Consider the following 112244-nt stretch of genomic DNA (forward strand, 5'->3'; position numbering starts at 1 on the left):
GCCTGTGCCCTGGCAGGACACCGCCGCGGCGGATGTGGTGGTCGAGGCCTTCGCCTGTGAAATGCCGGCTGCCTATATAGAAGCGATGCGCGAGCGGCACACGCCTTCGCTGTGGCTGAACCTGGAATACCTCAGCGCCGAGTCCTGGGTGGAGTCCTGCCATGGTTTGCCATCGATGCAGGCCAACGGGCTGCAGAAGTACTTCTATTTCCCCGGCTTCACCGCTGCCACCGGCGGGCTGTTGCGCGAGCGTGACCTGATTGCCCGGCGCGATGCCTTCCAGGCCGATCCGGCGGCCAGCCTTCGCTTCCTGGAAAGCCTTGGCGTGCACCCCGAGCCTCACGAGCGGCGCATTTCCCTGTTCGCTTATGAGAATGCCGCGCTGGCTGGCTGGCTGGACGCACTGGCTGGAAGTACCGTCGCCACTTTATTGCTGGTGCCCGAGGGCAGGGTGCTCGCCGATATCGAGCGCTGGGCGGGGCAGGCTCTGGGAGTGGGGCAGCAGTACCGGAAGGAGGCCCTGCGTGTTCAGGTGCTGCCCTTCGTGCGCCAGGAAGACTATGACCCGTTGCTGTGGAGTTGCGATTTCAACGCGGTGCGTGGCGAGGACTCGTTCGTGCGGACGCAATGGGCGGGGCGGCCCTTCGTCTGGCACATCTACCAGCAGGATGAGGATGTCCACCTGGAGAAGCTGGAAGCTTTCCTGGCCCTGTTCGGTGAGGGAATGGACGAGACGCTGCGGATGGAGCTGCAGTCGTTCTGGATGGCCTGGAATGGCCAGGGTGACGCCGGCGCTGCCTGGCAAAAGCTGGAAAGCCGGCTGCCGGAGTGGGCCGCGTGGATTGGCAATTGGCAGCGGCGCCTGAGCGAACAAACCGATCTTGCCGCGGGGCTGGTGCGTTTTTATACAAATTGGCTATGATATGGCCCCTGATTTTTGTCTCCAATCCAATCGGATAATCGTATGAAAACCGCACAAGAGTTCCGCGCTGGCCAGGTTGCCAACATCAATGGCGCCCCCTGGGTCATCCAGAAGGCCGAGTTCAACAAGTCCGGCCGTAACTCCGCGGTCGTCAAGATGAAGCTGAAGAACCTGCTGACCGGTGCTGGCACCGAGACCGTGTTCAAGGCCGACGACAAGCTGGAGCCGATCATCCTCGATCGCAAGGAAGTCACCTACTCCTACTTCGCGGACCCGCTGTATGTCTTCATGGACACCGAGTTCAACCAGTACGAGATCGAGAAAGGCGACCTGGAAGGCGTGCTGACCTTCATCGAAGACGGCATGACCGACGTCTGCGAAGCCGTCTTCTACAACGAGAAAGTCATCTCCGTTGAACTGCCGACCACCATCGTTCGCGAAATCGTCTACACCGAGCCGGCTGTCCGTGGCGACACCTCCGGTAAAGTGATGAAGACCGCTCGCCTGAAGAACGGTGCTGAAGTCCAGGTTTCCGCCTTCTGCGAAATCGGCGACTCGATCGAAATCGATACCCGCACTGGCGAGTACAAGTCCCGCGTCAAGGCCTGAGCCTGATCCGAGACAGAAAAAAGCCCGGCTGATGCCGGGCTTTTTCGTTTCTGCCTTTCGTGGAATCACACGCTGACGTTCAGACGCACGTCGATATTGCCGCGGGTGGCGTTGGAGTAGGGGCAGACCTGGTGGGCCTTGGCGACCAGCTCTTCGGCCTCGGCCTGGTCCAGGCCCGGCAGGTTGATGTTCAGTTCCACTTCCAGGCCGAAACCGCCGGGGATCTGGCCGATGCCGACCTTGCCGGTGATCGAGGCGTCTGCCGGGATCTGCTTCTTGCTCTGGCTGGCGACGAACTTGATGGCGCCGATGAAGCAGGCCGAGTAGCCGGCAGCGAACAGCTGTTCCGGGTTGGTGGCTTCGCCGCCCGCGCCGCCCAGTTCACGCGGAGTGGACAGTTTCACGTCGAGGATGCCGTCCGAGGAGATGGCGCGGCCATCACGGCCTCCGGTAGCGGTAGCGGTGGCGGTGTAGAGGGCTTTGATGGTTTGCATGGTGGTCTCCGATTCGCGGTCAGGTAACTCGGTATGAGAGTGTCTTGCTGCTCAATATCTTGTGCGCTAAGCAGTTCGTGAGGTGAAAATTAGTTCGAATTAATTTAGTGCGCAAGATAATTATTGGAAGATTTCTGACTAAGGAACCTGCAGCTTTGGCATAAGCCCCGGATTACGGGGCTTGCAAGTGTCCGCGCAGGTCCACGAGCTCCTCCTGGAGGCGCTTCAGACTGTCCAACGTTAGACCGCTGCTGGCCAGGATGCAGGCCGGAATGCTCTCCGCCTGTCGGCGCAGCTCGTGGCCCTTGTCGGTCAGGCGCAGCTGTACCACGCGTTCGTCCGCCTGACTGCGGGTGCGGGTGATCAGACCCTCTGCCTCCAGGCGCTTGAGCAGGGGCGTGAGGGAGCCAGGGTCGGTGAGCATGCGCGAGCTGATCTCGCCCACGGTGATGCCGTCTTCTTCCCACAGCACCAGCATGGCGATGTACTGCGGGTAGGTGAGGCCCAGCTCCTGCAGCAGGGGCTTGTAGACCTTGGTCATCTGCAGGGAGGTGGAGTAGAGGGCGAAGCACAGCTGGTTATCCAGCTTGAGGGCTTCGCAGGTCGGGTCTTGCTGGGTCATGGCGTGCTCCTGGCCGGGGCGCTCGAAGCGAAGAGATGATTGCGCATTAATTTAGCGCGATGGTTAATTCTTGAACAGCGCTTCCGCAAGCGCTGCATCCCAGGGCGGCGGGAAACCGAAACGCTCCAGCAGGAAGCCCAGCAGGCGCTCACTGCGTGGGTGGGTGCCGCGCTCCAGGCGCAATGCGTGGATAACGCCAGGCTCTGGTTCGGGAAGGCCGTTCTCGCAGAACAGCGGCAGCAACTGGCCGCTGATCAGGTACTCGCTGCACAGCCAGGTGGGCAGGTGAGCGAGGCCGATGCCTTGCAGTGCACCTTCCACCAGCGTCTCTGCATTGTTCGCGGTCATGCGCAGCCGGCGCGGGCGCAGGTGTTGCAGCTTGCCGTCGATGAGGAAGCGCCAGGCCAGCGGCGGCGCCAGGCCTTCCCAGTCGAGGCCGATGTGCTCCGGTAGCTCCAGTGGCGAGGCTGGTCTGCCGTGCTGCTGCAGGTAGGCGGGGCTCGCGCAGACGATCCGCCGCATGGGCGCGAGACGTGTAGCGACCAGGCGGCTGTCGGGCAGGGTGCCGATGCGCAGCACCAGGTCGACCTGGCCGAGGTTTTCCCCGCGAGTGTCGGTGAAGCTGTCGATCAGCCGCAGCTGCACGTCCAGGCCGGGGTTGGCGGTGAGGAAGTCCGCCAGCGCCGGGGCCAGATGACGGCGACCAAAGGGGACGGGGGCGTCGATGCGGATCAGGCCCTCCGGCGCGGTGCTCAGGGATACCGCTTCCGCGCGTGCCTGGCGCAACTCGATGACTATCCGCCGCGCCCGCTCGGCGAACGCCAGCCCCGCCGGTGTGGCGCGCACGTTGTGGGTGCTGCGCACCAGCAGGGTCGAACCCAATCCCTGCTCCAGCGCGTCCATGCGCCGTGCCACGGCGGAAGGGGTGAGCTGGCGCAGGCGGGCGGCGGCGGAGAAGCTGCCGTTGTCGAGCACGTCCAAGTAGAGGTCGAGCTGGTCTTCGAGGCTGGAAGGGTTCATCGCGGGTTATGGCTTTGCGAAAAGGACAAAGCCATTGTGCTGCGCTTTGCGTTTCCCATCCAGCCGGGGTTTTCTAGCATGGACGCCTTGTTGTGGAGGTGCGTCATGTGGGACCTGGTCTTGGACTTTCTGCTCGGCGTCGTGCTGGGCAGCCTGGGTGGGCTGTTCGGTATTGGCGGCGGGCTGCTGGCGATTCCGGCACTGGGCGTGCTGTTCGGGCTGGACCAGCAGCTGGCGCAGGGCACCGCGCTGGTGATGGTGGTGCCGAATGTGTTGTTGGCCATCTGGCGTTATCACCAGCGTAACCGTATCGATTTCGCCCAGGCCGGCGTCCTGGCGCTGACCGGCCTGGTCTGCGCGTTCTTCGCTTCCAGCATCGCGGTGAACCTGGATGCCCGCAGCATGCGCACCGCCTTCGTGGTCTTCCTGGTGCTGCTGGCCCTGTATCTGCTGGTGCGTCTGTTCCAGCGCGTGCCCCAGGGCAGCGGCACGCCGCGCTACGGCCTGCCGTGGATGGGCGTGCTGGGACTGGGTGCCGGTTCTCTTGGTGGGCTGTTCGGGGTGGGCGGTGGTGTGCTGGCGACGCCGGTTCTGACGTCCGTCTTCGGCCTGACCCAGGTGATCGCCCAGGGTCTTGCGCTGGCTCTGGCGGCGCCCAGCACGGGCGTGGCGCTGGCGACCTATGCCATGCACGGCCATGTGGACTGGCGCATGGGCAGCGCGCTGGCGCTGGGCGGGCTGGTCAGCATTTCCTGGGGGGTGCGCCTGGCCCATGCGCTGCCCGAGCGTCAGCTGCGTCTGGCCTTCAGCGCTTTCCTGATCGTCTGCGCAGTGCTGCTGGCGGTGCGTTGAGCCGCATTACGAACGGAAGCCTTCGACGATGTACTCGGCCAGCTTGTCGGTCACCGGGGTCATCTTCTGCCCGCGTAGCAGCACGATGCTGGCGTTGGGGAGCATTGGCAGGCCCTCGTCCTCGCCGATGATGCGCAGATTGCCAGTGAGCAGGCTCTGCAGTTGCGCTGTGACCGCCAGCCCCGCACTGGCCACGGCGAACAGCGCCGACAGGCTCGGACTGCTGTAGGCGATGCGGTAGTCCACTTCCATCGCCTCCAGCGCATTGCAGGCCCAGGCGCGGCAGAAGCAGGCGGTGTTGAACATCGCCAGCGGCAGCGGGCGCTGCTCCTGCGGGCAGAAGCTCTCGGCGGCCATCCAGACGAAGGACTCCTGGCGCAGCAACTGGCCGATCTCGGTACCCGGCTCGCGGGTGACGATGGAAAGGTCCAGGTCGTTGCGCATCAGCAACTGCGCGGACGAGTCGCAGTGCACTTCCACCTGCACCAGCGGATAGGCCTCGGCGAAGCGCGAAAGGATGCTGGGCAGGAAGCGCATCACATAGTCATCCGGCGTGCCGATCTTCACCGAGCCGACCATGTGCGGCTGGCGGAAGGTGTTGAACACCTCACCCTGCAACCGCAGGATGCGCCGCGCATAGCCCAGCAGGATCTGCCCCTCGGGCGTTAGGCGCACCTGGCGGCCGTCGCGTTCGAACAGGCTGCGCTCCAGCACGTCCTCCTCCAGGCGTTTCATCTGCATGCTCACTGCCGACTGAGTGCGGTTGACCATCTCGGCCGCGCGGGTGAATCCGCCGTGGTCGGCGATGGCGACGAAGGTGCGCAGCAGTTCGCTGTCGATGCTGGGGAAGCTGCTCATTCATCAATCTCCGAGATGGGTTGCATAAGAATGATTCGTTGGATTGATCTTAGCGCGAGGCTGAAACTGCATCCAACCCCACAGGGAGGGAAGCATGATGAAAGGTCAACTCGGTTTCGTAGCAGCGTCCTACCATGTCCACAAAGTCTCCACCGTTCCGCTTTGGAAGCGCGCCATTCAACGTGTCCTGCACTGGCACGAACTGGCCCGCCAGCGTCGTGAGCTGGCGACCATGAGTGATGAGGCGCTCAAGGATATCGGCCTGAGCCGTGCCGACATTCAGCAGGAAGTCGAGCGCCCGTTCTGGATGGATTATGTCCGCCGTTGAAATCGCCGGGCGGCACGGACCCTCGTCGTGCCGCCCGCTCCCCAAAGCCTGATCAGCCTCATGACCCGCTGGATGACAAGGAAGCCCATGTCCACCCGTTACCACCTTGCCCAGGTCAACATCGCCAGGGCCCGCGCACCGCTGGATCACCCCCTGATGAAGGGCTTCGTCGACCAGCTCGATCACATCAATGCCCTCGCCGAGCGCAGCTCCGGTTTCGTCTGGCGCCTGCAGACGGAGGAGGGCGATGCCACCTCGATTCGCGTCTTCGACGACCCGCTGATCATCGTCAACCTGTCGCTGTGGGAGTCGGTCGAAGCGCTCAAGGATTACGTCTATGCCGGCGAGCATCTGCAGGTCCTGCGCAGCAAGCGCGACTGGATGGAACGCCTGCCTTCGCCGAGCCTCGCGCTCTGGTGGCTGCCGGAAGGCGAGCTGCCGGATGTGGCGATGGCCCGCGACCGCCTGGAGCGTCTGCGGCTGGAGGGCCCCTCGGCGGAGGTCTTCACTTTCGCACGTCCCTTCCCGGTACCCACGCCGCTCGGTGAACCCGCCTGATGCAGCCAGGCGCTGCGATTGGCGTTAGGCTCTAGGGCTCGCCCAGCCCCGGAGTCCACGATGCCGACCGTCGAATCCCTGTCCCTCAAGCAGGCCCGCCGCCTGGCACTCGCCGCCCAGGGGTTCACCCTGCGCAAGCCCGGCGGCGAGGTGCAGCGCCGTCATGTGCGCAGCCTGCTCGAGCGGCTTGGCGTGCTGCAGATCGACTCGGTGAACGCGCTGGTGCGCTCGCACTACCTGCCGCTGTTCTCGCGACTGGGCAACTACTCGCCGACGCTGCTGGAAGAGGCCGCCTGGAGCGGCGGGCGGCATCGCCGTCTGTTCGAATACTGGGGGCATGAAGCGTCGTTGCTGCCGCTGGAACTCTATCCGCTGATGCGCTGGCGCATGCGTCGTGCGGCCGAGGGGCGTGGCATCTACCAGCAGCTGGCGCGCTTCGGGCGCGAGCAGCAACCGGTTATCCAGCGGGTGCTCGATGCCGTGCGCGAGCAAGGCGCGCTGGGGGCTGGCAGCCTGACCACCCGCGAAGAGCGCGCCGGCCCCTGGTGGGACTGGAGCGACGAGAAGCACGCGCTGGAGTGGCTGTTCGCCGCGGGCGAGGTGACGGTCGCTGGGCGTCGCGGTTTCGAGCGTCTGTACGACTTGCCGGAGCGCGTCCTGCCCGCCGATCTGCTGCAGCGGCCTGAAGTGGACGAAGACGAGGCGCAGCGCCAGCTGCTGCTGCATTCGGCACAGGCGCTGGGCGTGGCTACCGAGAAAGACCTGCGCGATTACTTCCGCCTCGACCCTGCCGACAGCAAGCTGCGGCTGGCCGAGCTGGTGGAGGCGGGCGAGCTGTTGCCGGTGCAGGTCCAGAGTTGGCAGGCGCCGGCCTACTGCCTGACAGACCCGGTGATCCCGCGCAAGGTGCGCGCCAGTGCCTTGCTCTCGCCGTTCGATTCGCTGGTCTGGGAACGCGCCCGTACCGAGCGGCTGTTCGACTTCCGCTACCGCCTGGAGATCTACACGCCGCAGCACAAGCGGGTTTACGGCTACTACGTGTTGCCGTTCCTGTTCGACGAGCGCCTGGCCGCGCGGGTCGATCTGCGCTCCGATCGCGCTGCCGGCAGGCTGGTGGTGCATGCCGTCCACGAAGAGGAAAAGGGGCTGGGCGAAGAAGGGCACGCTGCGCTGGCGCAGCAACTGGGCGAGATGGCGAACTGGCTCGGGCTGGAACGGGTAGCGGTGAACTGCCGGCGGCCGTCCGGCGAGCGTCTGCAAGGGTTGCTGGCGAGGGTCTGAAAACAAACGGGCCTCCGCAGAGGCCCGTCCGGGATCACTTGCCGCTGGCGATGCGCTGGCGGATGTGGTCCGCGCGCTGCTGCGAGCCGGGGTGCGAGTCGAACATGCTGCTCTCCTGGCCGCCGCTCAGCTTGGCCAGCTTGTCGAAGGCGGTGGCCAGGCCTTCCAGCGGGATGCCACGCTTCTTCAGCAGGTCGAAGGAGTAGTCGTCGGCGGCCGACTCCTGGGACTGGGAGAACTGTGCGTTGACCAGCGCTTCGCCGATCTCGCCCAGCTGCGACTGCGACAGTGCGGCCACGGTGGCATTGCCCGAGGCGGCAGCAGCGTTGCGTGCGGCGGCGGCTGCGTAGGCGGTCTGGGTGGCTTTCTTGATATGGCCCAGGGCGACGTGGCCGATCTCGTGGCCGACCACGCCTTCCACTTCGTTGTCGTTCATCAGGTCCATCAGGCCGGAGTAAACGCGCACGCAGCCGTTGGCCATGGCAAAGGCGTTGACGTCGTCGGTGAGGTAGACCTTGTAGTTGACCGCCGTGCCGTTGAGCGGGTTGCCCAGAGCGGCGGCGATCTTGTCCAGGCGCTGGGTATAGGGGCTGGAGGCCGGCGCGATCTGCGCTTCAGCATCCTGCTTGGCGCAGGCTTCGTCGGCGACCTGCTTGATCTCGGCGTCGCTCAGGGTGGCGGCCTTCATGGCCATCATGCCGGACTGCATGAGGCTGTCGGTGTTCACGTTCTGGCAGCCGGAGAGGGCTGCGGCGGCGCCAATGACGAGGGCGAGGAGGGAGCGGTGCAGTTGCATCGGGATCTTCCTTGGTTGACGGTTTCCATGGCGCGGCGGCTGCCGCGCGGGGCGCCACTCTAGGTAGGCGCCCCCGGCCGCGTCAATGCGGGCAGTGTTTTTAGGACTGCTCTGAGACCCGTGTCGGACTCAGCGGCGAACCTGTTTCAGGGTTTCCGCAATGAGGAAGGCCAGCTCCAGCGACTGGTCGGCGTTCAGGCGCGGATCACAGTGGGTGTGGTAGCGGTCGCTCAGGCCATCCTCGGTGATCGGCCGCGCGCCACCGATGCACTCGGTGACGTTCTGCCCGGTCATCTCGATGTGGATGCCGCCGGCATAGCTGCCCTCGGCCTGGTGCACTTCGAAGAACTGCCGGACCTCGGTGAGGATGCGCGCGAAGTCGCGGGTCTTGTAGCCGCTGGAGGCCTTGATGGTGTTGCCGTGCATGGGGTCGGAACTCCACAGCACCTGCTTGCCTTCGCGCTGTACCGTCTGGATCAGGCGCGGCAGGCCGTCGCCGACCTTGTCCGCGCCCATGCGCACGATGAGGTTGAGGCGGCCGGGGTCGTTCTCCGGGTTGAGGATGTCGATCAGTCGGATCAGCTCCTCGCTGTCCATGCTCGGGCCGACCTTCACGCCGATGGGGTTGCCGACGCCTCGGAGCATTTCCACGTGGGCGCCGTCGAGCTGGCGGGTGCGGTCGCCGATCCACAGCATGTGCGCCGAGCAGTCGTACCAGCCGCCGGTGAGGCTGTCGCGGCGGATGAAGGCTTCCTCGTAGTTCAGCAGCAGCGCTTCGTGGGCGGTGAAGAAACTGGTCTCGCGCAGTTGCGGCGCGGTATCCAGGCCGCAGGCGCGCATGAAGGCGAGGGTCTCGTCGATGCGGTCGGCCAGTTGCTGGTAGCGCTCGGACAGCGCCGAGTTGGCGATGAAGTCCAGGTTCCACTGGTGCACCTGGTGCAGGTCGGCGAACCCGCCGCCGGCGAAGGCGCGCAACAGGTTCAGCGAGGCAGTGGACTGGTGGTAGGCCTGCAGCAGGCGCTCCGGATCCGGCACGCGGCTCTTCTCGTCGAAGCCGATGCCGTTGACGATGTCGCCGCGGTAGGCGGGCAGGGTCACGCCGCCGATGGTTTCATCGCCGGAGGAGCGCGGCTTGGCGAACTGCCCGGCCATGCGCCCGACCTTCACTACCGGACAGCCGGCGGCGAAGGTCATCACCACGGCCATCTGCAGCAGTACCTTGAAGGTGTCGCGGATCTTCGCCGCGGAGAACTCGGCGAAGCTTTCGGCGCAGTCGCCGCCCTGCAGCAGGAAGGCGCGGCCGGCGGTGACCTCGGCGAATTGCCGGCGCAGCTCGCGCGCCTCGCCAGCGAACACCAGCGGCGGGAAGCTGGCCAGGGTGCGCTCGACTTCGCTCACGCGGTTGGCGTCGGGGTAGGCGGGCTGTTGCTGGATCGGCTTGCTTCTCCAGCTATCGGGGCTCCAGGGCAGGCTCATCGGCGGGGTCTTCGCGGCTGTGGACAGTATCCGCCCATGGTATCAGCTCGGCTTTTGCCCCGCGCGTGGTCGCTGGCGTGTGAAGAGAGGGGGGACATCCTTGTCCAGGGGAACACGGGTCTTCGGAACTCGTTGGTGCGATCAGCCGTCTGCGCGGTACGCGCGAGCGTGCCGTGTCTGGAGTCCGGGCGGGGAAAGGTGGCGTGCCGAGAGAGCTTGGGAGGTGTTGCGCTGGTGCATGCTCGGTTGTGCCTCTTGGGCTGTTATTCTTGCGGCCTTGCTGACGTGTCGGTCGTGGTTGGCCGTCTTGATTCGAAGGATTATTGCGTGCGCGAGCCCCTGTATTTCAATGGCAATCCGTGCCGTTCGCCGCTCCCGGCGGATCGCATTGTCACGACCGTTTCTGCCCGGAGCCGGTCATGAGCGAGGAGCTGCTGAGCGAAGAGTTGCTGATCGTCGAGGAGCGCGATGACTTCGGCGTGATACGCGTCGTGGAGAGCGGTGCCTTCCGCTACCTGGAGTTCGGCGACGAGGTCGAGCAGAGCTGCGTGCTGATGGGTGATCCGAGCTGGCTGGAATACGACTACTCGCGCGCCATGCTGGTCGGTGCGCTGTGCCATCCGCGCCCGCGCCGCGCGCTGTTCCTCGGCTTCGGCGCGGGCAGCCTGACACAGGCTTGCCTGAAGTACCTGCCGCTGGAAGAGGTGGAAGCCATCGAGCTGCGCCCATCCATCCCGCGCCTGGCCCGCGAGCACCTCGGGCTGGTGGACGACCAGCGTCTGAACCTGCGCATCGGCGACGCCGTGCAGGAGCTGGCCGAGTGCGAGCCGGCGGACCTGATCTTCCTCGATCTCTACACCGATACCGGGCCGGCGCCGGCGCACATTGGCTGGGACTTTCTCGGTGCCTGTCGCGAGCGTCTGAAGCCGGGCGGTTGGCTGGTGATCAACCAGTGGAGCACCGACGATGGCCGGCCGCTGGGCGCCGCGCTGCTGCGTGGACGCTTCAACCGGCATTACTGGGAGTGCCCGGTGCCCGAGGGCAACGTGATCGTCTTCGTTCCTGCCGAACTCGACCAGGAGCTGAACCTGCGCGGCCTGAAGAAGCGCGTCGGCCAGCTCGAACCCAAGCTGGGCTATTCGCTGCGTACCTACATCGAGTCACTGCGCCCGGCGCAGTGACTCTCCGCATCCCTCAGGGGATCTGGTAGCTGAAGGCGAAGTTCAGCCGCGGGCTGCGCTCGTTGTTGTCCAGCGCGCGGTCGCCGAAAGGCTTGGCGACCTCCATCGACACCAGGTAATGCTTGCGGTTGGAGAAGCGCACGCCCAGTGCTGCCGAGCCGAGCTTGCCTTCGTTCAGGCCGTCCTGGTTGTAGCGGGTGCGTGCGGTGTCTACGACGAAATAGGGCTGAATCTGGTTGAGCACCGCGCTCTGCCGCAGGAAGGAATAGTTCACCTCGTAGGAGGCGCCCCAGCCCTTGTCGCCGCTGGCCTGGTCGTCCGGATAGCCGCGGCCGAAGTTGCCGCCGCCATAGGTGACCTGCTCGGAGTCGGGCAGCACGTCGTCGCTCCACTGGAAGGCAGCACTCACCACGCCCTGCCAGTTGGAGCCGAACTGGTCCTGCTGCGCGCCAAAGCCGAGCAGGCGGGTGAAGTTCTTCTTGATCGGCTCCGGCGCTTCCGCGCCCATGCCGTTCAGCCCCTGGTAAACCGCCACGCTGCCGGCGCGCACGCGCTTCTCGGCGAACTGCTGGACGACGGTTTCGATACCCACCACGCGCAGCTTGCTCTTCTGTTCGATACGGAAGGGGATGGCCGGGTAGACCAGGTCGTAGGTGCTGGTGTCGTTGACTGTGTAGCCACGCAGGTTGAGGTCCCAGGTCAGGTCGCGGCGCAGCATCAGCGGGATGCCCAGGCCGGCGCTGACCCGCTCGTTCTGCCGCTTGCGTTCGAACTCCAGGCCGCTGGCCAGGCGCAGGTTCTCGCCGGGGCGCGAGTTGTACTTGCTGTAGCCGGCCAGCAGCTGCACGCCGTTGTCGCCCAGCAACTGGCTGTAGTTCCAGGCGCGGTAGTACTCGTGGTCGTCGCCCGGCGGGTAGAGGTAGCTGAACTGCAGCTGCTCGCCCCAGCCAAGCATCGACATCACTTCGGCGTTGAACAGCCCGCGTTGCTCGCCGCGCCGGGAGTCGAGGTTCATCCCGGTATCGAAGCGCTTTTGCTTGCCAGCCAGTTCCAGCACCGCGCCACCGTCGCTGGTGGTGGGTGGGTTGAGCGCCATGGCCATCTGCATGCCGGGCACCCGGCTCATCAGCACGCTGAAGCGCTCGAAGCTCTCGCGGGTGAGGGGCTTTTCCGCTTTCAGCTTCTCGATCCAGCGGTCCACGCGCTGCTGGTGGACACCCAGGTCGCCCGCGGCGCGGACCTGGCTGATATGGCCCTCGACCAGCACGATGCGCGCGACGCCGCTGCGGAAGTCCTGGTTGGGCACGTAGGCGAAGGAGATGAAGTAGCCGTCGTCCTGGTAGCGCTGGGTGATGGCCTTGGCCGCCGCCACCAGTTCGCTGACCTGGATGGTGCGCTTGGTCAGGGGCTCCAGCAGGGGTTTCCAGGTTTCGACGGGGTAGTGCTTGCCGCCGGCCAGCTCGATGCGCTTGATACGGATGCGCTGCTGGAGGATCTGCGCGGGCTGGGTGGCTGAAGGTTCCGGCGCGGTGACCTTGGGGGCCTTGGGGCGGATGTCGCCGCCAGGGAGGTTGGGGCGGGGCAGGGTCTGTTCGATATCGGAGCCGGGAAGCTGGATCGGGCGCTCGGCCCAGGCGAAAGGTGCAGCCAACAACAGGGGCAGGACAGCAAGTTTGCGCATCTGGCTCCTCCATGAGACCGACTTCGATAAAGGACCAGGAGCCGTGGGCGGCTCCTGGTAACCACAGTATGGGTGTAATTCGGATTATTGCTTGGGCGTACCGATCGCCAATCCACCACCCAGTCCGCCGGTCACACCACCCAGCGCGCCACCCACGGCGCCCAGCGTATTGCCCAGCAGGCCTCCCTGACCGCTGGTACCGCCAGTCGTACCGGCGCCTGCGCCGACTGCCACGCCCGAACCCTGGGTGTTGCTGCCGATGCCCACGCCTGCCCCGGCGACCAGGCCGCCACCACCGGTGAGACTGCTGGTCACGCCGCCGACGGTGCCGGCCACGCCGTTGACCAGGCCGCCTACCGGGTTGCTGCCGCCAGTGGCGCCGCCCAGAGAACCGGTGAGGCCGCCTACTGCGCCAGTCACACCGCTGACCAGGCCACCCACCGGATTACTGCCGCCGGTGGCGCCGCCCAGGGATCCGGTGAGGCCGCCCACTGCGCCGGTCACACCACTGACCAGGCCACCCACCGGATTGCTGCCGCCAGTGGTGCCGCCCAGGGAGCCGGTGATGCCGCCCACGGCACCGGTCACGCCGCTGACCACGCCGCCCACTGGATTACTGCCGCCGGTGGCGCCAGCCAGTGCGCCGGTGACGTTGCCGAGCAGACCACCGCCCGGATTGCTGCCATTGACCAAGCCGCCGGCCGCGCTGACTGCCTGACCCGCATCGCTGACGATTCCGCCGACCGGTGCCAGCGCCGGATTCGCGCTGGCTACCTGGTTGCCTGTCTGGGTCACAACACCGCCGACGGTGGTCAACAGGTTGTTCACCGGCGCTCCCAGTCCGGTGGCGGCGCCGACGCCGCGAGTGGTTCCTTCGACCTTGCCGACCAGTCCGGCGGTGGTGCCGCTGAGCTGGGTGGTCAGTTGGCTCAGCGGGCCGGTGGTCACTGCGCCGCTGAGAGAGTCGCCGAGCATGGTGATCTTGCCGCCGACGCCGTCCACCAGGCCGCCGACCTGGCCGGTCAGGCCATTGAGCGGGGTGTTGGCCAGCACCGGGGCATCACCGATGGCCGCCACGGTGTCGCCCAGGCTGCTGACTGCGCCTCCGGTGTGGCTGACCAGGCCAGTGGCGCCGGCGACGGTGGTGCCAATGGCGTTGGGGTTGTTGCCCAGCTGGCCGAGGCCGTTGGTGACGCCGGTGCCGACGCTGTCCACACCGGCGCCGACTTCCTGGACCAGCGTCCCGGCATTCTGCGTGACGCCATTGCCCAGCACCGGCAGATCGACTGTCTTCACCACGGCGCCGACGGTGCTCACGGTGTCGCCGACATTGGAGACCGCTTCGCCGGTATTGGTCAGGATATTGCCGGTGGTGCTGGCTGGCGGAGTGGTGGTGCCGCCGCCTGTGCCGTCGCCGCCGCCCGTTCCTCCGGTACCGCCAGTGCCTCCGGTTCCGCCGGTGCCGCCGGTTCCGTCGGTGCCGCCCGTACCGCCAGTGCCGCCGGTACCGCCAGTTCCATCGGTTCCGCCGGTGCCGCCGGTTCCATCGGTCCCACCGGTACCGCCAGTGCCGCCGCTGCCATCGCCGCCGGAACCGGCGCCATCGTCGGTGCTGCTGCTATCGGAAGCGCGGTGGTGACTGCTGCCGCCGTGGCTGCTGCAACCTTGCAGCGACAGGGCAACGACGAGAAGGGAAAGTGCGAAAACACGAATCGGACCTGACATAGCGAATTCCTCCATGAGAACGTCAGTCAGCTGGCTGCCCGGTTCGGTATCCCGGCGAGTCGCTGCGCTGCTCTGGAGTCAGTTCTAGAGGTTTGTTTTCAGGCGCGAAATTGGAACTTGTATATAGCCGTTTTGTGTTTGGCAGGTCTTTGAATTAAAAGGAAAAACTAAAGGATTATGGCGACTTGCCAGGCGTTTTTAATACCTTGGATATAGCGCTTTTCGCACGATGGTTCCGTTTGGCGTTTTCCCGGTGCGTTCATTTGCCCTGGAAACGGCCTTCGCGGCGCTCGAGCATGGCGTTCAAACCCTCCTGCGCATCCTCGGTGGACAGCAGCTCGCTGGCCATCGCCGGCAACAGTCGCGCTGCCGCTTCCTCACCTTCGTCGAGACTGCGGCGCGCGGAAGCCAGGGTGGCGCGGATGCCCAGCGGCGCCTGGGCGGCGACCCGCTGGGCCAGCCACAGCGCACGGGGCATCAACTCTTCGGGCGCGGTGACTTCCTGAACCAGGCCGATGCGATACGCCTCGTGGGCGTCGAAGGGATCACCGGTGAGCAGCCAGCGCATCGCGTTGCCCCAGCCGGCCACCTGGTGCATGCGCAGGGTGGCGCCGCCGAAGGGGAAGATGCCGCGCTGCACTTCGAGCTGGGCGAAGCGCGCATTGCTGGCGCACAGGTTGATGTCGGCGGCGAGCATCAGTTCGATGCCCAGGGTGAAGCAGTAGCCCTGCGCGGCCACCAGCAGCGGCTTGGTCAGGCGCCGGCCGCCGAAGGTGCCCCACGGATCGGCGGAGCCCTCAGGCATGGTCCAGCCGGTGCGGAAGGTCTCGCCGATGTTGGCCAGGTCCAGGCCGGCGGTGAAGTGATCACCGTGGGCGAACACCAGGGCGCAGCGCAGGTCGTCGTCGCGCTCGTATTCGCCGAAGGCCTGCACCAACTGGGTAAGCATCTCCAGGTCGAAGGCGTTACGCTTGTCGACCCGGTTCAGGCCGAGCAGCAGGACGTGGTCATGACGTTCGACGGTGATGCGCGGTTCGCTGCTGGCGGTCATCGGCGGGCTCCGGTCAGGTGGCTTGCACGGTATAGCCGGCAGGGACGGGGTTGTCCACGGAATGACCGTTCGCCGGGCATGTTCCGAAAAGAAACACATTGGTCAGGTTTTTCCGGTATGATACGCGCCGGCCAAACGCTGGCCTCGTTTCGGATCCCGCATTCTCCCGCAGTTTCACACTCGGGCTATGTGTCCGCAGTGCGGACTTCCTTGACGCATTCTTCCAATCTTCATTTCGCAAATCCCCGCTTCCAGCTGCCTGGGTGACTTCACTGTCGTACAGGGCATGCGCAGCTCGGCTATTGGGTCTTTGCGGATGTACTTAGAGGCAAAACCCATGACCCAGGAAACCGCCGGCTTCGCCGCGCTCGGTCTTCACCCCAATGTTCTCGCTGCCATTGCCGCTGTCGGTTATGAAGAGCCGTCGCCGATCCAGGCCCAGTCGATCCCGGTGATCCTCGAAGGTCACGACATGATCGGCCAGGCCCAGACCGGTACCGGCAAGACCGCTGCCTTTGCGCTGCCGATGCTGTCGCAGATCGAGCCGAGCCGCCGCGTTCCGCAGGTGCTGGTACTGGTACCGACCCGCGAGCTGGCCCTGCAGGTTGCTACCGCTTTCGAAACCTATTCCAAGCAGATGCCGGGCGTCGGCGTCATTGCCGTCTACGGCGGCGCGCCCATGGGCCCGCAGCTGAAGGCCCTGCGCCAGGGCGCCCAGGTCGTGGTCGCCACTCCGGGCCGCCTGTGCGACCACCTGCGCCGCGACGAAAACCTGCTGTCCACCGTCAAGAGCCTGGTGCTCGACGAAGCAGACGAGATGCTCAAGCTCGGCTTCATGGATGACCTTGAAGTAATCTTCGAAGCCATGCCGTCCAGCCGCCAGAGCGTGCTGTTCTCCGCGACCCTGCCGGCCTCGATCCGCAGCATCGCCGAACGCCACCTGAAAGAACCCAAGCACGTCCGCATCGCTGCCAAGACCCAGACTGTCGCCCGCATCGAGCAGGCGCACCTGATGGTTCACGCCGACCAGAAGCCGGCCTCGATCCTGCGTCTGCTGGAAGTCGAGCAGTTCGACGCGCTGATCGGTTTCGTCCGCACTAAGCAGGCCACCCTGGACATCGCCGAGCTGCTCGAGCGCCAGGGCTACCGTGCCGCCGCGCTGAACGGCGACATGCCGCAGGCCCAGCGTGAGCGTGTGATCGAGTCCCTGAAGGATGGCTCGCTGGACATCGTCATCGCCACCGACGTCGCCGCCCGCGGCCTCGACGTGGCGCGCATCACCCACGTACTGAACGTGGACATGCCCTACGATCCGGAATCCTATGTACACCGTATCGGCCGTACCGGCCGTGCCGGTCGTGAAGGCCGTGCCCTGCTGCTGGTGACTCCGCGTGAGCGCCGCATGCTGCAGGTGATCGAGCGTGTGACTGGGCAGAAGGTTGGCGAAGTTCGCCTGCCGGACGCTGAAACCGTCCTCGAAGCGCGCCTGAACCGCTTGGCCACCGGCCTGCAACCGTTGCTGGCCAACGCCGTTGCCAGCCGTGGCGCCGTGCGTGACGAGCTGTGCCGTCGCCTGGGTACCGACATGGACACCCTGGCCGCCGTACTGCTGGCCAAGCTGACCGAAGGCAAGGCGCTGGACCTGGAATCGGTCCGCCGCGAACAGCCGCTGACCCCGGCCGCCCCGCGTGAGCGCAGCGACCGTTACGAGCGCAGTGAGCGTGGCGATCGCCCCGAGCGCGGCGACCGTCCGGAGCGCAGCGGCGCGCCGCGCACCATGGCTCCGCCGTCGGAAGGCAAGGCCCGCTGCCGTACCGCCCTGGGCGCCCGTGACGGCGTGCAGGCGAAGAACCTGCTGGGCGCCATCCTCAACGAGGGCGGCCTGTCCCGCGAGGCCATCGGCCGCATCCAGATCCGCGAGACCTTCAGCCTGATCGAGCTGCCGGAAGAGAACCTCGACCGTCTGCTGACCAAGCTCAAGGACACCCGCGTCGCTGGCAAGGCACTGCGTCTGCGTCGTTACCGCGAAGACTGATTCGTCAGTCCCCGCGCATGAAAAAGCCCCGCCATTGGCGGGGCTTTTTCGTTTCCGGTCCTGGACGGCTTCCCCTGCAGGGGTGGCTGCTTCAGCCGAAGCGATAGATATCCATTCCCAGCGCGCCGAGGGTGAAGCCGGCGTGCTCCACCGTCATCGCCGAGCCGCCGGCGCCACGGGCGAAGTACAGCGGCAACAGGTGCTCGTCGCGCGGGTGGTTGCGCGCTGCGTGCGGCGCCTGCTGGCGGTAGTCGAACAGGGCGGCTTCGTCATCGGCTTCCAGGTGCTGCACCATCCAGTCGCGGAAGGCCTTGGCCCACGGTGTGATGACTTCCGGGCCGGCGTGCCAGTCCAGTTCGCCCAGGTTGTGGGTGATGCTGCCCGAACCGATCAGCAGGATGCCTTCCTCGCGCAGCGCACGCAGGGCCGCGCCGATACGGCGCTGCATGGACGCGCCGAGGCGGCTGGGCAGGGACAGCTGGACCACGGGGATGTCGGCGCCCGGGTACATCAGGCTCAGCGGCACCCAGGCACCGTGGTCCAGCGGGCGCTCGGAGTCGAGGGTGGCCTGCAGGCCGTCCTCGGCCAGCAGCTCGACGACGCGCTGGGCCAGTTCCGGCGAGCCGGCGGCGGGGTACTGCACGGCATAGAGCTCGGGCGGGAAGCCGTAGAAGTCGTGCCAGGTCTCCGGCTTGGGCGATGCGGTGATGCGCAGGTCCGGGGTTTCCCAGTGGGCGGAGACCACCAGGATGGCTTTCGGACGTGGCAGCTCGCGGGCCAGGCGCTTCAGGGGCGCATCGCTGGCGCCGGGGTCCAGGGCTAACATGGGGGAGCCGTGGGAGATGAACAGGGCAGGGAGCATGGCGAACCTCGCTACTTGAATGGCTCTATGTTCACGCGGGTAAAGATCGAAATCCAGTATAGGTTTTTGACAGTAATGATCGTTTTTGTAGATTGTTCTGTCTGTGGCTATTCCCTTGAGGCGCATCGCTGTAGAAGTGCCAACTCGGTTGCAGAGTGATGGAGGCAGTCGCCTTAGCGCGCTTTGGCAGGATGTCAGTCGGACGATGCGTTAGAGTTTGCGGAAATTTCCGAAGCGAATGGCGAATTCGGCTATGCAACAAATTGAACAAGTCCTGGTGCTCGAGAGCGGCGACTGCCTCCATCTGGAGGACGGCACCGAGATCTGCGTGCAGCGGGTCCGTGGTAACCAGGTGCGGCTGAAGATCCTCGAAGCCGGCGAGCGTCAGCGCGAGCGGCGCGGTGCCTGGTGGCGCTGGCTGTTACCGCGCGTGATGCGCAGTGTTTGAACGGGTGACCTATGCAGCATGAATTCTGGCAGTCGCGCTGGGCGCGCAATGAAATCGGCTTCCACCAGCAATCGGTGAACCCCGGTCTGCAACGGCACTGGCCGAATCTGGAGTTGCCCGAGGAATCGCAGGTGCTGGTGCCGCTGTGTGGCAAGAGCCTGGACATGCTCTGGCTGGCGCAATGGGGGTACCGCGTGCTGGGTGTCGAATTGGCTGAGCGAGCCGCCGTCGACTTCTTCGCCGAACTGGGCGTTACGCCGCAGGTCACCGGGGAGGGCGCGCTGCGGCGCTATAGTTACGAGCGCCTGGAGATTCTCCAGGGGGATTTCTTCGACGTCACGGCCGAGCAGGTGGTCGAGTGCAGTGGCCTTTACGACCGCGCGGCGCTGATCGCTCTGCCGCCGGATCTGCGTGCCGACTACGTGGCGCACCTGCAGCGCATCCTGCCGCAACAGGCGCGCGGGCTGGTGGTCAGCCTGGAATACCCCCAGGCCGAGATGGATGGCCCGCCGTTCGCCGTGCTGGCGGATGAAGTGCGTGGGCTCTTCGTCGAGGGCTGGGAAGTGGCGGAAGTGGAGCGTCTGGACGTGTTGGCGGAAAACCCGAAGTTCCTCAAGCGCGGCGTCAGCCATCTGGATGAAGTGGTGTTCGCGCTGCGACGTGGCTGAATCGACGGTATGAAAAAAGGCGACCCGAGGGTCGCCTTTTTTATCGTTCCGAAACTCAGCGGCCAGCGGCGCGCAGGGCTTCGATACGGTCTTCCAGCGGCGGGTGGCTCATGAACAGGCCAGCCAGGCCGTGTTTGAGGTTGCCGTTGATGCCGAAGGCCTGCAGCGTATCGGGCATCTGCACCGGCACACCCTGTTCGGCGCGCAGGCGTTGCAGGGCGGCGATCATCGCGCCGGTGCTGGCCAGGCGGGCGCCGGCCTCGTCCGCGCGGTATTCGCGTTTGCGCGAGAACCACATGACGATGATGCTGGCGAGGATGCCCAGGACCAGCTCGGCGAAGATGGTCGCGACGAAGTAGCCGATACCCGGGCCGTCTTCGTTCTTCAGGATCGCCTTGTCGACGAAGTTGCCGAAGATGCGTGCGAAGAACATCACGAAGGTGTTCACCACGCCCTGGATCAGTGCCAGGGTGACCATGTCGCCGTTGGCCACGTGGCCGATCTCGTGGGCCAGCACGGCTTTCACTTCTTCAGGCGAGAAGCGCTCGAGCAGGCCCTGGCTGACCGCGACCAGTGCGTCGTTACGGTTCCAGCCGGTGGCGAAGGCGTTGGCCTCGTAGGCGGGGAAGATGCCTACTTCCGGCATCTTGATGCCAGCCTCGCGGGACAGCTCTTCCACGGTCTGCAGCAGCCACTGTTCGTGGCGGGTGCGCGGCTGGCTGATGATCTCGGTGCCGGTGCTCATCTTCGCCATCCACTTGGAGATGAACAGCGAAACCAGGGAGCCGGCGAAGCCGAAGACGGCGCAGAAAATCAGAAGGCTACCGTAATTCTGGCCGGTGAAACGGTCCACGCCGAGCAGTTTCAGGGTGATGCTGGCGATCACCAGAACAGCCAGGTTGGTGGCCAGGAACAACAGGATGCGCATCATGGCGTAAAGCTTCTCCTCACGGTGACATTGGCGAAAGCCGCAGTGGGTCGCGGCTTTCCGGATCGCCGGGCACAGGCAGGCACGGGATCGCTGAATAGTATGCGGGGTATATACGGTTGGCCCCCAGGCGATTCAACTCGGGGACTATTTCAACTTGTGTCGCCTGCCCGTGTTACGGGCGCCCCGGGTCGCTCTCGAAGAGTAGACGGGTCAGCCGCGCGACGCGTTCTCCGTGCCGGGCGGCCAGTGCCTCGCGCAACTGGTTGGCCAGCGTGGCCTGGTCGCGGCGCACGCTGGGCGGCAGTTCCTCGCCGTCGCGCACGGCATGGGGGACGATGCGGGTCAGGCGCATGAAGGCCTTTTCGCTGAGCACCGCCTGGTCCAGCGCCTCGTAGCGAATGGTGGTCTCGAAGCGCAGATAACCTTCATCGGCCAGCCACAGCAGCGCACCCAGGCAACTCTGGTGGCGGGTGCTGGGCAGGCCGAACTCGTCGGGCTCCTCCCGGCCGATCAGGTCCTCCACATAGAGGGCGATCTTGCGCGGGAAGGCCTGGTAGAGAGTCAGCAGGCCGGAAGCGGCATCCTTGTAGAAGTCGTCGATCTGCAGGTCCATTTATGCGCTGGGCTTCACTGGCGATGAGTTATTGGCGATAGGTTTTCAGGAAGTTGCCGATGCGTCCGATGGCCTGTTCCAGGTCATCGACTCGCGGCAGGGTAACCACCCTGAAGTGATCCGGCCAGGGCCAGTTGAAAGCGGTGCCCTGAACGATGAGCAACTTCTCGGAAAGCAGCAGGTCGAGGACGAATTTCTCGTCGTTGTGGATCGGGCAGACCTTCGGGTCGATGCGCGGGAAGGCATAGAGCGCGCCCATGGGCTTCACGCAGCTGACGCCGGGAATGTCGTTGAGCAGTTCCCAGGCGCGGTTGCGCTGTTCCAGCAGGCGCCCCCCCGGCAGGACCAGGTCGTTGATGCTCTGGTAGCCGCCCAAGGCGGTCTGGATGGCGTGCTGGCTCGGCACGTTGGCGCACAGGCGCATGTTGGCCAGGATATCCAGGCCTTCGATGTAGCTCTGCGCCTTGTGTTTCGGGCCGGAAATGGCGATCCAGCCGGAGCGGAAGCCCGCCACGCGGTAGGACTTGGACAGGCCGTTGAAGGTCAGGCAGAGCACGTCCGGCGCCAGGGAGGCGGTGGAGATGTGCTGGGCCTCGTCGTAGAGGATCTTGTCGTAGATCTCGTCGGAGAAGATCACCAGGTTGTGCTGGCGCGCCAGTTCGACGATGTCCAGCAGCACTTCCCTGGAGTAGACCGCGCCGGTGGGGTTGTTCGGGTTGATCAGCACCAGGGCCTTGGTGTTGCTGGTGATCTTCGCCTTCATGTCGGCGACGTCGGGGAGCCAGCCGGCCTGCTCGTCGCACAGGTAGTGCACCGGCTTGCCGCCGGAGAGGGCGACGGAGGCGGTCCACAGCGGGTAGTCGGGCGCCGGGATCAGCACCTCGTCACCATTGTTGAGCAGCGCCTGCAGGGCCATGACGATCAGCTCGGACACGCCGTTGCCCAGGTAGATGTCCTCGATGCCGACGCCTTCCACCTGCTTCTGCTGGTAGTACTGCATCACCGCCTTGCGCGCGCTGAACAGGCCCTTGGAGTCGCTGTAGCCCTGGGCGGTCGGCAGGTTGCGGATGACGTCCTGGAGGATTTCGTCCGGCGCCTCGAAACCGAACGGCGCCGGGTTGCCGATGTTCAGCTTGAGGATGCGGTGGCCTTCCTCTTCCAGGCGCTTGGCGTGCTTGAGCACGGGCCCGCGAATGTCGTAGCAGACGTTGGCGAGCTTGTTCGATTTGGTGACCTGCATGATCTGGGATTCCGAAATAGTCCGCGGCCGGCGACTTGGCAGGCTGTAACGCGGGTGACAGACTGGCGTCAAATGATCGGTTCGGAAGTGCTTTTCCCTGGTATCGACCCTGAAAATCGACAGGAAAACAGTGGAATTCTCGAAAAATTAGAGTTTTTAAGGCTTTTATATCGCGAGAATGTCTCTGTGCGGCAGATTCTGAACCTGATGTTAACCACGCGCATCATACGTGCGGCCCGATTCCCGGAAAAGGAGGCATCGGGCATTTTTTCCATTAATGGAGGCAGATCGATGGAAAAGCTGGAAAAGCCCCTGGATTCCTGGCGTGACGAACTCACCGACGAGCAGTTCCATGTCTGCCGCCTGGGCGGCACCGAACGCGCCTTCACCGGTGAGTACCACGACACCAAGACTCCCGGTATCTACCACTGCGTGTGCTGCGGCACCGCGCTGTTCGACTCCGACGCCAAATATGATTCGGGCAGCGGCTGGCCGAGCTACTTCCAGCCGGTGAACGGCGAGGTGGTCAAGGAGCTGGAAGACTTCAGCCACGGCATGCACCGCATCGAAGTGCGCTGCGGCAAGTGCGACGCGCACCTGGGTCATGTCTTCCCTGATGGGCCGCGGCCGACCGGGCTGCGCTACTGCATCAACTCGGCATCCTTGAAGCTGGTGCCCAAGGAGTGACCCCAAGGCCCGCCACCGAGCGGGCCTTTCTTTTGGGCGTTCACCTGTAGGAAGCATGATTCCTCGCTATTTCAGTGGGTGATTCGTGATCAATTGAATTGCGTGCAATTTAATTGATCACTATTCTTGGGGTTCCCACTTTCCCCCGGAGCCATGCCCCATGAGCGACGCACTGCTGAACATTCCCGTGACCACCATCAAGGGCGAACAGAAGACCCTCGCCGACTTCGGTGGCAAGGCCCTGCTGGTAGTGAACACCGCCAGCCAGTGCGGCTTCACCCCGCAGTACAAGGGGCTGGAAAAGCTCTGGAAGCAGTACAAGGACAGGGGCCTGGTGGTGCTCGGCTTCCCCTGCAACCAGTTCGGCAAGCAGGAGCCGGGCAACGAAGGCGAGATCACCCAGTTCTGCGAGCTGAACTTCGGCGTGAGCTTCCCGCTGTTCAAGAAGATCGACGTCAACGGCGCCGCGGCCCACCCGCTCTATGTGCAGCTGAAGAAGCGCGCTCCCGGCCTGCTGGGCAGCCAGGGCATCAAGTGGAACTTCACCAAGTTCCTGATCGGCCAGGACGGCCAGCTGGTCAAGCGTTTCGCTCCGACCACCAAGCCCGAGCAACTGTCCGCCGAGATCGAAGCGCTGCTGTGATGAAAGACGCTGTATCCCTGCCGGCCGAGCTGCAGCTGGACAACCAGCTGTGCTTCCGCCTGTACGCCGTGTCCCGCGCGGTGATCCGTGGCTACCGGCCGATGCTCGAGGCGCTCGGCCTGACCTACCCGCAGTACCTGGCCATGCTGGTGCTCTGGGAGTGGCAGGCCGAACCGCCGCAGCAGCCCTCGGTGAAGGCGCTCGGCGAGCGCCTGATGCTCGATTCCGGCACCCTCACGCCACTGCTCAAGCGCCTGGAGCAGCTGGGCCTGGTGCAGCGCCGCCGTGCGCAGCATGACGAGCGTGAAGTGCACCTGGGGCTGACGGCAGAAGGGGTGGCATTACGCGAGAAGGTGCTGCCGCTGCGAGAGGAGTTGCTCTGCCGCAGCGGCATCGACCTGAGCGTCACTGACGGCCTGCGCGAGCAGCTGGACAGCCTGCTGCTGCAGTTGTCGAAACTGGACGCCTGACTCAGTTGCGCGGCCGTGGCCCGGCCCAGCGTTCGAGGAGGGCCGCCAGCTCGTCGCGGTGAAAGGGCTTGGCCAGGTAATCGTCCATGCCGGCGGCGCGGCAGCGCTCGCGTTCCTCCGGCAGGGCGTTGGCGGTCAGGGCAACCACCGGCAGGTTCGGCCAGCGGCCACTCTCGCGGATTTCACGGGTGGCCTGGTAGCCGTCCATCACCGGCATGTTGCAGTCCATCAGTACCAGGTCGAACTCGGCGTCTTCGAGCTGCTTCAGCGCCTCCTCGCCGTTGATCGCGATGCCCACCTGGCAGCCCAGCTTCTGCAGCAGGCCGCGTGCGACCAGCTGGTTGACGGGGTTGTCTTCCACCAGCAGCACGCGGGCGGAGAATTGCTCCTGCGAGGTGGCGCCAGTCGTCTTCGATGAGGGCGACGGCTGGTGCTCGAAGGCCTGCTTCAGTGCCTGGTAGAGCACTGCGCGCGACAGTGGCCGCGCCAGTTGCCGCAGCGGGGCGAGGCGCTGGGCCAGCTCGGGGTCGAGGAAGTTGCCGTAGGCCGTGACCAACAGCACCGGCTTGGCGACGTTCTGGCGCAGCACGACCAGGCAGTCCGGGCAGTCCGAGAGCAGCGCGTCCAGCTCCACGCCGGCGAGGCTTTCGTCAATGTCCAGGCGCTGGTAGTCCACGCCCCATTCCGCCAGCCAGTTCTGCAGCAGCGCGGCGAGCCCGCTGCTGGCGGCGCACTGCACGACAAGCTTGCCGTTAAGTTTCGCCAACGGTTGCGCGGGCTCCAGTGTCTGCAGGGGCAGGGTGACGATGAACTCGCTGCCCAGGCCTGGCTCTGAGGTGACGCTCAGCTGGCCCTTCATCGCCTCACAGAGCTTGCGCGTCAGCGCCAGGCCCAGCCCGGTGCCGCCGTACTGGCGGGCGATGCCGGCGTCGGCCTGGGTGAAGGGCTGGAAAATCTTCTGCAGGGCCTCGGGTGCCACGCCGATACCGGTGTCGCGCACGCTGATGCGGACGCCTTGTTGCAGGGATTCGGCTCCCAGCGGCTCGACGCGCACATCGACGCGGCCGAAGCGGGTGAACTTGAGGGCGTTGGACAGCAGATTGCTGACCACCTGGCGCACCCGCGTCGGGTCGCCGGAGAGTTGCGCCGGCAGTTGCGGGCTGATCAGGCAGGTAAGTTCCACTGCAGGGCCGGCGTTCTGCGACAGCAGACTGGCGGTGTCTTCCACCAGGGTGCCGAGGTCGAAGGGAATCTGCTCCAGCTCCAGTTGGCCGGCCTCGAACTTGGAGAGGTCGAGTACGTCGTTGAGCAGCTCCACCAGCACCTTGCCCGAGTCGTGGGCGATGGACAGCTGCTGGTGTTGTTCGGCGGTCAGCGGGCCGTCCAGCGCCAGGCCGAGCATGCCCAGCAGGCCGTTGAGCGGGGTGCGGATCTCGTGGCTCATGTTGGCCAGGAAGTTGCCGCGCGCCTGGGCCATGGCCAGGGCGGTCTGCCGCGCCTGTTCCAGTTCCTGGTTGGACAGCGTCAGGCGTGCGTTGGCCGCCTTCAGTTCAGCGGTACGCGCGGCGACGATGCTTTCCAGCTCTTCCAGGTACTGGGTCAGGCGGTCTTCGGCTTCGCGGCGCTGCTCCATCTCCACCGAGATGCGATTGAGCTGGCGGTTGGTGACCTCCACCAGCACGCCGATCTCGTCGCGCTCATGCCCGCGTGGGCAAGGCAGACGCAGGCGCGAGGGCGAGCGCGGGTCGTGGCGGGAGAGGGCGTCGATCAGGCTCACCAGCGGCTTGGTCAGCAGCGCATAGAAGAGCACCAGCAGGATCAGCGAGAGCATCAGGCTGCGCACGAAGCCGGAGAGGAAGGTCATCCCGGCACGGCGCAGGAAGTCGTTGCCGAAGACGAAGGTGTCGATCTCCAGGCGCAGCACGCCAAGGGATTCGGCCGGTGCGTGCTCGACGAAAAGTGGTTCCTCGTAGGAGCGCTGCTCGCCGAAGAGGAAGTCGCTGAGACCGCGCAGGTGGCTTTCCGCTGGCGGCCGGTCGGCGCTGGCCAGGGGCACGTTGGCGTTGTCGATGATCTCGGCGCGGATCACCGCGGGCGAACGCAGCAGGCCCACGACCAGTTCCTGGGCCAGTTCGGCGTCGATGTTGTAGGCAATGCGCGCGGCGGGGTTGTGGCTGACGTCCAGCAGGGCGCGCACTTCGCGGTTGATGGAGGCGTCCTGGCTGGCATAATCGACGCCTACCTGGATGAGGCTGAGCAAGGTGCCCAGGATGAACGCCACCAGCACTGTCAGGCTGGCCTGCTTGAACGAGAGGCGATGTGTAAGCGCAATATCCATGGTTGCGGAGCGTCGCCTCGCAGAAGCTTTCCTGCGGCGTAGCATAGCCCATCGGAACCGTCTGTCGGGATAGCCCGAAGGCGAAGAAATTCCCGAGCATGCGCCCGGAGATTTTCCCCTGTAGAGCCTGGAGACTCACGTGGATTCCCGTCTGAACGATTTTCTCGCCCGCGCCGAAACGCTGATGGCGCGCCTGGAACCGTTGCTGCCCGCGGTCCGCGAAACAGTGGATTGGCAGCACAGCCTGGCGGCGCGCTGGCACCGTGACGGCCGCAGCGGCTACCTGCAGCCGCTGAAGGTCAGTCTCGACCTGCGCTTGGCCGACCTGCTGGGTGTCGACCGGCAGCGCGAGCAACTGGCGCGCAACACGCGGCAATTCGTGGCCGGCCAGCCGGCCAACCACGCGTTACTGTGGGGCGCCCGTGGCACCGGCAAATCCTCTCTAGTGCGCGCGTTGCTGGCGGAGCTGGCCGGCGAGGGGTTGCGCCTGATCGAGATTGAGCGCGACCACCTCGCCGACCTGCCGCGTGTGGTCGAGCTGATCCAGGGGCTGCCGCAGCGCTTCGTGCTGTTCTGCGACGACCTGTCGTTCGACGCGGGTGAGGGCGATTTCCGCGTCCTCAAGAGCGTGCTCGACGGCTCGCTGGAGCAGGCCCCGGACAACGTGCTGCTCTACGCCACTTCGAACCGGCGCCATCTGGTATCGGAAAAACAGAGCGACAACGAGAACTGGAAGATGGTCGACGGCGAGTTGCACCCCAACGAAGCCGTCGAAGACAAGATCGCCCTGTCCGACCGCTTCGGCCTGTGGTTGTCCTTCTATCCCTTCACCCAGGAGCACTTCCTCAGCGTGGTGCGCCATTGGGTCGAGGTGCTCGCACAGAAGTCCGGGCTCGCCGCCTGGACCTGGAGCGAGGAACTGGAGAAGGAAGCCATCCGCTGGGCGCTCGGACGCGGCAACCGGAATGGCCGCTGTGCCTATCAATTCGCCCGCTACTGGGTGGGCCGACAATTGCTGGAAGGAGACACTCCATGATCGATCTGCAACAGGCCGGCGCCGGCCTTGGCGGCTATGCGCTGCTGGCCGCGCAGGCGGAGTCGCTGTTCGCCGACGAGCGCGACTTCATTGCCAACGCCTCGCAGTTTTCCGCGTTCCTGTTCAACGAGCTGGCGGACCTGAACTGGGCCGGCTTCTACCTGAACCGCAACGAAGAGCTGGTGCTCGGCCCGTTCCAGGGTAAGGTCGCCTGCGTTCGCATTCCGTTCAGCAAGGGCGTGTGCGGCGCTGCGGCGCGTACCCGTGAAACCCAGCGTGTGGAGGACGTGCATGCCTTCCCCGGCCACATCGCCTGCGACAGCGCCTCCAACAGCGAACTCGTGGTGCCGCTGGTGAAGGACGGTCGGCTGATCGGCGTGCTGGACCTGGACAGCCCGTCGGTCGGCCGTTTCAGTGCGGAAGATCAGGCCGGTATCGAGCGCCTGGTGGAGATTTTCCTGCGCCTTTCTGACTGCTGATGGTTCGCGGGTAACAAAAAGCCCCGCCCGGGCGGGGCTTTTTCATTGCAGGCGTCGCTTCAGCGCTTAGCCATGATCTTGGCGATGATCTGCAGCTCGCCCTGGACGATCTCGGCCAGGGCAGGGCGGGCCAGGGTGCGCTCGAAGTGCGCGGCCAGCTTTGGCCAGTGCTGGGCGTCCAGCTCTTCCTCGCCGTGACGCAGGTTCACCAGCTGGCAGGCGATAGCGATGTCGGCGAGGCTGAAGCGGTCATCGACGAACCACTGCTGTTCGCCCAGGCACTTCTCCAGGTAATCGAAGTGCTCCGGGAGCTTCTCCTGCATGGCGCCTTTCACCGCCACTTCATCGCAGACCTTGCCCATCAGCGGCTTGAGCAGACGGTTGCGGAACACGGTGAAGGTGGTCAGCGGGGCCAGCTCGTAGTCGGCGTATTTTTCCAGCCAGTTGATCCGCGCGCGGGCCTCGGCGCTTGTGCCGCACAGCGGGGTGCGCTGCGCGTCGCGGTCTTCCAGGTAGTGGCAGATGACGCTGGAGTCGGCGAGGGTGAAGTCACCGTCGCGGATCGCCGGCACGCGGCGCAGCGGGTTCAGTTCGCGGTACCAGTCCGGCTGGTTGAACGGGTTGACGTTCTCCAGCTGGTAGTCGAGGCCTTTTTCGGCGGCGAACAGGCGGACTTTGCGGACGAAGGGGGACAGCGGGGCGCCGAAGACGACGAGGCTCATGCAAGGCTCCTGGGGCGAAGGTGGCCGGGGTTTTGATTCGACGGTGGATCAGTCGTAAAGGTTCTTCTTCTTCCAGATATCGTCTTCGTCCAGCGCCTTGAGGCCGTCGCCCAGTTCGCTCGGTTCGTCCGAGGCGGGCTGGGAGGTTTCCAGCACCAGGGCGTTGGCGTGGGCCAGTTGGGCTTCCATCTGCTTGAGCTGCGCCTGGTAGCGACCGATCTCGGGCTGCTTCTGCAGGTACTGCGCGCCACGCTCGAAGGCCAGACGTGCCTGGCGCGGTTGGCCCTGCTGCAGCGCCTGCTGGCCGAGGTTACCGAAGAACTCTATATGGAGGAGGGTGAGCAGGTGGCGGATTTCCTTCACCCACTTCTGAGCCTCGGCCCGCGGCAGCATGTTGTCCTGGGCGCAACGGGTGAGCTGGGCATGCAGTGCTTCGAAGAGGAAGCGCACGTCCTTGGCCTTGGCCTCGGTGAGGATCGGCTGCGGCGCGTTCTTCACCGGGATGGCTTCGCCCTTGGCGACCAGGCCGCGCAGCTCGTCCATGCGCTGCTTCAGTGCGGCGTTCTGTTTATCGACGGCCAGCAGGCGTTCGCTGAGGTTCAGCTCGAAGCCGCTGAGCAGCAGCTTCAGTGCCGGCGACATGAACTGGCCGGGCAGGGACTCGGAAACATCGGCGCAGCGCCGGCAGCGGTCGGACAGATCAGCCTTCAGGCGCGCCTGCTCCAGCTTGCGGTTTTCCACCAGGTGATTGATGTAGCCGATGGCGACCAGCAGGGCGATACCGACGAGAACCAGGACCGTAATGACGATTGGCGACACCGTGGAGTGCTCCGGATGTTTTTCCGCGAGTGTAATGTCTTAGTGATACTGCTGATAGCGGCAGCTCAGTTTTTACTCAGAAGTCTTTGATTTAAAAAATATTTCTCTGGAGGGTTGACGACCTAACAAAGCGTCCCTAGAATGCGCGCCACTTCGACGCGAAACGCAGAACTGCCAGAACGGCGAAGTCGGAAAGATGTTAAGTTCCGGGCCGCGTCCCCTTCGTCTAGTGGCCTAGGACACCGCCCTTTCACGGCGGTAACAGGGGTTCGAGTCCCCTAGGGGACGCCATTGCGGGAATAGCTCAGTTGGTAGAGCACGACCTTGCCAAGGTCGGGGTCGCGAGTTCGAGTCTCGTTTCCCGCTCCAGATTCTCGATCATCGCCACGGCGGTGACCGAAAGATGAAATGGCGTTACCCTTCGGCGAAAGCTGAAGGTTGCAACAAGTTGCTGCGGGAATAGCTCAGTTGGTAGAGCACGACCTTGCCAAGGTCGGGGTCGCGAGTTCGAGTCTCGTTTCCCGCTCCAAAATCGAAACGCCGTCCATCAGGACGGCGTTTTCGTTAACCACCGGCGAAAGCTGAGGGTTACAGCAGGTTGATGCGGGAATAGCTCAGTTGGTAGAGCACGACCTTGCCAAGGTCGGGGTCGCGAGTTCGAGTCTCGTTTCCCGCTCCAGAATCGAAACGCCGCCCATCAGGGCGGCGTTTTCGTTTGTGCGCTGAAAAAGCGTCCCGCCGTCATCAGCGAGGCGCTCGCGCCCGTACTGCCCCGCGCCAGTCCGGCGCAGTTCCGTCGCAATACACGCCGTCCAGCCCCGAACTGAACCGCGAGAAATCCTTCGAGCGCCTGTATTGAAGAAGATTCCGACGCAGCCCTGAGGGACATCCCGTTTATCGGCCCGGATGGGCGCCCGAGAATGCCTGCGCTCGATCGCCGCGCGATGGAGCGAGCCCTGTTCGTAGCGCCTGGCGGCGATATGAACGGGAATTCCTGGTCGCTCCGCTGTGGTTGCCAAACAAATGGTGGAATTGCTGAATCGCCTGGTTCAAGGTACCTGACGGCCTGCGCCACCGGATGCTGTACTGGGGCATCCTCGGCGCCATCGTGTTCCGCGCCATCTTCGTGGCCATAGGCACCGGCCTGCTGACCTTCGGTCCCTGGGTGGAATCCTGTTCGCCGCCATCGTCGCCTGGACGGGCGTGATGATGCTCAAGGGCGGCAACGATGATGACGAAGAGACGGACTATTCCAAGCACGTAGCCTACCGCTTCGCCAGGAAGTTGTTCCCGGTCTGGCCGAAGCTGCTCGGTGGCCGCTTCTTTGTGGGGCGCAAGCAGCTCGAAAGCGAAGTGCTAAAGCCGGAGAACAAGGGTATCAGCCTGGCCGCCAGGGGCGCGCTGTTCGCCACGCCGCTGTTCCTCTGCCTGGTGGTGGTCGAGGTGTCGGACGTGCTGTTCGCCTTCGACTCGGTACCGGCGGTGATCGCCGTCAGCCGCGAGCCGCTGATCGTCTACTCGGCCATGCTGTTCGCCATCCTCGGCCTGCGCACGCTGTACTTCGTGCTGGAAGCGCTCAAGCGCTACCTGGTGCACCTGGAGAAGGCCGTGGTGGTTCTGCTGTTCTTCATCGCTGCCAAGCTGGGTCTGAATGCCACTGACCATCTGTTCCACCACGGCATCAGCATCGATGCCAATACCAGCCTGATCGTGGTGCTGGTGGGGCCTGGCGCTGGGCATACTTGCCAGCCTGCTGTTCCAGGGCAAGGAGGACGCTCAGGCCGAGGCTTCCGAGCGCTGATCCGGACAATACCGCTACGCAAATGCCCGCCTCGCCGCGGGCTTTTTCGTCTCCTGAAACCGCGGACTCGACGAAGCCGGTGATCGGATTTTTCAGGGTTTCGACGGAACCAGTCTCATTTGGCGCCAGGGTCCGCCGTAGAGCGGTTCGGATGCGATGTCACGGATCGCCCGAGCGCGCTGGGCGCGCAGGTTTTTCACGAGTTTTTCACGGACTTTGCTCCGTGCCGCAGGTGGCATGGCCATTGGCCGCACAGCGGCAATTGGCCTGATCTAAGCTCCACTCAGGTCGGCCTCTCGAGCAGAGGTTTCCATGCGAAGTCCCCCTGAAGAAAACCTCCGAAGCGCACTGCAGGCCTGCCGCGAGAGCTTCCTGTTCGTGGGATTCTTCAGCCTGTTCATCAACGCGCTGATGCTTGTGCCGACCTTCTACATGCTCCAGGTCTACGGGCGGGTAATCACCAGTGGCAGCCTGACCACGCTGACCATGCTGACGCTGATCATGACCCTGCTGGTGATCACGCTCGGTTCCCTGGAGTGGGTCCGCTCGCGCATTCTGGTGCGGGTCAGCACACGGCTCGATGTGCTGCTCAGCCGCCAGGTCTACAAGGCCAGTTTCAAGCGGGCGCTGTACAGCGGCGGGATGGATGCCTCGGCCCAACCGCTCAATGACCTCACCGGCCTGCGCCAGTTTCTTGCCGGCAGTGGCCTGTTCGCCTTCTTCGATGCGCCCTGGCTGCCCATCTACATCGCCGTGATGTTTCTCTTCCACCCCTGGCTGGGCTGGGTGGCGGTGGGCAGCGCAGTGCTTCTGCTGGTGCTCGCGCTCATCAACGAGAAGCTGACCGCGCCGGCTCTCGCACAGGCCAACAAGGAGCACATCGCGGCGTCGCTGCATACCACCAAGAACCTGCGCAACGCCGAAGTCATCGAGTCCATGGGCATGCTGGAAACCCTGATGGACCGCTGGGGCGCGCGGCAGCGCGGCGTGCTGTTGCTGCAGTCCCTGGCCAGCGACAAGGGCGCGATCATCAGCACCATTTCGCGCACCTTCCGCCTGCTGGTGCAGTCGCTGGTGCTGGGGCTGGGCGCCTACCTGGCCGTGGATCACCAGGTCGGGCCGGGCATGGTGTTCGCCGGTGCCGTTCTGCTCGGCCGCGCGCTGGCGCCGCTGGACCTGATCATCGGCAGCTGGAAGGGCTTCATCTCGGCCCGCTCGCAGTACAACCGCCTCAACGACATCCTCGAAAAACTGCAGGCGCAACCCGAGCGCATGCCGCTGCCGGCACCGCAAGGGCATATCCAGGTGGAGAATCTGGTCGTCGCGGCGCCCGGCTCGATGACGCCGATCATCAAGAACATCAGCTTCAGCGTGCCCGCCGGTTGCGTGGTGGGCATCATCGGCCCGAGTGCGGCGGGGAAGTCGACCCTGGTGCGGGCGCTGATGGGTGTCTGGCCGCCACTGCACGGTGTCGTCCGCCTGGATGGCGCGGACATCAGCACTTGGAACAAGCACGACCTGGGCCCGCACATCGGCTACCTGCCTCAGGACATCGAACTGTTCGAGGGCACCGTGGGCGAGAACATCGCCCGCTTCACCGAGCTGGACTCGGAGAAGGTCATCCAGGCGGCGAAGATCGCCGGCGTACACGAAATGATCCTGCTGCTGCCAGATGGCTACGACACCGTCATCGGCAGCGAAGGGCTGATGCTCTCGGGCGGGCAGCGCCAGCGAATCGGGCTGGCCCGCGCGCTGTATGGCAGCCCGAGGCTGATCGTGCTCGACGAACCCAACTCCAACCTCGATGACGTCGGTGATCGCGCCCTGGCGGCCGCCATCCACCAGCTCAAACTGAGCGGCGCGACCGTGTTCGTCATCACCCATCGCACCAACCTCGTTTCCCAGCTGGACCGGTTGATGCTGATGAACGACGGCACCGTCACGCTCTACGGCCCCCGCGACCAGGTGCTGGCCGAACTCACCGCCAGGCAGCAGCCACAGGTGCAGCAACGGCCCATGCCGGCGGGCGCGAGCATCGCTCCGGTGGATACCCACAAGGATGACGCCGATGCCCAGTCACCCCATTGAGAGCTTTGCCGACCTGCCCGTGTCGGACCTCAAGGTGCGTCGCGTGGGGCTGGTCATCGTCGCGGTGACATTCGGTCTGTTCGGCACCTGGGCTGCGTTCGCGCCACTGGACGGCGCGGTGTACGCGCCGGGGGTGGTGACCGTGCAGGCCTACCGCAAGACGGTGCAGCACCCCGAAGGCGGCATCGTCAAGGAGGTGCTGGTGCACGACGGCGACATCGTCAAACGCGATGCCCCGCTGATCGTGCTCGACGACGCGCAGCTGCGTTTCGAGTTCGACATGACGCGCAGCCAGCTGATCGCCGCCGAGGCCATGGAGGCGCGGCTGAAGGCCGAACGCGATGCGCAGACCGCGATCGATTTCGACGGTGTTGGCGATCTGGCCAGCCCCCGCGGCGTAGAGGCGCGGCAGAGCGAGACGCAGGTCTTCAACGCTCGCCAGGGCTCGCGGCAGGGCCAGATTTCCGTGCTGCGCGAGCGCATCGGCCAGTTGAACCAGCAGATCGACGGGCTGCAGTCGATGATCGGCGCCAAGGTCCAGCTGGCGAATTCCTACAGCGGCGAGATCGGTGAGCTGTCCGACCTGCTCAAGCAGGGTTACGTCGACAAGCAGCGCCTGCTCGAGCAGCAGCGCAAGCTGGAGATGATCCGTGCGGAAGTCGCCGATCACCGCTCCACCATCAACCGCACGCGCCTGCAGATCAACGAAACGCAGCTGCAGATCCTGCAGATCGACAAGGACTTCAGTGCCGAGGTCGCCAAGCAACTGGCCGAGGTGCAGACGCGCATCTACGACTTGCAGGAGAAGAGCTCGTCCCTGCAGGACCGCCTGGGCCGCATCGTCATTCGCGCGCCCGACGCGGGCATGGTGATCGGCATGACGGTGCACACCGTGGGCGGCGTAGTGCGGCCGGCGACGCCGCTGCTGGACATCGTGCCCTCGGTGTCCGAGCTGGTGATCGAGGCCCAGGTGCCGCCGGTGGACATCGACCGCGTGGCCATCGGCAAGCGCGCGGACATTCGCTTCAGCGCCTTCAACAGTGCGACCACGCCGGTCATCGAAGGCGAGGTGATCAACGTCTCGGCGGACCGTCTGGTCAGTGAAAAGACCAACGCCGCCTACTACCTGACGCGGGTCCGGGTCACCGAGAAAGGTGCCCGTGCGCTGGGCGAGCGCAAGTTGCTGCCGGGCATGCCGGCGGACGTGCTGATCATCACCGGGCAACGCACCCTGTTGCAGTACCTGATGCAGCCGGCGCGCAACGCTCTTTCCCAATCGATGATCGAGGAATGACCATGGCCGCATCCTGCTTTGTGCTGGCGGGGACGCTGATGTTGGCGGCGGGGGGCGCGCTGGCGCAGACCTCCCCGGTGGTGCCCGGTGGGGTCAGTGTCGCCGATGACGCCACCGACCTGTTGCACCTGTACCACGAGGCACGACTGGAGGACCCGCAGATACTGGCTTCCTATGCCCACGCACAGGCGGGCAAGGAGTACCAGCGCGAGGCCATGGGCGTGCTGCTGCCGCAGCTGTCGCTCAATGCCGGGACCAACCAGATTCACCAGCGCAACGACCTGATCGACGAGAGCTACGACAGCGAGAACTACAGCCTGGTGCTGCGCCAGTACCTCTACAACAAGGCGGCCTGGGAGAACTACCAGAAGTTCAAGAGCATGGCCCTGCAGTCGGAGTCCGAGGCGCTGGATGCCCAGGCCGAGGCCACGGTGGAGCTGGCGCGGCGCTACTTCACCGCACTGGCCGCCGAGGACGAGCTGGAGCTGGTGGTCGCCGAACGGCGCACCACCCAGGAAAGCCTCGACCGGGTCAATGCGCTGTTTGCCAAACAGTTGGCCCTGGTGACCGACCAGCTCGACCTTCAGGCGCGAGTGGACCTGCTCGCGGCGCAGGAACTGGAAGCACGCAACCAGGCGACCATCAGCCGTGAGGCGTTGACCGAGATCGTCGGGCGGCCGGTCAAGGAGCGGCTCAGCCGGGTGCGTGATGACGTGCGCCTGCAGATGACGGAACAGAGCCTGGAGAGCTGGGTGCGTGACGGGATTGCCCTCAACCCGGCGCTCAAGGCGCGGGAGAGCGGCGTCGAGGCGGCGGAGGCGGCGCTGCGCAGCGGCAAGGGCGGGCACTACCCGACCCTGAGCCTGAACCTCAGCGCGCAGCAGACCAACGAGGGCTACAACAACTCCCTGGCGCCGCGCACCGACAGCTATGTCGCCGGCGTCGGCCTGCAGGTGCCGATCTACAGCGGCGGCTCCACTTCGGCGCGGGTGCGCGGGCTGTACCAGGACCAGCTGGTGGCCGAGGAGCAACTGGAGGAAATCCGCCGGCGGGTGGTCAAGGAGATCACCAGCGCGTACCTCACGGCCAATTCCAACGGCGAGAAGATCCAGGCCAACCGCCTGGCCCTGGTTTCGGCGCACAAGTCGCGGGAGTCGGCGGAGAAGGCGCTGGGCTACGGCATGGTCAACGCGGTGGATGTGCTGGCCGCGGTGCGCAACGAATTCCGTGCCCGACGCGACCTGCTCAAGACCCAGTATGAGTTCCTCAGCAATGTCTTCACCCTCAACCGCTGGGCGGGCAAGCCGCCGATCGAGAGCGTGCAGAGCGTGAACAGCTGGCTGAGCCCCGGCAGTTCCGGCCAGGACTTCCCGCGTCCCTGATCCCCTCTTGGAGGGCGCGCGATGCGCCCTCGCAGTTCCGGCTTGCGTCCTTGCGCGGCCGGCTAATTCCCCGCTGCCGGTTGTCGTCTTCGCATACTTGCTGCTCTCGTAAAGTGCCGGAATTGACGAGAATTTGACGAGATTGTGCTTATCGTGATTTCTCCCCAGCCACTCGTCGTTTAATTGACGAGTCGGGCCTTGACCGGCAGCAGCCTCCCGAGTGTCGCGGGCGTTTCCAAGCTTTTGATTTTCCGGGCGTGGAGCGCGTTGCGGGGGACGGGCGGCACGACCGTTCGCCGCGAAATCGAACCGCTGGTCGACGGGTGGCAAGGCGGGTAGCGAAGCGGCCTGACCTAGACTCAGGTGACCGGACGAGGGAGCACAGATCATGTGCAACTGGTTGATAGATATTCGTATTCATGCCGCCACGAAGGCTTTTTCCGGCCTGGGAAAGCCTCCCTTGGCCGGGCGTGCGGAGGTAACGTCCGCGCCAAAGAAGTCCTTGTCCGCCAGCTCCGGGGCTGGCAACGCGAGAACCTGTCGCCGCTTCCGTCCTGCTTCCAATCGCCGTGGCCCGGTGAGACCAACACCGAGCGGCTGGAGCGCGCGAATCCATTTGCAGAGGGGGTCAGCCAGCCATGTCTGACCACGGAAAACCGATACGGGTGATGCTGATCGATTGCCGCCCGCTCGTTCTGATCGGCCTCAACGACCTGATCAATGCCAGGAAGCCACGCATGGAGGTCAGTGGCCAGGCCACGACCTACACCTACGCTCTGGACCTGGCCGACCAGCAACGCCCCGACGTGATCTTCTTCAGCTTCTTCCCTGATGCCCTGAACCCGCTGGAGGTGGTCGGCGAACTGACCCGCAGCGCGCAGGTGAAGGTGCTGGTGCTCAAGGGGCTGTACGAGGCCGTCCCGGTCGCCCAGGCGATCGAGGCGGGCGCGCGGGGCATCGTGCTGGCGGAAGACCCGACCGAATCGATCATCCAGGCCATCGTCAATGTCCACCATCGCGATATCGGCCTGGACCGGGCCTGGGCGGGTGGGCTTTCCGGCTACGCCGCGAGCTCGCATGTCCCCCTCAAATGCAACCATGAGCAAGCCAAGCAGGCGCGGCTGACGCTGCGCGAGCGCGAGCTGATCAGCGCCATCGTCGAGGACCCGTCAGCCAAGTACATGAGCATCGCCGAGCGCCTGGGCATCAGCGAACACACGGTGCATAACCACCTGAGCAACATCTACCAGAAGCTCAATCTGATCAACCGCATGGACCTGCTGATGTACGCGCTAAAACACGGACTGGCGGGCAGTGAGGAGCCGCCGGAGTCCGCCTGGGTGGAGCTGGACCGGACGCAGCCGCCGGGCAACGGCTCTTCGCTCAGAGGCACTTGAAGCGACACCTGCCTGCGCGAATGCCTGCTCTGTTTTCTCCGTCCTGAAAAACGATGCGGGGGTGGTCTCCACTCCACCCCCGCACCTTTCCCGCGTGCGAACTACGTGGCGCTGCCGTGCACGATATCGGTGTTGAGGATATCGACGCCGACCAGGGTAATGGTCGTCAGTTGCCCGCCGGTCTCGTGGATCGTCACGATGCTGTTGGCGCCACTGTTGTCGATGTTCTGCACGGTCGACGTGGCGTCGCCATTGAGGACCAGCTTGTCCCGCTGGCCCGTAGTGTCGAAGCCGGTGACCTGGTACTTGTTCTCGGTGCGCGCCAGGTCGATGTTGAACGCCTCTTTCGTTCCGGTCACGCCCGCCAGCACGTAGTCGAAGGCTCCGCCGGCAGCCTTGTTGGCGAACAGGTTGGCGGAGAAGGCGCTGGTCACCGCGTCGCCGTCCTTGTCGGTCACCGTGGCGTTGAACGACAGCTTGACGTCACTGGCCAGGTTTTCGACCTGTTTGATGAACTGGATGGTCGGGACCTTGATCATGCCCTCGGCCATGGTCAGCTGGATGGCATCGATCAGCTTGCCGGCGACGGTCTGCACGGTGAAGGATTTCTGCCCGCCGGACTCGTTCTGCAGGTTCGCCGCCAGCACCTTGATCGGTGCGCCGGAGGTCGTGCCGTCGTCGTAGTAGGCGACGTAGTACAGCGACTCCGATGTCGGGTCATAGCCGCCCACCGAGTTGTCGATGAAGACCTTCACCGAGGTCAGCAGCGTCTGCGGGTTGGCGACGAAGCTGTCGTCACCGGCGGTAATGCCGGCACCGCTGCCCTGCAGGACGTTGTTCTTCACGCCGATCCCGGAGGTGCTGACGTTGAGGGCCTTCTGGTCGTCGATGTAGGACGGCAGCGGGGTGGTCTGCAACTGCGCCTCGGTGGGGTCGGTCAAGCCCAGGCCGATACCGGTGAGGATGCTGTCCGAGCCGGTCTGTGGTGCCAGCGCCTTGGCCGCGAAGAACACCACGGCGTCGGTGCCGATGGTCAGGGTCTGCACCGGGTCCGGGCCGCCGGCGCCGAGCTGGCCGTTGGCGGTGCTCAGCACCAGTGTCGAACTGAAGCCCTGCACCAGGTCCAGGGTGTAGGTGCCGTCGGCCAGGGCCGTCAACGTGTAGTCGACGCTGGTGTTGGCGGTGCTGGCGTTGTTGTCGAAGTCGCCGGTGAGGGTGCCGGCGAAGTGGAACGCGCCATTGGCATCCGGCGACGGTGACGTTTCGGTGAGCGTGCCGGTTCCGGTGGTGGTGGTGCCGTTGGGTCGAACCAGGGTGAACTGGCCGTTCGCCAGGACGATATCCAGGCCCGCCGCGCTGCTGCCGTCGGCGCCGAAGGCATGGTCCCAGTAGCCGGTCTGGGCGATGGTGCTACCGGTGCCGACGATGTTGCCGAAGGCCAGGGCTGGCCCGTCGTCGCGGAAAATCAGGTTCTGTCCGATGTTCAGGGTGGCCTGGGCGCTGTCGCCGTCCTTGTCGGTGATGGTCGCGGTGAGTTTCACCAGGCTGTCCGAGGTGAGCGTTCTGGTGTCATTCGGATCGCTGGCATTGGCGTGGACCACGGCGCGCATCTGGTCGAGGGTGACGTCACCGTTGCTGGCGGCGCTGACGGTGAAGACCAGTACGTTGCTGACGGCAGTGCGACCTTCCACCACGCCGTTGTTGACCGACAGGTTGACCGCCTGCCCGGTGGCGGTGTCGACCAGCCCGGACGCTCCGGCGACCACGCTCAGGGCGTAGGTGAGGGTGCCCGACCCGTCGGCGCCGTAGCCCGAGGTGAAGTTGGCAGCGAAGTTGGCCGTGGCGTTGGTGGCCAGCACGGTTTCGTCCACCGTCAGGGTCGGCTCGCTGCCGGTGGTGCTGATGGTCGGCCCGTCGTCCTTGAAGATCAGGTTCTGGCCGATGTTCAGCGTGGTCTGGGCGCTGTCGCCGTCGCCGTCGGTCTTGGTCCCGGTCAGGGTCACCAGGTTGTCCGAGGTGAGCGTCCGCGAGTCGTCCGGGTCGCTGGTGTTGGCGTGGACGATGGCGCGTTGCTGGTCGAGGGTGACATCACCGTTGGCATTGACGCTGACGGTGAACACCAGGTCGTTGCTGATGGCGCAGCGACCTTCCACTACTGTGCCATTGAGCGAGAGCACCACTGACTGGCCGGTAGCGGTATCGGTGAGCCCGGAAGCGCCCGAGACGCAGCCCAGGGTGTAGGTCAGGGTGCCGGCCCCGTCGGCGCCGAACGACGAGAGGAAGTTGGCGGAGAAGGCCTGCAGGGCGTTGGTGGTCAGGTCCGAGTCATCCACGGTCAGTACCGGTTCGGTACCGGTGGGGCTGATGCTCGGGCCGGCATCCTTGAACACCAGGTTCTGGCCGATGTTGAGGGTCGCCTGGGCGCTGTCGCCATCCTGGTCGGTCTTGGTTGCGGTGAGTTTCACCAGGTCATCCGAGGTGAGGGTTCTGGAGTCGTCCGGATTGCTGGTGTCGGCGTGGACGATGGCGCGCTGCTGGTCGAGGGTGACGTCACCATTGGCGGCAACGCTCACCTTGAACACCAGCAGGTTGGTGGTGACCGTGCGGCCCTCCACCACGGCGCCGTTCATGGACAGGTTCACTGCCTCACCGGTGGCCGTGTCGGTCAGCCCGGAGCCTCCGGCGATCACGCTCAGCGCATAGGTCAGGGTGCCGGCCCCGTCGGCGCCGAAGCCCGAGGTGAAGTTGGCGGCGAAGTTCTGCGTGGAGTCGGTCGCCAGGACCGATTCGTCCACCGTCATCACCGGCTCGACGCCGGTGGTGCTGATGTTCGGTCCGTCGTCCTTGAACACCAGGTTCTGCCCGATGTTCAGCGTGGCCTGGGCGCTGTCGCCGTCGCCGTCGGTCTTGGTCGCGGTGAGTTTCACCAGGTCGTCGGAGGTCAGGGTCCTGGAATCATCCGGGTCGCTGGTGTTGGCGTGGACGATGGCCCGTTGCTGGTCGAGGGTGACGTCGCCATTGGCGGCCACGCTGACGGTGAACACCAACTGGTTGGTGGTGGCGGTGCGGCCTTCGACCACGGCGCCATTCATCGACAGATTCACCGCTTCGCCAGTGGCCGTATCGGTCAGCCCCGAAGCACCGGCGATCACGCTCAGTGCATAGGTCAGGGTACCGGCCCCGTCGGCTCCGAAGCCTGAGGTGAAGTTGGCGGCGAAGTTCTGCGTGGAGTTGGTCGCCAGCACCGATTCGTCCACCGTCATCACCGGCTCGACGCCGGTGGTGCTGATGTTCGGTCCGTCGTCCTTGAACACCAGGTTCTGCCCGATGTTCAGCGTGGCCTGGGCGCTGTCGCCGTCGCCGTCGGTCTTGGTCGCGGTGAGTTTCACCAGGTTGTCGGAGGTCAGGGTCCTGGAATCATCCGGATCGCTGGTGTTGGCGTGGACGATGGCCCGTTGCTGGTCGAGGGTAACGTCGCCATTGGCGGCCACGCTGACGGTAAACACCAGGTCGTTGCTGATGGCCGTGCGACCTTCCACCACGGCGCCATTCATGGCCAGGTTCACGGCTTGTCCGGTGGCCGTATCGGTCAGCCCGGAGGCACCGGCAATTACGCTCAGCGCATAAGTCAGCGTGCCCGCGCCGTCGGCGCCGAAGCCCGAGGTGAAGTTGCCGGCGAAGTTAGCCGTGGCGTTGGTCGCCAGCACGGTTTCGTCCACCGTCATCACTGGCTCGACGCCGGTGGTGCTGATGTTCGGTCCGTCGTCCTTGAACACCAGGTTCTGCCCGATATTCAGCGTGGCCTGGGCGCTGTCGCCGTCGCCGTCGGTCTTGGTCGCGGTGAGTTTCACCAGGTCGTCCGCGGTGAGGCTTCTGGAGTCGTCCGGGTTGCTGGTGTCGGCGTGGACGATGGCGCGCTGCTGGTCGAGGGTGACGTCGCCATTGGCAGCCACGCTGACGGTGAACACCAACTGGTTGGTGGTAGCGGTGCGGCCTTCGACCACGGCGCCATTCATCGACAGGTTCACCGCTTCGCCGGTAGCCGTGTCGGTCAGCCCCGAAGCACCGGCGATCACGCCCAGTGCATAGGTCAGGGTACCGGCCCCGTCGGCACCGAAGGCCGAGGTGAAGTTGGCGGCGAAGTTCTGCGTGGAGTCGGTCGCCAGCACGGATTCGTCCACCGTCATCACTGGCTCGACGCCAGTGGTGCTGATGTTCGGGCCGTCGTCCTTGAACACCAGGTTCTGACCGATGTTCAGCGTGGCCTGGGCGCTATCGCCGTCACCGTCGGTCTTGGTCGCGGTCAGTTTCACCAGGTCGTCGGAGGTCAGGGTCTTCGAGTCATCCGGATTGCTGGTATTGGCGTGCACGATGGCGCGCTGCTGGTCCAGCGTCACGGTGCCGTTGGCGGCCACGCTGACGGTGAACACCAGGTCGTTGCTGATGGCTGTGCGGCCTTCCACTACGGCGCCGTTCATGGCCAGGTTCACGGCTTGTCCGGTGGCCGTGTCGACCAGCCCGGAGGCGCCGGCGATCACACTCAGCACATAGGTCAGGGTGCCCGCGCCGTCGGCGCCGAAGGCCGAGGTGAAGTTCGCGGCGAAGCTCTGCGAGGCATCGGTGGTGAGGACGGATTCGTCCACCGTCAGCGTGGGCTCGGTGCCGGTGGTGCTGATGCTCGGGCCGTCATCCTCGAAGATCATCTTCGAGCCGATTTCCGCCGTGGCGGTGGACACCTGCAGCAGCTTGAAGCCGCCGATGTCGAAGGCGGCGTGGTCATTGCCCTTGGCGCCGACTGCCGAGCCGTTCTCGACCAGCACGCGATTGTGGTCGGCTGTGGTGGTGTACTCGATCTTGTAGCCGGCCAGCACGCCGGTAATGGTCGCCACGCCACCCGTGATGATGATGGTGATGCCCGGATCGTTCACCGAGCCGTTGGAGTTCTCCAGCACCGCACCGGTGGTGCTGTTGAGAACGCGGACGTTGGTGATGGCGACCGTCGCGTCGCCGGCATAGCCGTCGATGAAGGCGTTACCCGCTTCGACCGCAGTGCTGAAGGCGCTGAGTTTGACGATGGCGCTCTTGCCGCTCTGTAGCTGCACGACGTCGAAGCTGGCGGTCTTGGCATTGAACATCTGGGTGAAGTCGATGTTGGCTTCAACGTCCGCTTCGTTCTGGTCCAGGTTGGGGATGGTCACGTTCTGCCGGGCGCCGGTGACGAAGGTGAACCTTATGCCTTCCTGCTCGGTGATCATCTGGTTGTTGGTGCCGAAGGTGGTCGGGCCGCCGGCCTGGCTGGTGTTGATGGTGTCACCGGTGGTGATGTTGGCGCCGGTGGACTGGTTGGCCGGGTCCCTGCCGGTGGCGATGATGGTCGGGTCGGTGATGCGGGTCACCCCGTTGTCATTGACCGTCGTGGGCGTTGCCGTGGTGAACATCAGGAACAGGTTCTGCCCGGACGGCGCGTCGGCCAGGCTGAAGGTCAGGTCCTGGCTGGTGCCGATGAAGACCTTGTTCAGCAGATCGAGAGTGTCGTCGGGATTGCTGGTGACCGGGTGCTTGAGCGGTTGGTACTCCACGGTCCAGATCTTGCCACCGCTGACCGGCGAGCCGGTTTCCTCGATGTAGGCGGCGAACACGATGGCGCCCGCGGGACCGCCGGCACGTCCGACGAGCACGTTGTTGTTGGTGGCGTCGGTGTAGAGAAGGATGTCCTGCCCGGCGAGGGTGTCCAGGCCGCTGTCCAGGCCGTTGAGCGCCGCGCCGTTGCTGCCGGTGAAGAGAATGTCGGTGATGGCTCCGCCGGGGGCGGCACTGATGGTGAAGGCGTTGCTGCCGGTATTGCCGGCCGCGCCGGTATAGCCGCTCAGGGCGGCGCCCGAGGCAGTGCCGGCGCCCAGGGCCGTCAGGCGGGCGGTGAACGCGGCGGGCAGGGACGCGAGGAGGATATCGTTGTCATTGGCGTCGCCCGCCGGGCTCGCGGTGGCCGTGGCGTTCTGCAGGCCGGTGGTTTCGTCCAGCGAGACGGTCACGCCGGTTGCCGACACGACGGGGCCGGCGTCGGTAAAGGTGGCGGTCGCCGTGGCGCCGTCACTGGAAGCGGAGAGCAGGAATCTTGCCCCCGCCGAGTCGTCCGGGTCGACATACCAGGAAGTGGTGATGCTGCCGTTGATCTGGCCGTCCAGGTCGCCGGCGCCGCCGTCGGTCACGTACCAGGGATCGTGTCCGGCACCGGCACTGGTGTTGAGCACGTCATCTGCAGTGCCCCATACGCCGTCGGCGCCGGGATTGGTGGCGTGGTCCACCTCGATCTTCACGGTGCTGCCGGCAGTGAAGCCGCTGGCGGTGATGATGGCGGTGCTGCCGGGGGCGTAGTCGTCCTGGTCGGTGGTAACGGAAGGGCTGTTGGTGTCATCTGCGGTGGGGCGCGTTGGCGACGCAATCTTCTTATGGAGGGTCATGATGTTCTCCCGAGCATTTCCATGCGTGGCGGCCAGACCTCGACTGCTGGCCTTTTACTGCTACATGCCACGACTATGGGGACGCCCCGGGGAATGCGCATCGGCCGATACTCCCAGGCGCGCTGGGAGTTTCGGACTAGACGGGCAGGGCAGCGCAGGCGCTGCGCGGGTTGCAGCGCTGCGCTTGCCGACGGGAGGTAGAAGCGTCGGATCGTCGAGGGAAAAAGTGGCGAACAGCTGGCGATCGCCCATGAAAAAGCCCGCATTGTGCGGGCTTCTCTGGTTCTGCTCGGTGCTTAATGCTTCGGCGTGTCTTCCGGCAGCGCGAGCAACTGCTTCTCGCGGTTCCAGTCGAAGGGATCGCCGTTTTCTTCGGCTTCGAAGCGACGCTCGTCGAGCTGCTGGTACATCTGCAGCTCTTCGTCGGGCATGTAGTGCAGGCAGTCGCCGCCGAAGAACCACAGCAGGTCACGCGGGATCAGGTGGGCGATCTGCGGGTAGCGGTGGAAGATCTGGCTGATCAGATCCTGGCCCAGGTACTGGGCGCCTTCCGGATCGCGCGGCAGTTCCACCAGCAGCTCGTCGAAGCGCTCGAGGAACAGGCCGTGGTTGTCCTCGGGAACCTGCTCGGCTTCGCCCAGGGCGCCAAGGATCATGCGCAGGTGGTTGAGCAGGGCGATGTGGTGGTCGAGATAGGCGCTGGCCATGGGATTCCTCTGGAGCTGTGTGCAAACGGCCGGGGAGTATATCGGGTTTCGCCGCCGCTGCCGCCGGAGCGATCAGCGGAGCGGGCGCATCTGGATCTGCCGACGCTGGTTGTCGATCTGCTGGCGCTGCTGGTCGAGCATCCGTTGCTGCTGTTGCAACTGATCCTGCTGCAGCTCGTTCTTCTGCCGCTGGATCATCTGGTCGCTCTGTCGGCGTTGTTCGTTCCAGCGTTGCTGGTTGTTCTGCTGGCGCTGCAGGTCCTGCTGCTGCATCTGCAGGCGCTGGTCCTCGTAGTTCAGGCGCTGGCTGTCGAGCTGGTTCTGCCGCAGCTGTTGCTGGCGGCGCAGGCTGTCCTGCTGTTGCTGGATCGGGTCGATGACCGGGCTGGGCGCTGGCGCCGGACGCGGCCGGCTGGGGTAGAGCCAGGGATCGGCGTGGACGCTGCTGGCCAGCAGCACGAGCAGCAAGAGGATGGATCGACGCATGTGCGGTTCTCCATGAGGGGTGATGCCTTCAGTGTGCACCTGATAGCCCGCGCAGGCATTGCTGTGCGTCGGAGAAAAAAGAGGCGCCCGAAGGCGCCCCGTGCGTGAAAGCTGCCGCTCAGTCGGCCTTGCCGGCCAGTTCTTCTTTTGAAAAATCGTCCACGTCGATCACCGCGCGACGAGCGCGTTCGGCGGCGTGCAGGGTTTCCGCTTCCGCGGCTTCCAGCACGCCCGCCTCGGCGGCGGCATCGATGGGCGACTGCCCTGGCTTGGGATTGACGCCGTGCTCCTTGAGCGCCTTGTGCAGCTTCTTCTGCAAGGGAGCCGCGGCAGCGAGCTGGTCGTAGGCGAGGGTGAGCTTGGCGACCGGATCATCTTCGCCAGTGGGCAGGTGCGCGCCGGCGAGGATTGCCTGCAGCGCCGGGTCGCTCAGCGGGCGGCCGAGGATGTGGGCGATCTCGGCATCCAGCGCGTCGCTCGGGCCACGGTGGCGACGGCCCAGCGGCAACACCAGCACGCGCATCAGGCAGCCGAAGGCGCGGTTGGGGAAGTTGTCGATCAGGTCGGCCAGCGCGGCTTCGGCCTTCTCCAGGTTTTCCTCCATGGCCCAGTGCAGCAGCGGGTGCAGGTAGTCCGGGTTGTCCAGGTCGTGGTAGCGCTTGAGCGCGGCAGAGCCCAGGTAGAGGTGGCTCAGCGCATCGCCCAGCCGCGCGGACAGGCGTTCGCGGCGCTTCAGCTCGCCGCCGAGCAGCATCATGCTGAAGTCCGCGAGCAGGGCGAAGGACGCGGCCAGACGGTTCAGCGCACGGTAGTACGGGCGGCTGATACGGTCGCCTGGCACCTGGTCGAAGCTGCCGAAGCCCAGGCCCAGCAGCAGGCTGCTGGCGGCGTTACTGACGGCGAAGCCGATGTGGTTGAGCAGCAGCTCGTCGAACTCGCGCTCGGCCTGGTCCTGGTCCTCGCGGCGGGCCAGTTCCATCTCCTTGAGCACGTACGGATGGCAGCGGATGGCGCCCTGGCCGAAGATCATCAGGTTGCGCGAGAGGATGTTGGCGCCCTCGACGGTGATGAAGATCGGCGCGGCTTGCCAGGAGCGGCCCAGGTAGTTGTTGGGGCCCATGATGATGCCCTTGCCGCCGTGGATGTCCATGGCGTGGGCGATGCACTCGCGGCCGCGTTCGGTGAGGTGGTACTTGAGGATGGCGGAGAGCACCGAGGGTTTCTCGCCCAGGTCCACCGCGTTGGCGGTGAGAATGCGCGCGCTGTCCATCATCCAGGCGTTGCCGCCGATGCGGGCGAGGGCTTCCTGGATGCCTTCGAAAGCCGACAGCGGCACGTTGAACTGCTCGCGCACCTGGGCGTAGCGGCCGCTGACGTAGCTGCCGGCCTTGGCGGCGCTGGTGCCCACCGCCGGCAGGGAAATCGAGCGGCCCACCGACAGGCAGTTCATCAGCATCATCCAGCCTTTGCCGATCATTTCCTGGCCGCCGATGATGTACTCCAGCGGCACGAACACGTCCTTGCCGGAGTTCGGGCCGTTCATGAAGGCGGCGCCCAGCGGTACGTGGCGACGGCCGATCTGCACGCCGTCGGTGTCGGTGGGGATCAGCGCGAGGGTGATGCCGAGGTCTTCTTCCTCGCCCAGCAGGTGGTCCGGGTCATGGCACTTGAAAGCCAGGCCGAGGAGGGTGGCCACCGGGCCGAGGGTGATGTAGCGCTTCTCCCAGGTCAGGCGCAGGCCGATGACTTCCTCGCCTTCCCACTGGCCCTTGCAGACCACGCCGACGTCGGTCATGCCGCCGGCATCGGAGCCGGCCTGCGGGCTGGTCAGGGCGAAGCAGGGAATCTCGTCGCCAGTCGCCAGGCGCGGCAGGTAGCGCTGGCGCTGGGCGTCGGTGCCATAGTGCAGCAGCAGTTCCGCCGGGCCGAGGGAGTTGGGCACCATCACGGTGGAGGCGAGGTCGCCGCTGCGGGTGGCGAGCTTCATCACCACCTGGGAATGGGCGAAGGCGGAAAAGCCCTTGCCGCCGTATTCCTTGGGAATGATCAGGCCGAAGAAGCCCTGGCTCTTGATGTAGGCCCAGGCTTCGGGCGGCAGGTCCATGGCCTTGCCGACCTCGTAGTCGTCGATCATCGCGCAGAGCTGCTCGGTGGGGCCGTCGACGAAGGCCTGTTCCTCTTCGGTCAATTGCGCCCTGGGATAGCCCAGCAGGGTGTGCCAGTCCGGGCGGCCGCTGAACAGCTGGCCATCCCACCAGACGGTGCCGGCCTCGATGGCCTCGCGCTCGGTCTCGGACATCGGTGGCAGGGTCTTCTTGAACCAGGCGAACAGCCGCGAGGTGAACAGGCTGCGGCGCAGGTCGGTGGCGAGAATGGTCACCGCGACCACGGCCCAGAGCAGCCACAACAGCACCATCCAGCCATGGGCGTGGCTGAACAGGCTCATCAGTGCCAGGTACACGGCGACGATGCCGAGTGCCTTCAGGGGGGCGGCGCGGCGGTGCGCGAGCCAGGCGACGCCGAGGATCGGGACGAGTAACCAGACGAGCAGCATGCGGATTCCTCCATGACAGCCAGCCCCGGCGAGAGCAGGCCGCGGCGAGCTTGGTGACGAAAGTGCGCGAACACAGCGGCAGGTATTCCCGGTGGGAGCCCCCTCCGCCATGCACCGGAAGCTTAGCTGGGCGAATCGGACCGATGGCCGCATGGCCGGACAGCTTGGCCGGATCGCCTTGTCGGTCAGGAGCCTGCGCTGGTTAGACTGGGGCCGACATCAAGGATGACCAGCCCGGAGACAACGCCATGCAGCCCTACCTCAAGCCCAGCCGCTTCGTTGATAGTGACCACCCCGGGGTAATCGAGTTCGCTCTAAATCACCGCGGCGACGGCGGCACTCCGCTGGAGCAGGCGGTGGCCCTGTATTACGCGGTGCGCGACCAGATTCGCTACAACCCCTACGTGTTCAGCCGCGACCCGCAGACGCTCAAGGCCAGCCATGCGCTTGGGGCCGGGCAGTCCTACTGCGTGCCCAAGGCTACGTTGCTGGCGGCCTGCGCCCGGCATTGCGGCATCCCCGCGCGCATCGGCCTGGCCGACGTGAAGAACCACCTGGCCACGCCGCGCCTGCTGGAACTGCTGCGCAGCGAAGTGTTCGCCATGCACGGCTACACCGAGCTGTTCCTCGAAGGCCGCTGGGTCAAGGCCACGCCGGCCTTCGACATCGGCCTGTGCGAAGCCTTCGGCGTGCTGCCGCTGGAGTTCGACGGGCGCAACGACAGCGTCTTCCACCCGTTCAACCGCGAAGGTGAACGGCACATGGAGTACCTGCGCGACCACGGCCAGTTCCCCGATGTGCCCGAGGAGTTCTTCTTCGGCTACCTCAAGCAGTGCTACCCGCACCTGTTCACCGGCGAGGACGCGCCGCTGGACGGCGACATGCGCAGTGAAGCGTTCACATGAGCGCGATCGCCATGAACGCAATCGATAGTAACCATCAGTACGTGTGTCTTTTTTCCTCGCGCCTTAGCCGGTAGGGTGCCGTCATCCGAAGTCACGCCTTCAGGCCGTGCCTTCATCCGATGACGACAACAAGAGAGGCGCAGCATGCTCAAGATCTGGGGCCGGAAGAATTCCTCCAACGTGCGCAAGGCGCTCTGGTGCGCGGAAGAGGCCGGGCTGGCCTATGAACGGATCGACGCCGGCGGCGCTTTCGGCCTGGTCAACGACGAGCCCTACCGCTCGCTGAACCCCAACGGTGTGGTGCCGACCCTGGACGACGACGGCTTCGTGCTCTGGGAGTCCAACACCATCGTCCGCTACCTTGCCGCGCGCTATGCCCCGGACCTGTACCCGCAGGACCTGCAGCAACGCGCCAGCGCCGAGAAGTGGATGGACTGGACCACCTCATCCTTCGCTGCGCCGTTCCGCACCGTGTTCTGGGGTACCCTGCGCACCCCGCCGGAGCAACGCGACGCCGCCGCCATCCAGGTCGCCATCGATACCTGCGTGGGTCTGCTGGCGGTCCCCGAGGCGACGCTGGCGAAACAGCCGTACCTCACCGGCGAACAATTCGGCATGGGTGACATTCCGCTGGGCAGCTTCATCTATGCTTGGTTCGAAATGCCCATCGAGCGCCCGGCACAGCCGCATCTCGAAGCCTGGTACGCGCGCCTGAAGGCCCGCCCGGCCTACCGTACGGCAGTGATGACCGACCTGACCTGAATGCCTGCGCGTGCCCCGGAGGTTGCAATCCTCGCGGCGTACCCTTATCAAGCAGGCCTTTTTTCCAAAGACATGCGTCTTTCCACCGACTTGCAACGGGAAAACCCATGAGTTCCGCGCTGTCCATCCGTCAACTGACGAAGACCTACGGCAACGGCTTCCAGGCCCTCAAGGGCATCGATCTGGACGTCGCCGAGGGCGATTTCTTTGCCTTGCTGGGCCCCAACGGCGCCGGCAAATCCACCACCATCGGGATCCTCTCCACCCTGGTGAACAAGACCAGCGGCACGGTCAACGTGTTCGGTCATGATCTGGACAAGGACCCGTATGGCCTCAAGCGCTGCCTCGGCGTGGTGCCCCAGGAATTCAACTTCAACCAGTTCGAGAAGGTGTTCGACATCGTCGTCACCCAGGCCGGCTACTACGGCATCCCGATGAGCGTGGCCAAGGGCCGCGCCGAGAAGTACCTGACCCAGCTGGGCCTGTGGGACAAGCGCAACTCCGCCTCGCGCGAGCTCTCCGGCGGCATGAAGCGCCGCCTGATGATCGCCCGCGCGCTGGTCCACGAGCCGCGCCTGCTGATCCTCGACGAACCCACCGCTGGCGTGGACATCGAGCTGCGCCGCTCGATGTGGAACTTCCTCACCGAGCTTAATGGCGAAGGCATCAGCATCATCCTCACCACGCACTACCTGGAGGAGGCCGAGCAGCTGTGCCGCAACATCGCGATCATCGACCACGGCACCATCGTGGAGAACACCAGCATGCGCAAGCTGCTGAACAAGCTGCACGTGGAGACCTTCTACCTAGACCTGCAGGGCACCCTGAGCGCGGCGCCGAAGCTGGACGGCTACCCGGTGCGCCTGGTGGATGACCACACCCTGGAAGTGCAGGTGGACAAGTCGCTGGGCATCAACGGGCTGTTCGTCCAGCTCAACGCCCAGGGCCTGCAGGTGCTGAGCCTGCGCAACAAGAGCAACCGCCTGGAGGAACTGTTCGTGTCGCTGGTGGAGAAGAATCTGTCGAAGGTGGCGGTATGAGTCACGAACTGCGCGCCAACTGGGTCGCCCTCAACACCATCGTCTACCGCGAAGTCCGCCGCTTCCTGCGCATCTGGCCGCAGACCCTGCTGCCGCCGGCGATCACCATGGTTCTGTACTTCGTCATCTTCGGCAACCTGATCGGCCGGCAGATCGGCGACATGGGCGGCTTCACCTACATGCAGTACATCGTGCCGGGGCTGATCATGATGTCGGTGATCACCAACTCCTACGGCAACGTGGTGTCGAGCTTCTTCGGCAGCAAGTTCCAGCGCAACATCGAAGAGCTGCTGGTCTCGCCGGTGTCGCCGCACACCATCCTCCTGGGCTTCGTCTGCGGTGGCGTGCTGCGCGGGCTGGCGGTGGGCGTGATCGTCACCATCCTGTCGCTGTTCTTCACCGACCTGCAGATCCACCACCTGGGGATCACCGTGCTGGTGGTGGTGCTGACCGCCGGAATCTTCTCCATGGGCGGCTTCGTCAACGCCGTGTTCGCGCGCAACTTCGACGACATCTCCATCGTCCCGACCTTCGTGCTGACACCGCTGACCTACCTGGGCGGGGTGTTCTACTCGATCACGCTGCTGCCGCCGTTCTGGCAGACCGTGTCGTTGGCCAACCCGATCCTGCACATGGTCAACGCTTTCCGCTACGGCATCCTCGGCGTGTCCGACATCCGTATCGGCACGGCGGTGGTCTTCATGCTGGTGGCGACGGTGCTGCTCTACATCTTCTGCGTGCGCCTGCTGGTGAGCGGGCGCGGCATGCGGCAGTGAGCGGCGCGTTGCGCTGATGAAAAAGGCCCCGGTTGGGGCCTTTTAATGCGCCAGCTGGGACCTCGCTGCATTGGTTTGCCCTCACCCCAGCCCTCTCCCGGAGGGAGAGGGGGCCGCACGTGCCGGCTGACACTTTGGTTTCCACCTGTGCCGAACAGTCCCCTCTCCCTTTGGGAGAGGGTTAGGGTGAGGGGCTCTTAGCCCGGAAACTCGATGACGAACCGCGTCCACCCCTCGGCCGACTCACAGCGAATCTCCCCGCCATGGGCGTGGACGATGGAGCGGCAGATCGCCAGCCCCAGCCCCGCATGTTCGCCCTGGCCTTCGCGGCGGGCCGGGTCGGCGCGGAAGAAACGGTCGAACAGGCGCGGCAGGCGGTCGGCGGGAATCTCCCGTCCCGGGTTCTCCACGCTCAGGCGGCCCGGCTCCAGGCGTACGCGAATCTGCCCGCCGTCCGGGGTGAAGCGCAGGGCGTTGTCCAGCAGGTTGGCCAGCACCCGGCGCAGCAGCGCGCGGTCGCCCTGTACCGACAGCTCGCCGTCGCGCTCCAGACGGATGGACTTCTCCTCGGCCAGCGGCCCGTAGAACTCCAGCAGCTCGTCCACCTCGCCGGCCAGCGCCAGCGGCTGGCTGCTGGGGCTGAGCAGGCCGTGGTCGGCCTTGGCCAGGAACAGCATGTCGTTGACCATCGTGGTGAGCCGCTCCAGCTCCTCCAGGTTGCCGTGCAGCGCTTCGCGATAGTCCTCCAGGCTGCGCGTGCGCGACAGCACCACCTGGGTCTGGGTCAGCAGCCCGGTCAGCGGCGTGCGCAGCTCGTGGGCGATGTCGGCGGAGAACGCCGACAGGCGTTGGAAGGCCTCTTCCAGGCGCGCCAGCATGGCGTTCAGCTCGCCCGCCAGGCCGCGCAGTTCCTGCGGCATCTGCCCGGCGTCCAGGCGGGTGGTCAGCGAGTGCGCGCTGACCTGCGCCGCCACCTCGCTCATGCGTCGCAACGGGCGCAGGCTGGCACGGGCGGCCCAGGCGCCGAACAGGGCGGTCGCCAGAGCGGAGAGGCCCATGGTCATCCAGATCAGCCGTTGCATGCGCTGGAGGAAGTGCTGGTGGTGGGTGATGTCGAGGATCAGCGTCAGCTGCGCGCCATCACGTTGCCGAGGCTCCAGCGGGGCCTGCAGTTCGCGGAAGGCCTGCTCCTCGCCGGTGGCCATGTTCATCGCCGGGTGTTGCTCGAACCAGGTAGCGCCGTCTGCGCCCTGCAGGCGCAGGCCGAGGTCGGGGTGGCGACGCAGTTCGCGGCGCAGTTCGGCGGTGTGCGGTGCCAGCTGCTGCGGGCCGCCAACATCGCCCAGTACGTCGCGGAAGATCGCCAGCTTGCCGGCCATCAACTGGTGGTCCAGTTCGATGAAGTGCGCCTCGCTGGCGCGGCTGAAGATGATCCCGGCCAGCAGCGACACGGCAGCGGTACAGGCGGCAAACAGCAGGCTCAGGCGCAGGCCGAGGGACAGGCGCGCGCTCATGCTTCGCGCTCTTCCAGCACGTAGCCCATACCGCGCACGGTGTGGATCAGGCGCTGCGGGAAGTCGTCGTCGACCTTGGCGCGCAGGCGGCGGATGGCGACTTCGATGACGTTGGTGTCGCTGTCGAAATTCATGTCCCACACCTGGGAGGCGATCAGCGACTTGGGCAGCACCTCGCCGCGGCGGCGCAGCAGCAGTTCCAGCAGGGCGAACTCCTTGGCGGTCAGGTCGATGCGCTTGCCGGCGCGCTGCACGCGGCGGCGCAGCAGGTCCACTTCGAGGTCGGCCAGTTGCAGGGTGGTTTCCTGGATCTGCTGGCCGCCACGGCGCAGCAGCGTGCGCACGCGGGCCAGCAGTTCGACGAAGGCGAAGGGCTTCACCAGGTAGTCGTCGGCGCCCAGTTCCAGGCCGCGTACGCGGTCTTCCACGGCATCGCGGGCGGTGAGGAACAGCACCGGCACAGCGCTGCCGGTCTGGCGCAGTGCCTGGAGGATCTGCCAGCCGTCGCGGCCGGGCAGCATCACATCGAGGATCAGCAGGTCGTGTTCGCCGGCCAGGGCCAGTTGCAGGCCTTCGTCGCCGTCGGCAGTCAGGTCGACGGCAAAACCGGCCTCGCTCAGGCCCTGCTGCAGGTACTGGCCGATGCGCGGTTCGTCTTCGACGATGAGGAGTTTCATCCGGGTATCCCTTGTGGCGCTCGGGGCGCAGCTGTCATCAGGGTAATGGGGCGGTCAGCGAACTGACAGTGTCGGTATTGCAGACTGGCGGCGTGTTCATTTTTCAGCGTCATCGAGGAGCCCGCCATGCACCTGATTATCTCCACGCTGTTTGCCGTGCTGTTCTTCCCCGCCACGCCAGCCTGGGCTGACGGGGGAGGGGATATCACCTTCCAGCGTATGCAGGAGCAGGCCGCCACGGTGCACCAGGCCTGCTAATCCGATTCATCGTGCTGCCCCTTGCCCGCCTCTGGCGGGCTTTTTTTCGCCCTCTTTATACCTCGCGCCACGCAGGCGAGCGCCAAGCTGACAGAGTTGTAATCTTCCCGACAGCTAGCCCTCAGCCGCCGGCAGCGACCATGGCCACAGACCTTAAAGGAGAGTCGCCATGTCCCTGCGTCATCTGAACCAAGCCTCCGTCCTTGGCCTCGTCGCCGCCATCAGCCTGCCGGCCCTGGCCGACGCCGGGCGCGCCTACGATTTCGGCGAGCCGGCCAAGGCTGCTCAGGCCACCCGCACCGTCGATATCAAGCTGGACGAGATGTTCTTCGAGCCCGAAAGCATCGACGTGAAGCCGGGCGAGACCGTGCGTTTCGTCATCCACAACACGGGCAGCCTGCTGCACGAATTCAACCTGGGCAGCGCGGCCATGCACGCCGGCCACCAGAAGGAAATGCAGCAGATGATGGATTCCGGGATGCTCACCCCCACCGGCATGCAGCACGACATGAGCCAGATGGACCACAGCAAGATGGGCCATGGCGATAAGCCGATGGACCGGCTGATGAAGCACGACGACCCCAACAGCGTGCTGGTGGAACCGGGCAAGACCGCCGAGCTGACCTGGACCTTCAGCAAGGCCACCAGCCTGGAGTTTGCCTGCAACATTCCGGGCCACTACCAGGCCGGCATGGTCGGCAAACTGACCGTCAAGCCCTGAGCGGGAGCGCCGTGATGATCCGCGCAAGGGAGTGGGCTCTGGGGGCGTTGCTGCTGGCACCGTTGGCGGTGCAGGCGGGCGTGTATGACCTGACGATTGGCGAGGGCGAGCTGAAGCTGTCCGACGGCGCCCGCAAGGCGCTCACGGTGAATGGCCGCACGCCCGCGCCGGAACTGCGCTTCAAGGAGGGCGAGGACGTCGAGTTGCGCGTCACCAACACCCTTGACCGCGACACCTCGCTGCACTGGCACGGGCTGATCCTGCCGTACACCCAGGACGGCGTGCCGGGCATCAGCTTCCCCGGCATCAAGCCTGGCGAGACCTTCACCTACCGCTTCACAGTGAAACAGTCCGGCACCTACTGGTACCACGCCCACAGCGACTTCCAGGAAATCGAGGGGCTCTACGGCCCGCTGGTGATCGAGCCGAAGGCTCGCGAGCCGTACCGCTACGACCGCGAGTACACCCTGCTGCTGGCCGACTGGCACGACACCCGACCGGAGACCGTGTTCGCCAACCTGAAGAAGCAGAGCGACTACTACAACCGCAACCAGCGCACCCTCGGCGACTTCATCGCCGACTCTAGCGCCAAGGGCTTCATGGCAACCCTGCGCGACCGCCTGGACTGGGGCGGCATGCGCATGACGCCGACGGACATCGCCGACATCGCCGGCTTCCGCTTCCTGGTCAACGGCCAGGACAGCGAGCAGAACTGGACCGGCCTGTTCAAGCCCGGCGAACGGGTGCGGCTGCGCATCATCAACGGCTCGGGCATGAGCTACTTCGACCTGCGCATTCCCGGCCTGAAAATGACCGTGGTGCAGGCCGACGGCAACGACGTGCAGCCGGTGACGGTGGACGAATTGCGCATCGCCGTGGCCGAGACCTACGACGTGATCGTCCAGCCGCAGGAAGACCGCGCCTACACCTTCTTCGCCGAGGCCATGGACCGCAGCGGCTACGCCCGCGCCACCCTGACCCCGCGCGCCGGGTTGCAGGCCGAGGTGCCGGCGCTGCGCGAGCGGCCGCTGCTGACCATGGCCGACATGGGCATGAGCCACGAGGGCATGGATCACAGTGGAATGGCGATGGCTGGGCAGGGCGGTGATTCGAACGATGCAGGCATGGCCGGCATGGACCACTCGCAGATGGCGGGCATGGATCACTCGGCCATGGCTGCGCCGAAGTCCGACTACGCACCGGGCAGCGGGCTGACGCCGCAGCCGGCCGAGCCGCGCAATCGCCTGCTGGTCTACGCGGATCTCAAGGCCATGCGCCCCTATGCCGATTACCGCGCGCCGGACCGCACCATCGAGTTCCGCCTCACCGGCAACATGGAGCGCTACTTCTGGTCCATCGACGGCAAGAAGTACTCCGAGGCCGAGCCGATCCGCCTGACCTACGGCGAGCGGGTGCGCATCCGCTTCGTCAACGACACCATGATGACCCACCCCATGCACCTGCATGGCATGTGGATGCAGCTGGACAAGGGCAACGGCCGCTTCAACCCGCTCAAGCACGTGGTCAGCGTGGCGCCGGGCAGCACGCTGGACGTCGACGTGCCCGCCGATGCGCTGGGCGAATGGGCCTTCCACTGCCACCTGATCTACCACATGGCCGCCGGCATGATGCGCAAGGTCATAGTCGAGCCGGCTCCTGCCAGCGCCAGCCTCTGAGGAACCGCCATGAAACGCATAGCAACGGTGGCCTGCGCGGCGACCCTGGGCCTGGCCTTGCCCGCTGAAAGTGCCGAGATGGACGACATGCCCATGGGCTCGCTGCTGATACAGCGCCTGGAAAGCCGCTTCCACGGCAACGATCAGGCGCTGGGCTGGGAAGCTCAGGGCTGGTACGGCACCGACTACCAGAAGCTGCGCCTGAAGCTGGAAGGCGAGCGCGACGCCGGCGGCCCGACCACCGACAACGAGGTGCAGCTGCTCTACCAGCGCATGGTCGCGGACTTCTGGGACTGGCAGGTGGGCGTGCGCCACGACGACCAGCCGGGACCGTCGCGCAGTTATGCGGTACTGGGTATCCAGGGCCTGGCGCCACAGTGGTTCGAGGTGGACGCCAACCTGTTCCTCAGTGAGCGCGGCGATCCGTCCTTGCGGCTGGAGACCGAGTACGAACTGCTGCTGACCCAGCGGCTGATCCTCGAACCCTCGCTGGAATACAACCTGGCGCTGGCCGATGACCGCGACATCGGCGTGGGCGCCGGGGGCAGTGAACTGGAAGCAGGATTGCGCCTGCGCTACGAAGTGCGCCGGGAGTTCGCGCCGTACTTTGGTTACGTCTGGAGCAAGACCTACGGCCGCAGCGGTGATCTCGCCCGCGCGGAGGGCGAGGACGACGAGGAGGGGTACTGGGTCGCCGGTGTGCGCATGTGGTTCTGATTGGCTCTACGTAGGATGGGCGCATGCCCAGGGCGTCGAAGTGGTCGCCTCGTCTGCCGCCTGCTGAAAGGGGCGGCGGATTTGTATACACTCGCCGCCTCGCGCCACCACCCGCATCGCCGATCCAGCAGGTCATCCCCATGCAGCATCCCGCCGAACACTCGCCCCTGGGCAAATCCAGCGAATACGTCTCCACCTATGCGCCGGAGCTGCTGTTCCCGATCTCCCGCACCACCAAGTGGGCGGAGCTGGGCCTGACCGCCCAGACCCTGCCGTACCAGGGCGTGGACCTGTGGAACTGCTACGAACTGTCCTGGCTGACTGCGTCGGGCAAGCCGGTGGTGGCCATCGGCGAGTTCGCGATCCCGGCGCAGTCGCCGAACATTATCGAATCCAAGTCTTTCAAGCTCTACCTCAACTCGCTGAACCAGACCGCTTTCGACAATGCCGATGCCGTGCGCGCGGTAATGGAGCGCGACCTGTCCGCCGCCGCTGGCGCGCCGGTGGGCGTGCGTGTGCGTGGTCTGGACGACGTGGCGAGCGAGGGCGTGGCCGTCATCGAGGGCACCTGCGTCGACGACCTGGACGTCGCGGTGGAGAGCTACGACCACCCGCGCCCGGAGCTGCTGCGCTGCGATGACACCCGCCGTGTCGACGAAGTGCTCTACAGCCACCTGCTCAAATCCAACTGCCCGGTCACCGGCCAGCCGGATTGGGGCACCCTGGTCGTGGAATACAGTGGTCCGGTGCTGGATGCCGCGAGCCTGCTGGCCTATGTCGTGTCCTTCCGCCAACACCAGGATTTCCACGAGCAGTGCGTCGAGCGCATCTACCTCGACCTGCAGCGCCTGCTGCAACCGACCCGCCTGACTGTCTATGCACGCTACGTGCGCCGTGGCGGACTGGACATCAATCCCTACCGCAGCAGCGAAGCCGTGCAGCCGGACAATCGCCGGTTGGTGCGCCAATAAGGCTTCGGTAAAACGCGGATACGAAAAACCCGGCCGCGGCCGGGTTTTTCTTGTCTGGTGGAAGCGAATCAGGGATCAGATCCCCATGTTCGCCAGGCTCTGCACGATGGAGCGCAGCGTGCCGGCCAGCGTCGGATGGCTCGCCTCGAAGCGCTCCACGGCCAGGTTGACGTTGTCCATCAGGGTCTCGTCGGCCAGCGCCTCTTCGTTGGCCAGCTGCAACTCGATGTCCTTGATCAGGGCTTGCAGCGATTCGCGCTCTTCCGCATTCAGCGGCGGCTGTCGCTCCAGCTGGTCGCGCAGGGCCTGGAGTTCTTCCTGGAGGCGTTGTGTCGGCATGGTGGTGTCCTTCTGCGGTACGTACCCAAAGATGGACCTCGCCCGGCGGGGAAAAGGTCCATCGCCATGCCTTTGAGCTTAACTCGCCGCGCGCACCCTTGCCTGATGCCGATCAATTCGCAGGAGACGTTCGAGCAGCGGGAAGAAGTGTTCCAGCTCCGGCGTGCGCATGGCCGGGTCCTTGCCCAGGTCATCCAGCCGGCGCAGGGTCAGCGCGTCCTGGGAGAAAGGCGCGTTGAGGAAGGCGCTGGAGCCGCGCTCGTCGAACGGCCCGCCCTGCAGCGCCAGGCTCTGCCGCGAAGCCCAGGACAACCCGGCGTGGTAGGCCGGATCGACAGCGCAGAGGTAGCGCTTGGCGGCCACGTGCAGGCGGATCGGCTGCCAGACGGATTCGGGCAGCAGCTCGCGCAGCAGGTTGGCGCCGAACTCCTCGTGACGCTGGTCCTGTTCATCAATCAATTGCGGGTCTTCATACAGGTGGCCGATGTCGTGGAGCAGGGCAGCGATCACCAGACTGTCGGAACAACCGGCGCGCTCGGCCAGGGTGGCGCACTGCAGGGCGTGTTCGGCCTGGCTGACGGCCTCGCCGTAAGGCTCTGCGCCGTGGCTGGCGAAGCGCTCGGCCAACTCGTCGAGGAAGCGGTGGCGTTCGTGCTTCATGGCTTTTCTCCTTTCAGGCGGCGACCGGCGATGTCCTGCAGGCAGGAATCCAGCTCGCCCAGATGATCGATGACCGAGTGCACGCCGAGGCGGTACAGGCCCAGCGTCGCCTGGGCGCGCAGGCGGTCGCGGTCGAGGTTGCCGAGGGCGTCCCAGTCTCCCGGCGCGTGGCCGCAAAGCGGACCGCTGGCGGCCAGGCCGATGGTCCACAGGCCGGCGTTGAGGCCCGCCTGGAGCAGGCGGGGCTGGCCGCTGACCAGCACGCAGCCGTCCAGGTGCGGGCTGTCCAGCTGCATCAGCGCCTGCCAGCAGGAGTCCGGTGCGGGCCATTGGCGCCCGGCGATGTCCAGGCCGGTGGCGAGGCGGTCGTCGAGGGCGGCGGCCAGGTGCACCGTGGTGGCGTTGGGCAGCTCATCGAGCCAGGCGCAGGGCACGCCGCGCTGGTTCAACGTCTGCAGGGCGTCCAGGGCGCCGGGAGTCGCCTCGGCGTGGGCCTGGGCAGCGTCGTCCAGGGCGGACTGGAAGCGGTTGCGCTCCTGGGCATCGGCGGGACGGCCCAGGGCAAGATCCAGCGCGTCCTGCGGGGGCAAGGTCACAGCGCTGGTCAGGCGTTCCGGCGGACAATCGGGGCAGGTACGTTGCAGGGCAATCGGCAGCGTCCTTGCGCCGAAGTCCACCAGGTCGCCCGACAGTCCGAACAGTAGGGAAGTGAAGCGCGGAAGGTCGGCGGTCGCAGGCATGGTGGGCTTTTCTGGTAATTGGTCTAGGCCAGACTAGCGGGCCAATGTGACGGTCCGATGAAGTCCGCCGCCATGCCGTTATAATCGCCGCGCCTTTTTGCGGAAGACGCCCATGCCGGTCGAACCCATGCCTCATTACCTGCGCATCCGCGATCAGCTGGCGCAGGACATCGCTAACGTCGCCCTGAGCCAGCGCCTGCCCGCCGAGCGCGAGCTGGCGGAGCGCTTCGGTTGCACCCGAGTGACCCTGCGCGAGGCGCTGCAGCAACTGGAGACCGAGGGCTTGCTGTACCGGGAGAACCGCCGTGGCTGGTTCGTCTCCCCGCCGCGCATCCGCTACAACCCGACGCGCACCACGGGTTTCATGGATTACGTCGAGGCCCAGGGTCGCGTGCCGCGTACCGAGGTCCTGGCCGCCGAACGCCGCGCGGCCGGGCCGGCATTGGCGCGGCGCATGGGGTTGGCTGAAGAGGCCGAGGTATTCCGCATCCTGCGCCGTCGCTGGGTCGACGAGCGGCCGGTGATGCTAGAGGAAATCACCCTGGACGCCAGCTGGTGCGCAGGCCTGCTCGATCACGAATTGGATACCTCGCTCACCCGCGTGCTGCGCGAGGAGCTGGGGCTGAGCCTGTCTCGCTCCGAGTTGGCCATGCACTCCACGGCGCTGGTAGAGGCGCGGGCGACGCCGCTGCAACTGACGCCGGGCTCGCCGGGGCTGTACGTGGAGCGCTCCAGCTATTTGGAAGACGGCCGGCTGGTGGAGTGGGACCAGGAGTTCTGGCGCTCCGACGCTCTGGAAATTGTCATCGACGCACGGTATCCCGACTGAAGTGGCACTATGCTTTCAACTGGAAGCAAGCGAAACGGCATCCTGCACCCCTGAATCGAAATCCTGTGAGAACGGTCCGGGTCTGCAAAACCGTTGCGCCTCTATATACTCTGCCCGCATAGCGGGGCCGCCATGGCTGGCCCGATAGACATTCACTGGAGAATTCCCGATGCGCCCACTAGGCGTCCAATGGACGAAACGCTGCTTCAGCCTGCTCGCCGCCGCTGGCCTTGCCACCATTCCGTTCCTGGCGCAGGCTGCCAGCGAAGACGACCCGTGGGAAAGCGTCAACCGCCCGATCTTCACCTTCAACGACACCCTGGACACCTATGCGCTCAAGCCGCTGGCCCAGGGATACCAGTACGTCACGCCGAACTTCGTGCAGGACGGCGTGCACAACTTCTTCGGCAACATCGGTGACGTGAAGAATCTGGTCAATGACCTGCTGCAGCTGAAATTCCACAATGCCGGCGTCGATACCAGCCGCCTGCTGTTCAACACCACCTTCGGCCTGGCTGGCGTCTTCGACGTGGCCACCCACATGGGCCTGCGCCGCAACGACGAAGACTTCGGCCAGACCCTCGGCCATTACGGCGTGGGCAGCGGGCCCTATGTGATGCTGCCGTTGCTGGGCCCGAGCACCCTGCGCGATGCCCCTTCGCTGATCCCGGACTCCTACACCGGCCCGTATCCGTACATCGACAATGTGCCGGTTCGTAACAGCATGCGTGCCGTGGACGTGGTCGACACCCGCGCCGACCTGCTCAAGTCCGAGAAGCTGATCAGCGGCGACAAGTACACCTTCATCCGCAACGCCTACCTGCAGAACCGCGAGTTCAAGGTCAAGGACGGCGAGGTCGAAGACGACTTCTGATCGGCCTTGCACGCAGACCTTACCTGTTCTCCAGCCCGCGCCATTCGTGGTGCGGACTGCGCCTGCTTGAACCCTTGAGCGGATGGGAGTAGTGTCTGCGCCTTGTCGCGACCGACCCGCGCCGCTGTTCCCTAGAATGAGCGCCAAACCACAACCCCGGCGCCGTTTGCCTGGATGACCCATGCACAAAGCCAGTGCCTCGCTGCTGATTATCGATGACGACGACGTCGTCCGCGAAAGCCTCGCCGCCTACCTGGAAGACAGCGGATTCAAGGTCACACAGGCCACCAACGGCCTGGAAGGCCTGAAAGTCTTCGAGCACGAACTCCCCGACCTGGTGATCTGCGATCTGCGCATGCCGCAGATGGACGGCCTCGAGCTGATCCGTCGCGTCACCGAGATGGCGGTGGAAACCCCGGTGATCGTGCTGTCCGGCGCCGGCGTCATGAGCGACGCCGTCGAGGCCCTGCGCCTGGGCGCCGCCGACTACCTGATCAAGCCGCTGGAAGATCTCGCCGTCCTGGAGCACTCGGTTCGCCGTGCTCTGGATCGCGCCTACCTGCGCTCGGAAAACCGCCGCTACCGCGAAAAGCTGGAAACCGCCAACCGCGAGCTGCAGGCCAGCCTGAACCTGCTCCAGGAAGACCAGAACGCCGGTCGCCAGGTGCAGATGAACATGCTGCCGGAGACGCCATGGGAATCCGAAGGCCTGGCCTTCGCCCACCAGATCATCCCGTCGCTGTACCTGTCGGGTGACTTCGTCGACTACTTCCGCGTGGACGCCCGCCGCATCGGCTTCTACCTGGCCGACGTTTCCGGCCACGGTGCTTCGTCCGCCTTCGTCACCGTGCTGCTGAAGTTCATGACCACGCGGTTGTTGTACGAGTCCAAACGCAACGACATGCTGCCGGAATTCAAGCCGTCGGACGTCCTCGGTCACATCAACCGCGGGCTGATCAACTGCAACCTGGGCAAGCACGTAACCATGCTGGGTGGCGTGATCGACCTGGATACCGACCGTCTGACCTACAGCATCGGCGGTCATCTGCCGTTGCCTGTGCTTTATGTCGACGGCGAAGCCCGCTATCTGGAAGGCCGTGGCCTTCCAGTGGGGCTGTTCGACGAAGCGACTTACGAGGATCATGTCCTCGATCTTCCCAAGTCCTTCAGCCTTTCCCTGTTCTCGGACGGCATTCTCGACGTCCTTCCGGGAGCTACGCTGAAGGAAAAGGAGACGGCCCTGCCCGAGCAGGTCGTCGCCGCCGGCGGAACCCTGGATGGCCTGCGTCAAGTCTTCGGACTGGCCAAGTTGTCCGAGATGCCGGATGATATTGCCTTGCTGGTGTTGAGCAGGAACCTTGCATGAGTACCGGTAAAATCCAGTTCGCCGAGCAGGATGGCTCATTTGTCCTGAAGTTTGTGGGCGAAGTCCGACTGACCCTGTGTTCGGCGCTGGATGCCACCATTGAAAAAATCTTCGCTGCGTTGAATTTCTCGGCGATCATCATCGATCTCACGGAAACCCAGAGCATCGACAGCACCACGCTGGGCCTCCTGGCGAAGCTGTCCATTCTCTCGCGGCAGAAGGTCGGCCTGTTGCCCACGCTGGTCACCACCAACGCGGACATCACCCGGCTGCTGCAGTCGATGGGCTTCGACCAGGTGTTCAACATCGTCGATCGCCCGATTCCGTGCTCGGATTGCCTGACCGATCTGCCTCCCCAGGACCAGTCCGAGGAGGTGGTGCGCGGCAAGGTGCTCGAAGCCCACCGTATCCTGATGGGCCTGAACGAGACCAACCGTGAGGCCTTCCATGATCTGGTGAGCGCGCTCGAGCGCCACTGATTCGATGAGCCCCAATGCAAACCGGCGCCCTGGGGCGCCGGTTTGCTTTTGCTCGTCTACAGCGTTTGCCGCGCTCAGCGGCCGGCGAGCAGCGCCTCGAGCTTCTCCTGGTCGCGGGCGAACAGGCGGATGCCTTCGGCCAGCTTCTCGGTGCCCATGGCGTCTTCGTTCATCTGCCAGCGGAAGGCGCTCTCGTCCAGCACCTGGCGGGCTTCGCCGCCGCCCGGCTGCAGAGCGCGCGGCAGTTCGCCTTCGGCGTCGGCCAACAGTTGCAGCAGGTCCGGACTGATGGTCAGGCGGTCGCAGCCAGCGAGCTGCTCGATCTGTCCGAGGTTGCGGAAGCTGGCGCCCATCACCACGGTCTCGTAACCGTTAGCCTTGTAGTAGCGATAGATGCGCGAGACCGACTGCACGCCTGGATCTTCCGCGCCCACGTAGTCGCGGTTGTTGGCCTTCTTGTACCAGTCATAGATGCGCCCGACGAAGGGCGAGATCAGGAATACGCCGGCGTCGGCGCAGGCCGCAGCCTGGGCGAAGGAGAACAGCAGGGTCAGGTTGGTCTGGATGCCTTCGCGCTCCAGTTGCTCGGCGGCGCGAATGCCTTCCCAGGTGGAGGCGATCTTGATCAGTACGCGGTCGCGGCCAATGCCCTGCTGGTCGTACAGCTCGATCAGGCGATGGGCGCGCTGCAGCGTGGCCTCGGTATCGAAGGACAGCCGGGCGTCCACTTCGGTGGAGATGCGCCCCGGAATCACGCCCAGGATGTCCTTGCCCACGGCAACGGCGAAGCGGTCGCAGGCCAGGCCGGCGTCACCCTTTGCGCCTTCGGTGGCGCGGGCCAGGTGCTCGGTGTAGCGGGGCAGGGCAGCGGCCTTCAGCAGCAGCGACGGGTTGGTGGTGGCATCCACCGGCTTCAGGCGGGCAATGGCGTCGAAATCGCCGGTATCGGCGACAACCGTGGTGTACTGTTTGAGTTGTTCCAGCTTGGAGGTCATGGCGCGTCTTCCGTAGAGAGTGCATCGACCTTACCCGAGCCCGATGCGCCACTCAACGGGACTCAGTGACCGGCGAGAAGTTCTCCGGCCTGATCGAGCAGTCCGAGGGAATCCTTGGTCTTGTGAACGTCCACCGAGAGCAGCTGGCGGAAGCGCCGCGCCCCTGGGAATCCCTGGGCCAGGCCGAGTACGTGGCGGGTTACGTGGTGCATGGCGCCACCCTCGGCGATGTGCCGCTCGATGTACGGACGCATCCGCGCCAGGGCCTCGGCGCGGGTGATGGCCGGCTCCTGCGAGCCGTAAAGCGCGGCGTCCACCTGGGCCAGCAGGTAGGGGTTGTGATAGGCCTCGCGGCCGAGCATCACGCCGTCGAATACCTGCAGGTGCTCGCGGCATTCTTCCAGGGTCTTGATGCCGCCATTGAGGACGATCTCCAGCTCCGCGAAGTCGCGCTTGAGCTGCGCGGCGATGTCGTAGCGCAGCGGCGGGATTTCGCGGTTTTCCTTGGGCGACAGGCCTTCGAGGATGGCAATGCGCGCATGCACGGTGAAGCTGCGGCAGCCGGCGTCGCGCACCTGGCCGACGAAGTCGCAGAGCTCTTCATAGCTGTCACGACCGTTGATGCCGATGCGGTGCTTGACCGTCACCGGGATCGATACCGCGTCACGCATCGCCTTCACGCAATCCGCTACCAGGGCCGGATGGCCCATCAGGCAGGCGCCGATCATGTTGTTCTGCACGCGGTCGCTGGGGCAGCCGACGTTCAGGTTCACCTCGTCGTAGCCCGCTTCCTCGGCCAGTTTCGCCGCGGCCGCCAGATCCGCCGGGTTGCTGCCGCCCAGCTGCAGCGCCAGCGGGTGCTCGCACTCGTCGTGGCGCAGGAAGCGCGCGGCATCACCGTGCAGCACGGCACCGGTGGTGACCATCTCCGTGTAGAGCAGCGCGTGGCTGGAAAGCTGGCGCAGGAAGTACCGACAGTGACGGTCGGTCCAATCCATCATCGGCGCCACGGAGAAGCGGCGGGAGGGCTCGGGGCGGTTGGTGGCAGTCGGTGTTGCGCTGGTCATAGGTACTGGATATCTGGCTTCGCTAGGAGCGCGAAATCGCTCGCGCCGACGGAAAGGGCGGAGATTTTACCGGGGTTGCCGGCGCAGCGCACGGAAACCGGCAGGCGGTCTGCCACAGGCTTGACCTGACCGGACGGTCCGCATCGATGCAACTGCTACCCTCTGGGTTCCTGACAGAAGGATCTCACTCGATGAAACCCCTATTGTTGACGCTGCCACTGATCCTGCTGGCCGCCTGTTCTTCGCCGGGCAAGCTGAAGGAGGAGGCGCCGGCGTTGCGGCTGGAGAGTGGCAAGTCGCCCTCGGTCTACATGACCTGCCTGCTGCCAGAATGGCAGGCTATACGCCCTTCGGCGGCGGTGCGGGAAATCCGGTTCGGCTACCGGCTGCTGGCGCCGGCCGCCTCGGGCGATAGCACCGAGGTGCTGCTGGAGACGACGGCGGCGGACAAGGGTAGCGATGTGGCGCTCTATCGCCGCAATCCACCGAGCCCGGACGATGCGATCACCCAGGCAGCGCGCAGCTGCCTGTAGCGACTCAAGCAGCGCCTCGTCTACCACTAAGGAACGATAGCCGCCGGGTGCAGCAGGCGGCCTAATGGCTCTGACAAGAATAATCGGGCTCCCCGGCAGCGTGCCCGCGCTGCGCAGCGGCAGGGCCCGCCAGAAGAGAGCTGTTGCCATGGATATCGCGCGTCCGCGTATCGTCCTCATTCTTACCCTGCAGACTTGCGGCCTGGTGCTGCTGTTCATCGCCCAGGCGCTGGGCGGCTGGCCATTGTCTGTGTGCCTGCTGCTTGCCGCGATACTGCTCTGGGGGCCGTGGTTCGTCCCCGAGCGGGCGGCGCCGGCCGGAGCGCTGGCGGTGTTGCCGGACGTCGCCGAGCTGACCCGCGAGCTGTCCCAGGGCACCAGCCGCAATGCTTTGTCCGCCGCCGGCGTGTCGTTCTCGGTGCAGCGGCTGGTGGAAAAGCTGGAGTCCCAGGTAGTGGCCGCCGAGCAGATCGTCGGTAGCGCCGAAGTGATGATCCACACCGAGCGGGCTACCTCGAATCTCGCGCGCCAGGCGAAGGAGGCCGCCACGCTCGCCCGTGCTGGCAGTGATAGTGGGCGCAGCGAGCTGCAGGCCGCCATCGATTGCATGCGTCTGCTGAGCCAGCGCGCCAGCGCCAGCCGTGCGCTGATCGAGACCCTGAATACGCGCAGCGAGGATATCCAGCGTGTCACCCAGGTCATTCAGTCCATCGCCAGCCAGACCAACCTGCTGGCTCTCAACGCGGCCATCGAGGCGGCGCGGGCAGGGGAGCACGGCCGTGGCTTCGCCGTGGTGGCCGAGGAGGTTCGCGGGCTCGCCGGGCGCACCGCCGAGGCCACCGACGAGGTGGGGCAGATGATCGAGGATATCCAGCGCCAGACCGGCGAGGTGGTGGAGCAGATTCGCCAGCTTACCGATGACCTGGGCCTGGGCGTCAGCCAGGTGGAGAGCACCGGCCGCCAGCTGCAGGATATCGCCGGGCTGGCTGCCACCGTGGAAACCCAGATCACCGAGATCGCCGAGGGCGCGGAGATCAACCGCAACCAGCTGGACAGCCTGTTCGCTGCCGTCGAGCAGGTGCGCGGCGACCTGCGCGCCAGCGATGAGCAGACCCACCGTCTGGCCGATGCCGCGATGCAGCTGGAAAGCCAGGCGGAGACCATCAGCGAACGTCTCGCCGAGGTCGCGCTGGACGACTATCACCAGCGCGCCTACGACCTCGCCCGCGCCGGTGCCCAGGCCATCGGCGCGAAGTTCGAGACGGACATGGAGAACGGCCGGATCGGCTTCGATGATCTGTTCGACCGCGACTACCAGCCGATGCCCGGCACCCGCCCGCAGAAGTTCCGCACGCGCTTCGATCGCTACACCGACGAGGTGCTGCCGCGCATCCAGGAAGACCTGCTGCAACGCCACGAGGGGCTGGTGTTCGCCATCGCCTGTACCGCCGAGGGTTATGTGCCGACCCACAACCAGGCGTTCAGCCATCCGCCGAGCGGCGACCTGCAGGTGGACATGCTCAAGAGTCGCAGCAAGCGGCTGTTCAACGACCGCACCGGCGTACGCTGCGGCAGCCACAACCAGCCGATGTTGCTACAGACCTACTGCCGCGATACCGGCGAGCTGATGCATGACCTGTCTGTGCCGATTTACGTGCGCGGGCGCCAGTGGGGTGGGTTGCGTCTGGGTTACCGGCCGGAGGCCTGAGACCCAAAGCCGAATCGCAGGCGAAAAAAAGCCGCGAAGGAGTTGGACGCGGCTTGGTGCGGGCGTCCGGGAGACGCCCGCGAAAGGGACTCAGTGATGCCCGCAGAGGGCGTCGCGGCCTTGTTCGCCGAGGATGTTGAACAGGATGTTCAGCACCACGGCCCAGATCGCGGTCATCGCGATGCCGCTGTGAGTGATCGGCTCCATCCACTGGGGCAGGGCGGCGAAGAAGTCCGGGCGCACCACCGGCACCATTCCCATGCCAATGCTCACCGCCACCAGCAGCTGGTTGCGGCGGTCGACGATGTCCGCTTCGTGGAGGATGCGGATGCCGCTGGCCGCGACCATGCCGAACATGGCGATGCCGGCGCCGCCCAGCACCGCCGGCGGAATCGAGGCGACCAGGAAGGCGGCCTTGGGTAGCAGTGACAGGGCGATCAGGAACAGCGCGGCGGCGGCGGTCACATAGCGGCTGCGCACGCCGGTCATCTGCACCAGGCCGATGTTCTGGGCGAACGAGGAGTGGGTGAAGGTGTTCATGAAGCCGGCGATGAACGACGCGCCGGCGTCGCACAGCAGGCCACGGCGCAGGCGGTTCGGGCAGATTTCGGTCTCGGTGATCTTGCCCAGGGCGAGGAACATGCCGGTGGACTCGACGAAGATGATCACCACCACCAGGCACATGGACAGCACCGGGGCGAGGTGGAATTCCGGCGTGCCGAAATGCAGCGGAGTGACTACGTCGAACCACGGGCGCTGCTCGATGCCGTCCAGGCTGACCATGCCCATGCTGGCGCCGATGATGTAGCCCAGCAGCATGCCGATCAGCACCGAGACGTTGACCCAGAAGCCCTTCATGAAGCGGTTGATCAGCAGGATCACCGCCAGCACGAAGGACGACAGGGCGAGGTATTCGATGGCGCCGAAGTTGGCGGCTGCCTTGCCGCCTCCGGCCCAGTTGATCGCCACCGGGAACAGGCACATACCGATGGAGGTGATCACGGTGCCGGTCACCAGAGGCGGGAAGAAGCGCACGATACGGCTCATGAACGGCGCGATGACCATGCCGAAGAAGCCCGCGGCGATGGTGGCACCGAAGATGCCGGTCATGCCCACGCCGGGCATCCCGGCCATGGCGACCATGCTGCCGACGGCGGCGAAACTGGCGCCCATCATCACCGGCATGCGGATGCCGACCGGGCCGATGCCGAGCGATTGCACGAGCGTGGCGATGCCGGCGACCAGCAGGTCGGCGTTGATCAGGAAGGCGATTTCTTCACGGGAGAGACCGGCGGCCTGGCCGACGATCAGCGGGACGGCGACGGCGCCGCCATACATCAGGAGAACGTGCTGGAAGCCGACCAGCAGCAGCTGCAGCAAAGGCAAACGCTGATCGACGGGCGAGCCGGTATGGGAGCGCTCAGTTACCACGGACATGCAACACCTCGGTTTTTATTGTTGTCAGTCGCTGGTTGCCGGACGGGCACGACAACCGGGAAGTACTGGCCGATCTCACCCCCGGGGCCGAGCGGGTGAAGCGGTGCGGGACTTTATAAACGCGATGTGTATTACGTTCAATCGATTTTTGTATACAACTCGCCGGTCACGTTTTGTCTCCATGGTGCTGCATCGCTCTAGGCCGCATGTTTCCTGGCTTCGGTAATTCTGTAGCCATTGGTCGAGTGGACTACATTTTTTGTTTCAGCATTCGGCCCAGCCTGTAGGAGCGCGCCATGCGCGCCATGCGCGCGATCGCGGGCATGGCGCGCTCCTACAGGGAAATGCCAATCTGCGCGCATAAAAAAACCGCACCCGAAGGTGCGGTTTCTCTGGCCGTGCCGCAGGCTCAATTAACCTGGGCGCCCCTGGAGATCCAGTCTCCGACGAGCTTGCGCTCTTCCGGGGTCATCTGGGTGATGTTGCCCAGCGGCATCACCTGCGAGGCCACGGCCTGCGCCTGGATGCGCGGGGCGAGCTGCTGGATCTGCTGCGGGGTGTCGAACATCACGCCAGCCGGCGCGGTGCTGAACAGGTTGCTGGTCGGCTTGGCCGAATGGCACACGGCGCAGCGTTCCTGGATGACGTGATGGACCTTGTCGAAGCCTTCGGTCGAGCCGGCAGTGGACGCCTGGGCCGGAGCGGCCTGAGCCTGCTGGGCAGCGGCGGCCTTGGCGGCTTCCTCGTCCTTGGCGCGCTCGGCCGGGGTCTTGCCGCCGACGGCGGTTTCCGGCAGTGGTTGGTACTCCACCTTCGCCGGCTGGGCGCTGGCAGTGTTGTCGCTGCTGGGGAAGTTCGGGCCGGTGACGAAGGCCAGGGCGATCATGCCGACAGCGCCGGCGGGCAGCGCCCAGGCCATGCCGTTGCCATTGTGGCGGGTGTTGAAGTAGTGACGCACGATTACCGCCAGCGCCGCGATGCAGGTCAGGATCAGCCAGTTGTAGTGGCTGCCGTAGGTGCTCGGGAAGTGGTTGCTGATCATGATGAACAGCACCGGCAGGGTGAAGTAGTTGTTGTGGCGCGAACGCAGCAGGCCTTTGGCCGGCAGTACCGGGTCGGGCTCGCGGCCTTCCTCGATGGCCTTAACCAGTGCGCGCTGGGCCGGCATGATCACGCGGAACACGTTGCCCACCATGATGGTGCCGATGATGGCGCCCACGTGCAGGTACGCACCGCGACCGCTGAACACCTGGCTGAGCAGGTAGGCGGCGAGGACCAGCAGGCCGAACAGGATGGCGCCCAGCAGGGCGGGTTTCTTGCCAAGCGGGGAGTCGCACAGGGTGCTGTAGACGAACCAGCCGGCGATCAGCGAGCCGATGCCGATGGCAACGGCGGCGGCTGGGGCCAGGTCGCTGCCAGGAGCGATCAGGTACAGGGTCGGGTTCAGGTAGAACACGATGGTCAGCAGGCAGACACCCGACATCCAGGTGGAGTAGGCCTCCCATTTGAACCAGTGCAGGTTGTCCGGCATTTTCGGCGGGGCGAGCTTGTACTTCTCCAGGTGGTAGATGCCGCCACCATGGATCGCCCAGAGGTCACCGGAAAGCCCCTCGCGCGGGTTGGCGCGGTTGAGGTTGTTTTCCAGCCAGACGAAGTAGAACGAGGCGCCGATCCACGCGATACCCACGATCATGTGGATCCAGCGGACCAGCAGGTTCAGCCATTCGATGAGATGTGCTTCCACAGTTTTTTACCTCTTGCCCGGGCATCGCCGTCGCGCTGCGCGGGCCTCTCTTATTAGTTCGCTTGGGGGTCGAGGAGGAGCTGTTCGTCCTCGGTGAAGAAATGCTCGTCGCAGTTGTTGCCAGAACCGCTGCGATCGACCACCAGGAAGTCATCCCGCTTTTCGATCGTCAGCACCGGGTGGTGCCAGACGCCGCGGTGGTAATTGACGCCCTGCTTGCCGTTGGACAGGAAAGCGCGGACGAGACCCGATACAGGTACATCGCCAACTGGCGCGACCACGATCAGAAAAGGGTTGCCGAGCAGCGGAATGAAAGCCTGGCTGCCCTGCGGGTGACGTTCCAGCATGCGGATGCGCAAGGGCATCTCCAGGGACTCGGCGCTGAAGATGCTGATGATCGCCTTGTCATCGGGCTGCGCCGTTTCGACGGTGGCGAGCTTGTGATAACGGCGGGTGGAACCGTTGTTGATCATGAAGAAGTCACTGCCTTCGGTTTCGATGACATCACCGAACGGTGCGAAGGCTTCCTTGGTCAACGGCTCGATCTTCAGGGTACGCATGGCTGGTCTTCTTTTTCGTTGTTCGCATTGGCCCCGTCGCTGGGACAGGGAGTGAAGGTCCGCTCGCTCAGAGCTGCTGCAGGCGGAACATCGCGATCTTGTTGATCTCCGCCAGGGCGGTCTGGAACTCCTGCTCCGGCGTGTTGTGGATGCGCTCTTCGAACGCGGCCAGGATCTGGTGGCGGTTGCTGCCCTTCACCGCCTTGATGAAGGGGAAGCCGAACTTGGCCTTGTAGGCGTCGTTGAGTTCGGTGAAGCGGGCGAACTCCTCGGCGGTGCAGTCCTGGATGCCGGCGCCGGCCTGTTCGGCGGTGCTCGAGGCGGTCAGTTCGCCACGTACGGCGGCCTTGCCGGCGAGGTCCGGGTGCGCGTTGATAAGCGCCAGCTGGGCATCGTGGCTGGCGGACAGGAGGATGTCGGCCATGCGCTGCTGCAGCAGTTCAATGTCGTTCAGGCTGTCGTCGACGCCCAGGTCATAGGCTTTCTCGGCGACCCATGGGGAGTGCTCGTAGATGTCGGCGAAGGCGGCGACGAACGCGGCGCGGTCGAGGCTGGCCGGGGTCAGGGTCTGGAAGCGGCTCATGCCTTGTTCTCCTGCGCTTTGTACGGGTGGTTCTCGTGCCAGTGCTTGGCGATGTCGACACGGCGGGTGATCCACACCTTCTCGTGACCCTTAACGTACTGGATGAAACGCTCCAGCGAGGCCATGCGCGCCGGACGGCCCAGCAGGCGGCAGTGCATGCCGATCGACAGCATCTTCGGCGCGCCCTCGGCACCCTCGGCGTAGAGCACGTCAAAGGCGTCCTTCAGGTATTCGAAGAAGTCGTCGCCCTTGTTGAAGCCCTGCACCTGGGTGAAGCGCATGTCGTTGGTGTCCAGGGTGTAGGGGATCACCAGGTGCGGCTTCTCGGCGGTGCTCGCCGGGTCCCAGTAGGGCAGGTCGTCGTCGTAGGTGTCGGAGTCGTAGAGGAAGTTGCCGTCCTCGCGGACGATGCGCCGGGTATTCGGGCCCAGGCGGCCGGTGTACCAGCCCTGCGGGCGCTGGCCGGTCAGCTCGGTGAGGATGCGCACGGCCTCGAACATGTGCTCGCGCTCCTGCTCCGGATCCATGTACTGGTAGTCGATCCAGCGGTAGCCGTGGCTGCAGATCTCGTGACCGTCGGCGACCATCTGGCGGATCGCCTCGGGGTGGCGCTGGGCGGCCATGGCCACGGCGAACACGGTCAGCGGCAGGTCGTACTTGCGGAACAACTTGAGCAGACGCCACACGCCAGCACGGCTGCCGTATTCGTACAGCGATTCCATGCACATGTTGCGTTCGCCCTTGAGCGGCTGGGCAGCAACCATTTCAGAGAGGAAGGCTTCGGATTCGGCGTCGCCATGGAGGATGTTGCGTTCGCCGCCTTCTTCATAGTTGAGGACGAAGGACAGGGCGATGCGCGCATCGTTGGGCCAGTGCGGATGGGGGATGTTGTTGCCGTAACCGATCAGGTCGCGTGGGTAGTCAGCGCTCACTGCAGTGTTCCTTCTTGTGGTTGGCGGTCGGCGCCGGGTCGGTGGACTGTGCGCTGCCGTTGATGGGTGCATTGTATACAAAATGTGGAGCGGTCTGTAAATACAATCCGCGCAACGGTCGTTTCATTCCTTTCGCGAGCGTTCGACAGGGCGTGGATGCCGGGCGCGCCCTGTTCTGGCGCAGCCTGAGGCGGGTTTTCCAGTGGTCTGGTACCCGGCTGTCGGCTGGCGCGACAGGGGTTTTTTGCGGGATCTAATCAGTTTTTTGTATACAATCAATTGTGCCGCTGGGTATATTCGCTTCAGCCAAACGCACCCGCGGGCCGCTTCGATAGCGGCCCGTTCATTCGCATCAACGAGACAGAGGAGGAAGGTGTCGGCCGGCTCCGCCGCAGGACACCGATAAGCCCATGGGACGCCTGACCACTCACGTACTGGATTCCGCCCACGGCTGCCCCGGCCATGGCATCAAGATCGAGCTGTTCCGCGTCGAAGGCCAGCAGCTGGAACTGATCGCCACCCGCGTGACCAACGACGATGGCCGTTGCGACGAGCCGTTGTTGCAGGGCGAGGATTTCCGCGCCGGCGTCTACCAGTTGCTGTTCAATGCCGGCGACTACTACCGCGCCCGTGGCGTCGAACTGCCCCAGCCGGCATTCCTCGACCAGGTCGTGCTGCGCTTCGGTATCGCCTCTGAAAGCGACCACTACCATGTGCCGCTGCTGATTTCCCCCTACAGCTATTCCACCTATCGCGGCAGCTAGTCCCCCGCCCGTAGGTCTTCCCCCGGACTCTTCGTGGAGTCTTCCTCAGCCCGCCCACACTGCGGGCTTTTTTTTGCCTGTCGTACGGAAAATCGCGTAGGACGCACGGGCGGGATGGGCACATTTGGACTAGAAGAAAGGAGGGAAAAAACTGTTTCGAGGGGTGGTATGAGCAGGATTCTGATCGTCGATGAACAGCCGGTGACCCGTCACGCGCTGCGCCTGATGATGGAGGCGGACCGGCACGAGGTCGTCGGCGAGGCGGACAACGGACCCGATGCGCTGCATCAGGTGCGCGTATGCAAGCCGGACCTGATGATCCTCGAACTGTCGATTCCACGCCTGGGTGGGCTGGAGGTCCTGCAGCGCCTGGTGGCACAGGAATCACCCGTGAAGGTGCTGGTGCTCACCTCACAGGACTCCGAGTACTTCGCCGGGCGTTGCCTGACTGCCGGCGCCGCCGGTTTCGTCAGCAAGCAGGAGAACCCCCAGGCGGTGCGCGAAGCGGTGCGGGCCATCGCCCAGGGGCACAGTTATTTCCCCAGCCATGCGCTGGGCAGCGTCAGCGCGGCAGAAGAAGCCGGTCATGGCGAACTGATCAAGGGACTGTCGGTCCGCGAACTCAGTGTGCTGCAGTTGCTGGCTCGGGGCTTGAGCAACATCGCCATCGCCGACCAACTGGCCATCAGCGACAAGACGGTGAGCACCTACAAGGTGCGGCTGATGCAGAAGCTGCACGCCAAGTCGCTGGTCGAGCTGATCGACATCGGCCGCCGCCATGGGCTGGTGGAAGGTGGTGCGCGGGAAGAGTCCGGTAGCGCAGCGTCGGAGCTGGACGATGAGCAGCATCGCGAGCTGGGCCTGTTGCGCAGGTTCATGGAATCCATTCCCTATCCGATCAGCCTGCGCGGGCTGGACGGTCGCATTCAGTACTGCAGTGATGCCTCGCTGGAGACCCTGGGTAGAACACGTGAAGAAGTCATCGGCAGCACCTGGTCAGAGCTTGGCGTATTCGCCAGTACTGACGAGGCTCAGCTGTTGCAGGACCGCTTCCTTGCCGCGGTGGGCAAGGGCGAGAGTCTGGACTGGGACGTCGAATTCCAGGGCGCTCAGGATCGTCGGGTGGTTCACGTCTGGGCAAGACCCTATCGGGACGCGCAGGACGCCCTGCTGGGGGTCATGAGCGGCGTCGTCGATATCACCCACCAGGACAATGTGATTCGCGGGCTGCGTAATGCCAATGCCCGGATTGGCACCATCAGTCGCGGCAAGGGATTGTTCCTCGCGAGCATGGGCAGCGAATTACAGGGGCCGCTACAGAATATCCTGGCGATGATCGGTATGGCGCTGAACCAGGATGATCCTGCGCGGCGTGTCGAGCCGTTGGAGGTTGCGCGCAGCATGGCAGAGAACATGTTGCACATGCTGGACGACCTCAATCTGCTCAGTCGTGCGGACCTGGGACGGCTCCACCTGGCGCCGGAGGAAGTGGACTTGAAGGCGCTCGCGCAGCGGCAGTTGGACATGCTGGCCGAGCCAGCGATGACCAAGGGATTGGCGCTGGACGCGGATTTCAGTCTGGCCATGCAGCCTCGGGTCTGGTGCGATCCGTTGCGCTTGCGGCAGGTGCTGAACAACCTGCTCAGCAATGCGCTGAAGTTCACCGATCACGGGGCAATCGTTTTGCGGCTGCGAGCGCGCGGTAGTGGCGAAGGCATGGTGGAGGTGCAGCTTGATGTCATCGACACCGGAGTGGGCATTCCGCTGGAGGAGCAGGAGGCCCTGTTCGAGCCCTTCACTGCGCCGTTGAAGGGCGAGCGGGTGCGTCGTGGCAGCACCGGGCTGGGTCTGGCGCTGTCGCGCAGCCTGGTCGAACTGATGGGGGGCGAACTGACCATGAGCAGCCGTCCTGGAATCGGAACAGAGTTCAGCATCAAGTTGCTGTTGCCTGCCGTGGAAGGCTGAGCAGCTTTCGCCTCGCTCCAATCCGGATGGCACTCTGTCACCGCACTGCTAAAACAAAGGCCCCGGCAATCGCCGGGGCCTTTTTCATCTTGCGCAGCAGAGACTCAGAGGAAGATGAACTTGGCCACGAAGATCGCACACAGTGCATACAGGCTGATGGTTACGTCCTTGTGGCGGCCGGTGAAGACCTTCATCGCTACGTAGGTCACGAAGCCCAGCGCGATGCCGTCGGCAACCGAGAAGGTCAGCGGCATCATGATCACGGTGACGATGGCCGGGATGGTCTCGGTGTGCTCGTTCCAGTCGATGTGGGCCATGCCGCCCATCATCAGCATGGCGACGTAGATCAGCGCGCCGGCGGTGGCGTAGGCAGGGATCATGCCGGCCAGCGGGGCGAAGAACATCGCGGCGACGAACAATACACCCACCACCACGGCGGTCAGGCCGGTGCGGCCACCGGCGGCGACGCCCGCAGCGCTTTCCACATAGCTGGTCACCGGCGGCACACCGAGCACCGCGCCGAAGGCGCTGGAGGTGCTGTCGGCTTTCATGGCTTTCGACAGGTTCTCGATGCGACCGTCTTCACGCACCAGATGTGCACGCTGGGCAACGCCCATCAGGGTGCCGGCGGTGTCGAACATGTGCACGAAGAGGAAGGCCAGGATCACGCTGATCATGGTGACGTTGAACGCGCCGGAAATGTCCATCGCCATGAAGGTCGGCGCCAGGCTCGGAGGCATGGAGAACACGCCGCCGAACTGGACGATGCCCAGCGCGATGCCGGCCACGGTGACGGTGAGGATGCTGATCAGGATGCCGCCGAACACGCGGCGGTATTCCAGTACGGCGATCATCAGGAAGCAGATGGCGGCCAGCAGCGGGCCGGGGCTGGTCAGGTCACCCAGGTGGACCAGGGTGGCGGGACTGGCGACTACGATGCCGGCGGTCTTCAGGCCGATCAGCCCGAGGAACAGACCGACGCCGGCGCCCATGGCGAAGCGCAGGCTGACCGGGATGCTGTTGAGCAGCCATTCGCGGATGCGCGAGAAGGTCAGGATCATGAAGGCGATGCCGGAGATGAACACCGCGCCCAGCGCGATCTCCCAGCTGTAGTTCATGGTCTTGACCACGGTGTAGGTGAAGAAGGCGTTGAGGCCCATGCCCGGCGCCAGGCCCACCGGCCAGTTGGCGTACAGGCCCATCAGGAAGCAACCGAGCGCCGCGGCAAGGCAAGTCGCGACGAAGGCGGCGCCGTGGTCGATGCCGGCGTCGGCCATGATGTTGGGGTTGACGAAGATGATGTACGCCATGGTGATGAAGGTCGTGAGACCTGCGGCGAGTTCGGTCTTCACGGTGGTGCCGTGCTGGCTGAGCTTGAACAGGCGTTCGAGCAGGCCGGTAGCAGGCGGGCTGGTTGCAAAGGCTTGTTGTTCTTGTTTGGTGCTTTCCACAGCGGTACTCCTCAACGCTCTTGTTGTTGGTCCCTTGCCGTCGGCTGGTTCACCTGCGTCCCTTGCGCTAACGGAAAGAGTTGTGAGGGTGTGAATGTTGACCTTTGGGTCAGGAAGTCACGCCGCGATTATGCAGTTGTGTACAAAAAGTTCAAATAATGTTTAGTGTCTTGCCGAAAGATTTTTACAAGCAAAGCGTCGGAATGGTCGCACGCTGACCTTCTCCAGGCTCCTGTGCCGCGCGGCCTTGGGGTTGATGGGGAGTCGCTCGCGACGGCTGCACGATAGTGGCCACTTTGTGTACACTGTGCCCCATGCCTGGCCCGCGGCCAGTTCCTTTCCCGCCCCACGGATTTCGCGCCGGTTCAACCCGGCTGAGCAGGGTTCGACTCCGATGACCGACCAGTTGCAACAGATCAGGAAGCAGCCGCGCAATGGCAAGGCGCGCAGCGGCACTCAGGACGAGATCGTCTACGCGCACATCTTCGACGCCATCCTCGAACAGCGCCTGGCGCCCGGCACCAAGCTGAGCGAAGAGGCCCTCGGTGAAATCTTCGGCGTCAGCCGCACCATCATCCGTCGCGCCCTGTCGCGCCTGGCCCACGAACAGGTCGTGCTGCTGCGTCCGAACCGTGGCGCCGTGGTGGCCAGCCCGAGCATCGACGAAGCCCGGCAGATTCTCTTCGCCCGCCGCACCGTCGAGCGCGCGATCACCGAACTGGCGGTGGACAACGCCAGCAGCGATACCCTCGCCGAGCTGCGCGACATGGTGAAACAGGAGCAATCCAGCTTTGCCCGCGGCGACCGTGGCGCCGGCATCCGCCTCTCCGGCGAATTCCACCTGAAGCTCGCCGAGATGGCGAAGAATGCCCCGCTGGTGGTGTTCCAGCGCAGCCTGGTGTCGCAGACCTCGCTGATCATCGCCCAATACGAAAGCGGCGGCCGCTCGCACTGCTCGTTCGACGAGCACAACGAGATCCTCGACGCCATCGAGAAGGGCGACAAGGAAAAGGCCGTGACCCTGATGATGCACCACATGGCGCACATCGACGACAAGCTGAACCTGGACGTGGACGGCGCCTCCGGCGACCTGCACGCAGTGTTCTCGCACCTGCTGGCCGGCAAGAAGAAGCCGCGCCGCAGCAAGGCCGACGCCGACTCGGCAGCCTGATCGCCGAGCCAGAAAAAAGCCCCGCAGATGCGGGGCTTTTTCGTTTCCGGGGGAGGGCGGATTTGCCGTTCCTACAGGTTCTGCGCGGTTTCCTGGCCTTGCTGCCAGCCACCGCCCAGTGACTTGTAAAGCAGCACCAGCGTGGTGGCTACGGCTTCGCGGCTGCGCACCTGTTGTTCCTCGGTGGCCAGCAGTTCGCGCTGGGCGTTGAGCACGTTGAGGAAGTCCACCGCGCCGGCCTTGTATTGCTCACGGGCGTTGGCCAGCGCGGTGCGGCCATGTTCGGTGGCGGTATCGAGGCTGGCCAGGCGACGCTGGTCGGCGGCGTAGTCGGTCAGCGCGTCGTCCACTTCCCGCCAGGCGTTGAGCACCGTGCGGCGGTAAGCTATGGCCGACTCCTGTTGCTGCGCCTCGCGCAGGGCGAGCATGCCCTTCAGGCGACCACCCTCGAAGACCGGCAGCGACAGGCTCGGGCCGATGCCGAAGGTACGGCTGTTCCAGTCGCCGAAGTTGGACAGTTGCAGCGCCTGGAAGCCGAAGCTGCCGTTGAGGCTGATGCGCGGGTAGAAGTCCGCCTTGGCCACGCCGATGCTGGCGGTGGCGGCGTGCAGCGCGGCTTCGGCGCGGCGGATGTCCGGGCGGCGCTGGGCCAGTTCCGACGGTAGGCCGACCGGTACGCCACGCGGTGGTTGTGGCACCGGTTTGGCCTGGGCGAGTTCCGCCTGTAGCGCACCGGGCGCTTCGCCGAGCAGGTAGCCCAGGGCGTTGATCAGCCGCGCCTGGCGCTTCTGGCTATCGGGCAGGCGCGCTTCGATGCTGGAGACCTGGGTCAACGCTTCTGCCACGTCGAGTTCGGTGGCGACGCCATCGGCGCGGCGCAGGCGGGTCAGCTCCAGGCTGCGCTGGGCGATTTCCAGATTGCCGCGGATGATGGCTTCCAGGTCCTGTTCGGCGCGCAGTTGCAGGTAGTTGCGTGCGGTCTCGGCAAGCACCGAGACCAGCACGTCGCGACGGCTTTCCTCGGTGGCCTGAACGTTGGCGTCGGCGGCTTCCAGCTCGCGGCGTACACGGCCCCAGAAGTCCAGCTCCCAGGACAGGTCGAAGCCACCGTCGAGCTGGTTGAAGTTGTCCTTGCCGGCTTGGCCGGATGGGTCGCTCAGGCCGACCTCGCTGTTGCGCTTGCGCTGGTAGCCCAGGTCCGCGCCGACGTTGGGTGCGGCATCGCCGCCCAGTGCCTGGCGGATCGCCCGGCTCTGCTGCAGGCGCGCGTCGGCTTCGCGCAGGTCGAGGTTGGTATCCGCCACGCGGCGTTGCAGGTCGTTGAGCTGCGCATCGCCCAGCAGCGTCCACCACTGCGCTTCCAGCGGCGCATTGAGGGTCTGGCTGGGCGCGTTGCCGCGCCGGGCGGACCAGTTCACTGCGTCGGCATCGTCCGGGCGCTGGAAGTCCGGGCCGACGCTGCAGGCGCCGAGCGCGAGCAGAGCCAGAAACAGCGGCGTGCGGGCGGCGATCATTGCGCGGCTACCTTCTGCTCGGCCTCGACGTGCTTGCCGGTGTCGATGCGGGCGATCACCGACATGCCCACGCGCAGCTTGTCGCGCAGCGGCTGGTCGGCGTCGAGGATGATCTTCACCGGGATGCGCTGGACGATCTTGGTGAAGTTGCCGGTGGCGTTGTCCGGGGCGATGGGCGCGAAGCTCAGGCCGGTGGCCGGGGCGATGCTGTCGACGTGGCCGCGCAGTTTTTCGCCGGGGAAGGTGTCGATGCTGACCTCCACGGCCTGCCCTGGCTGCACGTCGGTCAGCTGGGTTTCCTGGAAGTTGCCGACCACATAGGCGTTCTGCAGCGGCACCACCGCGAGCAGTGCATTGCCCGGCGTGGTGTAGGCGCCGACGCGCACGGCACGGCGGCCGACCATGCCGTCGAAGGGCGCGCGAATCTCGGTGTACGACAGGTTCAGTTGTGCCTGCTGCAGTTGTGCCTGGCCACGCTTCAGCGCGCCGAGAGCCTCGGCCTGCTGGGCCAGCAGTACGTCGAGCTGCTTGCGGGCGGCGAGGGCGGCAGCCTTGTCCTTGTCCAGCACGGCCTTCGCCGAGTCGACGCGCGAGCGCGCCTGCTGGGCATTCTGCAGCGTGCCCGCGCCCTGGGTCGCGAGGTGCTGGTAGCGGTTCAGTTCCTGCGCGGCGAAGGTCAATGCGGCCTGGTCGGCCTGCACCTGGGCGGCGCTCTGGGCGATCACCGCCTGCTGGCGTTCGAGGTCGGCGGCGACGTGGTGGTGACGCGCCTCGGCGGCCATTACGTCGGCTTCGGCGGCTTCCAGGGCGGCGCGGTAGTCGCGGGCATCGATGCGCGCCAGGACCTGCCCGGCCCTCACCGACTGGTTGTCTTCCACCAGCACTTGCTCGATGAAGCCGGCGACTTTCGGCGCGACCAGGGTGAAGTCGGCATGGATGTAGGCGTCATCGGTGCTCTGCTCGCGGCTGGGGCCCAGCAGGCGCAGCAACAGGTAGACGACGAGGGCGAGAAGCAGCACGGCAACCAGGGCCAGACTGCCGCGACGGGAGCTCAGTTTCGACATGGGCAGACCTTTCATTGATTAGGCACGACAGGGCGCGGCGGGTAGACCCGCAGCGGCAGCAGGGGGATCAGGACGAGCAGGGCGGCGGCCAGCCAGGACATCGCCAGCAGCGTGTCGGAGGCGGCGAGCACGCCGGCCTGGCCGCGCACCTGGCCGGCCAGGCGGCCGATGTACTCGGCGCCGCCCAGTTGTTCCAGGCGCAGACCGAGGGCTTGCGAGGCATTGCCCAGGTGATCGACCAGGCGGTTGGAGTGGTAGTGCTCGCGCCAGGTCATCAGGATCGACACCACGGCGCTGCCGAGCACCGCCGAGAAGCCGCGCACACTGTTGAACCAGGCCGAGGCGAATGGCCCCTCGATGGGCGCGACGACGCTGGTGGCGGACATCAGCAGCGGCACGATGGCCATCGGCTGGCCAATGATCTGCAACGCCAGCAGCCAGTAGAAGTTCTCCCGTGTCCACTCGCTGGTGAGCTGGCTCATGCCGAAGGCCGACAGCCCGCACAGGCTGATGCCGATGGCGAGCACCCAGCGGCAGTCCACCCGCGGGATGTTGCACAGCGCGGCCACCAGCGGCAGCGAGATCAGCTGCGGCAGCGCCACCAGCAGCGCCATGGGCGCCGATTGCAGCGGGCGATAGCCGTGGGCGGAGGCGAGGTAGGACGCCGGCACGCCAGCGCACGCGCCGAGCACCACCAGCACGCCGGCCAGGGTGATCAGCGAGTGGGTGAAGTTGCGCCGCTTGAGGATGTCCAGGCGGAAGAAGGGCAGCGGGTGCGTCCATTCGTTGATGAAAAAGGCCACCAGCAGCCCGGCACCGCCGATCACCAGCAGGGTGACCAGGTCGGATTCGAACCAGTCCAGGCGCTCGCCCTGTAGCAGGCCCATCACCAGCATCAGGATGCCCGGCAGGCCGAGGGCGAGGCCGAGGTAATCGAACTGCTTCAGGCGCTCCAGGCGCAGCGGGTCCTGGGGGATGCCCCAGGCGACGGCGGCCAGCGCCACGGCGCAGAGCGGGATGACCTGCCAGAACACCCACTGCCAGCCGACGAACTCGGTCCACAGCGCCGCCAGCGGCATGCCGAGGTTCGGCGCAAAGGTCGCGGTCAGCGCATAGGCGCCCAGGCCGTAGAGCTTGATCCCCGGCGGCAGGAAGCGCAGCGCCACAGTCATCAGCATCGGCGGCATGCAGCCTCCGGCGAACCCCTGCAGCAGGCGCAGCAGGTAGAGCGTCTCGACGTTCGGCGCGAAGGGGCAGAGCAGCGCGAGCAGAGCGAAACAGGCGATGGCGCCTAGGGTGAAGCGGCGCAGCGACACGGTGACCGAGAACCAGGGCGCGAAGGCCATGGCGGCGACCTGCGCCGCCGAGTACAGGGCGATCAGCCAAGTGCCTTCGTCGTGGCCGATGGACAGCGCGCCACGCACGTCGGTCATGGCCAGGTCGGTGACTTTTTCGTTGAGCCCGGCGCTGAGGGAGGCGATCAGTACGCCGATCATGCCGACCACGATGCGCAGGCCGAATGGCTGGGCAACCGGTGCGGCAGGCTTCGCTGGTTGTGGGCTGGCGGCGGAAATCGGGGCGAGCGCGGTCATGGCCGGCCTCCATGGGGATGGCCGATGCCGCCGCCCTTGGGCGGTGATGTGCAAGGCATAGGAATCAACTCGGGTATTTGCGACCGAGTCTAGGGAAGGGTGATAGCTGTGGAAATTGAAATGATTGCAGCTAATTAGTGCGTTCAGCGCACTTTATGCACATTCAGCTCAGCAGACCGGAGCTCTCGCGCAATTCGATGCAGACGCGCTTCACCGTTTGCCGCAGCCAACTGTGCGCCGGGTCATTGTCGAAGCGCGGGTGCCAGGCCTGGATGATCACCACCGATTTGAGCGGCAGCGGAATGTCGAACTGGCGCAGGGCGAAACCCAGGCGGTCCAGGCGCCACAGCGAGTGCTCCGGAATGGGCAGCACCAGGTCGGACTCCAGCAGCGCGAAGATCGAAGAGTGAAAGGTCGGCGCGGTGAGGCGGATTTCCCGCTGCAGGCCCAGGTTGGCGAGTTCCTCGTCGATCGGCCCGCGGGATTTGCCGCGCCGCGACACACTGATCTGAGGAAACGAGGCGAAGCGCTCGGCGGTGATCTCGTCGTCGAAGATCGGATGGTCGCGCCGCGCAAGGCCGACGAAATTGGTGGTGAACAGGGTCTGCGTGCGGATTTCCGGTTCCAGCGTGGAAGCGCCGCCGATGTACAGGTCGATGCGGTTCTGCCGCAGGGCTTCGTCGTCGAAGTCGGCCTCCGGGGCGATGCGCAGGCTGCAGCGCGGCGCTTCTTCCTTCATCACCGCCAGCATGCGCGAGGCAAAACCGCCCACCAGCACGTTGTTGGAGCGCAGCACGAAGCAGCGTTCGAGCTGGTCCATGCGCAGGTTTTCCTTGGCGTTGAACAGGCGCATGGCCTGTTCCACCAGATCGCTGACTTCCTCGCGCAGTTGCAGTGCGCGGGGCGTCGGCACCAGGTTGCGTCCGGCGCGGACCATGATCGGGTCGCCCACCGCCTCGCGAATGCGCGACAAGGTGCGGCTCATCGCTGGCGGGCTGAGGTGCATGCGCCTTGCGGCACCGACCACGCTGCCTTCTTCCAGCAGGATGTTGAGGGCGACCAGCAGGTTGAGATCGGGCAGGGCCATGGCGACTCCGGAGGGTTGGCGCGATGCCATTCATGTTCCATTGCGACGGGCCCGATGGGCAAGCGTGCGTTTCATGCAATGGTCCATTACGTTTTGCGTGCCTTTACGCTCCACGCCCTGGCCCGAAGAATGGCGGCGGATTTCGTTCGTTGAGGAAGAAAGGCATGTTCAAACGGATTCTGCTGGCCATCGACGGCGCGGCGCAGTCGCCGCGCATCATCGCGACCGCCGGCGAGCTGGCGAGCTGTAACGGGGCGCAGGTGCATGTGGTCTGCGCCGTGGACCGCGCCTTCGCCATGCCGCGCCAGGATGCGCTGGAATATCCGCCGGCCGAACAGGAACAGCAGGAGGCGCAGGCGCTGGTGGATCAGGCGGTGGCGCAGTTGCAGCCGTGCGTAGCGGCGGGTGCGGTGGTGGCCGGTGATCCGGCGCGGGCGATCCTGCGCGAGGCCGAGAGGCTGGAGTGTGACCTGATCGTGATCGGTCACCGGCACCTGGGGCGCATCGAACGGTTGCTGGACCCTTCGGTGGGGCAGCGGGTGATCGAACGGGCGCCGTGTCCGGTGCTGGTCGAGGTGCGGGAGTAGATAAAGATGCTTTCGTAGGAGCAACTGTCTTTTTCTGGAACTCCGCGCCTGCGCTTCCCCCTCACCCCATCCCTCTCCCTCAGGGAGAGGGGGCAGTCCGAGCCGACTGACGGCAAGGTTTCATCCTGCACCGAACGGTCCCCTCTCCCCTGGGAGAGGGTTAGGGTGAGGGCTGGCCCGAGCACAGAGCTATCTCGCAGGAGCGATTCTTATCTGCGCAATCGGCGCGCTTAGCGGCCTTCGCGAGCAAGGTTCGCTCCTACTGCGCGGCGTTGCTGCCGGAAAGAAAAGCGGCCCCAGCGCCGGGTTGGTCCTGAGCGAGGACCCGGCGCCGGAGCCGTAAGGGGTCAACCGCGGCGATGCACGTTGCGGCCGTGCGCGAAGGTTTCCTTCACGGTACGGTCGTCGCCGAGGATGACCAGTGCGAAGAGTTTCTCCTCCAGGGTTTTCGCCTGCTGCAGGCGGTAGTCCAGCAGCGGGGTGGCCTTGTAGTCGAGGACCACGAAGTCGGCCTCGTTGCCCTGGGCGAAGCTGCCGACTTTGTCGTCCAGCTCCAGTGCGCGGGCGCCGCCGAGGGTGGCCAGGTACAGCGATTTGAAGGGGTCGAGCTTGATGCCCTGCAACTGCATGACCTTGTAGGCCTCGTTCAGCGACTGCAGCTGGGAGAAGCTGGTGCCGGCACCGACATCGGTGCCCAGGCCGACCTTGACCTTGTGCTTCTCCAGCTTGGCCAGGTCGAACAGGCCGCTGCCTAGGAACAGGTTGGAGGTCGGGCAGAAGGCCACGGCCGAGCCGGTTTCCGCCAGGCGCTGGCATTCGCCGTCGCACAGGTGCACGCCGTGGGCGAACACCGAGCGCGGGCCGAGCAGGCCGTGGTGGTCATAGACGTCCAGGTAGCCCTTGCGCTCCGGGAACAGCTCCTTGACCCACTCGATTTCCTTGAGGTTTTCCGACAGGTGCGTGTGCAGGTACACGCCCGGATGCTCCTTGAGCAGGCGGCCGGCGGCGTCCAGCTGTTCCGGGGTACTCGTGGGAGCGAAGCGCGGGGTTACCGCGTAGAGCAGGCGGCCCTTGCCGTGCCAGCGCTCGATCAGCGCCTTGCTGTCGGTGTAGCTGGTTTCGGCGGTATCGGTCAGGTAATCCGGGGCGTTGCGGTCCATCATCACCTTGCCGGCGATCAGGCGCAGATCGAGCTTCTGCGCAGCGCCGAACAGCGCGTCCACCGACTGCGGGTGCACGGTGCCGAACACCAGCGCGGTGGTGGTGCCGGCGCGCAGCAGCTCCTTGAGGAAGATGCCGGCGACATCGGCGGCGTGGGCCGGATCGGCAAACTGCTTTTCGGTGGGGAAGGTGTAGGTGTTCAGCCAGTCCAGCAGCTGTTCGCCGTAGGAGGCAATCATGCCAGTCTGCGGGTAATGGATGTGGGTGTCGATGAAGCCGGGGGTGATCAGCGCGTCACGGTATTCCACCACTTCGACGCCACCCAGTTGCGGCAGCAGGTCGGCAGCATGGCCGAGGCGGGCGACCTTGCCGTCTTCCACCAGCAGGATGCCGTCCTCGAAGTACTGGTAGGACTTCTCCACGCCGACTTCGGCCGGGTCGGCGACGCTGTGCAGGATGCTGGCGCGGTAGGCTTTGGCTTGAGTGCTCATCGATCTCTCTTCAGTCGTGTTTCGGGGCCGGGGCGCGCGCAGGCGCCGGGGCGGGATGGGCATGCGCCCATGCTACGGAAATTTCAGGCGCCGCTTTCGGCGGTGCGGGCGCGGCGGCTCGTGGGTAACAGTTTGGCCACGGTGTTCTCGCCTTTGCCGGTCTCCTGACCGAAGGTGGCGTTGTAGGTGGCGATCACCTCGCCGGCGATGGACACGGCGATCTCCACCGGCAGCTTGCCCTTTACCTCGCTGATGCCCATGGGGCAGCGCATGCGCTGCACGGTGTCGGCGGCGAAACCGCGGTCGCGCAGGCGGTGCTCGAACTTGGCACGCTTGGTGTCGGAGCCGATCAGGCCGAAGTAGGTAAAGTCGTTGCGCTCGAGGATCTTCGCGGTCAGCTCCAGGTCCAGCGCGTGGTTGTGGGTCATGACGATGAAGTAGCTGCCGGCGGGCATCTCGTCGATCTCGTCGATCACTTCCTCGTTGATCACGCGGGTCACGCCCTCGGGGATGTAGCCGGGGAACTCGGCCTCCCGCGAGTCGATCCAGCGCACCTTGCACGGCAGGCTGGCGAGCAGCGGTACCAGCGCGCGCCCGACGTGGCCGGCGCCGAACACGGCGATGTGCGCCTGTGGCTGGCCCATGGGTTCGAACAGCAGGACGGTGGCGCCGCCGCAGCACTGGCCGAGGCTGGCGCCGAGGCTGAAGCGCTCCAGCTTAGGCTCGCGCTCGCGGGACAGCAGCATGTCGCGGGCGATCTGCATGGCCTTGAATTCGAGGTGGCCGCCGCCGATGGTGTCGTAGGCCTGGTCGGCGCTGACGACCATCTTCGAGCCGGCGTTGCGCGGGGTCGAGCCGCGCTCTTCGATGATGGTCACCAGCACGCTGGCTTCGGCGCGTTGTTGCAGGTCGGCGAGGGCACTGATCCAGTTCATCGTTGCGAACCTCAAGGGTGTAGTCGTGGGGCGCGCGAAGCGTTCCACGGTTACTTGTAAGGGTGGGGCGCCGCTGGCAGGGTGGAGGACGGAAGTGGGGACGTCTCTCCCTGCCAGCGGTGCCCCATGGTCACATCACGCCGGCTCGACCTGAACCGGTGCCTTCTCGACCTGGGCCAGCTTCAGCTTGCGCATCTGCTCCACGCCCCAGAGCACGCGCTCAGGGGTGGCCGGGGCATCGATCTGCGGCTGGGCGCGGTAGTCGGCGAGGCTGGCCACGGCGTCCTTGATCGCGCAGAACACCGAGATTCCCAGCATGAACGGCGGCTCGCCGACGGCCTTGGAGTGGAACACCGTCTGTTCCGGGTTCTTGCGGTTCTCCACCAGCTTCACCCGCAGGTCGATGGGCATGTCGGCGATGGCCGGGATCTTGTAGCTCGCCGGGCCGTTGGTCATCAGCTTGCCCTTGGCGTTCCACACCAGCTCTTCCATGGTCAGCCAGCCCATGCCCTGGACGAAGCCACCTTCCACCTGGCCGATGTCGATGGCTGGGTTCAGCGAGGCGCCGACATCGTGGAGGATGTCGCTGCGCAGCATCTTGTACTCGCCGGTGAGGGTGTCGACGATTACTTCCGAGCAGGACACGCCGTAGGCGAAGTAGTAGAACGGCCGGCCGCGCGCCTGGCTGCGGTCGTAGAAGATCTTCGGCGTGCGGTAGAAACCGGTGGAGGAGAGCGAGACCTGGCCGAAATAGGCCTGCTGTACCAGTTCCTCGAAGGGCAGGATCTGGTCGCGTACGCGCACCTGGTTGTTGCGGAACTCGACGTCTTCCTCGGTTACCTTCCAGTGCTTGGCGGCGAACTCCACCAGGCGCTGCTTGAGGGTCTCGGCGGCGTTCTGCGCGGCCTTGCCGTTCAGGTCGGCACCGGAAGAAGCGGCGGTCGGTGACGTGTTGGGCACCTTGTCCGTGTTGGTGGCGGTGATCTGCACGCGGTCGATGTCGACCTGGAAGACCTCGGCCACCACCTGGGCGACCTTGGTGTTCAGGCCCTGGCCCATCTCGGTGCCGCCGTGGTTCAGGTGGATGCTGCCGTCGGTGTAGATGTGGATCAGCGCGCCGGCCTGGTTGAGGAAGGTGGCGGTGAAGCTGATGCCGAATTTCACTGGGGTCAGCGACAGACCTTTCTTCAGCACCGGGCTATTGGCGTTGAATTCGCGGATTTCGGCGCGGCGCTTGGTGTACTCGGAGCTGGCTTCCAGTTCCTCGGTCATTTCCTGCAGCAGGTTGTGTTCCACCTGCTGGTAGTAGTGGGTGACGTTGCGCTCGTTCTTGCCATAGTAGTTGCGCTTGCGCACTTCCAGCGGGTCCTTGCCGAGGTGGCGCGCGACCGCGTCCATGATCTCCTCGATGGCGACCATACCCTGCGGGCCGCCGAAGCCGCGGTAGGCGGTGTTCGACGCGGTGTTGGTCTTGCAGCGGTGACCGTTCACCGTGGCGTTGCCGAGGAAGTAGGCGTTGTCGGAGTGGAACATCGCGCGGTCAACGATGGATCCGGAGAGGTCCGGCGAGTAGCCGCAGTTGCCGGCCAGCTCGATGTTGATGCCGTGCAGCAGGCCGTCGTCCTCGAAGCCCACGTCGTATTCGACGTAGAAGGGGTGGCGCTTGCCGGTCATCTGCATGTCTTCGACGCGCGGCAGGCGCATCTTCGCCGGGCGACCGGTGAGGCGCGCGATCACCGCGCACAGGCACGCCGGTGCGGCAGCCTGGGTTTCCTTGCCGCCGAAGCCGCCGCCCATGCGGCGCATGTCGATGACCACCTTGTTGAAGGAGATGCCCAGCACTTCGGCGACCAGCTTCTGCACTTCGGTGGGGTTCTGCGTCGAGGTATAGACGATCACGCCGCCGTCTTCGGTGGGCATGACCGAGGAAATCTGCGTCTCCAGGTAGAAGTGTTCCTGGCCGCCGATGTGCAAGGTGCCCTGGATGCGGTTCGGCGCGGTGGCGAGCTTGGCTTCCGAGTCGCCGATCTTGTGCTGGTGGCTGTCGAGCACGAAGTGCTTCTTGCGCAGCGCTTCGACCACGTCGAGCACCGGCTCCAGGTCTTCGTACTCGATGATCGCGGCCATGGCGGCCTTGCGTGCGGTTTCCAGGCTGTCGGCGGCGACGGCGATGACCATCTGGCCGACGTACTCGACCTTGCCGTCCGCCAGCAGCGGGTCACCGGCAACCACCGGGCCGATGTCCAGCTGGCCGGGAACGTCATCCTTGGTGATCGCGATGGCGACACCGGGGAACTGGTAGCAGGGGCTCACGTCCAGCTTGGTAATGCGTGCGTGGGCGCGGTCGCTCATGCGGGCATAGACGTGCAGCTGGTTGGGGAATTCCAGGCGGTCGTCGATGTACTGCGCTTCGCCGCTGACGTGCTTGGGCGCGCTCTCGTGCTTGACGCTGCGGCCCACGCCGGTGGTGAGGTCGGCGCGGAACAGCGCAGTGAGTTCTTCCTGGCTCTTCTGAGGCTTATGCATAGTGGGTCACCCGGGTCACGGCCTGAGGGGCTTCCAGTTCCAGGAAGCACTTGCGCAGCAGGTTCTGCGCGGTGAGCAGGCGGTACTCCTTGCTCGCACGGAAGTCGGTGAGCGGGGCGAAGTCCTCGCTCAGTGCCTGCGCGGCACGCTCGAAGGTGGCGCTGTTGAAGGTCTGGCCGAGCAGTGCGGCTTCGCAGGCGGCGGCGCGTTTCGGGATGGCGGCCATGCCGCCGAAGCCGGTGCGCACGGCGGTGATCCGGCAGTTCTCCACGGTCAGGTTGAAGGCAGCGCAAACGGCGGAGATGTCGTCGTCCAGGCGCTTGGAGACCTTGTAGGCGCGGAACGCCTGGCTGGCCTGCGGGCGCGGGATGATCACCTGCTCGATGAACTCGCCTTCCTGGCGCGCGGTGACCTTGTAGTCGATGAAGTATTCGTCGATCGGCAGTTCGCGACGTTCGTTGCCCTTGCGCAGTACCAGGCGCGCGCCCAGTGCGATCAGCAGCGGCGGCGAGTCGCCGATGGGCGAGGCGTTGCCGATGTTGCCGCCCAGGGTGCCCTGGTTGCGGATCTGCAGCGAGGCGAAGCGGTGCAGCAGCTCGCCGAAGTCCGGGTAGTCGCGGGCCAGGGTTTCGTAGCAGTCGGTCAGCGGAGTTGCGGCGCCGATCTCGATGCGGTCGTCGAAGACTTCGACGCGCTTCATTTCCTCGACGTGGCCGACGTAGATCATCACCGGCAGTTCGCGGTGGAACTGGGTGACTTCAAGGGCCAGGTCGGTGCCACCGGCCAGCAGGCGAGCCTGCGGGTTGGCGGTGTAGATGTCGGCCAGGTCGGCGATGGTCAGCGGGAGCAGGCAGCGCTTGTCGCCGCTGTTCAGCTCGGCGGTTTCGCGCGGGGCGATGGCTTTCAGCTGGGCGATGATCTCGGGCTGGGCAACATCGAACTGGTCCGGCTGCTTCTGGCAGCAGGATTGCTCGGCGGCATCGAGGATCGGGCGGTAGCCGGTGCAGCGGCACAGGTTGCCGGCCAGCGCTTCATGGGCCTCGGCCTTGCGCTCTTCGGCGGTCTCGCCTGCGGTGTTCTTCTGCAGGGCGAACAGCGACATGACGAAGCCGGGGGTGCAGAAGCCGCACTGCGAACCGTGGCAATCGACCATGGCCTGCTGCACGCCGTGCAGTTCGCCGCGGTGCTTCAAGTCATCGACGCTGATCAGCTGCTTGCCGTGCAGCGACGAGACGAAGGTCAGGCAGGAGTTGAGGGTGCGGTAGCGGATGCGCTCGGCGCCTTCTTCGCCGACCAGTTCACCGACGACCACCGTGCAGGCGCCGCAGTCACCGGAGGCGCAGCCTTCCTTGGTGCCTGTCTTGCTCAGGTTCTGGCGCAGGTAATTGAGCACGGTGAGATTGGGATCGAGGCGGTCTTCGACGCGCAGCTCGCGATTGAGCAGGAACCTGATCAAGGCTTGCCTCCAGGCTGGTTCTTGTTTTTGGTAGGGCACTGGAGGCGAATCTATGGAAAGCTGACTTTTGAGTCAATAAAATTTCTGTCTCAATGGTCAGAAAGTTTTTCGGCGGGTGATGAATGGTGTGATGGGGGCAGATTGGCGGGCGCTCCTGCCGCTCCGTAGGGCGCATAACGCGCCAGCGTTATCCGCCGCAGGACAACGGCGGATAACCCGTTCCGGGTTATGCGCCCTACATCCGGCGTGCCACGCCGTCCTACGTAGAGCGGCCGACTCAAGAAGGCAGAAAGAAAAAAGGCGGCAAGCCGGGGTAGGGCTTGCCGCCAAGGCGTGGAACTCGTCGATCAGGCCTGCTGGGTAGCGCTCAGCTGGTATTCCTCGCCGGCGTAATAGGCGCGCACGCGGCGGTCCATCACCGCCCGCCAGAGCGGTGGGAACAGCGCGAGGACGATCATCCCGGCGTAACCGTTGGGCAGCTGCGGGCTCTCGTCGAAGTGGCGCAGCACCTGGTAGCGGCGCTTGGCGTTGGCGTGGTGGTCGGAATGGCGCTGCAGGTGGAAGAGGAACAGGTTGGTCAGCAGGAAGTTGCTGTTCCAGGAGTGCTCGTGGGTGGTGCGCTCGTAGCGCCCGGTGTCCAGGCGGCGGCGGTGCAGGCCGTAGTGCTCGACGTAGTTGACGATCTCCAGCAGGGTGAAGGCCATCACCGACTGGCCGATGAAGTACACCGCGCCGATCCAGCCGAAGGCGACGCTGAAGCCGACCAGGAACAGCGCGCTGATCACGTACCACCAGATCAGCTCGTTGCGCCAGTGCAGTGCCGGCAGGCCCTTGCGCTTGAGGCGTTCGGACTCCAGCCGCCAGGCGTTGAGGAAGTTGTGCTTGTAGGCGTGGGGCAGGAAGGCATACAGGCTCTGGCCGTAGCGCGAGGACGAGGCGTCTTCCGGCGTGGAGACATGCACATGGTGGCCGCGTACGTGTTCCACCTTGAAGCCCGCGTAACACACTGCTGCCAGCAGCAGGCCGCCGGCGTTCTGCTCCAGCTCCGGGTCCTTGTGGATCAGTTCGTGGGAAACGGTGATGCCAATGGCGCCCATCACGGTGCCGACGGAAAGTATCCAGCCGAGCTGGCCGACCCAGTTCCAGGCGTCATAAGTGGCCAGTACCCAGCCGCCGTAGACCAGCATGCCCAGCAACAGCGGCACGGTCATCAGGCTGAGGAAGCGGTAGTAGCCCTCGCGCTCCATGGGCGGGACTTCCTCCACCTCGTCGGGATTGGCCGGATCGCGGCCGACCACGAAGTCCAGCAGCGGGATCACCCCGAACACCACGGTGATGACCAGCCACGCCCAGGCATTGGGATAGTCGCTGCCGTAGGACCACCAATAGCTGACGGGAATGCCGAAGACGGGAACCAGCCAGATCCAGTAGCCGGCTTTCTTAAGACGCAACATCCAGGCAGGGGAAAGGAACAAAGCGAACATGGACGACTCCCGATACGTCTCTTGTGTAGGATTGTCAGACAATCCTGCGCCTGTTCCTTCCGGCGGATGCACCAACCTTTGTTCTGTCGTCCCTCCTGGGCGGGGGATGGCGCGGTAACACCCTGTGTTACACTTCGCGTCCGCAATACCCCCTCGAAAGCGCCCCGATTCTTAAGGACAACCATGACGTTCAAGGCCCCGGACAGCCTGGCTGAGCAGATCGCGCACCACCTTGCCGAACGCATCATCCGGGGCGAACTCAAGGAACGCGAACGCATCCAGGAACAGAAGGTCACCCAGACCCTCAACGTCAGCCGCGGCTCGGTCCGCGAAGCGCTGCTGATCCTCGAGCGCCGCCATCTGGTCGTGATCCTGCCGCGGCGGGGAGCGCAGGTGTCCGAGCTGTCCGCGGCCCACGTGGAAAGCCTCTACTCGCTGGTGATGGAGCTCTACATCATGCTCGCCAGCAGCGTGGCGCGGACCTGGCGCCAGGAAGCCGATCTGGCACCCTTCATGGCCATCCAGCAGCGCCTGCTGGACGAACTCGAACGCGGCGACATCAACGCCTTCGTCGAATCCAGCTTCGACATCATGCGCGCTGCCTTCCCGTTCGCTGCCAATCCCTACCTGCAGGAAACCGTGGAAAATCTCCTGCCGGCCATCAGTCGCACCTATCATCTGGCCCTGGAACGCCGCAAAGGCGAGATGAGCCAGTTCATCGGCAGCTTCGAAAACCTGCTGCGCGCGGTGGTCGGCCGCGACGAGGCGGGGATCCGCGAGGTCCTGCTCGACTACGGTCGGCACAACAGCCAACTGGTCCTGGCCGCACTGGCTGAACGATAAGAAGAGAAAAGGGGGAAGAGGGCGCATGCGGCTCAAGTGCATCAAGCTGGCGGGCTTCAAGTCCTTCGTCGACCCGACGACGGTCAATTTCCCGAGCAACATGGCGGCCGTGGTCGGCCCCAACGGCTGCGGCAAGTCCAACATCATCGACGCCGTTCGCTGGGTGATGGGCGAGAGTTCGGCGAAGAACCTCCGCGGCGAGTCGATGACCGACGTCATCTTCAATGGCTCCAACACGCGCAAGCCGGTGACCCAGGCGTCCATCGAACTGGTGTTCGACAACTCCGACCAGACCCTGCTGGGCGAATACGCCAGCTACGCCGAGATTTCCATCCGCCGCCGCGTGACCCGTGACGGCCAGAACACCTACTTCCTCAACGGCACCAAGTGCCGCCGCCGTGACATCACCGACATCTTCCTCGGCACCGGCCTGGGGCCGCGCAGCTACTCGATCATCGAACAGGGCATGATCTCCAAGCTGATCGAGGCCAAGCCCGAGGATCTGCGCAACTTCATCGAGGAAGCCGCCGGCATCTCCAAGTACAAGGAGCGCCGCCGCGAGACCGAGAATCGCATCCGCCGTACCCAGGAAAACCTCGCGCGCCTCACCGACCTGCGCGAAGAGCTGGAGCGCCAGCTGGAACGCCTGCACCGCCAGGCCCAGTCGGCGGAGAAGTACCAGGAATTCAAGGCCGAGGAGCGCACCCTCAAGGCCCAGCTCGGCGCCCTGCGCTGGCGCGACCTGAACGAGCAGGTCGGGCAGAAGGAAAAGGTCATCGGCGACCAGGAAGTGGCCTTCGAGGCGCTGGTGGCCGAACAGCGCAGCGCCGATGCCAGCATCGAGCGCCTGCGCGACGGCCACCACGAACTGTCTGAAACCTTCAACCAGGTGCAGGGCCGCTTCTATTCCGTGGGCGGCGACATCGCCCGCGTCGAACAGAGCATCCAGCACGGCCAGCAGCGCCTGCGTCAGCTGCAGGACGACCTGCGAGAGGCGGAAAAGACCCGGCAGGAAACCGAATCCCACCTGGGCCACGACCGCACCCTGCTCGCCACCCTGGGCGAGGAGCTGGAGCGCCTGGCTCCGGAACAGGAAATCAGCGCCGCCGCCGCCGAAGAAGCTACCGTCGGCCTGGAAGACGCCGAGCAGCGAATGCACGACTGGCAGCAGCGCTGGGACGCCTTCAACCAGCAAAGCGCCGAACCGCGCCGCGAAGCGGAGGTGCAGCAGTCGCGCATCCAGCACCTGGAACAGAGCCTGGAACGCCAGGGCGAGCGCCAGCGCCGCCTGAACGATGAGCGCACGCAACTGGCCGCCGATCCGGAAGATGCCGCGATCCTCGAGCTGGGCGAACAGGTCGCCGCCATCGAGTTGCTGCTGGAAGAGTCGCAGATCGAGGAACAGGAACTGGCCGAGCGCCTGGAGCGCGTGCGCCAGTCTCTGCAGGAAAGCACCGCCGCGCAGCATCAGGCGCAAGGCGAGCTGCAACGCCTGAATGGCCGCATTGCCTCGCTGGAGGCGCTGCAGCAGGCCGCGCTCGATCCGGGCGACGGCACCGCGCAATGGCTGCGCCAACAAGGTCTGGAGCAGCGTCCGCGCCTTGCCGAGGGCCTGCGCGTGCAGGCGGGTTGGGAGCTGGCGGTGGAAACCGTGCTCGGCGCCGACCTGCACGGTGTGCTGCTGGATGACGTGAAGGGGCTGCCGTTCGACGCGCTGGAGAAGGGCGACCTGCGCCTGCTCGATCTGACCGCTGGCGCCGTTTCCCGCCCCGGCAGCCTGCTGGACAAGGTCGAAGCGAATGTCGACCTGAGCTACTGGCTGGGCCGCGTGCGTCCGGTCGAAACTCTGGAGCAGGCACTGGCTCAGCGTGCGTCGCTGGGGGATGGCGAAAGCCTGATCAGCCGCGACGGCTACTGGGTTGGCCGCAACTTCCTGCGCGTGCGCCGTGGTGAGTCCGCCGATGGCGGTGTACTGGCGCGTGGCCAGGAGCTGGAGCGCCTGTACGCCGAGCGCGAGACGCTGGAGCAGCGCCTCGCCGAGATCGATGAACAACTGGTACGCCTGCGCGACGAGCAGCGCCAGGCCGAGGAGGGCCGCGACCAGGTGCGTCGCCGCCTGCAGGACGAAGGCCGCCGCCAGGGCGAGCTGAAGGCGCAGCTGTCCGCGCAGCAGGCCAAGGTCGAGCAACTGACCCTGCGCCGCCGTCGTCTGGACGAAGAGCTGGCCGAGCTGGCCGAGCAGCACGCCATCGAGCAGGAGCAGCTGGGCGAAGCCCGCCTGAGCCTGCAGGAGGCGCTGGATGCCATGGCCGTGGACACTGAGCGGCGCGAATCACTGCTCGCCGAGCGCGACGGCATGCGCGAGAAGCTCGACCGCATCCGCCAGGAGTCTCGCCAGCACAAGGATCACGCCCATCAGCTGGCTGTGCGCGTCGGCTCCCTGCGCGCCCAGCATGAATCCACCCGTCAGGCGCTGGAGCGCCTGGACAGCCAGGCCGTGCGCCTGGTCGAGCGTTGCGAGCAGCTCAACCTCAACCTGGAGGAGGGCGCCGCGCCGCTGGAAGAACTGCGCATGCGTCTCGAGGAATTGCTCGACCGGCGCATGGCGGTGGAAGACGAACTCAAGCACGCGCGCCTGGCGCTGGAAGATGCCGACCGCCAGTTGCGCGACGCCGAGAAGCGCCGCACCCAGGCCGAGCAGCAGTCGCAACTGCTGCGCGGCCAGCTGGAGCAGCAGCGCATGGAGTGGCAGGCCCTGAGCGTGCGTCGCAAGTCGCTGCAGGAACAGCTCCACGAGGACGGCTACGACCTGCACGGTGTGTTGGCCACCTTGCCCCACGACGCCGCCGAGAAGGTCTGGGAAACCCGTCTGGAAGAACTGGCCGCGCGCATCGGCCGCCTGGGCCCGATCAACCTTGCGGCGATCGAGGAATACCAGCAGCAATCCGAGCGCAAGCGCTACCTGGACGACCAGAACGACGACCTGGTGGAAGCGCTGGATACCCTGGAAAACGTCATCCGCAAGATCGACAAGGAAACCCGCAATCGCTTCAAGGAAACCTTCGACCAGATCAATGCTGGCCTTCAGGCATTGTTCCCCAAGGTTTTCGGCGGCGGCCATGCCTATCTGGAACTTACCGGCGAGGATCTACTCGATACCGGGGTGGCGATCATGGCGCGGCCGCCGGGCAAGAAGAACAGCACCATCCATCTTCTGTCCGGTGGCGAGAAGGCTCTGACCGCTCTGGCGCTGGTGTTTGCGATTTTCCAGCTGAACCCGGCACCGTTCTGCATGCTCGACGAAGTCGATGCGCCGCTGGACGATGCCAACGTCGGCCGTTATGCGCGGCTGGTGAAGGAGATGTCGGAAAAAGTGCAGTTCATCTATATCACCCACAACAAGATCGCCATGGAGATGGCCGATCAGTTGATGGGCGTGACCATGCACGAACCGGGTTGTTCGCGTCTGGTGGCGGTGGATGTGGAAGAGGCTGTTGCACTCGCCGAAGCGTGATCGTCCGGGCGAACTTGAGCTATGCTGGCAAGATGCTTTGTTTCCAGCCTAACGCATTGATTTGATTGGGGTAGGCTTCACTTCGGGCGCGCAGCTGGCGACCGCTATGAAAAGTTGCAAAGAGTGCGGCGGAGTGTCGCCTCAGACAGTGTAAAGTTATGTGAGAGCGTGTTAGCTTAACCCCCACTTTTGTATCGCGTGGAAAACATCAGTCAGAACATGAAGTTGGCTCCACGTTTTCAAGGGATAGGATGTCCTTTTTTTCATCATCATTTTTTGTTCAGGGGCTACAGGATTAGATGGATATCGGTCTGCGCGAATGGCTGATCGTCATTGGGCTTATCGTCATCGCCGGCATTCTGTTCGACGGTTGGCGTCGCATGCGGGGTGGCAAGGGCAAGTTGCGTTTCAAGCTGGATCGCCAGTTTGCCAACCAGCCCGATGACGGGGACGAAACCAACCCGGAACTGCTCGGGCCTTCCCGTGTAGTCGAGCACCGCGAGCCGGAGCTGGACGAGGAAGACCTGCCCAAGCTCAGCGCCAAGGAGTCGCGCGGCAAGCGCCGCGGCGAGCCGCGTCAGGGTGACCTGAACCTGGACGACCCGGCGCCGAACCTGCTCGGCCCGCTGGACGAAGAGGATTTCCCCAATCCACTGGACGAAGCGCCGGCAGAGAAGGACAAGCCCAAGAAAGACCGCAAGAAGGACAAGGAGCGCGTAGCTCCCGCAGCTGCTGCTCCGTCGGCGCCGCAGGCGCCGGTCGATGAAGTGCTGATCATCAACGTCATCAGCCGCGACGAGAACGGCTTCAAGGGCCCGGCGCTGCTGCAGAACATCCTCGAAAGCGGCCTGCGCTACGGTGAGATGGACATCTTCCACCGCCACGAGAGCATGGCCGGCAACGGTGAAGTGCTGTTCTCCATGGCCAACGCGGTCAAGCCGGGCACCTTCGATCTGGACAACATCGACCAGTTCAGCACCCGCGCAGTGAGCTTCTTCCTCGGCCTGCCGGGCCCGCGCCATCCCAAGCAGGCGTTCGATGTGATGATCGCCGCTGCCCGCAAGCTGGCCCAGGAGCTCAATGGCGAGCTGAAGGACGAGCAGCGCAGCGTGATGACCGCGCAGACCATCGAACACTATCGTCAGCGCATCATCGACTTCGAGCGACGCGCCCTGACCCAGAAGCGCTAAGCTTTCCGCACGCTGCACAAAAAGCCCCAAGCGACCCTTGGGGCTTCGCATTTCTAGCCGCAACCTCTTGCCGCCCGAGATTCCCGCATGACCGACTCCCAATCCGCAGCCGAACGCATCGCCCAGCTGCGCAGCGAACTCGACGACCACAACTACCGCTACTACGTGCTCGACGAGCCGAGCGTGCCGGACGCCGAGTACGACCGCCTGTTCCGCGAACTTAAGGCGCTGGAAGCCGAGCATCCCGAACTGATCACCCCCGAATCGCCGACCCAGCGCGTCGGCGGTGCGGCCGCCTCGGCCTTCGGCGAGGTACGCCACGAAGTACCGATGCTCAGCCTGGGCAACGCCTTCGAGGAACAGGACCTCAGCGACTTCGATCGCCGTGTGCGTGAAGGCCTGGCCGACCAGCTGCCGGCGTCGGACCTGTTCGGTGGCGGCGCCGAAGTGGAGTACAGCTGCGAGCCCAAGCTCGATGGCCTGGCGGTCAGTCTGTTGTACGAAAACGGCGTGCTGACCCGTGGCGCCACCCGTGGCGACGGCACCACCGGCGAGGACATCAGCGTCAACGTGCGTACCATCCGCAATGTGCCGTTGCGCCTGAAGGGCGAGGGCTGGCCCGCGGTGCTGGAAGTGCGTGGCGAAGTCTTCATGTCCAAGGCAGGTTTCGACGCGCTCAACGAGCGGCAGATGGAAGCCGGCGCCAAGACCTTCGCGAACCCGCGCAACGCCGCGGCTGGCAGCCTGCGTCAGCTGGATTCGAAGATCACCGCCAGCCGCCCGCTGGAGTTCTGCTGCTACGGTTTCGGCCGCGTCGAGGGCGGCGCGCTGCCCGGTACCCAGGTCGATATTCTCGAAGCCCTCAAGGGCTGGGGCATTCCGATCAGCCGCGAGCTGAAGCTGGCCAAGGGTATTGAGGGTTGCCGCGCCTATTACGAAGACATCGGCGCCCGCCGCGACAGCCTCGCGTACGAGATCGACGGCGTGGTGTTCAAGGTCAACCGCATCGACTTCCAGCGTGAGCTGGGCTTCCGCGCCCGCGAGCCGCGCTGGGCCATCGCCCACAAGTTCCCGGCCCGCGAAGAGCTGACCGAGCTGCTCGATGTGGAATTCCAGGTCGGTCGTACCGGTGCGGTAACGCCCGTGGCGCGTCTGAAGCCGGTGCAGGTGGCTGGCGTGACCGTGTCCAATGCCACGCTGCACAACATGGACGAAGTCGCCCGCCTGGGCCTGATGATCGGCGACACCGTGATCATTCGCCGTGCCGGCGACGTGATTCCGCAGGTCATGCAGGTCGTCACCGAGCGCCGTCCGGCGGATGCTCGCCCGGTGGCGATCCCCACCCAGTGCCCGGTATGCGGCTCGCAGGTCGAGCGCACACAGCTGGTCAAGCGCAGCAAGGGCAAGGAGTCAGTCAGCGAAGGCGCCATCTACCGTTGCGTCGGCCGGCTGTTCTGCCAGGCGCAGCTCAAGCAGGCGATCATCCACTTCGTCTCGCGCCGCGCGATGGACATCGACGGTCTCGGCGACAAGATCGTCGAGCAGCTGGTGGACAAGGGCCTGGTGAAGTCCCCGGCTGACCTCTACACCCTGACCTTCGAGCAGGTCATCGAGCTGGAAGGCTTTGCCGAAGTCTCCACGCGCAACCTGCTTGCCGCCATCGCCGATAGCCGCAAGCCCGCGCTGGCACGCTTCGTCTTCGCGCTGGGAATCCCGGATGTGGGCGAGGAAACCGCCAAGCTGCTGGCGCGTTCCCTGGGTTCCCTGGCGCGCATCCAGAAGGCGCTGCCCGAAGTGCTCACCTACCTGCCGGATGTCGGCGGCGAGGTGGCCTACGAGATCCATAACTTCTTCGATGACGAGCACAACCGCAGCGTGATCGCTGAACTGCAGAATCCGGAGCATGGCGTCCAGCTGCAGGACGAAGGCGAGGTTTCCGCCGAGTTCGCCGCCGTCGCCACACTGGCGGGCTTCATCGACAAGCTGAACATCCCCTTCATCGCCGCCACGGGCGCCGAGAAGCTGGCCGACCGCACGGGCAGTCTCGACGCGCTCATTACCCTCAGCCAGGACTGGCTCGACCTCAGCACTCTCAAGGGCGTGAACGAGAAGGCCAAGCAGTCGGTACGCGAGTACTTCGCCGATGCCGCCCGCGTCGAGCGCGCGAAGGCGGTCGAAGCGCAGCTGGCGGAGTTCGGCATGCACTGGCGCAGCGAGCGCAAGGTGGTCGAAGGCCTGCCCCTGGCCGGCCAGACCTGGGTGCTGACCGGCACCCTGGAGGCCATGAGCCGCGACGTCGCCAAGGAAAAGCTCGAAAGCCTGGGCGCCAAGGTGGCCGGCTCGGTCTCGGCCAAGACCCACTGCGTCGTTGCAGGACCGGGAGCGGGTTCAAAGTTGGCAAAGGCCCAGGAACTTGGCGTCGCCGTAATGGACGAAGAGCAGCTGATCAAGCTGCTGGCCGACCATGGCCTCGGCGCCTGACACGCATCCATCAAGATCAATGCATCAAGGAGTCATTCCATGCCCATGACCAAGGACCAACTGGTTCGCGATATCGCCGAATCCCTCGACCTGACCCAGGCCGCCGTGCGCGGCGTGTTCGAGCAACTGGCGCAGATCGCCCAGGACGCCCTGGAGAACGACGGTGAGCTGACCCTGCCGGGGATCGGCAAGCTCAAGGTCAGCGAACGCGCTGCCCGCACCGGCCGCAATCCGCAGACCGGCAAAACCATCGAGATCGCCGCGAAGAAGGCGGTACGCCTGGTGCCCGCCAAGGCCCTGGTCGACAGCCTGAACTGATCGGCAGGCCTGCTCCGATCCCTGCGTTGCAACGCAGGGCGGGGTGGGCCAGCGATTGACGGAGAGCGAGATGGACAAGGCAAGAAAGCAGCGCCTGCTCGGCGTCGGGGCGCTGGTGGTGCTGTTCGGGGCCTACGTAGCCTGGACCGAGCGCCCGCAGATCGTCCTTCATTACGAGGGCGTGGGCGGGCCGGCGGTGAACTACAGCTTCAAGGAAAACGGCGAGGAAACCCTCGCGGGCGAGATCAAGCCGGGCGAAGCGCGCGCCTTCCCGCTGCGCCTGCTGCGTTCGGGTGAATACCGCGTCGCCTTCCAGTTCCACCAGGGGGCGGAGCGCTACTCCACCTTCAGCACCCGTCCGGGCTACAGCAAGATGGATCTGTTCATCGGGCCGAACCTGGAGGTCTCCACCCAGCCTCGGCCCGAAGGGCTGCTCCAGGGGCAGTAACGCCCCTTACAGGTACTCGGCCACCAGCACCACATTGCGCTGGCCCGCGGCTACGCCACCCTTGGCGATTTCGCGGATCACGCTGTCGGTGTCGCCGGTGGCCGCGATGCCATTCCCCAATGCATTGCCGCGAGCATCGGTCAGCCGGTAGCTCACGCTGGGCATCGCGCCGCGCGGCTGGTTCAGCATCATCGTCATGGCCCGGTTGCACTCGCTCAATTGCACGCGGGCGCTGCGGGCGGTTACGTCGGTCAGCCCGACCTGGCAGGTCGGTTCGACCACCGCACCGCTGAAGTGGATGACCCCGTCGTAGGCCATCAGCGGGGCGGAGAAGAGCAGGGCAACGAGAGTGGTGGATCGCAGTGCAACGGACATGCTGGCATTCCTCGCTCGGTCATGGCCCGCCCTTGAGCGACGGGTTCGTCCTATAGCGTCGGCACCGCTGGAATTTTCTGAATTGGCTGTAGGGTAATTCCCCTAATGAAAAGGCAAATTCGTGATGAAGGTCAGGAATTGCGTGTGGAACGTCGCTAAGTGCTTGAAGTGCTTGTAAGTTGCGCTCAAGCCGCTACAATGGCGCGGCTCGCTGATCTGGCGAGCTTCTCGTGATGGTGGCCCTGTCGGTCCCCCCGCAACGATTACTCGCTTACCTGGTCAGGTCCGGAAGGAAGCAGCCAAGGCGGGGACATTGTGTGCCGGGGTGTGGCTGGCGGGGCCGCCTCCATTTCGGGTCCAGGAAAATCTTCCGTGCCCTCCTGTCGATGCATATGTCGCCTCAGCGATAGTGACCCAGGATTTCCTCGATCTTCCCCGACGCCTTGATCTTCGCCAGCACCGAAAGCACCTCTTCGGCGCGGACTTCGGGCGCGTCCAGCACCATGCATGACAGCGGCGTTTCTTCGATCACGCTGGCGATTCTCAGGCGCTCTGCCTCGGGCAACTCACGGTTGAACCAGTTCAGCGCGAACTCGCTGCTGATCGCGTACTGATAGCGACCGATACGCAGCTTCTTCAACACCAGTTCCTGGTTGCGCGCGTCGTCGCGGGTCAGCCAGTGGCTGTCCAGCAGCGGCTGCAGGCGCGGGTAGTGATAGCCCAGCACGGTGCCGACGGATTGGCTGGGCAGGGTTTCCAGCTTGTCGGCGGGGGCATCGCGGACTACCAGCAGGTCGCGTTGCACCATCAGCGGTGCAGTCCAGCGGTAGTCCTTGAATTCATGCTCGGTCCAGGTGCGCGAGACGTAGCAGCGCACGTCGACGGAGCGGCTCAGCAGGGCCTGCTCGATGCGGGCGCGGGGCACGATGTGGAAGGCTGCGGGCCGGCCCAGTTCGCGTGCCGCCTCGTTGAACAGCTCGAACATGATGCCGCCGGTCAGTTCGCCATTCTCGATCTGCGCCAGCGGCATCGCCCAGCTATCGACCACCGAAAAGCGCACGGGACGGTCGTCGGCCTGGGCGAGGGCAGTGGTCAGCAGCAGGGTGGTGGCGAGGAAGCGCATCAAGGCTCCGTTGATGGCAGAACGACAACACAATGCCGTGTAGCCCGGCCCTTGCCAAGATGCGATAGCGACCGGTGCGGACATCGGGTGCAATTTACGGTCCGCTTCGCTAGGATTAGCGCACTTCTGCTCACCTGTCGCGATGGATTTCAATGAGTTATCAGGTTCTTGCCCGCAAATGGCGTCCGCGCTCGTTCCGCGAAATGGTCGGCCAGACCCATGTGCTAAAGGCCCTGATCAACGCGCTGGACAACCAGCGCCTGCACCACGCCTACCTGTTCACCGGTACCCGTGGCGTGGGCAAGACCACCATTGCGCGCATCCTGGCCAAGTGCCTGAACTGCGAGACCGGCGTCAGCTCGACCCCCTGCGGGCAGTGCTCTGTGTGCCGCGAGATCGATGAAGGCCGCTTCGTCGACCTCATCGAAGTGGACGCCGCCAGCCGCACCAAGGTCGAGGATACCCGCGAGCTGCTCGACAACGTGCAGTACTCGCCGAGCCGCGGGCGCTACAAGGTCTACCTGATCGACGAAGTGCACATGCTTTCCAGCCACAGCTTCAACGCCCTGTTGAAGACCCTGGAGGAGCCGCCGCCCCACGTGAAGTTCCTGCTGGCCACCACGGACCCGCAGAAACTGCCGGTGACCATCCTCTCGCGCTGCCTGCAGTTCTCGCTGAAGAACATGCCGCCGGAGCGCGTGGTAGAGCACCTCACCCACGTCCTGGGCGCCGAGAACGTGCCGTTCGAGGACGATGCGCTGTGGCTGCTCGGCCGTGCAGCCGATGGCTCCATGCGTGACGCCATGAGCCTCACCGACCAGGCCATCGCCTTCGGCGAAGGCAAGGTGCTGGCTGCCGACGTGCGCGCCATGCTTGGCACCCTGGATCACGGCCAGGTCTATGGCGTGCTCCATGCGCTGCTGGAAGGCGACGCCCGTGCGCTGCTGGAAGCTGTCCGACACCTGGCCGAGCAAGGCCCGGACTGGGGCGGCGTACTGGCCGAAATGCTCAACGTGCTGCACCGCGTGGCCATCGCCCAGGCGCTGCCCGAGGCCGTGGACAACGGCCAGGGCGACCGTGACCGGGTGCTGGCACTGGCCCAGGCACTGCCGGCCGAGGACGTGCAGTTCTACTACCAGATGGGCCTGATCGGCCGCCGTGACCTGCCGCTGGCGCCCGATCCCCGTGGCGGCTTCGAAATGGCCCTGCTGCGCATGCTGGCGTTTCGCCCGGCCGATGCCGAGGGCGCGCCCAGGTCACCACTAAAGGACCTGGGGATCAGCAAGGCCACGGCTGATTCCAACCCGAACCCAGTGGCCGGCGCCGCCGTTGCAGCGCCGGTTGCATCCATTGCTCCGCCGCCTGCTGCGCCAGCGCCGGTCGCTCCTGTAGCTCCGGTCGCCGAGGTTGCTTCGGTCGTTGCCGCACCGCAGCCTCAGGCGGCTCCGGCTCCGGTGGTGGAGGCTGCGCCTGTTGCTGCTCCCGCGCCGGTCGTCGAGGCGGTTCCTGCTCCTATCGAAGCGCAACCGGAAGTGGTCGTCGCTGCAGAGCCTGTCGCTCCGGCCGTCGAGCCGCAGCCGCCAGTTGCCGAAGCGCCGGTCGACCTGCCGTGGGACGAACCCTCGGCACCGGTTGCCACCGCTCCCGCGCCGGTCGAACCTGCTGCACCTGCACCTGCACCTGCACCTGCACCTGCACCTGCACCTGCACCTGCACCTGCACCCGTAGCGGCAGCGCCAGCACCTGCATCAGTGGCTGCCCCTGCACCGGTGGAAGCACCCGCACCCGTCGTGGCAGAAGCACCGGCCGACGACGATGATCGCGATGACGAGCCGCCGCCCGCCGAGGATTACTACGAAGTCGACATGGAGTCCTACGGCTACCTCGAAAGCGAGGCGCCGCAGGAGCAGGCCGAGCCGGAACCCGAGCCTGCGGCCATGCCCGCCACCGGCCTTGCCGCCGAATGGCTGGACCTGTTCCCGCGCCTGGGCCTGGCCGGCCTGACCGCCAGCATCGGCGCCAACTGCACCCTGGTGGCCGTGGACGGTGACAACTGGCACCTGCACCTGGATCCGGGCCAGAGCGCGCTGTTCAACGCGACCCAGCAGCGCCGTCTGAACGATGCGCTGAACCAGTTCCACGGGCGTACCCTGACCCTGCAGGTCACGCAGCAGAAGCCCGAGCAGGAAACCCCGGCCCAGGCCGCCGCGCGTAAACGCGCCGAGCGTCAGCGCCAGGCCGAGGCTTCGATTGCCGCCGACCCTTATGTGCTACAGATGAAGCAACAGTTCGCCGCGGTCGTCCGCGACGGTACTATCGAACCCCTGGAGGTCAAGGCTTGAGCCTTGGCCGACGACTGAACGAATCGAGGAACTCGACATGATGAAAGGTGGCATGGCCGGCCTGATGAAGCAGGCCCAGCAGATGCAGGAAAAGATGCAGAAGATGCAGGAAGAGCTGGCCAACGCCGAAGTGACCGGTCAATCCGGCGCCGGCCTGGTGAGCGTGGTGATGACCGGTCGCCACGACGTCAAACGCGTCTCCCTGGATGACAGCCTGATGCAGGAAGACAAGGAAATCCTCGAAGACCTGATCGCCGCTGCGGTGAACGACGCCGTGCGCAAGATCGAGCAGAACAACCAGGACAAGATGTCCGGCATGACCGCCGGCATGCAGCTCCCGCCTGGCTTCAAGATGCCTTTCTGATCCAGGCATCCTGCTGACCTGTAGGAGCGAGCTTGCTCGCGAACGCTCTACCGGCCCTTCACGGCCTGGCAGGGTTCGCGAGCAAGCTCGCTCCTACAGTCGTTCTACCCCTCCGAAAAATATCCTGAGACCGCCCCATGAGCTTCACGCCGCTGATCCGCCAACTGATCGATGCCCTGCGCACCCTGCCCGGAGTGGGGCAGAAGAGTGCCCAGCGCATGGCGCTGCAGCTGTTGGAGCGCGACCGCAGCGGCGGCCTGCGTCTGGCCCAGGCGCTGACCCGGGCGATGGAGGGTGTCGGCCATTGCAAGCAGTGCCGCACCCTGTCCGAGGACGAGTTCTGCCCGCAGTGCACCGACCCGCGCCGTGACGACAGCCTGCTCTGCGTGGTGGAAGGCCCGCTGGACGTGTTCGCCGTCGAGCAGACCGGCTACCGTGGCCGCTACTTCGTGCTCAAGGGGCACCTGTCGCCGCTGGATGGACTCGGCCCGGAAGCCATCGGCATCCCGGAGTTGCAAGCGCGGATCAAGGCCGGCAATTTCAGCGAGATCATCCTCGCCACCAACCCTACGGTGGAAGGCGAGGCGACCGCTCACTACATTGCCCAGCTGCTTGGCGGTGGCGACCTGGTGCTGTCGCGCATCGCCCACGGCGTACCGCTGGGTGGCGAGCTGGAACTGGTGGACGGCGGCACCCTGGCGCACGCCCTGGCAGGACGCCGGCCGATCAGCAGCTAACGGTCGGCAAGGAGCAGCAGCTCGCGATCATCCATCCGGTAGGCCATCCACCGGTTTTCACGCCGGCCGCCCAGGCGCGAGTAGAAGCGCTCTGCCGCGTCATTGCCGGTCAGCACATCCCAGAGCAGGCGGCCCGCACCTTGCTCCAGCGCCCATTGGGCAACGCGCCGCATCAATTGCTCGCCTACGCCCTCGCCGCGCCGACCCTGGGAGACATACAGCTCCTTGAGTCGAACGCTCGGGCGTAGATCGAACGTGAAGTCCAGGCATTGGACGACGGCGTACCCGCAGATGGTATCGGTCTGGGCGACGAATACCTGGCATTGCGCCGTCGACCCGAAGGCGCGTGTGAGCAGGGCGTTGCCGTCAACCGCGAAGCCGTCGAGATAACCTTCGAATTCCGCCAGCGCGCGCATCAGCTCAAGCACTGCTGGAACATCGCCCGGCCGAGCCTCGCGAATGCTCAGCAGGCGCACGAGATGCCTTCCGTCTGGCTGCGGTTCCCGTGCCCTTCGGCACTGACCAGCGCCAGGCCTTCGTCCAGCCAGCCGGTCACCCCGCCGATCATCTCCTTCACCGGCAATCCCAGCGCGGCGAGCTTCGCGGCGGCACGGTGCACGCCGTTGCAGTGCGGTCCGGCGCAGTAGACGACGAACAGGGTGCCCGGCGCGAACTGCGCCATTCGCCGCGCATCGACCTCGCGGGTCGGCAGGTTCAGTGCTCCGGGTACATGCCCACGGGCAAAAGCGGCGGCGTTGCGCACATCGAGCAGGATGAAATCCTGCTCGCCGTTCTGCAGGGCGTGGTTGACGTCGGAACAGTCGGTTTCGAAGGCCAGGCGGTGGCTGAAGTGGGCGAGGGCATCGGCGGGCAGGGCGGCGGGGAACTGGCTGACGAGGCTGGGCATGGCAAGGCTCCTGTGGAAAGTGGGAGCACTGTATGAGGCCCTTCGGATCGGCTACAGTGGCGGACTGGACAGTGATCGGAAGTTTTCCGCCAAATGCCGCGCAATCCCCTGGAAGTCGCCGTGCTCGCCTACGACGGCCTGTGCACCTTCGAATTCGGCATCGCCGTGGAAATCTTCGGCCTGCCGCGTCCCGAGTTCGACTTCCCCTGGTACAGCCACCGGGTCGTTGCCGTCGATGAAGGGCCCATGCGCGCATTGGGCGGCATCCGCGTATTCGCCGACGGCGGGCTGGAGTCGCTCGGCACGGCAGGCACCATCATCGTGCCAGGCTGGCGTGATCGTACCGAGGCGCCGTCCGCCGAGCTGGTGCAGGCACTGCGCAAGGCCCATGACGAAGGCGCGCGGCTGCTGTCGATCTGCTCTGGGGTCTTCGTCCTGGCCGCCACCGGATTGCTGGATGGCCAGCGGGCGACCACACACTGGCGCTACGCCCAGGAACTGGCGATGCGCTTCCCGGCCATCGAGGTCGATGCCCAGGTGCTCTATGTAGACGCCGGGCAACTGATCACCTCCGCTGGTAGCGCGGCAGGCATCGATGCCTGTCTGCACCTGGTGGCGCGGGACTTCGGCGCGCAGGTTGCCAATACCGTCGCGCGGCGCCTGGTGATGTCACCTCAGCGCGGCGGTGGTCAGGCGCAGTTCATCCCCGCGCCGGTGGCGCGGGCGCCCCGGCATGACCTCGCCGGGCTGCTGGACTGGGCCCGGCAGCGACTGGACCGGTCGATCAGCGTCGGCGAACTGGCTAGCCGTGTAGCCATGAGCGAGCGTACCTTCCTGCGCCGCTTCAGCGAAGCCACGGGGATGACGCCCAAGGCCTGGCTGCAGCACGAGCGCATGCTGCGCGCCCGCGAATTGCTTGAAAGCAGCGCCGACAGCGTCGAGCGGATCGCCGAGCAGTGCGGCTTCGGCACCGTGGAAAGCTTTCGCAATGCCTTCCGTAGTGCGGCCGGCGTAGCGCCTTCGGCTTACCGCGAGCGGTTCGGGACGGCGCATCTGTCCTAGCCGATGGCGGGTGTCTCTCCTTGAAAACCAAGCAAGCGCTCGGTAAGTTTCAGTCAAACCGTCTGGAGCCTTGCCATGTCCGTGTTCGCCGAATACTTCGATGACAGCCACCGCCTGGTCCGCGACAGCGTGCGGCGCTTCGTCGAGCGTGAAATCCTGCCCCACGTCGCCGACTGGGAGGAAGCCGAGGAGTTTCCCCGCGAGCTGTACCGCAAGGCAGGCGAGGCCGGCATCCTCGGCATCGGCTATCCCGAGTCGCTTGGCGGCAGCCACGAAGGCGACCTGTTCGCCAAGGTAGCGGCCAGCGAGGAGCTGATGCGTTGTGGTTCCGGCGGGCTGGTGGCGGGGCTGGGCTCGCTGGATATCGGCTTGCCGCCGCTGATCAAGTGGGGCCGCCCGGAGCTGCGCGAGCGCATCGCGCCGCAGGTGCTGGCCGGCGAGAAGATCATGGCACTGGCGGTCACCGAGCCGTCCGGCGGCTCCGATGTCGCCAGCCTGAAGACCCGCGCCGTGCGCGACGGTGATCACTACCGCGTCAGCGGTAGCAAGACCTTCATCACCAGCGGTGTGCGCGCCGACTACTACACCGTGGCCGTGCGCACCGGCGGCGATGGCTTCGGCGGCGTCAGCCTGCTGCTGGTGGAGAAGGGTACGCCGGGCTTCACCGTGAGCCGCAAGCTGAAGAAGATGGGCTGGTGGGCGTCGGACACCGCCGAGTTGTTCTTCGATGACTGCAAGGTGCCGGTGGAGAACCTCATTGGCGCGGAGAACATGGGCTTCGCCTGCATCATGGCGAACTTCCAGAGCGAGCGTCTGGCCCTGGCGATCATGGCCAACATGACCGCGCAACTGGCGCTGGACGAGGCGCTGGCCTGGAGCCGCGAGCGCGAGGCGTTCGGCAAGCCGGTCGGCAAGTTCCAGGTGCTCAAGCACCGGCTGGCGGAGATGGCTACCCAGGTCGAAGTGTCCCGCGAGTTCACCTACCGCCAGGCGGCGAAGATGGCGGCCGGCAAGAGCGTGATCAAGGAAATCTCCATGGCCAAGAACTTCGCCACCGACGTGGCCGACCGGGTGACCTACGACGCGGTGCAGGTACTGGGCGGCATGGGCTACATGCGCGAGAGCCTGGTGGAGCGGCTGTACCGCGACAACCGCATCCTCTCCATTGGCGGCGGCACGCGGGAGATCATGAACGAGATCATCGCCAAGCAGATGGGGCTCTGAGCGCCCTTACATCGACGGGCGTGCGCGGGCGGCCTGGCTGCGCCGCCAGGCCGCCGGCGGGCAGCCGTATTCGCGGCGAAAGGCGCGGCTGAAGGCCGTGTCTGTCTGATAGCCGACGTCCTCGGCGATCCGCGCCAGCGGGGCGTTGCTGCCGCGCAGCAGGTTGGCGGCCAGCAGCATTCGCCACTGAGTGAGGTACTGCATTGGCGGGCAGCCCACCAGCCCGAGGAAGCGCTCGGCCAGCACTGAGCGCGAAGTACCGGCGCAGCGCGCCAGTTCCTCCAGGCTCCAGGGATGAGCCGGTGACTTGTGCAGGGCGCCCAGGGCGCTGCCGACTATGCGGTCGTGCAGCCCGGCCAGCCAGCCGCTGCGGTCCTCGCCCTGTTCCTCCATGTACAGGCGCAGCACCTCGATGAACAACACCTCCGCCAGCTTGGCCAGCACGCCGGCACCGCCGGGACGGGGGGAGCGCGCCTCGGCCAGCGCATAGCGCACCGAGGACTCCAGCCAGGCGCCTGCGGCCGAGCCGCGCACGTTGACCTTCACCAATGCCGGCAGCCCGGCGAGCAGCAGCCTCGCCAGCCGTGCGTCGCAGGCGAGGTAACCGCAGACCAGGCGCGTCGTCGCACCGCCGCCGCCATAGGACAACTGACGCGGCCGACGGGCAAGCACTGCGTCCAGTCGCGCTCCCGTGGCGGGTGGGACGCCCGGTTGCGAGGCCATGCGGTGGGCATGGCCCTGAGGGAAGATCACCGCATCGCCGGCTACCAGTCGCACCGGCTCGGCCCTGCCCATTTCGACGAAGCACTCTCCCTCGGTAATGAGGTGGAATATCACCACCTGTTCGGCGCCGGGCTCCAGCAGTTCGACCACCGAATCCGCCCTTGGCGATTGGTAGCACCATGGCGCGGTGAAGCGCGCATTGATGAATATGGCGCCGACCAGCCGGACCACGCGCAGGGTTTCCGACAGCGCGTCCATCAGGGGGCGGCGCTGTCGATGTCCAGGCGCACCGGTACGGCTTCGGCCAGCGCGCTGAGCATCGGGGAGACGCGCATGGCCTGCTCGACCATCTCGCGTACTTCTGCATCCGGGGCGCCCGGTACGCTGATGCTGACCCGCACGTGGATGGCCAGCGGGCCGGCGGGGATGTGCTGGCCATCTTCGCGGGGCAGCCCGAGCAGGCCATGCAGGTCGGTGTCGCTGGTGACTTGCGCCTCCAGCCGCTGTGGCTGCATTCCTCGCTCCGCGGCCAGCATCGCGATGCGTGTAACGGCGCAGGAGGCCAACGCGGCGCGCAGCAGCCAGCCGGGGCTGACACGCTCGCCATCGCCACCCAGTTCCTGCGGCAGGTCGGTATGGATCAGGTTGCCGTCCGGATGGCGCGTCTGCGTCTTGCCGCCGCCTTCCCAGAACGCGGTGGCGGGGACGTCGCGGACCTGGGCGAGGCCCGGCCGCTGGCGCACCAGACGCTCCAGGCGCTGCTGGGCGGCGAGGATGGTTTGCGTGCTCATCGAGGGGCGCCTCCGAGGCGGGGTTCTCAGTCGAAGTCTGGGCGCGAAAGCGAAGCCGTGGCGAGCCGCCGGACGATCGGACAGGCAACACCGACGCTGGAGCAGGACGGCGGTCAGGCCGCAGCGCAGCATGAAGGTGCGGGATGTCGCGGTACCCGCATCAGCCCACCCATGGAGAGTGTCATGCCGAAGTTCGTCATAGAGCGCGAGATCCCCGGCGCCGGAGCCCTGACCGACCGCGATTTCCAGGCTATCGCGCAGAAGTCCTGCAAGGTCTTGAACCAGCTGGGGCCGCAGGTGCAGTGGTTGCACAGCTACGTGGTCGCAGACCGCATCTACTGCCTTTACATCGCCCCCGACGAAGCCGTCGTGCGAGAGCACGCGCGACTGGGCGGCTTCCCGGCCAACCGGATATCGCAGGTCGTCACTACCCTCGATCCGACCACCGCCGAATGAGCGCGCCTTGCCCGTCAGGAGAACCACAAATGACTACCGCTGTAGACCTCAATGCCCTGAAACAACGCCAGATGGCCACCTGGGCCAGTGGCGACTACGCCGTGATCGGCACGACTCTGCAGATCGTCGGTGAACGTCTGGCCGAAGCCTGCGACCTGCTCTGCGATGAGCGGGTGCTGGACGTCGCCGCCGGCAACGGCAACGTCACCCTGGCCGCCGCCCGGCGTGGTTGCCGGGTGATCTCCACTGACTACGTGCCGCGCTTGCTGGAACTGGGCGCCGAACGCGCCCGTGCTGAGCATCTGGCCGTGGAGTTCCGCGAGGCCGATGCCGAGGCGCTGCCATTCGAAGCCGGCAGCTTCGATGCGGTGGTCTCGACCTTCGGTGTGATGTTCACCCCCGACCAGCCGAAAGCCGCGGTGGAATTGGCGCGGGTCTGCCGCTCCGGCGGCCGCATCGGCCTGGCCAACTGGACGCCCGAGGGCTTCATCGGCCAGGTGTTCAAGGTGCTTTCGGGTTACATCCCGCCGGCGGCGGGTGTTCGCCCGCCGTCCGCGTGGGGACGGGAGGAGCATCTGCGCGAGCTGTTCGACGGATCGATCGGCGAGTTGCGTGCGACGCGACAGGTCTTCAACTTCCGCTATCGCTCGGCGGCGCATTTCATCGAGGTCTTCCGCGACTGGTACGGCCCGCTGCATAAGGCTTTCGCCAACCTGCCGGAAGCGGATGGGAAGTTGCTGGAGCGTGATCTGACGCAGCTGCTCGAAGCGAGCAATCGCGCGGGCCCCTCGTCGCTGGTGGTGCCCAGCGAATATCTGGAGGTGGTGCTGACCCGTCGGTGATCGCTGTCCGGCAATGATCCCTGAAAAAAACGGCGCCCATCCGGGGGTAAGGGGGATGGGCGCCGGCCCGACAGGGAAAAAGGGACTCTTGGGAATGACGGGTTACTTGGCCTCGTAGCCCTCGGCGTCGGACTTGCGCTTGGGCTTGGGAGCGAAGCGCTTGGCCAGCTTCATGCTGCCGGTGACCACTTTCTGGTACCAGACCGGCAGCAGGCGCAGCATCACGTCGATGGCGTGGGCATCCGGGCCGATCAGGATGCGCCGCGAATCGCGCTCCACGCCGCGGATGATCACCTGTGCGGCTTTCTGCGGGGTGGTGCGCAGCAACTGGTCGTTGAACTGGGTGCGCGCTGCTTCCGCGTTCTGCCCGGTGACCTTGACCATGCTGTCGTTCATGCGCGCGGTCTTGGCGATGTTGGTCTTGATCCCGCCGGGGTGCACGCAACTGGCGGAGACACCGCCGCGCTCCATGTCCAGCTCCTGGCGCAGTGACTCGGTGAAGCCGCGCACGGCGAACTTGGTGGCGTTGTAGGCGCTCATGCCCGGCTGGGAGAACAGGCCGAACACGCTGGAGACGTTGACGATGTGGCCGTCACCGGAAGCCTTCAGGTGCGGCAGGAAGGCCTTGGTGCCGTAGACCACGCCCCAGAAGTTGATGTTGGTGATCCACTCGTACTCTTCATAGTCGCTGGCTTCCACGGTACCGGCATGGGCGACGCCGGCGTTGTTGAACACCAGGTTGACCTTGCCGTGCTCGCGGGCGGCCTTGTCGGCCCAG

99 protein-coding genes, 4 tRNA genes, 1 other RNA gene and 2 pseudogenes (2 of these 106 running past the window's edge) are annotated in these 112244 nt (G+C 65.4%); 57 read left to right on the forward strand and 49 right to left on the reverse strand.

Annotation, left to right across the window (positions count from 1 at the left end; all coding sequences use genetic code 11):
- Both earP and efp read left to right on the forward strand, forming a co-directional pair.
- Window positions 1-922: the 3' portion of an elongation factor P maturation arginine rhamnosyltransferase EarP gene (gene earP / locus IB256_RS26585; RefSeq protein WP_192404674.1), read on the forward strand. The gene continues 206 nt to the left of window position 1, outside the view; only the last 922 of its 1128 coding nucleotides appear in the window; its start codon lies beyond the left edge, outside the window; the stop codon is at window positions 920-922.
- 42 nt (window positions 923-964) lie between these two features.
- Complete coding sequence (gene efp, locus IB256_RS26590) at window positions 965-1531, forward strand: elongation factor P (RefSeq protein ID WP_045211459.1); 567 nt, start codon at window positions 965-967, stop codon at window positions 1529-1531.
- Between the two features lie 65 nt (window positions 1532-1596).
- Here the strand turns inward: efp and IB256_RS26595 are convergent, their stop codons facing one another.
- The 3 genes from IB256_RS26595 to IB256_RS26605 all read right to left on the reverse strand — a co-directional run bounded on the left by IB256_RS26595 (window position 1597) and on the right by IB256_RS26605 (window position 3667).
- The gene (locus tag IB256_RS26595) at window positions 1597-2025 is read right to left on the reverse strand and encodes an organic hydroperoxide resistance protein (protein WP_081518645.1); all 429 of its coding nucleotides are present in this window, start codon (window positions 2023-2025) and stop codon (window positions 1597-1599) included.
- Window positions 2026-2197: 172 nt separating this feature from the next.
- The gene (locus IB256_RS26600; protein ID WP_192404675.1) at window positions 2198-2647 is read right to left on the reverse strand and encodes a MarR family winged helix-turn-helix transcriptional regulator; all 450 of its coding nucleotides are present in this window, start codon (window positions 2645-2647) and stop codon (window positions 2198-2200) included.
- 63 nt (window positions 2648-2710) lie between these two features.
- Window positions 2711-3667 carry a LysR family transcriptional regulator gene (locus tag IB256_RS26605; protein WP_192295032.1) on the reverse strand — a complete coding sequence of 319 codons (957 nt, stop codon included), beginning with the start codon at window positions 3665-3667 and terminating at the stop codon, window positions 2711-2713.
- 105 nt (window positions 3668-3772) lie between these two features.
- Between IB256_RS26605 and IB256_RS26610 the strand changes: the two genes are divergently transcribed.
- Window positions 3773-4519, forward strand: coding sequence for a sulfite exporter TauE/SafE family protein (locus IB256_RS26610; RefSeq protein WP_192295031.1), 747 nt, complete (start codon window positions 3773-3775; stop codon window positions 4517-4519).
- 6 nt (window positions 4520-4525) lie between these two features.
- Here the strand turns inward: IB256_RS26610 and IB256_RS26615 are convergent, their stop codons facing one another.
- The gene (locus IB256_RS26615) at window positions 4526-5377 is read right to left on the reverse strand and encodes a LysR family transcriptional regulator (RefSeq protein ID WP_081518641.1); all 852 of its coding nucleotides are present in this window, start codon (window positions 5375-5377) and stop codon (window positions 4526-4528) included.
- 94 nt (window positions 5378-5471) lie between these two features.
- On the opposite strand from IB256_RS26615, the gene IB256_RS26620 reads away from it, so the two are divergent.
- The 3 genes from IB256_RS26620 to IB256_RS26630 all read left to right on the forward strand — a co-directional run bounded on the left by IB256_RS26620 (window position 5472) and on the right by IB256_RS26630 (window position 7544).
- Window positions 5472-5705 (forward strand): DUF1127 domain-containing protein, encoded by a 234-nt coding sequence (locus IB256_RS26620; RefSeq protein ID WP_412547974.1) that lies wholly within the window; start codon window positions 5472-5474, stop codon window positions 5703-5705.
- Between the two features lie 87 nt (window positions 5706-5792).
- Window positions 5793-6263, forward strand: a complete 471-nt coding sequence (locus tag IB256_RS26625; RefSeq protein WP_192295030.1) for a DUF3291 domain-containing protein — start codon at window positions 5793-5795, stop codon at window positions 6261-6263.
- Window positions 6264-6323: 60 nt separating this feature from the next.
- On the forward strand, window positions 6324-7544 hold the full coding sequence (locus IB256_RS26630; RefSeq protein WP_192295029.1) for a winged helix-turn-helix domain-containing protein: 1221 nt from the start codon (window positions 6324-6326) through the stop codon (window positions 7542-7544).
- A 34-nt stretch (window positions 7545-7578) separates the two neighbouring features.
- Here the strand turns inward: IB256_RS26630 and IB256_RS26635 are convergent, their stop codons facing one another.
- The gene (locus tag IB256_RS26635; RefSeq protein WP_192295028.1) at window positions 7579-8340 is read right to left on the reverse strand and encodes a M48 family metalloprotease; all 762 of its coding nucleotides are present in this window, start codon (window positions 8338-8340) and stop codon (window positions 7579-7581) included.
- A 129-nt stretch (window positions 8341-8469) separates the two neighbouring features.
- On the reverse strand, window positions 8470-9816 hold the full coding sequence (locus IB256_RS26640) for a class II 3-deoxy-7-phosphoheptulonate synthase (RefSeq protein WP_192295027.1): 1347 nt from the start codon (window positions 9814-9816) through the stop codon (window positions 8470-8472).
- A gap of 419 nt (window positions 9817-10235) precedes the next feature.
- On the opposite strand from IB256_RS26640, the gene IB256_RS26645 reads away from it, so the two are divergent.
- A complete protein-coding gene (locus tag IB256_RS26645) occupies window positions 10236-10997 on the forward strand; it encodes a spermidine synthase (protein WP_192224322.1) in 762 nt (253 codons plus the stop codon).
- Between the two features lie 13 nt (window positions 10998-11010).
- On the opposite strand, the gene IB256_RS26650 is transcribed toward IB256_RS26645, so the two are convergent.
- From IB256_RS26650 to IB256_RS26660, 3 genes are all read right to left on the reverse strand, one after another.
- Window positions 11011-12678, reverse strand: a complete 1668-nt coding sequence (locus IB256_RS26650) for a ShlB/FhaC/HecB family hemolysin secretion/activation protein (protein WP_192295026.1) — start codon at window positions 12676-12678, stop codon at window positions 11011-11013.
- Between the two features lie 84 nt (window positions 12679-12762).
- A complete protein-coding gene (locus tag IB256_RS26655; RefSeq protein ID WP_192404676.1) occupies window positions 12763-14403 on the reverse strand; it encodes a collagen-like triple helix repeat-containing protein in 1641 nt (546 codons plus the stop codon).
- A gap of 259 nt (window positions 14404-14662) precedes the next feature.
- Complete coding sequence (locus tag IB256_RS26660; RefSeq protein ID WP_192295024.1) at window positions 14663-15454, reverse strand: crotonase/enoyl-CoA hydratase family protein; 792 nt, start codon at window positions 15452-15454, stop codon at window positions 14663-14665.
- A 302-nt stretch (window positions 15455-15756) separates the two neighbouring features.
- On the opposite strand from IB256_RS26660, the pseudogene IB256_RS26665 reads away from it, so the two are divergent.
- Window positions 15757-17489 (forward strand): annotated as a pseudogene (locus IB256_RS26665) (DEAD/DEAH box helicase).
- A gap of 91 nt (window positions 17490-17580) precedes the next feature.
- Here the strand turns inward: IB256_RS26665 and IB256_RS26670 are convergent.
- A complete protein-coding gene (locus IB256_RS26670) occupies window positions 17581-18351 on the reverse strand; it encodes a DODA-type extradiol aromatic ring-opening family dioxygenase (RefSeq protein WP_192404677.1) in 771 nt (256 codons plus the stop codon).
- A gap of 253 nt (window positions 18352-18604) precedes the next feature.
- Between IB256_RS26670 and IB256_RS26675 the strand changes: the two genes are divergently transcribed.
- Window positions 18605-18799: a hypothetical protein gene (locus IB256_RS26675; protein WP_192295022.1), complete on the forward strand. Its 195-nt coding sequence runs from the start codon at window positions 18605-18607 to the stop codon at window positions 18797-18799.
- Between the two features lie 11 nt (window positions 18800-18810).
- Complete coding sequence (locus IB256_RS26680) at window positions 18811-19467, forward strand: thiopurine S-methyltransferase (protein WP_192295021.1); 657 nt, start codon at window positions 18811-18813, stop codon at window positions 19465-19467.
- 55 nt (window positions 19468-19522) lie between these two features.
- Here the strand turns inward: IB256_RS26680 and htpX are convergent, their stop codons facing one another.
- The 3 genes from htpX to IB256_RS26695 form a co-directional block, all read right to left on the reverse strand.
- Window positions 19523-20398, reverse strand: coding sequence for a protease HtpX (htpX, locus tag IB256_RS26685; protein WP_081518629.1), 876 nt, complete (start codon window positions 20396-20398; stop codon window positions 19523-19525).
- 172 nt (window positions 20399-20570) lie between these two features.
- Window positions 20571-21011, reverse strand: coding sequence for a hypothetical protein (locus tag IB256_RS26690; RefSeq protein ID WP_192295020.1), 441 nt, complete (start codon window positions 21009-21011; stop codon window positions 20571-20573).
- Window positions 21012-21039: 28 nt separating this feature from the next.
- Window positions 21040-22251 carry a pyridoxal phosphate-dependent aminotransferase gene (locus IB256_RS26695; RefSeq protein WP_192404678.1) on the reverse strand — a complete coding sequence of 404 codons (1212 nt, stop codon included), beginning with the start codon at window positions 22249-22251 and terminating at the stop codon, window positions 21040-21042.
- 291 nt (window positions 22252-22542) lie between these two features.
- Between IB256_RS26695 and msrB the strand changes: the two genes are divergently transcribed.
- The 3 genes from msrB to IB256_RS26710 all read left to right on the forward strand — a co-directional run bounded on the left by msrB (window position 22543) and on the right by IB256_RS26710 (window position 24051).
- On the forward strand, window positions 22543-22938 hold the full coding sequence (gene msrB / locus IB256_RS26700) for a peptide-methionine (R)-S-oxide reductase MsrB (protein ID WP_081518626.1): 396 nt from the start codon (window positions 22543-22545) through the stop codon (window positions 22936-22938).
- Between the two features lie 160 nt (window positions 22939-23098).
- Window positions 23099-23581: a glutathione peroxidase gene (locus IB256_RS26705; protein WP_192295019.1), complete on the forward strand. Its 483-nt coding sequence runs from the start codon at window positions 23099-23101 to the stop codon at window positions 23579-23581.
- On the forward strand, window positions 23581-24051 hold the full coding sequence (locus IB256_RS26710; RefSeq protein ID WP_138214810.1) for a MarR family winged helix-turn-helix transcriptional regulator: 471 nt from the start codon (window positions 23581-23583) through the stop codon (window positions 24049-24051). Before IB256_RS26705 ends, IB256_RS26710 begins: the two co-directional genes overlap by 1 nt.
- Window position 24052: 1 nt before the next feature.
- Here IB256_RS26710 and IB256_RS26715 read toward each other — a convergent pair whose 3' ends face one another.
- Entirely contained in the window at window positions 24053-26434 is a 2382-nt protein-coding gene (locus IB256_RS26715) for an ATP-binding protein (protein ID WP_405307452.1), read from the reverse strand.
- A gap of 94 nt (window positions 26435-26528) precedes the next feature.
- Here IB256_RS26715 and IB256_RS26720 point away from each other — a divergent pair, with 94 nt between their 5' ends.
- Together IB256_RS26720 and IB256_RS26725 are read left to right on the forward strand one after the other, a co-directional pair.
- Window positions 26529-27425 (forward strand): ATP-binding protein, encoded by an 897-nt coding sequence (locus IB256_RS26720; protein ID WP_192404680.1) that lies wholly within the window; start codon window positions 26529-26531, stop codon window positions 27423-27425.
- Window positions 27422-27904 carry a GAF domain-containing protein gene (locus tag IB256_RS26725; RefSeq protein ID WP_192404681.1) on the forward strand — a complete coding sequence of 161 codons (483 nt, stop codon included), beginning with the start codon at window positions 27422-27424 and terminating at the stop codon, window positions 27902-27904. Before IB256_RS26720 ends, IB256_RS26725 begins: the two co-directional genes overlap by 4 nt.
- Before the next feature lie 59 nt (window positions 27905-27963).
- Here IB256_RS26725 and IB256_RS26730 read toward each other — a convergent pair whose 3' ends face one another.
- Together IB256_RS26730 and IB256_RS26735 are read right to left on the reverse strand one after the other, a co-directional pair.
- Window positions 27964-28626, reverse strand: coding sequence for a glutathione S-transferase family protein (locus tag IB256_RS26730; protein WP_192404682.1), 663 nt, complete (start codon window positions 28624-28626; stop codon window positions 27964-27966).
- A 48-nt stretch (window positions 28627-28674) separates the two neighbouring features.
- The gene (locus tag IB256_RS26735) at window positions 28675-29445 is read right to left on the reverse strand and encodes a hypothetical protein (RefSeq protein WP_192404683.1); all 771 of its coding nucleotides are present in this window, start codon (window positions 29443-29445) and stop codon (window positions 28675-28677) included.
- Window positions 29446-29660: 215 nt separating this feature from the next.
- Between IB256_RS26735 and IB256_RS26740 the strand changes: the two genes are divergently transcribed.
- From IB256_RS26740 to IB256_RS26780, 9 genes and pseudogenes are all read left to right on the forward strand, one after another.
- Window positions 29661-29736 (forward strand) — tRNA-Glu (locus IB256_RS26740).
- A 2-nt stretch (window positions 29737-29738) separates the two neighbouring features.
- Window positions 29739-29814, forward strand: a tRNA-Gly gene (locus IB256_RS26745).
- Between the two features lie 84 nt (window positions 29815-29898).
- Window positions 29899-29974 (forward strand) — tRNA-Gly (locus IB256_RS26750).
- 74 nt (window positions 29975-30048) lie between these two features.
- Window positions 30049-30124, forward strand: a tRNA-Gly gene (locus IB256_RS26755).
- A gap of 363 nt (window positions 30125-30487) precedes the next feature.
- A pseudogene (locus tag IB256_RS26760) lies at window positions 30488-31246 on the forward strand (TerC family protein); the annotation flags it as partial.
- 312 nt (window positions 31247-31558) lie between these two features.
- Entirely contained in the window at window positions 31559-33334 is a 1776-nt protein-coding gene (locus tag IB256_RS26765; RefSeq protein ID WP_192404684.1) for a type I secretion system permease/ATPase, read from the forward strand.
- Entirely contained in the window at window positions 33315-34628 is a 1314-nt protein-coding gene (locus IB256_RS26770) for an HlyD family type I secretion periplasmic adaptor subunit (protein WP_192404685.1), read from the forward strand. Before IB256_RS26765 ends, IB256_RS26770 begins: the two co-directional genes overlap by 20 nt.
- A gap of 2 nt (window positions 34629-34630) precedes the next feature.
- Window positions 34631-36010 (forward strand): TolC family outer membrane protein, encoded by a 1380-nt coding sequence (locus tag IB256_RS26775; protein ID WP_192295012.1) that lies wholly within the window; start codon window positions 34631-34633, stop codon window positions 36008-36010.
- A 638-nt stretch (window positions 36011-36648) separates the two neighbouring features.
- Complete coding sequence (locus tag IB256_RS26780; RefSeq protein ID WP_192404686.1) at window positions 36649-37407, forward strand: LuxR C-terminal-related transcriptional regulator; 759 nt, start codon at window positions 36649-36651, stop codon at window positions 37405-37407.
- A 101-nt stretch (window positions 37408-37508) separates the two neighbouring features.
- On the opposite strand, the gene IB256_RS26785 is transcribed toward IB256_RS26780, so the two are convergent.
- The 4 genes from IB256_RS26785 to IB256_RS26800 all read right to left on the reverse strand — a co-directional run bounded on the left by IB256_RS26785 (window position 37509) and on the right by IB256_RS26800 (window position 47615).
- Window positions 37509-43868, reverse strand: a complete 6360-nt coding sequence (locus IB256_RS26785; RefSeq protein WP_225601976.1) for a DUF5801 repeats-in-toxin domain-containing protein — start codon at window positions 43866-43868, stop codon at window positions 37509-37511.
- Window positions 43869-44164: 296 nt separating this feature from the next.
- Window positions 44165-44575: a PA2817 family protein gene (locus IB256_RS26790; RefSeq protein ID WP_192404687.1), complete on the reverse strand. Its 411-nt coding sequence runs from the start codon at window positions 44573-44575 to the stop codon at window positions 44165-44167.
- 72 nt (window positions 44576-44647) lie between these two features.
- Window positions 44648-45061, reverse strand: a complete 414-nt coding sequence (locus IB256_RS26795; RefSeq protein ID WP_192295010.1) for a PA2816 family glutamine-rich protein — start codon at window positions 45059-45061, stop codon at window positions 44648-44650.
- Window positions 45062-45179: 118 nt separating this feature from the next.
- On the reverse strand, window positions 45180-47615 hold the full coding sequence (locus tag IB256_RS26800; RefSeq protein WP_192404688.1) for an acyl-CoA dehydrogenase: 2436 nt from the start codon (window positions 47613-47615) through the stop codon (window positions 45180-45182).
- 248 nt (window positions 47616-47863) lie between these two features.
- On the opposite strand from IB256_RS26800, the gene IB256_RS26805 reads away from it, so the two are divergent.
- From IB256_RS26805 to IB256_RS26820, 4 genes are all read left to right on the forward strand, one after another.
- Window positions 47864-48520 carry a transglutaminase-like domain-containing protein gene (locus IB256_RS26805; RefSeq protein ID WP_192404689.1) on the forward strand — a complete coding sequence of 219 codons (657 nt, stop codon included), beginning with the start codon at window positions 47864-47866 and terminating at the stop codon, window positions 48518-48520.
- A gap of 144 nt (window positions 48521-48664) precedes the next feature.
- Entirely contained in the window at window positions 48665-49282 is a 618-nt protein-coding gene (locus tag IB256_RS26810; protein ID WP_192404690.1) for a glutathione S-transferase, read from the forward strand.
- Window positions 49283-49389: 107 nt separating this feature from the next.
- Entirely contained in the window at window positions 49390-50322 is a 933-nt protein-coding gene (locus IB256_RS26815; RefSeq protein ID WP_192295006.1) for an ABC transporter ATP-binding protein, read from the forward strand.
- The gene (locus tag IB256_RS26820; RefSeq protein ID WP_081518608.1) at window positions 50319-51098 is read left to right on the forward strand and encodes an ABC transporter permease; all 780 of its coding nucleotides are present in this window, start codon (window positions 50319-50321) and stop codon (window positions 51096-51098) included. The genes IB256_RS26815 and IB256_RS26820 overlap by 4 nt, the downstream gene beginning before the upstream one ends.
- 197 nt (window positions 51099-51295) lie before the next feature.
- Here the strand turns inward: IB256_RS26820 and IB256_RS26825 are convergent, their stop codons facing one another.
- Both IB256_RS26825 and IB256_RS26830 read right to left on the reverse strand, forming a co-directional pair.
- Window positions 51296-52612, reverse strand: coding sequence for a heavy metal sensor histidine kinase (locus IB256_RS26825; protein ID WP_192404691.1), 1317 nt, complete (start codon window positions 52610-52612; stop codon window positions 51296-51298).
- Window positions 52609-53289, reverse strand: coding sequence for a heavy metal response regulator transcription factor (locus tag IB256_RS26830; RefSeq protein WP_192295004.1), 681 nt, complete (start codon window positions 53287-53289; stop codon window positions 52609-52611). The genes IB256_RS26825 and IB256_RS26830 overlap by 4 nt, the downstream gene beginning before the upstream one ends.
- Before the next feature lie 126 nt (window positions 53290-53415).
- Between IB256_RS26830 and IB256_RS30820 the strand changes: the two genes are divergently transcribed.
- The 5 genes from IB256_RS30820 to queF all read left to right on the forward strand — a co-directional run bounded on the left by IB256_RS30820 (window position 53416) and on the right by queF (window position 57632).
- Entirely contained in the window at window positions 53416-53547 is a 132-nt protein-coding gene (locus IB256_RS30820; RefSeq protein WP_263864892.1) for a co-regulatory protein PtrA N-terminal domain-containing protein, read from the forward strand.
- 169 nt (window positions 53548-53716) lie between these two features.
- On the forward strand, window positions 53717-54268 hold the full coding sequence (locus tag IB256_RS26835; protein ID WP_192404692.1) for a plastocyanin/azurin family copper-binding protein: 552 nt from the start codon (window positions 53717-53719) through the stop codon (window positions 54266-54268).
- A 14-nt stretch (window positions 54269-54282) separates the two neighbouring features.
- The gene (locus IB256_RS26840) at window positions 54283-55944 is read left to right on the forward strand and encodes a copper resistance system multicopper oxidase (protein ID WP_192404693.1); all 1662 of its coding nucleotides are present in this window, start codon (window positions 54283-54285) and stop codon (window positions 55942-55944) included.
- A 9-nt stretch (window positions 55945-55953) separates the two neighbouring features.
- A complete protein-coding gene (locus IB256_RS26845; RefSeq protein WP_081518603.1) occupies window positions 55954-56661 on the forward strand; it encodes a copper resistance protein B in 708 nt (235 codons plus the stop codon).
- 140 nt (window positions 56662-56801) lie between these two features.
- Window positions 56802-57632: an NADPH-dependent 7-cyano-7-deazaguanine reductase QueF gene (gene queF / locus IB256_RS26850; RefSeq protein WP_192404694.1), complete on the forward strand. Its 831-nt coding sequence runs from the start codon at window positions 56802-56804 to the stop codon at window positions 57630-57632.
- Window positions 57633-57707: 75 nt separating this feature from the next.
- Here the strand turns inward: queF and IB256_RS26855 are convergent, their stop codons facing one another.
- From IB256_RS26855 to IB256_RS26865, 3 genes are all read right to left on the reverse strand, one after another.
- A complete protein-coding gene (locus IB256_RS26855) occupies window positions 57708-57971 on the reverse strand; it encodes a DUF4404 family protein (protein WP_024763885.1) in 264 nt (87 codons plus the stop codon).
- Window positions 57972-58049: 78 nt separating this feature from the next.
- Window positions 58050-58631, reverse strand: a complete 582-nt coding sequence (locus IB256_RS26860) for a phosphonate degradation HD-domain oxygenase (protein ID WP_138214789.1) — start codon at window positions 58629-58631, stop codon at window positions 58050-58052.
- Window positions 58628-59371 (reverse strand): HAD family phosphatase, encoded by a 744-nt coding sequence (locus tag IB256_RS26865; protein ID WP_192295000.1) that lies wholly within the window; start codon window positions 59369-59371, stop codon window positions 58628-58630. Before IB256_RS26865 ends, IB256_RS26860 begins: the two co-directional genes overlap by 4 nt.
- A 112-nt stretch (window positions 59372-59483) precedes the next feature.
- Here IB256_RS26865 and IB256_RS26870 point away from each other — a divergent pair, with 112 nt between their 5' ends.
- The 4 genes from IB256_RS26870 to rssC all read left to right on the forward strand — a co-directional run bounded on the left by IB256_RS26870 (window position 59484) and on the right by rssC (window position 62919).
- Complete coding sequence (locus IB256_RS26870; RefSeq protein ID WP_192404695.1) at window positions 59484-60200, forward strand: UTRA domain-containing protein; 717 nt, start codon at window positions 59484-59486, stop codon at window positions 60198-60200.
- Window positions 60201-60369: 169 nt separating this feature from the next.
- The gene (locus tag IB256_RS26875) at window positions 60370-61074 is read left to right on the forward strand and encodes a VacJ family lipoprotein (RefSeq protein ID WP_192294998.1); all 705 of its coding nucleotides are present in this window, start codon (window positions 60370-60372) and stop codon (window positions 61072-61074) included.
- A gap of 181 nt (window positions 61075-61255) precedes the next feature.
- The gene (rssB, locus tag IB256_RS26880; RefSeq protein ID WP_192294997.1) at window positions 61256-62440 is read left to right on the forward strand and encodes a two-component system response regulator RssB; all 1185 of its coding nucleotides are present in this window, start codon (window positions 61256-61258) and stop codon (window positions 62438-62440) included.
- Window positions 62437-62919, forward strand: coding sequence for an anti-sigma factor antagonist RssC (gene rssC, locus IB256_RS26885; RefSeq protein WP_017517513.1), 483 nt, complete (start codon window positions 62437-62439; stop codon window positions 62917-62919). Before rssB ends, rssC begins: the two co-directional genes overlap by 4 nt.
- Window positions 62920-62993: 74 nt before the next feature.
- On the opposite strand, the gene tal is transcribed toward rssC, so the two are convergent.
- Together tal and dusA are read right to left on the reverse strand one after the other, a co-directional pair.
- Complete coding sequence (gene tal, locus IB256_RS26890) at window positions 62994-63914, reverse strand: transaldolase (RefSeq protein ID WP_192294996.1); 921 nt, start codon at window positions 63912-63914, stop codon at window positions 62994-62996.
- A gap of 62 nt (window positions 63915-63976) precedes the next feature.
- On the reverse strand, window positions 63977-64981 hold the full coding sequence (gene dusA / locus IB256_RS26895; protein WP_192294995.1) for a tRNA dihydrouridine(20/20a) synthase DusA: 1005 nt from the start codon (window positions 64979-64981) through the stop codon (window positions 63977-63979).
- 191 nt (window positions 64982-65172) lie between these two features.
- Here dusA and IB256_RS26900 point away from each other — a divergent pair, with 191 nt between their 5' ends.
- The gene (locus tag IB256_RS26900) at window positions 65173-65514 is read left to right on the forward strand and encodes a hypothetical protein (RefSeq protein WP_192404696.1); all 342 of its coding nucleotides are present in this window, start codon (window positions 65173-65175) and stop codon (window positions 65512-65514) included.
- Window positions 65515-66004: 490 nt separating this feature from the next.
- Entirely contained in the window at window positions 66005-67222 is a 1218-nt protein-coding gene (locus IB256_RS26905) for a methyl-accepting chemotaxis protein (protein WP_225601987.1), read from the forward strand.
- Between the two features lie 90 nt (window positions 67223-67312).
- Here the strand turns inward: IB256_RS26905 and IB256_RS26910 are convergent, their stop codons facing one another.
- From IB256_RS26910 to puuE, 5 genes are all read right to left on the reverse strand, one after another.
- Entirely contained in the window at window positions 67313-68659 is a 1347-nt protein-coding gene (locus IB256_RS26910) for a nucleobase:cation symporter-2 family protein (protein ID WP_081518591.1), read from the reverse strand.
- Between the two features lie 409 nt (window positions 68660-69068).
- A complete protein-coding gene (locus IB256_RS26915) occupies window positions 69069-70403 on the reverse strand; it encodes a urate hydroxylase PuuD (protein WP_192294992.1) in 1335 nt (444 codons plus the stop codon).
- Between the two features lie 53 nt (window positions 70404-70456).
- Window positions 70457-70963: an ureidoglycolate lyase gene (locus IB256_RS26920; RefSeq protein ID WP_017517520.1), complete on the reverse strand. Its 507-nt coding sequence runs from the start codon at window positions 70961-70963 to the stop codon at window positions 70457-70459.
- A 67-nt stretch (window positions 70964-71030) separates the two neighbouring features.
- A complete protein-coding gene (uraD, locus tag IB256_RS26925; protein ID WP_054910388.1) occupies window positions 71031-71546 on the reverse strand; it encodes a 2-oxo-4-hydroxy-4-carboxy-5-ureidoimidazoline decarboxylase in 516 nt (171 codons plus the stop codon).
- A complete protein-coding gene (gene puuE, locus IB256_RS26930) occupies window positions 71543-72478 on the reverse strand; it encodes an allantoinase PuuE (protein ID WP_192294991.1) in 936 nt (311 codons plus the stop codon). Before puuE ends, uraD begins: the two co-directional genes overlap by 4 nt.
- A 410-nt stretch (window positions 72479-72888) precedes the next feature.
- Here puuE and uraH point away from each other — a divergent pair, with 410 nt between their 5' ends.
- Entirely contained in the window at window positions 72889-73242 is a 354-nt protein-coding gene (gene uraH, locus IB256_RS26935; RefSeq protein ID WP_024763899.1) for a hydroxyisourate hydrolase, read from the forward strand.
- Window positions 73243-73356: 114 nt separating this feature from the next.
- Window positions 73357-75207, forward strand: a complete 1851-nt coding sequence (locus tag IB256_RS26940; protein ID WP_192404698.1) for an ATP-binding protein — start codon at window positions 73357-73359, stop codon at window positions 75205-75207.
- A gap of 104 nt (window positions 75208-75311) precedes the next feature.
- Here IB256_RS26940 and IB256_RS26945 read toward each other — a convergent pair whose 3' ends face one another.
- Window positions 75312-76658, reverse strand: a complete 1347-nt coding sequence (locus tag IB256_RS26945) for an NCS2 family permease (protein ID WP_151187671.1) — start codon at window positions 76656-76658, stop codon at window positions 75312-75314.
- 394 nt (window positions 76659-77052) lie between these two features.
- Here IB256_RS26945 and IB256_RS26950 point away from each other — a divergent pair, with 394 nt between their 5' ends.
- The gene (locus IB256_RS26950; protein WP_017517526.1) at window positions 77053-77829 is read left to right on the forward strand and encodes a GntR family transcriptional regulator; all 777 of its coding nucleotides are present in this window, start codon (window positions 77053-77055) and stop codon (window positions 77827-77829) included.
- 71 nt (window positions 77830-77900) lie between these two features.
- Here IB256_RS26950 and IB256_RS26955 read toward each other — a convergent pair whose 3' ends face one another.
- The 4 genes from IB256_RS26955 to IB256_RS26970 form a co-directional block, all read right to left on the reverse strand.
- Window positions 77901-79343, reverse strand: coding sequence for an efflux transporter outer membrane subunit (locus IB256_RS26955; RefSeq protein WP_192404699.1), 1443 nt, complete (start codon window positions 79341-79343; stop codon window positions 77901-77903).
- Window positions 79340-80407 (reverse strand): HlyD family secretion protein, encoded by a 1068-nt coding sequence (locus tag IB256_RS26960; RefSeq protein ID WP_192294987.1) that lies wholly within the window; start codon window positions 80405-80407, stop codon window positions 79340-79342. Before IB256_RS26960 ends, IB256_RS26955 begins: the two co-directional genes overlap by 4 nt.
- 11 nt (window positions 80408-80418) lie before the next feature.
- The gene (locus IB256_RS26965) at window positions 80419-81999 is read right to left on the reverse strand and encodes an MFS transporter (protein ID WP_192404700.1); all 1581 of its coding nucleotides are present in this window, start codon (window positions 81997-81999) and stop codon (window positions 80419-80421) included.
- A 163-nt stretch (window positions 82000-82162) separates the two neighbouring features.
- Window positions 82163-83086 (reverse strand): LysR family transcriptional regulator, encoded by a 924-nt coding sequence (locus IB256_RS26970; RefSeq protein WP_192294985.1) that lies wholly within the window; start codon window positions 83084-83086, stop codon window positions 82163-82165.
- A 164-nt stretch (window positions 83087-83250) separates the two neighbouring features.
- On the opposite strand from IB256_RS26970, the gene IB256_RS26975 reads away from it, so the two are divergent.
- A complete protein-coding gene (locus IB256_RS26975) occupies window positions 83251-83673 on the forward strand; it encodes a universal stress protein (RefSeq protein WP_192294984.1) in 423 nt (140 codons plus the stop codon).
- 347 nt (window positions 83674-84020) lie between these two features.
- Here the strand turns inward: IB256_RS26975 and guaD are convergent, their stop codons facing one another.
- The 5 genes from guaD to IB256_RS27000 form a co-directional block, all read right to left on the reverse strand.
- A complete protein-coding gene (gene guaD / locus IB256_RS26980) occupies window positions 84021-85325 on the reverse strand; it encodes a guanine deaminase (RefSeq protein WP_192294983.1) in 1305 nt (434 codons plus the stop codon).
- Between the two features lie 83 nt (window positions 85326-85408).
- Complete coding sequence (gene xdhC / locus IB256_RS26985) at window positions 85409-86260, reverse strand: xanthine dehydrogenase accessory protein XdhC (protein WP_192294982.1); 852 nt, start codon at window positions 86258-86260, stop codon at window positions 85409-85411.
- A gap of 135 nt (window positions 86261-86395) precedes the next feature.
- Window positions 86396-88786 carry a xanthine dehydrogenase molybdopterin binding subunit gene (xdhB, locus tag IB256_RS26990; protein WP_192404701.1) on the reverse strand — a complete coding sequence of 797 codons (2391 nt, stop codon included), beginning with the start codon at window positions 88784-88786 and terminating at the stop codon, window positions 86396-86398.
- Entirely contained in the window at window positions 88779-90242 is a 1464-nt protein-coding gene (xdhA, locus tag IB256_RS26995) for a xanthine dehydrogenase small subunit (protein WP_081518577.1), read from the reverse strand. Before xdhA ends, xdhB begins: the two co-directional genes overlap by 8 nt.
- Before the next feature lie 347 nt (window positions 90243-90589).
- Window positions 90590-91726 carry an alkane 1-monooxygenase gene (locus tag IB256_RS27000; RefSeq protein WP_192294980.1) on the reverse strand — a complete coding sequence of 379 codons (1137 nt, stop codon included), beginning with the start codon at window positions 91724-91726 and terminating at the stop codon, window positions 90590-90592.
- A gap of 183 nt (window positions 91727-91909) precedes the next feature.
- Between IB256_RS27000 and IB256_RS27005 the strand changes: the two genes are divergently transcribed.
- The 6 genes from IB256_RS27005 (at window position 91910) to IB256_RS27030 (ending at window position 100520) form a co-directional block, all read left to right on the forward strand.
- Window positions 91910-92569, forward strand: a complete 660-nt coding sequence (locus IB256_RS27005; protein ID WP_192294979.1) for a GntR family transcriptional regulator — start codon at window positions 91910-91912, stop codon at window positions 92567-92569.
- A gap of 25 nt (window positions 92570-92594) precedes the next feature.
- On the forward strand, window positions 92595-96083 hold the full coding sequence (smc, locus tag IB256_RS27010; RefSeq protein WP_192404702.1) for a chromosome segregation protein SMC: 3489 nt from the start codon (window positions 92595-92597) through the stop codon (window positions 96081-96083).
- A 299-nt stretch (window positions 96084-96382) separates the two neighbouring features.
- A complete protein-coding gene (zipA, locus tag IB256_RS27015) occupies window positions 96383-97273 on the forward strand; it encodes a cell division protein ZipA (RefSeq protein WP_192294977.1) in 891 nt (296 codons plus the stop codon).
- Between the two features lie 87 nt (window positions 97274-97360).
- Window positions 97361-99754 (forward strand): NAD-dependent DNA ligase LigA, encoded by a 2394-nt coding sequence (gene ligA, locus IB256_RS27020; RefSeq protein WP_192404703.1) that lies wholly within the window; start codon window positions 97361-97363, stop codon window positions 99752-99754.
- A 15-nt stretch (window positions 99755-99769) separates the two neighbouring features.
- On the forward strand, window positions 99770-100072 hold the full coding sequence (locus IB256_RS27025; protein ID WP_226046604.1) for an HU family DNA-binding protein: 303 nt from the start codon (window positions 99770-99772) through the stop codon (window positions 100070-100072).
- Between the two features lie 70 nt (window positions 100073-100142).
- On the forward strand, window positions 100143-100520 hold the full coding sequence (locus tag IB256_RS27030; protein ID WP_192404704.1) for a hypothetical protein: 378 nt from the start codon (window positions 100143-100145) through the stop codon (window positions 100518-100520).
- 6 nt (window positions 100521-100526) lie between these two features.
- On the opposite strand, the gene IB256_RS27035 is transcribed toward IB256_RS27030, so the two are convergent.
- Window positions 100527-100895 carry a hypothetical protein gene (locus tag IB256_RS27035; RefSeq protein ID WP_192294974.1) on the reverse strand — a complete coding sequence of 123 codons (369 nt, stop codon included), beginning with the start codon at window positions 100893-100895 and terminating at the stop codon, window positions 100527-100529.
- 243 nt (window positions 100896-101138) lie between these two features.
- Between IB256_RS27035 and ffs the strand changes: the two genes are divergently transcribed.
- Window positions 101139-101235: signal recognition particle sRNA small type (ffs, locus tag IB256_RS27040), an RNA gene on the forward strand.
- Between the two features lie 60 nt (window positions 101236-101295).
- Here ffs and IB256_RS27045 read toward each other — a convergent pair.
- On the reverse strand, window positions 101296-102018 hold the full coding sequence (locus tag IB256_RS27045; protein WP_192294964.1) for a substrate-binding periplasmic protein: 723 nt from the start codon (window positions 102016-102018) through the stop codon (window positions 101296-101298).
- A 152-nt stretch (window positions 102019-102170) separates the two neighbouring features.
- On the opposite strand from IB256_RS27045, the gene dnaX reads away from it, so the two are divergent.
- From dnaX to recR, 3 genes are all read left to right on the forward strand, one after another.
- Entirely contained in the window at window positions 102171-104360 is a 2190-nt protein-coding gene (dnaX, locus tag IB256_RS27050) for a DNA polymerase III subunit gamma/tau (protein WP_192404705.1), read from the forward strand.
- A gap of 37 nt (window positions 104361-104397) precedes the next feature.
- Window positions 104398-104724 carry a YbaB/EbfC family nucleoid-associated protein gene (locus IB256_RS27055; RefSeq protein ID WP_045209089.1) on the forward strand — a complete coding sequence of 109 codons (327 nt, stop codon included), beginning with the start codon at window positions 104398-104400 and terminating at the stop codon, window positions 104722-104724.
- A gap of 137 nt (window positions 104725-104861) precedes the next feature.
- Window positions 104862-105461, forward strand: a complete 600-nt coding sequence (gene recR / locus IB256_RS27060; protein ID WP_138214757.1) for a recombination mediator RecR — start codon at window positions 104862-104864, stop codon at window positions 105459-105461.
- Here recR and IB256_RS27065 read toward each other — a convergent pair.
- A complete protein-coding gene (locus IB256_RS27065) occupies window positions 105458-105937 on the reverse strand; it encodes a GNAT family N-acetyltransferase (RefSeq protein WP_192294962.1) in 480 nt (159 codons plus the stop codon). The genes recR and IB256_RS27065 overlap by 4 nt on opposite strands.
- Window positions 105925-106368: a rhodanese-like domain-containing protein gene (locus IB256_RS27070; RefSeq protein WP_192294961.1), complete on the reverse strand. Its 444-nt coding sequence runs from the start codon at window positions 106366-106368 to the stop codon at window positions 105925-105927. Before IB256_RS27070 ends, IB256_RS27065 begins: the two co-directional genes overlap by 13 nt.
- A gap of 93 nt (window positions 106369-106461) precedes the next feature.
- Between IB256_RS27070 and ftrA the strand changes: the two genes are divergently transcribed.
- Both ftrA and IB256_RS27080 read left to right on the forward strand, forming a co-directional pair.
- Window positions 106462-107430, forward strand: a complete 969-nt coding sequence (gene ftrA, locus IB256_RS27075) for a transcriptional regulator FtrA (protein ID WP_192404706.1) — start codon at window positions 106462-106464, stop codon at window positions 107428-107430.
- Window positions 107431-107505: 75 nt separating this feature from the next.
- Window positions 107506-108654: an acyl-CoA dehydrogenase family protein gene (locus IB256_RS27080; protein WP_192404707.1), complete on the forward strand. Its 1149-nt coding sequence runs from the start codon at window positions 107506-107508 to the stop codon at window positions 108652-108654.
- Window positions 108655-108660: 6 nt separating this feature from the next.
- Here IB256_RS27080 and IB256_RS27085 read toward each other — a convergent pair whose 3' ends face one another.
- Together IB256_RS27085 and IB256_RS27090 are read right to left on the reverse strand one after the other, a co-directional pair.
- Window positions 108661-109635 (reverse strand): AraC family transcriptional regulator, encoded by a 975-nt coding sequence (locus tag IB256_RS27085; RefSeq protein ID WP_192404708.1) that lies wholly within the window; start codon window positions 109633-109635, stop codon window positions 108661-108663.
- On the reverse strand, window positions 109635-110168 hold the full coding sequence (locus tag IB256_RS27090; RefSeq protein WP_192404709.1) for an OsmC family protein: 534 nt from the start codon (window positions 110166-110168) through the stop codon (window positions 109635-109637). The genes IB256_RS27085 and IB256_RS27090 overlap by 1 nt, the downstream gene beginning before the upstream one ends.
- Window positions 110169-110351: 183 nt before the next feature.
- Here IB256_RS27090 and IB256_RS27095 point away from each other — a divergent pair, with 183 nt between their 5' ends.
- Both IB256_RS27095 and IB256_RS27100 read left to right on the forward strand, forming a co-directional pair.
- Complete coding sequence (locus tag IB256_RS27095; RefSeq protein WP_192294956.1) at window positions 110352-110624, forward strand: DUF4242 domain-containing protein; 273 nt, start codon at window positions 110352-110354, stop codon at window positions 110622-110624.
- Between the two features lie 29 nt (window positions 110625-110653).
- Window positions 110654-111466: a class I SAM-dependent methyltransferase gene (locus IB256_RS27100; RefSeq protein ID WP_192294955.1), complete on the forward strand. Its 813-nt coding sequence runs from the start codon at window positions 110654-110656 to the stop codon at window positions 111464-111466.
- 102 nt (window positions 111467-111568) lie between these two features.
- On the opposite strand, the gene IB256_RS27105 is transcribed toward IB256_RS27100, so the two are convergent.
- On the reverse strand, window positions 111569-112244 hold the 3' portion of the coding sequence (locus tag IB256_RS27105; RefSeq protein ID WP_192294954.1) for an SDR family NAD(P)-dependent oxidoreductase. 215 nt of this gene lie beyond the right edge of the window; only the last 676 of its 891 coding nucleotides appear in the window; its start codon lies beyond the right edge, outside the window; it ends in the stop codon at window positions 111569-111571.

Origin of the sequence: Pseudomonas sp. PDM17 (assembly GCF_014851985.1) — a bacterium.
Classification (GTDB): domain Bacteria; phylum Pseudomonadota; class Gammaproteobacteria; order Pseudomonadales; family Pseudomonadaceae; genus Pseudomonas.

What these genes read in the sequence shown, in the direction of transcription:
- efp (WP_045211459.1), top strand. Translation starts at nt 965, where the DNA reads ATGAAAACCGCACAAGAGTTCCGCGCTGGCCAGGTTGCCAACATCAAT.
- IB256_RS26595 (WP_081518645.1), bottom strand. Translation starts at nt 2,025, where the DNA reads ATGCAAACCATCAAAGCCCTCTACACCGCCACCGCTACCGCTACCGGA.
- IB256_RS26600 (WP_192404675.1), bottom strand. Translation starts at nt 2,647, where the DNA reads ATGACCCAGCAAGACCCGACCTGCGAAGCCCTCAAGCTGGATAACCAG.
- IB256_RS26605 (WP_192295032.1), bottom strand. Translation starts at nt 3,667, where the DNA reads ATGAACCCTTCCAGCCTCGAAGACCAGCTCGACCTCTACTTGGACGTG.
- IB256_RS26610 (WP_192295031.1), top strand. Translation starts at nt 3,773, where the DNA reads ATGTGGGACCTGGTCTTGGACTTTCTGCTCGGCGTCGTGCTGGGCAGC.
- IB256_RS26615 (WP_081518641.1), bottom strand. Translation starts at nt 5,377, where the DNA reads ATGAGCAGCTTCCCCAGCATCGACAGCGAACTGCTGCGCACCTTCGTC.
- IB256_RS26620 (WP_412547974.1), top strand. Translation starts at nt 5,472, where the DNA reads ATGATGAAAGGTCAACTCGGTTTCGTAGCAGCGTCCTACCATGTCCAC.
- IB256_RS26625 (WP_192295030.1), top strand. Translation starts at nt 5,793, where the DNA reads ATGTCCACCCGTTACCACCTTGCCCAGGTCAACATCGCCAGGGCCCGC.
- IB256_RS26630 (WP_192295029.1), top strand. Translation starts at nt 6,324, where the DNA reads ATGCCGACCGTCGAATCCCTGTCCCTCAAGCAGGCCCGCCGCCTGGCA.
- IB256_RS26635 (WP_192295028.1), bottom strand. Translation starts at nt 8,340, where the DNA reads ATGCAACTGCACCGCTCCCTCCTCGCCCTCGTCATTGGCGCCGCCGCA.
- IB256_RS26640 (WP_192295027.1), bottom strand. Translation starts at nt 9,816, where the DNA reads ATGAGCCTGCCCTGGAGCCCCGATAGCTGGAGAAGCAAGCCGATCCAG.
- IB256_RS26645 (WP_192224322.1), top strand. Translation starts at nt 10,236, where the DNA reads ATGAGCGAGGAGCTGCTGAGCGAAGAGTTGCTGATCGTCGAGGAGCGC.
- IB256_RS26650 (WP_192295026.1), bottom strand. Translation starts at nt 12,678, where the DNA reads ATGCGCAAACTTGCTGTCCTGCCCCTGTTGTTGGCTGCACCTTTCGCC.
- IB256_RS26655 (WP_192404676.1), bottom strand. Translation starts at nt 14,403, where the DNA reads ATGTCAGGTCCGATTCGTGTTTTCGCACTTTCCCTTCTCGTCGTTGCC.
- IB256_RS26660 (WP_192295024.1), bottom strand. Translation starts at nt 15,454, where the DNA reads ATGACCGCCAGCAGCGAACCGCGCATCACCGTCGAACGTCATGACCAC.
- IB256_RS26670 (WP_192404677.1), bottom strand. Translation starts at nt 18,351, where the DNA reads ATGCTCCCTGCCCTGTTCATCTCCCACGGCTCCCCCATGTTAGCCCTG.
- IB256_RS26675 (WP_192295022.1), top strand. Translation starts at nt 18,605, where the DNA reads ATGCAACAAATTGAACAAGTCCTGGTGCTCGAGAGCGGCGACTGCCTC.
- IB256_RS26680 (WP_192295021.1), top strand. Translation starts at nt 18,811, where the DNA reads ATGCAGCATGAATTCTGGCAGTCGCGCTGGGCGCGCAATGAAATCGGC.
- htpX (WP_081518629.1), bottom strand. Translation starts at nt 20,398, where the DNA reads ATGATGCGCATCCTGTTGTTCCTGGCCACCAACCTGGCTGTTCTGGTG.
- IB256_RS26690 (WP_192295020.1), bottom strand. Translation starts at nt 21,011, where the DNA reads ATGGACCTGCAGATCGACGACTTCTACAAGGATGCCGCTTCCGGCCTG.
- IB256_RS26695 (WP_192404678.1), bottom strand. Translation starts at nt 22,251, where the DNA reads ATGCAGGTCACCAAATCGAACAAGCTCGCCAACGTCTGCTACGACATT.
- msrB (WP_081518626.1), top strand. Translation starts at nt 22,543, where the DNA reads ATGGAAAAGCTGGAAAAGCCCCTGGATTCCTGGCGTGACGAACTCACC.
- IB256_RS26705 (WP_192295019.1), top strand. Translation starts at nt 23,099, where the DNA reads ATGAGCGACGCACTGCTGAACATTCCCGTGACCACCATCAAGGGCGAA.
- IB256_RS26710 (WP_138214810.1), top strand. Translation starts at nt 23,581, where the DNA reads ATGAAAGACGCTGTATCCCTGCCGGCCGAGCTGCAGCTGGACAACCAG.
- IB256_RS26715 (WP_405307452.1), bottom strand. Translation starts at nt 26,434, where the DNA reads ATGCTACGCCGCAGGAAAGCTTCTGCGAGGCGACGCTCCGCAACCATG.
- IB256_RS26725 (WP_192404681.1), top strand. Translation starts at nt 27,422, where the DNA reads ATGATCGATCTGCAACAGGCCGGCGCCGGCCTTGGCGGCTATGCGCTG.
- IB256_RS26730 (WP_192404682.1), bottom strand. Translation starts at nt 28,626, where the DNA reads ATGAGCCTCGTCGTCTTCGGCGCCCCGCTGTCCCCCTTCGTCCGCAAA.
- IB256_RS26765 (WP_192404684.1), top strand. Translation starts at nt 31,559, where the DNA reads ATGCGAAGTCCCCCTGAAGAAAACCTCCGAAGCGCACTGCAGGCCTGC.
- IB256_RS26770 (WP_192404685.1), top strand. Translation starts at nt 33,315, where the DNA reads ATGCCCAGTCACCCCATTGAGAGCTTTGCCGACCTGCCCGTGTCGGAC.
- IB256_RS26775 (WP_192295012.1), top strand. Translation starts at nt 34,631, where the DNA reads ATGGCCGCATCCTGCTTTGTGCTGGCGGGGACGCTGATGTTGGCGGCG.
- IB256_RS26780 (WP_192404686.1), top strand. Translation starts at nt 36,649, where the DNA reads ATGTCTGACCACGGAAAACCGATACGGGTGATGCTGATCGATTGCCGC.
- IB256_RS26785 (WP_225601976.1), bottom strand. Translation starts at nt 43,868, where the DNA reads ATGACCCTCCATAAGAAGATTGCGTCGCCAACGCGCCCCACCGCAGAT.
- IB256_RS26790 (WP_192404687.1), bottom strand. Translation starts at nt 44,575, where the DNA reads ATGGCCAGCGCCTATCTCGACCACCACATCGCCCTGCTCAACCACCTG.
- IB256_RS26795 (WP_192295010.1), bottom strand. Translation starts at nt 45,061, where the DNA reads ATGCGTCGATCCATCCTCTTGCTGCTCGTGCTGCTGGCCAGCAGCGTC.
- IB256_RS26800 (WP_192404688.1), bottom strand. Translation starts at nt 47,615, where the DNA reads ATGCTGCTCGTCTGGTTACTCGTCCCGATCCTCGGCGTCGCCTGGCTC.
- IB256_RS26805 (WP_192404689.1), top strand. Translation starts at nt 47,864, where the DNA reads ATGCAGCCCTACCTCAAGCCCAGCCGCTTCGTTGATAGTGACCACCCC.
- IB256_RS26810 (WP_192404690.1), top strand. Translation starts at nt 48,665, where the DNA reads ATGCTCAAGATCTGGGGCCGGAAGAATTCCTCCAACGTGCGCAAGGCG.
- IB256_RS26815 (WP_192295006.1), top strand. Translation starts at nt 49,390, where the DNA reads ATGAGTTCCGCGCTGTCCATCCGTCAACTGACGAAGACCTACGGCAAC.
- IB256_RS26820 (WP_081518608.1), top strand. Translation starts at nt 50,319, where the DNA reads ATGAGTCACGAACTGCGCGCCAACTGGGTCGCCCTCAACACCATCGTC.
- IB256_RS26825 (WP_192404691.1), bottom strand. Translation starts at nt 52,612, where the DNA reads ATGAGCGCGCGCCTGTCCCTCGGCCTGCGCCTGAGCCTGCTGTTTGCC.
- IB256_RS26830 (WP_192295004.1), bottom strand. Translation starts at nt 53,289, where the DNA reads ATGAAACTCCTCATCGTCGAAGACGAACCGCGCATCGGCCAGTACCTG.
- IB256_RS30820 (WP_263864892.1), top strand. Translation starts at nt 53,416, where the DNA reads ATGCACCTGATTATCTCCACGCTGTTTGCCGTGCTGTTCTTCCCCGCC.
- IB256_RS26835 (WP_192404692.1), top strand. Translation starts at nt 53,717, where the DNA reads ATGTCCCTGCGTCATCTGAACCAAGCCTCCGTCCTTGGCCTCGTCGCC.
- IB256_RS26840 (WP_192404693.1), top strand. Translation starts at nt 54,283, where the DNA reads ATGATCCGCGCAAGGGAGTGGGCTCTGGGGGCGTTGCTGCTGGCACCG.
- IB256_RS26845 (WP_081518603.1), top strand. Translation starts at nt 55,954, where the DNA reads ATGAAACGCATAGCAACGGTGGCCTGCGCGGCGACCCTGGGCCTGGCC.
- queF (WP_192404694.1), top strand. Translation starts at nt 56,802, where the DNA reads ATGCAGCATCCCGCCGAACACTCGCCCCTGGGCAAATCCAGCGAATAC.
- IB256_RS26855 (WP_024763885.1), bottom strand. Translation starts at nt 57,971, where the DNA reads ATGCCGACACAACGCCTCCAGGAAGAACTCCAGGCCCTGCGCGACCAG.
- IB256_RS26860 (WP_138214789.1), bottom strand. Translation starts at nt 58,631, where the DNA reads ATGAAGCACGAACGCCACCGCTTCCTCGACGAGTTGGCCGAGCGCTTC.
- IB256_RS26865 (WP_192295000.1), bottom strand. Translation starts at nt 59,371, where the DNA reads ATGCCTGCGACCGCCGACCTTCCGCGCTTCACTTCCCTACTGTTCGGA.
- IB256_RS26870 (WP_192404695.1), top strand. Translation starts at nt 59,484, where the DNA reads ATGCCGGTCGAACCCATGCCTCATTACCTGCGCATCCGCGATCAGCTG.
- IB256_RS26875 (WP_192294998.1), top strand. Translation starts at nt 60,370, where the DNA reads ATGCGCCCACTAGGCGTCCAATGGACGAAACGCTGCTTCAGCCTGCTC.
- rssB (WP_192294997.1), top strand. Translation starts at nt 61,256, where the DNA reads ATGCACAAAGCCAGTGCCTCGCTGCTGATTATCGATGACGACGACGTC.
- rssC (WP_017517513.1), top strand. Translation starts at nt 62,437, where the DNA reads ATGAGTACCGGTAAAATCCAGTTCGCCGAGCAGGATGGCTCATTTGTC.
- tal (WP_192294996.1), bottom strand. Translation starts at nt 63,914, where the DNA reads ATGACCTCCAAGCTGGAACAACTCAAACAGTACACCACGGTTGTCGCC.
- dusA (WP_192294995.1), bottom strand. Translation starts at nt 64,981, where the DNA reads ATGACCAGCGCAACACCGACTGCCACCAACCGCCCCGAGCCCTCCCGC.
- IB256_RS26900 (WP_192404696.1), top strand. Translation starts at nt 65,173, where the DNA reads ATGAAACCCCTATTGTTGACGCTGCCACTGATCCTGCTGGCCGCCTGT.
- IB256_RS26905 (WP_225601987.1), top strand. Translation starts at nt 66,005, where the DNA reads ATGATCCACACCGAGCGGGCTACCTCGAATCTCGCGCGCCAGGCGAAG.
- IB256_RS26910 (WP_081518591.1), bottom strand. Translation starts at nt 68,659, where the DNA reads ATGTCCGTGGTAACTGAGCGCTCCCATACCGGCTCGCCCGTCGATCAG.
- IB256_RS26920 (WP_017517520.1), bottom strand. Translation starts at nt 70,963, where the DNA reads ATGCGTACCCTGAAGATCGAGCCGTTGACCAAGGAAGCCTTCGCACCG.
- uraD (WP_054910388.1), bottom strand. Translation starts at nt 71,546, where the DNA reads ATGAGCCGCTTCCAGACCCTGACCCCGGCCAGCCTCGACCGCGCCGCG.
- uraH (WP_024763899.1), top strand. Translation starts at nt 72,889, where the DNA reads ATGGGACGCCTGACCACTCACGTACTGGATTCCGCCCACGGCTGCCCC.
- IB256_RS26940 (WP_192404698.1), top strand. Translation starts at nt 73,357, where the DNA reads ATGGGCACATTTGGACTAGAAGAAAGGAGGGAAAAAACTGTTTCGAGG.
- IB256_RS26950 (WP_017517526.1), top strand. Translation starts at nt 77,053, where the DNA reads ATGACCGACCAGTTGCAACAGATCAGGAAGCAGCCGCGCAATGGCAAG.
- IB256_RS26955 (WP_192404699.1), bottom strand. Translation starts at nt 79,343, where the DNA reads ATGATCGCCGCCCGCACGCCGCTGTTTCTGGCTCTGCTCGCGCTCGGC.
- IB256_RS26960 (WP_192294987.1), bottom strand. Translation starts at nt 80,407, where the DNA reads ATGTCGAAACTGAGCTCCCGTCGCGGCAGTCTGGCCCTGGTTGCCGTG.
- IB256_RS26965 (WP_192404700.1), bottom strand. Translation starts at nt 81,999, where the DNA reads ATGACCGCGCTCGCCCCGATTTCCGCCGCCAGCCCACAACCAGCGAAG.
- IB256_RS26970 (WP_192294985.1), bottom strand. Translation starts at nt 83,086, where the DNA reads ATGGCCCTGCCCGATCTCAACCTGCTGGTCGCCCTCAACATCCTGCTG.
- IB256_RS26975 (WP_192294984.1), top strand. Translation starts at nt 83,251, where the DNA reads ATGTTCAAACGGATTCTGCTGGCCATCGACGGCGCGGCGCAGTCGCCG.
- guaD (WP_192294983.1), bottom strand. Translation starts at nt 85,325, where the DNA reads ATGAGCACTCAAGCCAAAGCCTACCGCGCCAGCATCCTGCACAGCGTC.
- xdhC (WP_192294982.1), bottom strand. Translation starts at nt 86,260, where the DNA reads ATGAACTGGATCAGTGCCCTCGCCGACCTGCAACAACGCGCCGAAGCC.
- xdhB (WP_192404701.1), bottom strand. Translation starts at nt 88,786, where the DNA reads ATGCATAAGCCTCAGAAGAGCCAGGAAGAACTCACTGCGCTGTTCCGC.
- IB256_RS27000 (WP_192294980.1), bottom strand. Translation starts at nt 91,726, where the DNA reads ATGTTCGCTTTGTTCCTTTCCCCTGCCTGGATGTTGCGTCTTAAGAAA.
- IB256_RS27005 (WP_192294979.1), top strand. Translation starts at nt 91,910, where the DNA reads ATGACGTTCAAGGCCCCGGACAGCCTGGCTGAGCAGATCGCGCACCAC.
- smc (WP_192404702.1), top strand. Translation starts at nt 92,595, where the DNA reads ATGCGGCTCAAGTGCATCAAGCTGGCGGGCTTCAAGTCCTTCGTCGAC.
- zipA (WP_192294977.1), top strand. Translation starts at nt 96,383, where the DNA reads ATGGATATCGGTCTGCGCGAATGGCTGATCGTCATTGGGCTTATCGTC.
- ligA (WP_192404703.1), top strand. Translation starts at nt 97,361, where the DNA reads ATGACCGACTCCCAATCCGCAGCCGAACGCATCGCCCAGCTGCGCAGC.
- IB256_RS27030 (WP_192404704.1), top strand. Translation starts at nt 100,143, where the DNA reads ATGGACAAGGCAAGAAAGCAGCGCCTGCTCGGCGTCGGGGCGCTGGTG.
- IB256_RS27035 (WP_192294974.1), bottom strand. Translation starts at nt 100,895, where the DNA reads ATGTCCGTTGCACTGCGATCCACCACTCTCGTTGCCCTGCTCTTCTCC.
- IB256_RS27045 (WP_192294964.1), bottom strand. Translation starts at nt 102,018, where the DNA reads ATGCGCTTCCTCGCCACCACCCTGCTGCTGACCACTGCCCTCGCCCAG.
- dnaX (WP_192404705.1), top strand. Translation starts at nt 102,171, where the DNA reads ATGAGTTATCAGGTTCTTGCCCGCAAATGGCGTCCGCGCTCGTTCCGC.
- IB256_RS27055 (WP_045209089.1), top strand. Translation starts at nt 104,398, where the DNA reads ATGATGAAAGGTGGCATGGCCGGCCTGATGAAGCAGGCCCAGCAGATG.
- recR (WP_138214757.1), top strand. Translation starts at nt 104,862, where the DNA reads ATGAGCTTCACGCCGCTGATCCGCCAACTGATCGATGCCCTGCGCACC.
- IB256_RS27070 (WP_192294961.1), bottom strand. Translation starts at nt 106,368, where the DNA reads ATGCCCAGCCTCGTCAGCCAGTTCCCCGCCGCCCTGCCCGCCGATGCC.
- ftrA (WP_192404706.1), top strand. Translation starts at nt 106,462, where the DNA reads ATGCCGCGCAATCCCCTGGAAGTCGCCGTGCTCGCCTACGACGGCCTG.
- IB256_RS27080 (WP_192404707.1), top strand. Translation starts at nt 107,506, where the DNA reads ATGTCCGTGTTCGCCGAATACTTCGATGACAGCCACCGCCTGGTCCGC.
- IB256_RS27085 (WP_192404708.1), bottom strand. Translation starts at nt 109,635, where the DNA reads ATGGACGCGCTGTCGGAAACCCTGCGCGTGGTCCGGCTGGTCGGCGCC.
- IB256_RS27090 (WP_192404709.1), bottom strand. Translation starts at nt 110,168, where the DNA reads ATGAGCACGCAAACCATCCTCGCCGCCCAGCAGCGCCTGGAGCGTCTG.
- IB256_RS27095 (WP_192294956.1), top strand. Translation starts at nt 110,352, where the DNA reads ATGCCGAAGTTCGTCATAGAGCGCGAGATCCCCGGCGCCGGAGCCCTG.
- IB256_RS27100 (WP_192294955.1), top strand. Translation starts at nt 110,654, where the DNA reads ATGACTACCGCTGTAGACCTCAATGCCCTGAAACAACGCCAGATGGCC.